Origin of the sequence: Pseudomonas sp. NY15374 (assembly GCF_048068255.1) — a bacterium.
In the GTDB taxonomy this organism is placed as follows: Bacteria; Pseudomonadota; Gammaproteobacteria; order Pseudomonadales; family Pseudomonadaceae; genus Aquipseudomonas; species Aquipseudomonas machongensis.
In genome coordinates, this window is the sequence record NZ_JBLUPZ010000001.1 from 781,537 (window position 1) to 896,879 (window position 115,343).

Consider the following 115,343-nt stretch of genomic DNA (forward strand, 5'->3'; position numbering starts at 1 on the left):
TGAAAGCGGTTGGCGGGGTTGGGCATGCCTTGGCCTTCGAGCACCTCCAGGTCTTCGTTGACCAGCAGCAGGTTGCTGGCACTGATCTCGTCGAAGCCCAGGCCCAGTTGCTGGGTGTAGAACGTGCCGGGTTGCGGGCCGCGGGCGCTGATCTGCCCGGCCAGGCCCGAGTCATGGCCATGGTCGAAGAGAATTCGACAGGTCAGGGCCAGCTTTTCGCGTACAGTCCACGTATTATCGGCGAGTGAGCCTTGCATCTGTGCCAGCGCTTTGTGCACCAGTTGCTCTTTGCCGAGTGTCAGGGTGTTGGCCATGGGGATATCCTCTGTGGCGTGCTGATGATGCCAGTGCTTGCCCGCCCCGCTGCTTTGATCGGGAGAGGGGCGGTCAATCACATGACACAAAACAATCTACATGACACAAAGTGTCATTAGCAAGGCCGTTCACACGGGAAAACCGCGCCGCATGTCTATCCGCTTGAAACTGCTGAGAAAGAAACTGGGCATTACCCTGGAGGTGCTGGCTGAGAAATCCGGCATGACCAAGAGCTACCTGTCGAAGGTCGAGCGTGGGTTGAACACCCCTTCGATCGCGGCGGCGTTGAAGCTGGCCAGGGCATTGAACGTCAATGTCGAAGAATTGTTTGCCGAAGATCACACTCTCCAGGCGCGCTACAGCCTGGTGCGCAGCGGTGAGCGCCAGGCCCTGGTAGGTGATGGTGCAGGCCCGGGTTATACGGTGCTGACGTCACAGATCGGGCAGCGCAGCCTGTTACCCTTTCTTGTTCAGCCACCCCGAGATTTCAGTGATCCCACGTTCAAGGAGCACCAGGGCGAGGAATTTCTGTTCGTCCATGCGGGCCAGGTCGAGGTCGATTTCATGTCTGAGCGGGTGTTGCTGGAGCAGGGCGATGCCCTGCATTTCAACGCGCAGACACCGCATCGGCTGCGCTCGGTCGGTGAATGCCAGGCGCAGTTGCTGGTCGTGGTACAAGGCGGTGAGGCGTGAGGCGCGGACGATGATCGAGGTGTCGCGGTTCTGGCGCGATCCAGCGCTGCCCTTCGTCGAGGCGCGGCGGGTGGGAGATGGGCGCCAGGTCTGCTATGGCCCGCATTCGCATGAAGGTTTTTCCGTGGGTGTGGTGACGGGCGGGCGCAGCAGCTACCTGTCCGGCGATACCTGGCGCGAGCTTTCGGCCGGCGCCACGGTGTTGATGAACCCCGGTGTGGTACATGCGTGCAATCCGATCGAGGGTGAAGTCTGGTCGTACCTGATGTTGTACGTCGACCTGCCCTGGCTTGAGGCGCAGGGCTTCGTCCTGCCCCAGGCAACCTACAGCGAGTCGCCAGCGCTCTATGCGCGTCTGTTGCAGCTCTTCGCCGGGCTGTTCGATGGCGATACCGACGCCCGTGAAACGATGCTGAAGGCGTTCTTCAAGGCACTGCCGGGATACCTCGAGGCAGCGCCCGGCGCGCATTCGCAGGCACATCCGCGTCTGGAAGCGGCAGCGGCCTTCATTCGTGCCCATCGCCTCGACCCTTTGAGCCTTGACGATATCTGCGCCGCCGCGGGGTTGTCGCGGGCGTATCTGATTCGCGCGTTCCGCCGACGCTTTGGCTTGACGCCCCATGGGTATCTGGTCGACCAGCGGGTACAGCACGCCCGGGCGCAATTGCGTCGCGGACGCGGGATCGCCGAGGTGGCGCTGGAGGCGGGCTTCGCCGATCAGGCGCATCTGCAGCGGGCCTTCAAGCAGCATCTGGCCGCCACGCCAGGGCATTACCGCAGCGGCGGTTGAGCGCGTTAGCCCAGTACCAGGTACACCGCGCTGGCGACCAGCAGTACCGCCAAACCGCGATTGAACAGACGCATGTGACGCGGGTTTCCCAGGTACTGACTGATCACGCTGCCAGCCCACGCCCAGCTGGCCACTGAGACGAAGCAGATGGGTGCATACAGCCAGGTGAACAGCCACAGCAGTTGCTGATCGCCGCCGGTGTAGGCGCCGATTCCGGCCACTGAAGCCAGCCAGGCCTTGGGGTTGAGCCATTGCATCACAGCACCGTGCCAGAACGACGGCGCCTGCGTCTGATGGCTGGCGTTCAGCTGGCCGTTGTCGCTGGACAGCTTCCAGGCCATGTACAACAGGAACAACACCCCACCCCAATGCAGCAGGCGGCCTATCACTGGCCAGCGCAGCAGCACTTCATGCAGCCCCAGGCCGATCAGTACCAGCAGTAGGCAGAACCCCAGGCTGGCGCCTGCAGCATGGCCCAGGCTGGCACGCAGCCCATGACGTGCACCACTGCCGAGGGCGACTATATTCACAGGGCCAGGAGAAATCGAGGCCGCCAAGGCGAAGGCGGCCATGGACAGTGACAGGCTCATGAAGGGCTTCCTTGATGTTGAATGAGGTCACGCATCCTGGCTCACCGTTGAGGCCCTGGTATTGAATGAAAGTGCTCAATTGGAGCTGTTACAGCTTTTGTAATAGTTTCACACTGTCAGGAAAACCTGCTTCGATTGTAGGATCACCTTCCCAAATTTCTATCAAGGTATTTATGAGCACCTTCGCGGAGCCCCCCAGTCTTCGGCCGTCCTGGCCATCCTTTCCGCGTCTTCGTGACGTTTCTCCCGAGAGTACCCGCTAATGGAATGGCTAGCTGACCCCACGGCCTGGCTAGGCCTGTTGACGCTTATCGTCCTCGAGCTGGTACTGGGTATCGACAACCTGGTCTTCATCGCCATCCTCGCCGACAAGTTGCCGCCGCATCAGCGCGACCGTGCCCGGGTGATCGGTTTGACCTTGGCATTGCTGATGCGCCTGGGCCTGTTGGCCTCCATCTCGTGGATGGTGACCCTGACCGCGCCGTTGTTCGAGGTCTGGGGCAAGAGCTTCTCTGGCCGTGACCTGATCATGCTGTTCGGTGGTGTGTTCCTGTTGTTCAAGGCCACCATGGAGTTGCACGAGCGCCTGGAAGGGCATGTGGCCCAGAGCACCGGCGCTGTGCGTCACGCTGCCTTCTGGCCCATCGTCGCGCAGATCGTCGTACTCGATGCGGTGTTCTCGCTGGATGCGGTGATCACGGCCGTTGGCATGGTCGAGCAGCTCTCGGTGATGATGATCGCAGTGATCTTCTCCATCGGTATCATGATCGTTGCCAGCAAGCCGCTGACCCGTTTCGTCAACGCTCACCCGACCGTGATCATGCTGTGCCTGGGCTTCCTGATGATGATCGGTTTCAGCCTGACTGCCGAAGGCCTGGGCTTCCATATCCCTAAAGGCTATCTGTATGCGGCGATCGGTTTCTCGATCCTGATCGAGCTGTTCAACCAGGTGGCTCGGGCCCGCCGCAAACGCAGCCTGCAGCAGCACAAGCCGCTGCGCGAGCGCACGGCGCATGCTGTACTGCGCTTGCTGGGGGGGCGACGTATCGAGGCCGATGAAGTGGGCGAGGAGATCGCCGACCTGGTCGAAGGGGGGGAAGAGCATGTGCTGTTCGACCGCCGCGAGCGGGTGATGATCAGCGGTGTGCTGAACCTGGCCGAGCGACCGATACGCACCGTGATGACTGTGCGTGCCGAGGTGGATGCCATTGATCTGGCGCTGTCGGATGAAGCCATTACGCAGGTCCTGGTCAACTCTCCATACTCACGACTGCCGTTGATTCGTGACGGTCGTATCGACGAGCCACTGGGCTTCGTGCACAAGAAGGAGTTGCTCAAGGAGTTGCTCTCGGGCAACCAGCCAGACCTTGAGAGCATGGTGCGTACACCGCTGAACCTGCTGGAGAGTTTCAGCATTCTCAACGCGCTGGAGCAGATGCGTGGTCAGTCCACCCACATTGCCTTCGTGGTCAACGAATTTGGTGACTTCACCGGCGTACTGACCATGACCGACATCCTCGAGTCCATCGCCGGCGAATTGCCGGACGCCAGTGAGGTGGAAGGGCCGGGGATCGTCGAGGAGTCGGGCGGTTTCGTGGTCAGTGGTGCCCTGAACCTGAGCCAGGTTCAGGCGCGTACCGGCTTCGTCGCCCGCGCCACCGAGGATTACCAGACCCTGGCGGGCTTGGTGATGAGCCTGCTGGATCGCCTGCCGGTGGTAGGCGATCGACTGGCCTGGAACGGCTGGACCATGACGGTGGTGGCGGTGGAGGAGAGGCGGGTGCGCCAGGTGCGTCTTACACCGAGCGACGACGCTGACGCAGCAGGTGCTTGATGCCTTCGAGCACCAGCACCAGCACCGCAGCCCAGATCGGCAGGTAGGTCAGCCACTGGTCAGGCGCGATGCTCTCGCCCAGTAGCAGGGCTACGCCGACCAGCAGCACCGGTTCGACGTAGCTGAGCAGGCCGAACAGACCGAACGGCAGCAGGCGACTGGCGAGCACGTAGACGATCAGCGCCGAAGCGCTGATCGCTCCCAGCAGTGGGATCAGGGCGTACAGGCCTGGATGTGCAGCCAGGTCGGCACTCGACAGCGGGCCTTGGATCACGAAGTACAAGGCCCATGGCAGCAACAGGCACATGTCGCACCACAAGCCGCCCAGGTGGTCGGTGCGGCAGCGTCGGCGCAGCACGAAATAGATCGGGTAGCCGATCACAACCACCAGCGTCTCCCAGGCGAAACTGCCATGCTGGTACAGCTCGTGACCAACGCCAAGCGCGGCGCAGCCTACCGCCAGCTTCTGCAAGCGTGACAGGCGCTCGCCATAGGCCACTCTGCCGGTCAGGACCATGGCCAGCGGCAGCAGGAAATACCCCATCGACACCTCAAGGCTACGCCCGTGCAGCGGCGCCCACAGGAACAGCCATAGCTGGATACCCAGCAGCCATGACGTGCCGACCATGCCCAGTAACAGGCGAGGGGTCTGGCGAACGCGCGCCAGCAGCTCGCCGACATGCTTCCAGTCCTTGCTGAGCAGCATGAACAGGGTGAGGCACGGGAGGGTCAGCAGGGTGCGCCAGCCGAAGATCTCCTCGCCGTCGAGCGGCGCGAGCATGGAGGTATAGAAGTACATCACGGCGAACAGACAGGATGCCATGACAGACGAGATGATGCCTTTTGACACGAAAGCCTCGGTTGCAGAAAGTAAACGGACGAATCAGCCGGGCATGATCTCAGGGGGGACGCCCTGGGGCAACCGCAAGCTGGCGGGCTGTGCAGCGAGCGCCTGAAGGAATTCTTCCAGCGGCATTGGCCGCGCGTACAGGTAGCCTTGCTGGAAATCCACCTGTTGTCGCGCAAGGTAATCACGCTGAACGTCGGTTTCCACGCCCTCGGCGACAATGCCCAGCTCCAGCTTGGTCGACAGGTCGATGATGGTGTCGAGGATGTGCTGTGACAGTGCATCGCTGCCGATCATGGCGACGAAACTCTGGTCGATCTTCAGGTAGTCGATCTTGAACTGCCGCAGGTAGTTGAGGCTGGACTGGCCGGTGCCGAAGTCGTCCAGGGCAATCATCACGCCCATCTGGTGAAGCTTTTCGAACAGCTCCAGGGTGATCGGCGTCGCTTCGATCAGTTTGCGTTCGGTCAACTCCAGGGTCAGGATCACCCGGCCAGGTGGGAAGTGCTGGAGAAAGGTGCGGCAATCGTCAAGCAGTCCCAGGTCGCGGCAGTGGTCGGCGGTGATGTTGATGCCGATGTGGAAGCCGTCCTCCATCAGCGCCGAATAGGGCGCCAGGCCTTGGGCGGTAAGCAGCATCAGGGCACGGGTCATGGGCACGATCTGCCCACTGTGCTCGGCGTAGGGGATGAACAGGTCGGGGCGCACCAATCCCTCGTGCGGGTGTTGCCAGCGCATCAGTACCTCGGCGCCGGCCCAGCGGTAGTCACCCTTGCGCACCACCGGCTGAAAGGATGGGATGAACTCGTTCGCCTCCAGCGCCCGGTTCAACTCGGCCCTTGACGACGAGGCACGTCGCAGTTGCCAACGACAGGCCAGACCGATCAACGCGCCAATGACCAATAGAAGGCCCAACAGCGCCGGATACTGGCTGCGCAGCACTTCCATCGGTTTGTCCGGACCATAGCCACCGTGGACGCTGAACGGGTAGCGTGCCGAGTATTGGGAGACGTGTGCGCTGGCGGCTGTCGGAGGGGTGCCGGTATGCACGAGGCCGTCGGCACCCAACCAGTGCCTGCCGATCTGAATCCCCAGCGTTTCGTCATCGGCAATCAAGCGCAGGGCCGTGAGCAGATGGTCGCCATCGACCGTGGCGATGGCTCCGCGGCCCTCCTGACCGGTGCGATACACCAATAGGGGATGGCCGGGCGTGATCGAATTGCCATCCATCAGCCACAGCTGACCTTCGGTGTAGTCGAGGGGGTTGACCGGTTCGTCGTAATCGCCCAACAGCGAGGAGCAATACAGGGTGTCGTGGTTGAACAGGTTGGTGGAGCGTACGAACGCATTGCGCGTCACCTGCTCGCGCAAAGCCAGTGTGACTTCGCTACACGGGCGTCCGGCCAGAGGCAACAGCGCTTGCGCCGCCGTGGAGACACCATCCAGGATACGCTCCACGTGGTTGACGACCTGCTGGACGGTGGCCTGGCTGTTGTCTCGCAGATCGCGTTCGATCTGCCAGTGCATGATCGCCAGGCCGCACAGGATTGGCAGTGTGCCGACCGCCCAGGGCAGCAGGCGGCGCCAGCTCCAGCGAGCAGGGCGTTTAACCGTAAGAGGCATGCGGGTCTAGACTTGTATGACTGGTGGTTGCACAAGGATAGCTCGGACCTTCGGCGGAGTACCGAACTAATGCGCGACAAAGGAAATTACGCACTGTAGAATCAGTTTACGAATACAAGAATAAGGTCTTTCCCTTCTGGAAAGCCGACCCAGCCGAGACCAGGTTCATATGGCATACCACGGGTTCAAGCTTCTCTATGGCGATTTCCTCTCCCGCAGCGTGAGGGGTATTCCCTGCTCACCACCTCGTCTGTCCGACATCCCAAGCGTTTGACACCGTTTTTTTTGCTGTAGATGAGGACACGAACATGGCTGATATCTTCGACAACCCGATGGGCCTGATGGGCTTTGAGTTCATCGAGTTCGCTTCGCCCACTCCTGGCGTGCTGGAACCGGTATTCCAGGCATTGGGCTTCACCAAGGTGGCCACTCACCGCTCCAAGGATGTCCACCTTTATCGCCAGGGTGGCATCAACCTGATCCTGAACAACGAGCCCAAGAGCATCGCTTCCTACTTTGCAGCCGAGCATGGTCCGTCCGTTTGCGGTATGGCATTCCGCGTGCGCAATGCGCATGAAGCCTATGCCCGCGCACTGGAGCTGGGGGCTCAGCCGGTGGAAATCGAAACGGGCCCGATGGAGCTGCGGCTGCCAGCGATCAAGGGCATCGGCGGTGCGCCGCTGTACCTGATTGATCGTTTCGAGGAAGGCAGCTCAATCTATGACATCGACTTCAACTTTATCGAAGGCGTCGACCGCAATCCGGCAGGCGCGGGGCTGAAGATCATCGATCACCTCACGCACAATGTCTACCGTGGGCGAATGAGCTATTGGGCAGGCTTTTACGAGAAGTTGTTCAACTTCCGCGAGATCCGCTATTTCGACATCAAGGGCGAGTACACCGGGCTGACCTCGCGCGCCATGACTGCGCCGGACGGCATGATCCGTATTCCGCTGAACGAGGAATCGTCCAAGGGCTCGGGCCAGATCGAAGAGTTCCTGATGCAGTTCAATGGAGAAGGTATTCAGCACGTGGCCTTTCTGACCGACGACCTGCTCAAGACCTGGGATGCTCTCAAGGCCATCGGCACGCGTTTCATGACCCCGCCGCCACAGACCTACTACGAGATGCTCGAAGAGCGTCTGCCGGGGCATGGCGAGCCCGTCGATCAGCTACAGGCTCGGGGTATTCTGCTCGATGGTGCGTCCGCGCCTGGCGACAAGCGCCTGTTGCTGCAGATCTTCTCGGAAACCCTGCTGGGGCCGGTATTCTTCGAGTTCATCCAGCGCAAGGGCGATGATGGCTTTGGCGAAGGTAATTTCAAGGCTCTGTTCGAGTCCATTGAGCGCGACCAGGTTCGGCGCGGCGTGCTTAACGTCGACTAGCCTTGTGAACAGGGTGTTACCGGTCAATGACCGGCAACACCCCTTTGACAGGGTATTGTTTACGCAAGAGGCTCCAAAGTACGAGCACCGAGGTGAAGAGGCCGATGAGTACGAGGGAGGGCATGATATTTGTCCTGATATATTGTGACTCGCGCGCCGTAAAACCATCAGGATAACCCGCTCTGACGAGGTAACCGTACTTTTCCGATACGCCGCTCTGCGAGAACTCCGACAGCGAGGGGCGTACTTCGTTACGGCTGTCACCGTTGGCCGAGATGTAAAGGCCGCCAAACTCTAGTTCCAACACGACCCCGTCCTTGAAGCCGCGCAGTTCGTTGCGTAGCTCGAGCCCGTAGGTGCTGGCGATAACTGAATGGTTATTGGCGACCAGACGGTACTCCACGAGAATACCGTTGGGGATGGTCGGTGAATTCATGTTGAGTTGCAGGTATTCGCCCTTTGCGAAGTGAGGCGTGTACAAAGGCTTTGTGCCCAGGCTACTGCAAAATCCGATGTCGTTGCGGGTCAACACCAACGAGTGAATCCGCGGGTTACGCCTGGCCTGGTTCTCGAGTTCTTGTTGAACTTCACTGCATGGCTGGGTACTCAGTGGCTGCGCCTGCAGTGCCGCGCCATGTAGGCTATCGAGTACACGATCGATAGCGAACACGGCTTCTTCGATGGAGACCTTCGATTTTTTCTCAAGTTGTCTGTGCATTTGGTAGTCCATGACCACCAATCCCGAGATCACGGGGGTTGTGCCGATCAATACGGAGAGCATGAGATTGGTCACGCGGTGGTTCAGATACCTGGAAATGCTCATTGACTTCTCCCTATCGTTTTGATGAATGAAGAAGCTTGCTCTTGCGTATCGAGTGACGCTGTAAGTCATGTCGTGAATGGGTGGAGACAAACCACCCCTTGCCTGTGCGATTGATTACGGTTGATGGAGTCGCTAGATCACTTGCTCCTTGACCAGTGCCTTGAAAAAAGCCTGCTGGCCGATACAGGTGCAGGCTGATCAGCGCAATCGTCCTCGGGCTGTTCTCTATAGCGATGTGCTAGCCTTCAGGTATTTCATGATCTTCAGGAGTTGCCATGGATTCGGAAACCCTGCCAGCCAACGTGCTCATGCCACTTGGTGCCTTTGCCGGGAGCATTGTTCGTGGCTGCCGATGAGGCGCGAAAGGGCGCCACACAAGTCATACACCTGGTTTCGCCGTCACCCTCGGTCGAGGTGCGCGCTGAACATCTTCTCCACTTCGATTGGGGCAGCACTCCGTTGGGCCCATTGTCGCAGTGGCCTCCCTCGCTACGTATCGCGGTGGATATCATGCTTTTGTCGCCCTTTCCGTGCGCACTGGCCTGGGGCAAGGAGCTGACTCTGATTCCCAGCCAGAGCTACCTGGCGTTGCTGGCTGACGACCAGCGCCAGGTAGGGAAAAGTTTTGATCAGCTGTGGCATGTTGAATGGGAGCGAATGGGCCCACGGGTCTTCCAGGCGCTGGAGGGGAGGGCCAGTTTTGTCGACGAGTCGCCCATCCAGGTGCGTTATCGTGAGAGCGGTGAACATGCCTGGTTCGCGTTCGGTTACGCCCCCGTGCGCGATGAGGAAGGTACGGTTGCCGGTTTTTTGCACACCGCGATCGATACCACTGCCAGCTTGGAGCAAATCCGCCAGTGGCGTGAACTGGCGCAGAGCTTCGAGCAGCAGATCGGGTGTCATCTACCCAACAGTGATCCTCTCTGGCGCCTGTCACGGGATGCGATGATCATCGTCAGCCGCGATCTCGAACTGCTGGCCGCGAACGACGCATGGCATCGGGTGCTGGGATGGGAACAGCAGTCACTGAACGCGATTGCGCTCGTCGATCTTGTGCATCCCGCTGATCGTGCGGAGGTTCGCCTGGCGATCAATGATCTGCTGATGGGCAAGGTGATCGATCAGGTGGAGTCGCGGCTCAGGCACAAGGATGGGTACTACCGTTGGATGAGTTGGAGTGCGCGGCCCGAGGGCGACGCGCTGATTGCAGTAGGGCGGGATATTACCGAGGAGCGCACCACGATCTTGCGCGAGGCCCAAAGCCTGCTGCGTGATAGCCAGCGAATGGAAACCGTTGGCCAATTGGCGGGCGGCATGGCGCATGAGATGAACAATCTATTGGCGGGCATTGGCGGTAGCCTCGAGTTGCTCCAGCGTCGCTTGGGCCAGGGACGCTTGGAGCGCATCGACGAGTACGTGCATGTGGCGCGCGAGTCGGTACAGCGTGCGATGGCGCTGACCCATCGGCTGCTGGCATTTTCCAGCAGCCAACCATTGCAACCGCGACTACTCGATGTGAACGGCCTGTTGCAAGATCTTGAGCCATTGATCCATCAGGCTCTCGGGCCAGAATTCGCATTGAACTGGCAACTGGACGTAGCGCCCTGGCCAGTGCAGGTCGATCCTGGGCAGTTGGAGGTTGCGATTCTCAACCTGTGTAGCAATGCCCAGGATGCGATGGTTGAAAGGGGCTGCTTGACTATTCGGACGGCCAACGAACGATTTGTGAACGGGGTGGAGCACGATGAAAGCATCCCTGCCGGGGATTATGTCGCCATTCACGTCCAGGATGATGGGCAGGGCATGCCGGCAGACGCGGTGAGCCGTGCTTTCGAGCCGTTCTTCACCACCAAGCCCAAAGGTCGTGGCGCCGGGCTTGGTCTGCCGATGATCTACGGATTTGCTCGCCAGTCTGGGGGTTATGTGTGGATCGAGTCGACGCCAGGGAAGGGTACTCAGGTCACACTCCTGTTCCCGCGCCACCCAGGCGAGCTGCCGGTAGTCAGTGAAGAGGGAGAGGTGCCTGCGTTGAAGCAGGGCCGGAGTGAGCGAATACTGTTGGTCGACGACGAGGGCAATTTACGGTCATTGATGAAGGAGGTGTTGGTAGAGCATGGCTTTGACGTCATCGAAGCCAGTGATTCCGGTATGGCGCTGGAGCACTATCGTGAGAGTGGTGTATTCGACCTGGTGATCACCGATATCGGTTTGCCAGGTGGTATGAGCGGACGCCAGGTGGGCAAGACGATTCGCCAGGCCAAACCCCTTCAGAAAATCCTGTTCATTACCGGATATACCGCGCAGCCTCTCGAACGCAGCCTTCTCGACCAGCCAGGCACCGCACTCATGCTCAAGCCGTTCTCGCTGCAAAGCCTCACAGTCCAGGTTCAGCGGATGCTCGAGCCCTGACTGCGATCATGCTTCCCCGAGCATCTGTGCCACGCGCTGGCTCAACTGGTTCAGCTCGAAGGGTTTGCAGATCAGTTGCATGCCAGGGGCGAGGAAGCCTTCGCGGGACATTGCCGTTTCCGCGTAACCGGTAATGAACAGGACAGGCAGGTTCGGTCGTAGTGTGCGAGCAATCTCGGCGAGCTGTCGACCATTCATGCCTGGCAGTCCGACATCGCTGATAAGCAGGGCGATGGGCTGTGGGGAACGCAGAAGGTGCAGCGCCTGCGTAGCGTTGCAGGCGCTTTGGCAGGGGAAGCCGTCATCACACAACGCCTGGCAGAGCAGCTCGCGCACTTCGCGATCGTCCTCGACGATCAACACCTCGCGGCAGTTCCCCGCCGTCGGCGTACTTGCAGCCTCCAAGGCCTGCGGCGGGATGCCCACGCAGCGCGGCAGGTAGAGATCCACCCGCGTGCCCCGGCCAATCTGGCTGTCCACCGTGACATGGCCGTGGGACTGCTTGCTGAACCCATAGACCATCGACAAGCCCAGGCCTATGCCTTGGCCAACGGGCTTGGTACTGAAAAAGGGTTCGAAGGCATGTTCCAGGGTGCCTTGCGACATGCCCTGGCCAGTGTCGCTGATGGTCAGTTGCAGGTAGTCGCCGCTGCTCAAGCCAGCGTCCTGGAACTGTGCAGCGTCGATGTGCTGGTTGCTGGCTTCGATAGACAGCCGCCCCCCGCTGGGCATGGCTTCCCGAGCGTTGAGCAGCAGGTTGTTCAACGATTCGCGTAACTGTTTGTCGTCTGCCTCGACTGGCCAGAGTTCATCCGACACGCGCAAGGACAGTTTCACCGAGCTGCCCAATATAGCCTGCAACCGCGCGGGATGGAGCAGGGCATGCAGGTCCACCGCCTGACTCTGCAGCGATTGACGGGAAGAAAAGGCCAGCAGCCTGTGAGTCAGCGTCGCCCCGCGGGCTACGGCGTCTTGCCCCATGCGCAGGACTTTGTCGAGCCCTTCGGTGCGTCCTTGCTGCAGACGCCTGTCGATCAATTCGAAGCTACCGCCGATGCTGGTCAGCAGATTGTTGAAGTCATGGGCAACGCCGCCGGCCAAATGGCCGATAGCTTCCATCTTGCGAGTCTGGTGTCGGGCCTGGTCGCCAGTCTGTAGGCTTTCCAGGCGCTGGTGCAGCGCGCTCAACGCGTTGCGCGCCATGTACTGTCGACGCCGAGCGCGCAGAGCTTGGTTCGTCGTGCCCAGAAGTTGCTGTTCGTCGAAGGGGTAACTCAGGTACGAAAGATTACCCAACCCTTGAAACATCGACGCATTAACGGTCGTCGCATGGGTGTTGAGCAGCAATACCGGTAGGTCGGACCATTCGGGTTGACTATCGATGAACAGGTGCAGGGGTGACTGCGGGTCATCGGTCAAAGCCTGCGAGTCGACGATTACCACGGCGACACCCTCTGCCAGCCATAGGCCAAAGCGCTGCTTGTCGCTTGTACACAGGCATTCAATACCGCTGCCAGACAACAGTTTGGCGACGGTCGCTGCAACCTGCTCGGGTGCGAGGATCAGGGTGCGTTCGTCCAACGACAGCGAACCGGACAAGACGAATCTCCCAGGGCAGTGGCCTGGCCGGAAATGGCCGTGCGTTCAGCGTGCTACTACTCACTGGACCACCAGCGTTTTGTCGGGGTTCAAACGGGTTCTACAAACCTTGTTGCAAATAGGGATCGTCTGGGTTCTGTCGCTCTAGTTCGGCGAGCAAGACTTGTACATTCTGCAGCTGCCCGGTTTCCTTCCAGTAGCGAATCAGCAGTACCCGAGCTCGACGATTGGCAGGCTGGCGGTCGAGCAGGGTTTCCAGCTGTTTTTGTGCTGCTTCGACCTGTTCAAGGTCATGCAGGGTGACGGCCAACGTGTACCGGTAGTCGGCATTGTCCGGTTCCAGTTCCACGGCACGGGAAAAAGCCAGCAAGGCGTATTCCTGTTGATCATGGCGGGTGAGCCACAGGCCCAGTTCATATTGCAGAAACGCAGAGTCCGGGCGCAGCGCCAGGGCTTTGCCCAGCACCTCGCGGGAGGCGTCGTGCTGGCCTTGGCGTTCCAGCAGGCGTACCCGAGTTGCCAGCGCTTGCAGATCCTGCGGTGCCAGAGCAAGGCTGCGCTGAAGCGCCGCTTCGGCCTGCGGATAATCCTGCTCGTGAAGGTACAGGCGCGCCAGGTGGACTTGTGCCTCGGCATCGTCGGGTCGCTGTTCGAGTGCTTGTTGGTATTGCTCCAGGGCGGCCTGCAGCGGTCGGAAATACAGGCCGATGGCATCGGGGTCCAGGCCCAGCAATGCATCCACCACGGCGAACCGTACGTTCTGGTCGTCATCCTCGAGCAGAGGGCCGAGGACCAGACTGCGTTGGGCTGGTGGCAGCAGGCGCCGGATGCTGGTGATCGCCGCACGGCGTACAAGGGGATCGCCGTGGTCGAGGTCCTGCTGGGCCAGTTTCAGCGCCTGGGGGGAGGGGTAGTGAGGGAGTTCGGCGTAGAGCGCAGCGCGCCGGATCGGCGGCAGGTCATTGCGTTGCAACTGTTGGTAGAGCACCCGGGCTGCCCCCGGAAGACCTTCGTGGGCCTGGCGCAGTGCCTTGGCATAGCTCTGCGGCGGCAGGCTGGAGGGCACCGGTTTCGGCGCGCGCCACAAATAACCGATCACCCCTGGGATCGCCAGGATGAGCAGCAGTGCGATCAGGTAGCGGCTACGTTTGGGCATTAGTGGTACCGGGGTCAGGAAGGGCTGAGCTTGGGGCAGCCGGCGGCTAAATGCAACGGGGCCGGGCAAGCCTTCGGATTGGAAGGTGCAAGGAAGGATTGTCCTGCATATGAGACAAATAAAGCTATTTTGCCCGCCTAATGCATCATTGTGTTCATCGGTAGAATACTTGCCAGCCAAGAGAGGAGATATCTCGTGAAAAAGATTCTGGGTATTCACCGTAGCCCTCACGCCCATTGGGTTGGGGATGGTTTCCCCGTGCGCAGCCTGTTCACTTACGATCAACTGGCACGCCATATCAGCCCGTTCCTGATGCTGGACTACGCTGGCCCTCACACGTTCCCGCCGACCAACGCCCGTCGCGGAGTCGGCCAGCACCCGCATCGCGGCTTCGAGACCGTGACCATTGTCTACCAGGGAGAACTCGAACACCGAGACTCCACCGGCGCCGGCGGCTTGATCGGCCCTGGCGACGTGCAGTGGATGACCGCGGCCAATGGCATCATCCATGAAGAATTCCATTCGCCGGCCTTTGCCCGCAGCGGTGGCGTGCTTGAGATGGTGCAGCTGTGGGTTAACTTGCCTGCCCGCGACAAACTGACTCCGGCGGGTTACCAGACGCTACTGGATGCTGAGATTCCCCGGGTAGCGCTAGGCGAGGGTATCGGCAGCCTGCGGGTGATAGCAGGCGATTACCGTGGACATCGGGGACCTGCCCGGACGTTCACGTCCATGGATGTGTGGGACGTGCGTTTACAGGCTGGGGCAACGCTGCATTTGCCGCTTGCGCAGGGGCGTAATGCCGCGCTGGTTGCACTGCGCGGGTCGATACGGGTTAACGACCAGCAGGACGTCAGCCCGGCCAGCCTGGTGTTGCTGGAGCGCGATGGCGAACATGCCAGCGTGACTGCACTGGAAGACGCCACCTTGTTGTTGCTCAGTGGCGAACCGATCGATGAGCCGATCGTTGGTTATGGCCCGTTCGTGATGAACTCCCAGGCTCAAATCGCCGAAGCATTCGACGACTTCCACGCAGGGCGTTTTGGGCAGATGGTGAAATCCTGAACGCACGTCATGCGGGGTATCTGGCGCTGCCACAAGCCAATTTCAGCCAGAGGCGCGCCAGCTCACCTCGCTGATGCCATAGCGCTCGGCCATGGGTCTACTGACTTTCTTGATCTTTTCTCGGCCATAGCGGCCGATTTTGCCGACGCCGGCATCGCAACTTGCCCAATGCCAGGCCTCGGCATTATTCATACGTTCGGCGCGAATGATGAACGACTTGTGCTCGCCGTGCAGCGCATAGTCGATCACGAACAGTTTTGCATCAATCATCGCTACCCGATTCCTCAGCGCAACGCGCAATCCGACGGTCCATGGCTTGATGCTGTGAAATCGAGCCGGACGATAAAGTTTGCAACATCTTCGTCGCACACGACGAACGGTACTTTGCTGCCGTTTGTCGCATTGCCGAGGCAACCGATCGAACGAGCCATCGCGCCATGGTTCCACTCACTAGAGTGGATAAGGCTTTTGCGCGTTGGGCATCGCCTGGATGAATGGGCTGCCGCCGGGGACAGGAGCACTATCAATTGGCGCTACACCTGCACAGTGTGTAGTCACATCAGAGGCAATCCGTTGAAGAGAGGGTCATGACATGTCGTTGATCGGCGTTTCGATGCTGGAAATGCGTCAGTTGATCGAGCAGGCCTGTTTGCCCGATCGTTGCGAAGTGAGTAGCCCCGATGGCGTCAGCCTGACCATTCGCCTGGGGCGTGGTGAGAGCCTGGAGGATGGCTACACCCTGACAGGCGTACCGCTCGATAGCCTTAACAGTTGTCGTGACCTGGTCGGTTTGGTCGGGCAATTGCGTGGCGCGCAACGAGTGGGGCATGCGCCTGACCTCAAGGTGACTGCCCAGAAGGCTTTCATATAGCCTGGTCCCGGGCGGCCGATCGCTTCACTGCAGCTCAAGCAGCAGATTCAAACCACCGTCGCCGCATTTGCCGCAGTCGCGCACTACCCCCCGATAACGGCGTCCCTGCCAGACGAAGGCAACGCTATGGGCACGTTCAACCTTGTCCGGAAGTGGCGGATGGATGTGCAAACGCAGTGCAGGATGCCCTTGCAAATTAAGCGCGGCCAGTTGGGCATGGCATTCGACACTCTGCGCCACTGGGCCGAACAGTGTGTCGCGAACATAGTCGAGCTGCAGGCAGGAGCTGGGCGCGCGGCCGGGCATCTTCATGGCTGTTGCCAGAACGGCGGGTGATCCCGGTGATCGTGCGTACTCAAGGGCAATGACATGGCTAAGTCTCCGAGGGACGTAGGCATGTTGAGGGCGGCAGCCGGACTATGTTCCATTGGAATTTTCTACCAATGTCGAGGTTCATCATCCGACTGCTGGCGCCAGGCTGACAGACGCCGCTCCAGCCTGACGAGAAGGGCATCGAAGAGCAGGGCGCAGCAGGTGAGAACGATGATGCCCGCCAGCACGGTGTTGACGTCGAAGGTGGCCTCGGCTTGCAGGATGAGGTAGCCGATTCCGCGTGTTGATCCCAGGTATTCACCGACCACGACCCCGACGAATGCCAGGCCGATGACAGTGTTCAGGCTGGAAAACACCCAACCCAGGGCGGCAGGCAGATAGACGATACGAATGAGTTGCCAGCGGTTGGCGCCAAGCAATCTTACGTTGGCCAAGAGCGCAGGACTTACCTCGCGCACGCCCTGGTAGACGTTGAAGAAGACCGCAAAGAATACCAATGTGATGCCCAGCGCGACTTTCGAGGCGATGCCCAGCCCCAGCCACATCACCAACAAGGGCGCCAGCACCACCCTGGGGACCGCATTGGCAGCCTTGATGAACGGCGACAATACCCGCGCCAGCGTGGGCGTGAGCCCTAACCAGAGACCGAATGCCAGGCCTGAGGTGAGTCCGAGCAAAAAGGCCAGGAGCGTTTCGGTCAGTGTGACCAGCAAGTGAGGATAGAGCGTGCCGGGAAAGTTCAGCGTAGTCAGCAGATGATCCTGCCAATACAGCTCCAGCGAACCGTTGCCCGTGCTCAGCCAGCGCCAGAGTTGCTGCAAGACTGCGTGTGGGTGACCGACAAAGAACGCCAGCTCTTCGTCGGCAGCCAGCCATGACCAGAAGGAGAACAGTGCGAGCAGGAGGGCGGCGCGTAGTAGCCAGAGGGTGGTCCAGGACATGTCAGTCTCGGGCGATTGTAGTGGCGGGAGGCAGGTGCCCCAGCGTGTGCCATAGACGTTGGTACAGAGCTGCGGACTCGGGATTCTTGCGTAGTGACATCGTGTCACGTGGGCGTGGCAGGGGTATTCGAATGTCTTCGATGCACCGGGATGCAGGGCCGGCGTTGAAAACCAGTACGCGGTCGGCGAGGGTGATGGCTTCGTCGAGATCGTGGGTGACGAACAAGACCGACTTGCGTTGTTCGTCCCACAATTCGAGCAGCAATTGCTGCATGGCTTGACGTGTTTGGGCATCCAGTGCAGCGAAGGGCTCATCCATGAGCAGCAGCGAAGTGTCGTGAATCAGCGCCTGGGCAAGGGCGACACGTTTGCGCATGCCGCCAGACAATTGGTGAGGGTAGCGATCGGGAACGTCGGTCAGCCCGACTCGCCTCAACCAACACACGGCTTGTTGGTTGGCATGTTGCTTGTTCACACCACGCAGTTGCAGGGGAAGGCTGACATTGTCGAGCGCTGTGCGCCACGGCAACAGCGCATCGTGTTGAAACATGTAGGATGCGTGGCGGTTCAACCCGACCAAGGGCTTGCCATGGCAGCGGATCTGCCCGCTGTAGGCCGGTTTGAGGCCTGCGGCGAGGTCGAGCAGGGTCGACTTGCCGCAACCGGTAGGGCCCAATACGCAGACGAATTCACCTTCACGTACAGTCAGGTCGACCCGTGCCAATGCCAGCAAGCGATCGTGACGCGCTTCCACGCCGAGCATTTCCAGAGCGAGTGTGGAGGTCATGGTTGCGTGGCTTGGTCAACGAACTGATTGGTCCATGTCGCCCGGAGGTTGATCTGGCGTTGGGCCATGACCGGGTCGAAACTCTGCAGCGCCTGCAAAGCGTTGCGCGCCCCCTCTGCAGGGAAGCGACCGTTCACGCTGAGGGATGGTTGGATGTTGCGAAACGCCTGGCGATAAAGCTCTGCGTCACCCATCAGGTAGGGTGTCGGTACTAGGTCGGCGACTTCCGCATCCGTGGCGTCGTGCAGCCAGGTCAGCGCCTTGAGCATGGCATTGGTCAGGGCTTGAACGGTCTGTGGGTTGTTCTGGATGTAGGTGCTTTTGGCATAGAGGGTGTTAGCCGGCATGGGGCCGCCGAACAGCGCCGCGGTGCCGGCGGGAGTGCGCGCATCTGCGATCAGGCGTATCGCCTGTTGTTGCTCCAGCAGGCTGATCAAGGGTTCGGCGTTGACCAGCGCATCGATCTTGCCGCTCAGCATCGCCTGTACTGCTGTCGCACCGGTGCCGACGGTGGCAAAGGCAACGTCCTCGGTGCTTAGCCCTCCCTTTGCCAGCACGCGGTTGGCGAGCATCTGGGTCGAGGAGCCGGGCGCGCTGATGCCGATGGTCTTGCCTCGCAAGTCTGCGATCGACCTGTAGTTCGCCAGGGTTCTGGAGGAGACGCCCATGGCGAGCTGCGGGCTCTCGCTTGCCAGCACGAAGGCCTGAAGTACCTGGCCGCGAGCCTGCAGGCGCAAGGTGTGCTCGTAGGCGCCACTGACCACCTGCACGGCATCGGCCACCAGCGCTTGTGCCGCCTTGCCGCCACCAGTGAAGTCGATGACCTTCACATCGAGACCTTCATCGCGGAAATAGCCCTGTTCCAGTGCGACGGTCAGCGGCAGGTTGTAGATGACGGCCTGGCCACCGACGCCCAGGTGGACAGGTGTCAGATCAGGGGGTTGCTCTTTGGCCGTGGCAGGGGCTGCAACCAGCAGCATGAAGCAACTGAGAACAAATGCGCGCATGGCACCTCCTTGTTGGCAAGGTCCACAGGGTAGGGCATCAAGGGTAGGTGAGGGGCGCAGACGCTCCGAAGTGCGTGTAGGAACGCTCCTAAACCGCTTTGGCCAGGAGCGTCAGGGTTGGCGCTCGGCCACCGCTCTGAGTGTTTTCAGCGTGACCATTGGCGCATCGACCACAAAACGATTGGCCAGCCAGCCCGGTACATCACCGGCAGGATCGGCCTGCAGCCGATAGGTGACCTCGGTATCACGTTCGGCCAGCGGGTGCATGATCCACTCACCTTGCAATTGGCGCACGCGAATGAAGCCGGGGGCCTCCGGCACCTTGTCCGGGTCAGCGCCGAGCCTGCGGATCAGTGAGCCGTCGTCGAGCCGCTCGGTACGTACGCGCAGAACCATGTCCCGGGGTTGCGCCGGCCAGGGCAGCTCGGTGGTGAGGTAGACCCAGGTGCTGTCGCCATCCACTTCCAGCAGGCGCATCTGTGCGCAGGCGTACAACCACTTGCAGGCGATACGCAGGTTTTCCTGAAGATCGCTCAGGGTGCGGACACTGGCCTTGATGCGGACAACGCCGCGAAATTGCTGGTAGGGCGATCCCTGGACGTCGCCAAGATAAATGTCGATGCCGCTTTCCTGGTGCGTGAGGCGCCAGTTGTCGGCAGACAACGCAAGCGTCGGCAGGACAAGTGCGCAGAGCATGGCGAGGCGAATTCGGGACAGGAGCTGCGGCATGTTCAGGCTCCACGCAGAGGGTCACCTTAGTATGCGCGGGAACAGGCAGAACGATCATGAAGATGATGTTGCGCAGATCAGGGCCGTGGCCGACCCCGATCGGTTGATGCAGGTGGGCGCCTCAGCGCTGCGGATTGAGCGTCAGGTGCACGTGACGGTTCACGTCCTTGTACAGCAGGTAGCTGAACGGCCCTGGACCACCCGAGTAGCAGGCTTGTGGGCAGAACGCACGCAGCCACATGAAGTCACCCGCTTCCACTTCCACCCAGTCCTGGTTGAGGCGATATACCGCCTTGCCTTCGAGCACGTACAGGCCGTGTTCCATGACGTGGGTTTCAGCAAACGGAATCACGCCGCCTGGCTGGAAGGTCACGATATTGACGTGCATGTCGTGACGCATGTCGGCCATGTCGACGAAGCGAGTGGTGACCCAGCGCCCTTCGGTGCCCGGCATCTCGATGACCGTGGCGTTATCGCGGTGCGTGACGAACGATTCGGGAACCGCCAGGCCTTCGACTTTCTGGTAGTGCTTGCGCAGCCAGTGGAAAGTGACGTTGGCCTTGCTGTTGTTGCGCAGGCTCCACTCGGCCCCTGGTGCGAGGAAGGCGTAGCCACCGGGCACCAGGGTGTGGTGCTTGCCTTCGACGGTGATGTCGATCTCGCCTTCGACGACGAACACCACGGCTTCGGCATTCGGGTCCAGCTCAGGGCGTTCGCTGCCGCCTTCAGGGGCGACTTCGACGATGTACTGCGAGAAGGTTTCGGCAAAACCAGTCAGTGGGCGGGCGATGACCCACATGCGCATCTTGTCCCAGAACGGCAAGTGGCTGGTGACGATGTCACGCATCACGCCCTTGGGAATGACGGCATAGGCCTCGGTGAACATGGCACGGTCAGTCAGCAGCTCGGTTTGAGCCGGGTGCCCACCGTGGGGGGCGAAGTAGGAGTGATTCGACATGGACAGTCTCGACTTGTTGTTCTCTCCCCGTGCCGTGAACCGCACCGTCCGGTGCGGCGCAGGGGATGCACGGACAGCATAGGGGCGAGGCCCTGGCATCCACAAATTAAATGTTGGAATACCCGGTATTTGCCGGCTGAATGTTCAGCGGTCGTGCGGTCAGCGATTGCTGGTCAGCCGCTGCTGGGCCGCCGCGCAACCGTTGATCTCCACCGCCTTCTGCAGAAAAGCCTGACGCCGTTGCGGGTCGAGCTCGCCGAGCAGGCGGTAGACCTCCGCCTGGTAGTCGCGCTGACGCCCCCATTGAAGTTCCAGGCCTTGCGGGCGACTGCGGTTGCAAGCCAGTCGAGTGGCGGGTTGCGGATAGTAGGCGGCGTAAAGGGTCGCCATGCTCGGAATGGCTTCCAGCGCCTCGCGGTAGGCGGGAGTATGGTTGTAGGACGGGCACCAGTTAGCAATTGCCGTCGCTGGCGGGGCGAAGCCCTGGCGCAGGCTGGCTTCGAGCAATGGGCAGGCAGCGTCGGCAATTTTCCCGGCAGGCAGGTAGGTCATGTAATACAGCGCCAGGCGGTACTGCGCTACGGGATGGCCCAAGGCAACCGACTTTTCCAGCAGCGCTACCGCCGTTGGCAATGTGCGGGCCATGGCCTGGCCCTGGCGGCTGAGCTCAGGATCATTGGTCTCGGCTGTGCGCAGTGGGCTGGGGCTGTCATCCTCGGTGTCGGCCTGCTCGAGCAATGGCAATGCCTGCCGGTAGAGAAGATCGGCATGGGGGTCGATGCGAACGTCGAGGGCCTGGGCGGCAAACGGCGTCAGCGCTGCGAACAAGCCCGAAAGGAAGACGGCTGGACTCACGAGTGGGCCTCGCAGGCTGGCGCCCAAGTGGGACGAACCAGAAGCGTTTGGGCAGCAGGGGTGTTCATGACGAATTCGCGTTTGCCTCGGGCTACCGGGAGCGGTGAAGGGCTATTCTAGCCATCCCGAGGTGCTGTCGAAAGAGGCTTTGACGACTGTCAGACGAGCTTGAACGGCGTGACCTTGCGGTTGGCGTACTTTTCCTGGGCCAACCCCAGCTTTGCGGTGATGACCTTGGCCAGGGCATTGTTGCCCAGGTCGTTGAAATGCAGCCGATCGATGAACAGATGTTCGTTGAACACCGGTGAGCTGCTGAGCATACCGTTCATGTCATAGCAGGGTACGCTCTGCGCCTGACTCTTGATGCGTCGGAAGAAGGTTGAGTGCAGTTCGCTGTCGTAGACACCCTCCAGCAGCCGGTCGAAGTTGCCCGGCTGACGGTCCAGCGCCGAGAGCATGGCCTGCTCGCCGACGGGCAACTGCTCGCGGCACCAGGGCAGCAGTGGCTGCAGGATGAACGTCAGGGAGGTGTGGCTGTCGGCCAGTAATCGCTCCCATTGGCACAGGGTACGGCCGATGCAATCGGCGGCGCGAAGCAGGCGCTTTTCCGGCGCTGACAGCGGCCAGGCCCAGGGCGCTGGCGCCGAACGACGGGGCGCCAGGCTTTGCCCCAGACGCTGCCAGAACGAGGCCCGTCCGGGTTTGGCCAGTTGCACGCCCTCGTTGAAGCTGTTGAGAAAACGCTGGTATGGCCGGGCCCCTTCAGGTTCCTGGTCACCTGAAAGAATTTCGCCAAGCCCTTCCTGGGCCAAGGTGTTGAGGCCGCTGAGTACCACGACATGGCCGATCTGGCCAAGGCGATGCTGGTGGCTGAGGAACATCAGCAGCTCCTGGGTGGCGTTCAGGCCGCAGCCGGCCAGGTTCAACCAGATCTCGCCAGTGAGCATCGACAGGTAGGAGGCCACGGTGTGTTCATCGGAGCTGGCGCCGATACCCAGCGCAGTAGAGCCGCCCACCAGCAGGTTGATGCGCGCCGCGCCGCCGCGCTCGGCCAGTGAAAAGCGCTTGCCGGCGCAGTGGCTGTAGCGCAGGCCCAAGGCATCGGTATTGATGGTGTCTGAGCGGTAGCCGCGCTCGTGCACGTAAAGGGTATGCGGCGCGCGGCGTCCGCCGAGCAGCAGGAAGCGCTGGTAGTCTTCTCGCAAGGGAATGGCGCTGCCCACGTCCGGGGTGATGTCGATCGGTGTCATGGGCGCTCCTGGGAATCGGGCGGGCTCAGGCGGCCAGCTCCTTGAGGTTGTAGAGCAGGCCGCCCGCGGCGATGAGCAGCAGGGCGACGCCAGAGGCCAGGCTGATCAGGCGGTTGCTGCGCTGCGAAGCGATCTTGCCGATGGCGAAGATGTAGAGGCTCAGCACCGCGAAGTCGATGGCGATCCACAGCAGCGACAGCACCACCATGCTCTTCTCGAAGGATTCAGTGACCTGGATGAACTGCGGGAAGAAGGCGATGAAGAAGATGATGTCCTTGGGGTTGGAAATGCCCACCATGAAACCTTGCAGCAGGCCGCCTCGGCCGGCGCTGCGCGGCGTTTCGACGGTTTCGGCGGCGTGCTCCCGAGGTTGCTGCTGCAGAGCTTCGCGCAGCGTGCCCACGGCGATGTAGCCGATGAACAGGCAGCCCAGCAGGCTCATGCTGCTGAGCCAGGCTTTGTCGATGGCGGCGCTGGTCATGATGATCCAGGCGGCAGCACCAATCAGCACCAGTGACGCCCAGTTGGTGCCGACGGCGGTGAACAGGGCCTTGCGCGAACCAGAGGCGGCAGCGGTGTTGACGATCAGCGCCACTACCGGGCCTGGCGTGGCGATCAGCAGCAGGACGGTGAGGGCGTAGGTAGCGGTCAGTGCGGTATTCACATTCAGTTCTCGATCTGGTTTTCAGGCGTTGCAGCGGCATGGAAGGGGCAGCGCGACGGGTTGAGCGAGCCGGCCTCCTGGAGTTGGTACTGCTTCCATTCGAAGTTGTCGTCCTGGCCGAAGAACCCCAGGCTGTCGGGGATGACCCCGTCGTTGTACTGCGCAACCCGCTCACGTATCCGAGCGCGGATGCGCTGGCCACTTTCGGTGCCTGCACTGGCCACTTCGTCGAAGCTTTCCCGTGGGTTGATGACGAAGGCGATGCTGTTGCCCAGGTTGCGGCTTTTCATCTGGCGATGGGCGGGAAAGCTCATGTTGATGAATAGCGGCATGCCGGCAAAGCAGAACGACCACTGAGTGTCATGCGGGTCGCGTGGCACATCCTGTGGCCAAGGCTGAGGGTCGCGGGCGTGCACCTGCTGGAGGATCTTCCAGGCCAGGGCCTGCTGTTCGGCCAGCGTTGCGTCTGTGGTCGTTTCCAGAAACACCAGCAGCGGGTTGCCGATGCGCTGCTTGAGCGGGATCGGCGCTATGGTACTGACGTAGTCGGCGAGACCGCGGGCGATATCATTGGCCGGATCATCGGCGCGGGCGAAAATGATGTGGCAGGTGGCGGCAGCGACTGCCTTGCGTCCGAAGAGGCAGGGAAAGCCGGGGTTGCCGAGGATTTCCTTGAAGTGCTCTATGGTCTTGTACGTCCAATGCTGCCTGTTCCGAACATGTTCATCGGCCAGCTCTAGCGCATCCAGGCGATAGCAGTTTCCATAACCCGTAAACATGGTTTCCCCAGGAAGTTTCTATAAGGTGGTTTTTCTGCCTTATCGCGGCGTGTTGGTTAGCTGTAATTGTTATTTAACGGCATTTTCGAAGAACCTCCCAAGGTTGTAAAACGCCTGGAACTATGACCTACTATTAGTTTCACTCATGCTTTGGACGGCGACGATGTCAGAACGGATTCCAGCCCTGCACGCCTTGCGTGCCTTCGAAGTGGCTTCTCGTTACGGCTCCTTCACCCGCGCAGCGGAAGAACTGGCCCTGACCCAAGGGGCGGTAAGCCACCACATCAAGACCCTCGAAGCCATGTTCGGTTGCGATTTGTTCGAGCGCCGTGGCCCCAAGCTGCGCTTGACCGAGCACGGTCGGTTGCTGGCCCAGGAGCTCAAGGTCGGCTTCAAGATCATCGAGAATGCTTGCGCATTGTTGCGCCAGGACCGTTACGGCCTGCGCCTGAAAGCCGCCTCCACGCTCACCGTGCGCTGGCTGCTCAAGGCACTGGACGGTTTCAAGAAGATCGACGACAGCTGCAGCGTGCAACTGTCGAGCGTGTGGATGGACATCGACACGGTAGATTTCTATTCCGAGCCCTACGATTGCGCCATCCTGCTGGGCAGCGGCAATTTCCCTGCCGATGTGGAGAGCTTGAAGCTGTTCGATGAATGGCTAATTCCGGTCTGCCACCCCGACTACCTCAAGGATCCTGAGCCAGACCTGTCGGTGCTACGCGACTGTGAATTCCTGCATCCCTCGTCTGACCGCCGTGATTGGCGGCGCTGGCTGGCGCGGGTCGATGCCCTGGACATCAGCATCGATCAAGGGCAGGTGTTCGACACCCTTGACCAAGGGATCTCCGCGGCCCAGCAGGGGCTGGGCATTTCGGTGGTCGATCTGGCACTGGCCAGTGCCGACCTGGCCGCCGGGCGCCTGATCACACCCTTCAAGCAGGCCGTGGCGACAGGCGATGGCTATTACATGACGTGGCTCAAGGCCAGCCCCAAGGCTCGGCAGATGAGCAAGCTGCGCGATTACCTGCTTGGCCAGGTGCCACCGCTGGCGCTCAAGGACATCAACTACCTGTACGGTTGAATACCGTAAAAGCACTTCGCCCAGGCCTGTCACGACAGGCCTGGGCGAATGCGTCTGCAAGATCAGAAACCGAAGCTGCTCAGCCCCGGATGGTCATCCGGACGACGCCCCAGCGGCCAACGGAACTGGCGTTCTTCTTCCGTGATCGGCATTTCATTGATGCTGGCGTGACGGTTCTGCATCAAACCATCGGCGGCGAACTCCCAGTTCTCGTTGCCATAAGCGCGGTACCACTGGCCGCTGTCATCGCGGTACTCATAGGCATAGCGCACGGCGATGCGGTTTTCGGTGAAGGCCCAGAGCTCCTTGATCAGGCGGTATTCGTGCTCACGATTCCACTTGCGGGTCAGGAAGGCCTGTGCCTCTTCGCGGTTGGTGGCGAAGTCGACCCGGTTACGCCAATGAGTGTCTAGGGTGTAGGCGAGGGCAACCTTGGCCGCATCGCGGCTGTTCCAGCCATCCTCGGCCAGGCGGACTTTCTCGATAGCGGTTTCGCGGGTGAACGGGGGCAATGGTGGGCGGGACATCGCGGGACTCCTCATGTGCAGGTCCGGAAGAAGTGGCCTGATGGATGAAGCGTAGGCTCAAGCGTGTTCGCTGGGAATCAGTGCAGGCGGCAGTTCATAATTGCGGCAACTGGAATAATCATGGACCAGCCTCAGGTTTCGACTTCGTCCACATAGGCCTCAAAGAACCAGTCCGGGATCTCCTCGGTGCGATACTCCAACTGCGTGCCATCGGTGATCTCTGCGAGCCATAGCGCGCTCTGCTGCGAGTTGTCGAATACATAGGCCCGGTTGCTGGCGGCGATGGCCTCCGGCAACAGGTCGAGCGAACGTCCATAGCGACTGCGCACCAGGTCCGGCCTGACCGGATGCCCGCCCTGGCGGACACGGATGGCCACCCGATCGATGTTGATTTCCGGATTCTCCGTCGAGACGAAGTAGAGGTAGGTGCGGTAGCCACTGGCTTGTGCCTGGCGCATGAACTCGATCTTGCTGCCATGGGACATGACGGTTTCGAAGGTGAAGCTGGCCCGGGCTTCGAGCAGGCGCTGGCGGATGAAGTCGGCGATGACCGAGGCGAAGTAGGCATCCATGCGTACCGCACGGTAGTCGATCCGCTGCTCCTCGAGCCCCAGTCGCCCGACCTGCCCGGCAAGTCGCTTGCTGATGATCAAGGGATGCTCTAGGTGGAACGCTAGCACGTCAGGCAGCGTGGCCTGGATGCCGAAGAGGGAGAGGTCGATGAAGCCGCTGGCCTTGGCCTGGGTTTCCAGCTCGTCGGCATTGACGAAGAGGCGGGTCAGTGCGGCGGGCAGGCTGGCCTTGATGGTGCTCTTGCCGGAGCCGTTCGGACCGGCAAAGACCCGCAGCCTAGGCACGCTCACTGGCGCTGCTGTCGTCGACCTTGCGAACGGTGACAACCTCGCCGAGCTTGACCCTGCGCCGTGGGCCGGCCTTGGCCAGGACGGTCCGGGCGCCATCCGCGTTGACCCTGACCAGTTCGCCGTCGTCAGTGGTCAGCACCCCCTGCTGGCTCATCTGCAGGGCGCGCTGATAGGCGCTGAGTGTCGCCTCACGGGCATGCTCGGGTACTGTCTGCTCAAGGGCGTCGAGCTCAGGTTCGGAGACTTTCCTGGCTTTTGCGGTCATCGTGATGTACCTCCGGTCAGCCACGAAGGGGCTGTGTGCATGAGGAGCATCATAGCGCTGGCCGCGCAGGAAAACATCAGCAGGTGGCATGGCGAAGGTCCTGAAGAGGGGCCATTCGATACTGGCAGAAGACGCGGTTCAGCGTTTCCCCATTACCTGTAGTCCCTCTCCGAAGAGCCCTGTACGGTGCTTACAGCGCTTCGCTGATGGTGCTGTTCGCCACCTTGTTGCGTCCACCCAGCCATACCAGCAGCAGCGCGGCCGCCGACAGCAAACCGCCGGCCATCGGCACCGCGGCGTAGCCCAGGTCCAGGCTGATCACCGCGCCGCCCAGTGCGGCACCGACCGCATTGCCCAGGTTGAATGCACCCACGTTGATCGACGAGGCCAGGCCTGGGGCCTCGGCCGCCGCGATCATCACCCGCATCTGCAGCGGCGGTACCACGGCGAAGGTGAATACCCCCCAGACCAGCAGGGCCAGCGCAGCACCGACATGGCTACCCAGCACCAACGGCATCAGCAGCATGATCACCGCCAGGGTACCGAGGAAGATCCGTGCCGCGCCGTCCAGCGACCAGTCGGCCAGACGACCTCCAAGGCTGTTGCCGAGGGTGAAACCGACACCGATCAGTACCAGGCCCAGTGTGACGAACGCATTGGAGGCACCGGTCAATTCCGCAAGCACCGGGGCCACATAGGTGTACAGCGTGAACATGGCGCCTGCGCCGAGCACCGTGGTGGCCATCGCCAGCAGCACGCTGGGGCGGCCGATCACCGCCAGTTCCTTGCGCACATGCGGCACGCTGCCACGCTCGCCTTTGGGCAGGGCGTACCACAAGGCACTGATGGCGATCAGACCGAGCACGGCGGTGCCGGCGAAGGCCATGCGCCAGCCAATCTGCTGGCCGATCCAGGTGGCGGCCGGTACGCCGCCGATATTGGCGATGGTCAAGCCCATGAACATGGTGGCAATGGCACTGGCCTGCTTGTCCTTAGGTACCACGCTGGCCGCGACTACCGCGCCCAGGCCGAAGAATGCGCCGTGGTTGAGGCTGGTGATCAGGCGCGAGGCCAGCAGGGTGTAATAGTCCGGCGACAGCGCCGACAGCAGATTGCCGACGGTGAAGATGCTCATCAGCATCATCAGTGCAGCACGCTTGCCGAAGCGGCTGAACAGCAGGGTCATGATCGGTGCGCCGACCATCACGCCGATGGCGTAGGCGGTGACCAGCATGCCGGCAGTGGGGATGCTGGCGTTGACACCTTCGGCGATGACCGGCAGCAGGCCCATGGGGGCGAATTCGGTGGTGCCGATGCCGAAGGCGCCGATGGCCAGGGCAAACAGGACCCGTTTAGGGGAAAGCGCGCTCATCGGAAACTCCGGGTTATGGCGAATTCAGGAATGTCGGGTGTGGCGTCGACCGCAGTCGACGCCCAAATGCGGCGAGGGATCAGTCCCAGGCCGGCGCCAGGCCGTCCGGGCTGACTTCGCGGCCATTGCGCTCCAGGTCTGCGATCTGCGCCATGTCCTCTTCGTCCAGGTGCAGGTCACGGGCAAGCAGGTTGCTGGCCAGGTTCTCGCGCTTGGTAGAGGAGGGGATGACGGCATAGCCCAGTTGCAGCGCCCACGCCAGGGCGACCTGGGCCACCGTGGCCTTGTGCTTGGCAGCGATCTTGGCCAGTACCGGGTCCTTGAGCACCTTGCCGTAGGCCAGGGTCATGTAGGACGTGACGGTGATGCCCTGCTCCTTGAGGAAGGCCGCGAGCTTGCGGTTCTGCAGGTAGGGGCTGAGCTCGATCTGGTTGGTGGCGATCTCGCCCTTGCCAACCACATCGATGGCCTGGCGGGTCAGCTCGATGTTGAAGTTGGAGATGCCGATCTGGCGGGTCAGGCCGAGTTTCTTGGCTTCGGCCAGGGCGCCCATGAACTCGCGCAGCTCGACACCGTTGCCTGGGGCGGGCCAGTGGATCAGGGTCAGGTCGACATGATCGGTGCGCAGCTTGGCCAGGCTCTCGCGCAGGCTGGGGATCAGCTTGTCGGCAGCATAGCTGTCGGTCCAGATCTTGGTGGTGATGAACAGCTCGTCACGAGGCACACCGCTTTCGGCGATGGCCTGGCCCACGTCGGCCTCGTTCTTGTAGATCTGCGCGGTGTCGATGACCCGGTAGCCGAGCTCCAGCGCGGACTTGACCGAGTCGATGACGGCTTGGCCGGTGAGGCGGAAGGTGCCGAGGCCGAAGGATGGAATGCTCATGGATCTGCTCCTGCTATGGGGGAATTCGGGATCGATCGGGAGGCGTTGGCGCCTAGACACATCGACCATTCGAGTGGGGAGCAGTTTGAAGGTTGCAGCGGGGTTGATTAAGAGGGGCGGGGGGCAAGGTCTTTTGACCTGGAGTCATGAATGGCGGGTGATTGCTTCGTGTGGTGGGCGTTTCGATCGCGCCAGAATGGATCGGGCCTGACTGGCAGGCCCGAGGGTGCAGAGGTTACAGCGTCCACCTCATGGTGACGGTGAAGTTGCGTGGATCGCCGAAGATGTTGGCCCCGGCCGGGTTGCTGATGTTCTGGTAGTAACGCTTGTCGAACACGTTGTTCAGGTTGCCTTGCACGGTGAAGTGCTTGTTGATCCGGTAGGCGGTCATCAGGTCGGTCACGCTGTAGCCGCCCTGTTGCACACCGAAGCTGGTATAGGCCCGGCTCTGGGTACGGAAGCCGCCACCGATGCTCCACTGGTTCAGGTCACCCGGCAATTGGTACACGGTGTTGACCTTGAACAGGTTGTAAGGGGTGTCGCTGTCGAAGCGGTCGCCCTTCTGTTGAGTACCGGTTTCCTTGGCGTACTTGGCGGCGGCATAGGTGTAGCCGACCGACGCCTGCCAGCCCTCGGCGAGCATGCCTTGCACTTCCAGCTCGACGCCCTTGGTTTCGACTTCGCCCGCCGCCTCGTAGCAGCCGTCGGAGAGGTCCGGGCAGGACGACTGGGGCAGGGCCTTGGCGAGGTTTTCCTGGTTCAACTGGAAGTAGGCCAGGCTCACGTTCAGGGCGCCGCCGAAGTATTCGCCCTTGATCCCGGTCTCGTAGTTGGTGCCGGTGACCGGGTCGAGGATGGAACCGGTGGCCGAGCGGGATTCCTGCGGCTTGAAGATACGCGTCCAGCTGGCGTACACCGAGTAGGTGTCGTTCAGGTCGTAGACCACGCCGGCATAGGGCGTGAACTCGCGGGTGGCCTTGGAGCTGCCGCCAAAGGCGAAGTCGCCGGACTGGGTCTGCTGTTCGTATTCATACCAGTCCAGACGCGAGCCGAGGGTCAGCTTGAGGTCGTCCTGGATGTTGAAGCGAACGGTGGCGTAGGTGCTGGACTGCTCGACCTTGCCCTTGCGCGACCAGTTGAAGTCGATCTCGGGCTTGGGCACCGAGCCGAAATCGAACGACAGCGGATCGACCGGGTAATCGAAGGTGCCCAGCGGGCCGCCGCCAGGGCCGTCGTCGGTGCGGTCGTGGCGGTAGCTGCCACCGAGCACCAGTTCATGGGTGCGACCGAACAGGCTGAACGGGCCACTGACATAGCCATCGACGCTCTTCTGGGTGTGCTCGTAGGTGTAGCGGCCTACGTTGAGCTGCAGGGTGTCGGCCGCCTGGTCGAGGCGATAGAAACTGGTACCGAGCATGTCCATCTCACCGCGCAGCCAGGTGGTGTTCAGGCGCAGCTTCCAGTCATTGTCGAAGCGGTGCTCGATCTCGGCGAAGACGCTCTTGTTCTTCTTGTCCCAGTAGGTCCAGGACGGGCTCATGCGGTGCGAGCGAGAGATCGGCAGGAAGTTGCCGTTGGCGTAGGTCGGCAGCCCGGACCAATCGGCGCCAGGGTTGTCCTCGCGGTTGTAGTAGCCGCCCAGGGTGAGGGTGGTGTCCTCGGTCAGGTCGAATTCGGTGATGCCGTACATCAACTGGCGTTTGTTGCTGTAGTCGTCGACGAAGCTGTCCTTGTCCTGCAGCGCGACGACGGCGCGACCCCGTACGCTGCCGCTGTCGTTGAGCTTGCTGCTGGCGTCGAGTTCGGTACGAAAGTTGTTCCACGAGCCTGCGCTGGTGGTGATCGACATCTGCGGCTCGATGGTTGGTCGCTTGCGGATCAGGTTCAACGTCCCCGAGGGGTTGCCGGCACCGACCATCAGGCCGGAGGCGCCGCGCACCACTTCCACGCGATCGAACATCGACAGCATCGAGGTGCCGAGGGTGTCGGTATCGTAGGCCACCGGCAGGCCGTCGATCATGATGTTGTCCACCGAGGTGCCGCGCGAATAGAAGGTCGGACGTTCACCGCCGGTCTTGCGCAGGGTGAGGCCAGGGGTGTACAGCGAGACGTCTTCGAGGGTCTGCATGTTCTGGTCGTTCATGCGCTGGCGGGTCAGCACCGTGACCGACTGCGGCGTGTGGCGCAGCGACGTCGGCAACTTGGTCGCCGTGCTCATGGAGCCTGTGGTGTATGAGCCTGTGCCTTCGGTGGTCTCGCCCAGCACGCCGGCATTGACGTTGGTCGCCCCCAGTTCCACCGCGCCGCCTTCCCTACGGCCGCTGATGGTCACTGTGGTGCCGTTGACGCTGTAGCCAAGGCCCGTGCCGCCGAGCAATTGGCGCAACGCGGCATCGGGCTCCAGCGAACCCTTGACCGCGGTGCTGCGCAGGCCGCTGATCTGGTCGGGAGAGTACAGCAGTTGCCACTGGCTCTGCTGCCCGAAGGCAATCAACGCGCTACCAAGCGCCTGCTGGGGAATGTTGAAGGCCACTTGCTGGGCCTGGGCAACCATCGGCGCTGCCAGCATCATGCCGACAGCGGTGGCGGGCAAGCCGGACGCCATGAGGCGCCGGACAAGCATGGCCTTTGACAACGGGCGAAGGTTAGGGAAGACGTGCATTGGCAGACTCTATGATGGTGTTGTAGATAATGATTTGCATTACATCTAGTGAGACGCACACACACAGCAGAACCGGAAAAATCCGGTTCTGTTTTTTTCAGGCGGGTGTCAGCTCCTCGACGACCTTGCCGGCCTCCAGCCTCACGAGCTGGTCGGCCATGTCGAAGTAGCGGTCATCGTGGGAGATCACGATGATGGTCTTGCCCAGGCGCTTGAGGTCCGGGAGCAGCTCGGTATAGAAGATGCGACGGAAGGTCGGATCCTGGTCGGCGGCCCATTCATCGAAGACCAGCACCGGGCGTTGTTCGATCCAGGCATTGACCAGCGCCAGGCGCTTGCGTTGCCCGGTGGACAGGTCGGTGGTGCTGAACTGGCCATCGCTGACCTTGACCTTGTGGGCGATTTCCAGGCGCTCCAGGTACTGGTTGGCATCCTCGGGAATCGCCTGGTCGCCCTGAACCAGGTCGTCGAACAGGTAGTAGTCGGCGAAGACCGTGGTGAACAGCTGGCGGTAATCGTCGCGCGATTCGGCATCCACGGCCTTGCCATTGACCTTGATCTGGCCCTGCTGGGGGGCATAGAGCCCCAGCAGCAGCTTGATCAGAGTGGTCTTGCCGCAGCCGTTCTCGCCGACGATGAACACGATGTCGCCCTGGGCAATCTTCAGGTTGACCGGCCCGAGGGTGAAGGGGCGGGCATCGCCGACTGGCGGGAAGGCAAAGCCGACATCGCTCAGTTCCAGGCTATGCACCTGTGGTGCGGCTTGACCGGAGTCGGCCAGCAACAGGTGAAGCTCGGGGGTGGCGAAACGCTCCGACAGCTCGGCAATGCGCTGGAAGGCAATGCGCGCCCGGCCAATGATCGGCAGGGTGCTGATCAGGTGCTCCAGCGGCCCTTTCATGTACAGCAGCACCAGCACGAAACCGCTCATGACGCTGGCATCGGCACTGGGCCAGAGCGATTGCAGTACCAGGGCCAGGCCGATGACCACGAAGAACAGCATCGAGCCCAGGCTCTTGGCGACCACGAAGGTGTTGATCGAGCGTGTCTGCAGATCGCGGATCCGTTCGGCCGTGTCGCTGATGCCATGCTGGAACATGCGCTGGCGGCGCGGACGGTGAATACGCAGCTCCTTGGCACCGGCGGCGATTGCACTGTAGTGCTTCTGCAACTGGTCTTCGGCATCGCGCGCTGCCATGAACCCACGAATACCGCGGGACTGCGCCACCGACTGGATGGCGATGCCAATGGCCAGCGCAGCCAGCATCATCAGGAACATCGGCCAGGACAGCATCGCCAGGTAGCCCAGGCAGCCCAGGGTGACGGTCAGCGAAATCGCCAGTGGCGCGAAGGCGAAAGCGAAGTCGCTGATGGTGTCCACGTCATGGGTCAGGACCGGGATCAGGCGGTGGCTGCGAAAGCGCTCGATCTGTTCGATCGGTGCCGCCAGCACCTTCTCGCCCAGCTCCTTGCGCAGCTTGGCGATGATGTGCTGGCCCACCTGGTTGGTGCCGATGTCGGAGAGGATGCTGCTGACCAACGCCAGGGCACACAGCCCGACGAAGCCCAGCACCAGCCCCTGGCTCAGCCCGCCTTCGGTGTGCAGCCCGGTGTTGATGGTGGCCAACAGGGCGGTGACGCTCAGGCCACCGACCATGCCCAGGGCAATCGACAGGGCGACCACCGGCCAGAAGGGCCGCAGCAGCGTCAGCAGCTCACGCACGGCCCCACGGGGTTGTTTGCTCATCGGAAGGTTCCTGTCTTCAGGCGCTGGTCATGCGCAGCGCGGCCGGGGCGTTGCTGGCGTGCTTGCCCAGGTGCTGGTAAAGCGACTGACCGATTTCTGCGGCACGTGCCGGCAGCACCGACAGCAGGGTGTCGCTGAGCCCGTGCGAGGCTTCGCAGAAGCCTTGCAGGTAGACGCTGGCGCCGAACTCGGGGCTCGCCAGGGCACGGTAGTCGCGGTCGACCTCGAAGTCTTTCAGGTGCTGCTGCAGCGGAGCCAGCAGGTCGCGGTGGGAGCGACGCTCGTAGCCGGTGGCGAGGATCACCGCGTCGTAGCGGTGGGTCTGGCGAACGTCGGTGGCCAGGTCGCGCAGGGTCAGCTCGATACCTTCGGCGGTGTCGACAACCGTTTCGATGGTGCGCCGGCACAGCACGGTATGGCGATACTGGTGGGCGACCTTCTGGCGATACAGGATGCCGTAAATGCGTTCGAGCAGGTCGACGTCGACCACCGAGTAGTTGGTGTTGTGGTACTCGCCGATCAGTTTCTCGCGTTCGGCGTGCGGCTGGTTGAACACCAGGTCGGTGTACTCGGGGGCGAAGATTTCATTGACGAACGGGCTGTCGTCGGCAGGCTTGAGTGCCGAGGCGCGCAGGATCATGTCGACCTTGACCGACGGGTAGCTGTCATTGAGGTCGATGAATGCCTCGGCAGCGCTCTGGCCCGAGCCGATCACGGCGATGCGCATGGGCTTGCCGCTGTTGCACGGCAGCTGCTGCAGGGCGCTCAGGTACTGGGAGTGGTGGAACACGCGCGGGTCGTTCTTGAACGGGCGGAAAGCATCGGGAACCTTGGGCGTGCCGCCGCTGCCGACCACCACCGAGCGGGCCCGGCGCTGGTGCTCCTGGCCGTGCTGGTCACGCGAGACCAGGCGCAGGTGATCGACCCGGCCATCACGCAGTTCCGGCTCGATGCGCAGCACTTCCTCGCCATACACCGCCTGGGTGGCGAAATGTTCGGCGGCCCAGCGCAGGTAGTCGTTGTACTCCAGGCGGCAAGGGTAGAAGGTGCCCAGGTTGATGAAGTCGGCCAGGCGCTGCTTCTGGTGCAGGTAATTGACGAAGCTGTAGGGGCTGGTGGGGTTGCGCAGCGAGACCAGGTCCTTGAGGAAGGAGATCTGCAGCTCGCTCTGGGTAGCCAGGGTATTGCCGTGCCAGCGGTAGTCGCTCTGCTTGTCGATGAACAGCGCGTCGAGGGCGTGGCCGTTGGTTTCGGCGAGCTCTTCCAGGGCAATGGCCAGTGCCAGGTTGGAAGGGCCGAAGCCGACGCCGATAAGGTCGTGGATTTTGTCGGGCGAAGAGGTCTGGCTCATGGTTGCGGTTCCTTGGATGGTCGAGTGGGGGCGCCGCGTGGGGCGCCCCGAGTCCTGCGCAAGTACACCGATAGGAACGAGCCGAGGGTGGGAGAATTTACCGCCGCGTAGCGCCTCAGAGCTCGCGGACTACCCGAAAACCGAGCCAGTCGCCACGGTCGTCGCGAACCGTGGTGTTGCGGTTGCCCGAACGCGAGAAGATCGGCGCTTCACCCCAGTCGTTGCCACGGATGGAGATTTGCGTGCAGCCCGCCTCGGTGCGCGCGCTGCCATCGGCGGGGGCGCCGACATAGCTGTCGTGGTAGCAGTCGGCGACCCATTCGTAGACATTGCCGTGCATGTCGTAGACGCCGAAGGCGTTGGCCGGGAAGCTGCCGACCGGCGAGCTGAAGCTGTAGCCATCCTTGGGGCCGTAGACGTTGGCGTTCTTGCTGATCTCGAGGTTGGCGTCCGGCTCGAACGGGAACATGCCGGTGCTGCCGCCGCGTGCGGCGTATTCGCGCTGGGCTTCGCTGACCATGGCGTAGTGCTTGCCGGTCTTCTTCGACAGCCAGGCCACATAGTGCTCGATGTCGCCGTAGCTCATGCACACCGCCGGCTGGCGAGGGCCTTGCGGGTAGCTGGGCTTGCTATTGGTGCAGCGCCGTCCGGGGCGGTCGTCGCCGTCGGCGATGACGACGCCGGTGGCCTTCTGGTAGTCGGCCCATTCACCGGCGGTGATCTGGAAGCGGCTGATGGCGAATGGCTTGGCGAAGGTCACAGGGTGCTGCGGACCTTCGTCGTCCTGGCGGCCCATCTCGTCGGGCGGAGTGCCCATGGTGAAGGTGCCGGCAGGCAGTACGACCATTTCCGGGCAGGTCCTGGCGCAGTCGCGGAACACTGTGCCGGGCTTGTCCGACGGCTGCGCGGCCAGGGCCGGCAGGCTGCAGGCGGCCAGCACGGCGGCCAGGGTGAGGCGGTGCAGAGGTGTGCTCATGGGAGATGCCTTGTTCAAAGTTGCTGGGTAATCAGGTGCATGACCCGGTCGATCTGCTGTTCGTCGTTGAGCAATCCTGGCGCCAGGCGGATGACGGGGCCAACGTCGCGCTCCACGGCATCGCACATCACCTTGCCCGCGATCAGCTTGGCGGCGAAGGCATCCGGGTCCTTGCCGGGCACGCGGAAGAAGGTGAAGCCTGCCGAGAACTGCGCGCTGCGCGGCGTCACCAGTTCGATGCGGCGGTCTTCGAGCAGGCGCTCCTTGAGCAGGGCATTGAGCTGGTGGATGCGCGCCTGCACATCGGCCTTGCCCAGTTGCAGGTGCAGTTTGAACGCCTCGCCCAGTGACCAGCGGTGTTCGAAGGCGTGGTAGCCGCCGGGGGTCATGATGGTGGCGAAGTCTTCATCGCGGGAGAAGGTCGCCACGCTGGGCGTGAGGTGATCCATGCCGGTCGAGGCGGCGCAGATGATGCCGGTGCCGCGCGGGCCGAACATCCACTTGTGGGTGCCGGCGATGAAGTAGTCGCAGTTGAAGTCGGCGAAGCGCTGGTTCTCCACGCCGAAGCCGTGCACGCCGTCGACCACATAGAGGATGCGCTCGGCTTCACTGCGGTCGCGGTTGTGGCGGCGCACCAGTTCGCCGATTTCGCCGACCGGCAGCTTGACGCCGCTGCTCGAGTGCACCCAGGTCATGCCCAGCACGCGGGTCTCGGGGCGGATATTGCGCTCCACGGTGGTCAGCACCTGGTCGGTGGACACTTCCCATGGGTTGTCGAACAGGCGGATCTTGCGCACCTGCGTACCCTCGCGCTGGGTGCGGAAGGCCAGGGTCTTGTGGGTGGAGTAATGCTCGTGCTCGGTGGTCAGGATCTCCTGCTTCACGCCGACCTGCAGGCCGCCATAGATCATGGCCAGGCCTTCGGTGGTGCTGCCGGTCAGGGCGATCTGCCGCGGACCGACCTCCAGGTAGCGTGCGGCCCAGTCACGCACTTCGTCCTCGCGCTGCCATTCGTACTGGCTTTCCCAGTCCATCAGGGCGGCGGGGTTGCGGTCGAGGTCGGCGCGGTGGCGGTCGATCGCTTCCTGCACCGGCCGCGGGTGGGCGGTGACCAGGAAGTTGGCGAAGTGGGCGATGTCCGGGTCCAGCGGGAACAGCGTGCGCAGGTTGCGCCATTTGTCCGTGCCGGTGAGCGTTGCTGGCGACGAGGTTGCAGCCAGCGCGCCAGGCAGCAGCGGCAGGCTCGCGGCGACCAGGCCGGCCTGCTTGAGAAAGGTACGACGGTTGCTCATGCGGGCAGGCCTTGATCAGTGTTGGGTGGACGCGACAGGTTGACCGGCTTTTTGCACCTGGTCCCAGACCCGCAGGAAGTTGCCGGCCCAGAGCTTGGCGATATCGGTTTCGCTGTAGCCACGGCTGAGCAGCTCGGCGGTGACGTTGCGGATCTCGCTGACGTCCTTCCAGCCATCGAGGCCGCCGCCGTCGTTGAAGTCCGAGCTGAGGCCGACGTGGTCGATACCCACCTTCTTCACCGTGTAGTCGATGGCGTCCGCGTACTGCTTGAGGGTCGCCTTGGGTTCTTCTTCAAGAATCCCGTACAGGCTGCTGGCGTACTCGCCGAAACGCGATTCAGGCCAGATGGCGATCACCGCATCGCCCGGCATCAGGGCATTGGCCAGGCCCTGCAGGGGTTGCAGGTCGAAGCGCGCACGCAGCGCCTCGAGTTTTTCCAGCACCGGCTTGCCCAGGGGCTTGAGGTATTGGCCAAAGCCCACCACCTGGATCACGCCGCCGCTGTCCTTGATCAGCTGCATTTCCTTGTCGGAGAGGTTGCGCGGAATGTCCACCAGCGCCCGCGGCGCCGAATGCGAGGCCACGATCGGCGCGCGGCTCAGGCGCACGACGTCTTCCAGGGCCAGGGTCGACATCTGCGAGACATCGATGATCACGCCCAGGTCGTTGAGGCGCTTGACCGCCTGTTCACCCAAGGGCGACAGGCCGCCCAGGGCGTCGGCGGTGTCGTTGAAGAACGGCAGCGGGCGCGAGGAATCGGCCCAGTCGTTGTTGCCGGTGTAGCTGAAGCCGAACATGCGCATGCCGCGTGCTGCCCACAGGTCGAGCTGCGACAGGTCATGGCCCAGCGGGTAAGCGTTGAGCATGCTGATGAAGATAGCGAACTTGCCTTCGCCGTTCAGGCGCCGGAAGTCGTCGGGGGTATAGGCGATACCGACCTGGTTGGGGAAGTCGCGGACCATGCCGCTGATGATCTTGTAGCGCACTTCCTGCTGCTGGCGCGCCTCGTCGACGAAGCCTGGGGTAGGGCGGTGCGGGGCGTTGGGGCCGTTCCAGATTTCCGGCCAACCGAAGATGGTCAGGGCCGCACCGGAAAGACGACCGCGGTTGGCCTTGACCAGGTCGAACTGCCCCGGGCCGTCCTTGTCGATCTCGTTGCCGGTGCTGCCCAGGTCCAGCGGCACCGTGATGTGGCTGTCGAACGAGAGCATGTGCTCATGCAGGGCGTTGGCCTGTTCGACGATCTTGTGCGGGTAGCCAGCATCCTGGCGTTGCCAGTAGAAATAGCCGGCGGCACTGCCCAGGGCGGCCACCAGGGCCAGAGGCAGGCCTATGTACAGGGCTTTGCGGGAACGGGTCTTGGTCATTGCCATCTCGTTGCAGGGCTGATCGCAACCGCCTGGCGGGCAAAGGAGCCGCCGGGCAGGGTTCGGGTATCAGGTGGACGAATGGCATGGGGCGAGATTTACGTGCAGCAGCGGCTTTGCCCGCGAAAAGCGCGCCTGGGTGGGTGACACAGGCCATGACGCGCTCAGATCGACAGGCGCACCATCCGGTTGTCCAACGGCTGCTCCGGTGCGCGGCGCTTGTTCACCACCAGCTCGCCGATGGCGATCAGTCGCGTGCGCGTGACGTTGCGCGACAGACCCAGCAATTGCGCAGTATGCACCTGGTTGTAATGGCAGAAGTGATAGGCCGAGCGCAGCAACGCATTCTCCACCTTCTCGTACAGGTCTCCCGGCTGCTCCTCGTACAGCCGGCTGAACGCCTGTTGCAGCAGTTCATCGATGCCGCCGTCCTTGCTGGCAGAGGCCGGCGAAGGCAGATCGTCCTGACGTTCCAGGCGCAGGTTCGACAGGCGCAAGTCGCGGGCATGGATCAAGCCGTCGCCGCAGGTCAGCAGACTGTGATGAATCACGTTCTCCAGCTCGCGGATGTTGCCCGGCCAGCTGTAGGCCACCAGCTTGGCCTGGGCGTCGGCTGCCAGTTCCACCGGGCCGTAGCCCAGGCGCTCGCTGTAGCTGCGGATGAAGTGGCGCGCCAGCGGCAGGATATCGCCCGGCCGCTCGCGCAGCGGGTGCAGCGAGAGGGTGACGACGTTCAGGCGGTAGTACAGGTCTTCGCGAAAGTGCCCGGCGTTGATGGCCTTTTCAAGTTGCACGTTGGTGGCGGCCAGCACGCGCACATTGATCGGGATGCTCTTGCGTGACCCCAGGCGTACCACTTCGCGTTCCTGCAGCACACGCAGCAGCTTGACCTGGATGGGCAGCGGCAGGTCGCCGATTTCATCGAGGAACAACGTGCCGCCGTTCGCCTCCTCGAACCAGCCGGCCTTGGACGCAAGGGCGCCGGTGAAGGCGCCTTTCTCATGGCCGAACAGTTCGGCCTCGACCAGCGACTCGGAAAACGCGCCGCAGTTGACCGCAACGAACGGGCCGTCGCGGCGGGCACTGAGGTTGTGGATGTGGCGTGCGACCAACTCCTTGCCCGTGCCGGTCTCGCCAATGATCAGGACGCTGGCCTCGCTGGGAGCGACCTGTTGCAGGTGTGCGAGCAGCGCCTGCGACCTGGGGTCTTCGAAGACCTGTGCGGTCGCCCTGATCGAGGTAGCCAATGACGGTGAAGGGGGGAGGGTCAGCAATTGCATGGACGTGCCTTTAGGAATAGAAGGACGGGGCAGGGCGTTTGTCGTTCAGCGCCCACTCGCCCAGTTCATGGATGCGATAGTCCACCGGGTCGTGCAGGGTCTGGGTCCTGAGGTTGCGCCAGTGCCGGTCGAAGCGCAGTGAGGCATGGGTGGCGCGGGCGCCGGTGACTTCGAACAGACGGTTGCAGATGTCCAGCCCATGGCGCGTTGCGGCAACCTTGGCGGTACCGATGGCCAGGGCCAGGTCGCCACGCGCCTCGGCGCTCAGGTCGTGCTCAAGGGCCCAGGCCGCATCGAGCTGTTCGCAGGCGCGGCGGATCAGCAGGCGCACGCTTTCCAGGCCGACCCAGAACTCACCATAGTGGCGCAGCACATAGGGGTCTTCGCGGCTCTCACTGGCGCTGGAGCGGAACCAGGGGCGACTTTCCTTCAGCGTGTACTGGCGCGCTTCGTCGAAGGCGCCTTCGGCGATACCCAGGAACAGGTTGGCGAAGTGCAGTTGCGCGATCAGCGGACGCAAGGCGGCGAACGGCGTGCTCAGCGGGCCGGGATCGAGCAGCAGTTCGTTGTGCTCGACCCGCACCCGTTCGAAGGTGGCGCTGCCGCTGTCGGTCTGGCGTTGACCAATGTTGTCCCAGTCACCGTGCAGGCTGATGCCGGTACGACCACTGGGGATTGCGGCGATCAGCAATTTGCCGCCGGCGCGTTCGTCCACCGCCGAGGCGATGAGCATTTCCGAGTCGCTGGCGCCGGAGCAGAAGCTCTTCTTGCCGGAAAACTCGCACCACCCCTCGAAGTGCTTGACCTGGGTGCGCGTGTCCAGCGGGTTGAGGGCGTTGCCCCAGAACCAATGCTTGCGCGCAGTCTGTTCGAACCAGGGTTGCCATTGGTCAGGACGCGAGAACAGGCGCACGGTGGCCAGCATCAGGTGGTGGAAACCGAACACGTGAGCAATGGAGCTGTCGACCCGGGCGAACTCACGCACCACATCGAAGGTTTCACGCCAGGTCGCCCCTTGGCCACCGAAGGCCGTGGGGATGGCCAGTGACAGCAGGCCGCTGTCGCGCAGGGCATCACGCTCGGCCTTGGGGGTGCCGCCGCGTTCGTCGCGTTCGACAGCGGTGAGGGCGAATTGGGCGGCCAGGTCGTGGGCAATGGCCAGTGCCGGGCGCGTGGTGGGTGTCACGGGTGCATTCATGGTGGTCACTCAGGCACTCTTGCGCAGCTGATGGTGAGGGGCGAACAGCGGTACGGCACGCTCGGCGGCCAGACCGATGCGCGCAGCCAGGGCATCACTGGAAACGCGATAGTCCTGCAGCTCGGCCTGGCTGGCATAGACGCCGATGGGCAGGGTCAGTGCCTGCAGGAAACTGAACAACGGGCGCAACTGATGATCCAGCACCAGCGCATGGCGCTCGCTGCCGCCGGTGGCTGCCAGCAATACCGGGGTGTCCACCAGGGCGTCCTGGCCGATCAGGTCGAACAGGTGCTTGAAGTGCCCCGGGAAGCTGCCCCGGTAGACCGGAGTGGTCACCACCAGCAGTTCGGCCTGTTCGATGTGCTGCAGTTGCTGCTCGACGGTGTCGGGCAGTTCGCTACGCCACAGTGCAGCACCCAGTGGGCGGGCAATATCGCCCAGCTCGATGAGGTGCGGCCGGATGTGCAGATGCTGGCCAAGCTCGGCGAGGATGGCTTCGGTCAGTGCCAGGGTGCGCGAAGGGCGGGAAGTACCACCGGAGAGGGCAACGACGTTCAAGGGGGTGCTCATGGCGAGTCTCCTGTTCGGGTGAGCGGGGGACTTTGCTTGAGCAATCGTCGTGCCGAAGTTTCGATTCCTTTTGAATCAACGGGTTGCCGCGATTTCTGCGACAACGGCCGTGTTGCCAGCGCAGCGGGGTGTTGATCAGGTGTTGCGCTGCAAACAGTTGGCCGGTGTTGGCTGCTGTACAGTTCGAAACGTTATAGAGGAAGTTCTAAACGCGTAAAAGAAATAAGAATTCATATTCTTATTCCTGTTTTGGCAGTCCGTGCTTTGTCCCCCCTTACCCTGTCACCCCTCGCACCCCCGATCCTTTAGCGTGGCGCCATTTCCGACTGGCAAAAGCAGGATGCTTACCCATGCGCTTCAGCGAACTGATGGCTGTGCTCTCCACCCGTGCGATCCGACTTCAGCGTGACGATCAGGACCTCGTCGTCCATGGTGACGACGATGCCCTGGATGACGCCCTGTGGGACGCATTGGCCGCACACAAGCCGGCGTTGCTGGAGATGCTCGCCCGGCAGCACGACGACTGGCTGAGCCCGGCGTTCAAAATTACCCCGCAGATGCTGCCGCTGGTGGACCTGGACCAGCAGGCCATCGACCGCATTGTCGCCAGCATTCCCGGCGGCGCTGCCAACGTACAGGACATCTATCCCCTGGCGCCGCTGCAGGAGGGCATGCTCTACCACCACCTGTCCGCCGATGCGGGCGACCCCTATCTCTTGCAGGCACAACTGCGCTTTGCCGACCAGGCACACCTGGATGCCTTCGCCGATGCGCTGGACTGGGTGATCCAGCGCCACGACATCCTGCGCACCTCGATGTACTGGGAGCGCCTGGACGAGCCGGTGCAAGTGGTCTGGCGCGAAGCACCGCTGGTGCGCGAAGCACTGCAACTGCCTGGCCAGGACGAGCCGCTGGCGCAATTGCGCCGGTTGCACGACACCCGCCACTATCGCCTCGACCTGCGCCAGGCACCGCTGCTGCGTCTGGTGCATGCCCGGGGCACAGGCGAGGAGGTCGTCGCCCTGTTACTGTTCCACCACACGGTGATGGACCACACCGCACTCGACATCGTGCGCCGCGAGATCGGCGCCTGGCTGGCTGGCAATGCCGAGCAGGTTGGGCCGGCGGTGCCGTTTCGCAACCTCCTTGCGCAGGCGCGCCAGGCGCTGGACGTGCCGGCGCATGAAGCGTTCTTCACCGCGATGCTGGCCGATATCGACGAACCTACCCTGGCCTTCGGCGTGGCCGACGTCGAGGATCAGGCCGTGGAGGAAGCCCGCCTGACCCTCGAGCGCGGGCTGAGCCTGCGCCTGCGCGCCCAGGCACGCCGCTTGGGTGTGAGCCCTGCGGCCATCGCTCACCTGGGCCTGGCCCGGGTCCTGGGCCAGTTGTCCGGGCGCGAAGCGGTGGTGTTCGGCACCGTGCTGCTCGGGCGCATGGAGGTCGGCGAGGGCGGCGAACAGGCGCTGGGCATGTTCATCAACACCTTGCCGCTGCGCATTGACGTTGGCGAGCACAGCGTGCGCCAAGGGCTGCAGGCGACTCACACGCGCTTGACCGGCGTGCTCGGCCATGAACAGGCGCCGCTGGCACTGGCCCAGCGCTGCAGTGCGGTGGCGGCGCCTGCGCCGCTGTTCAACACCGTCCTCAACTATCGCCATAGCGATGCCGCCGACGCTGCCGAAGTCATCGACATCGCCCCTGGTATCCAGGTGCTGGGCGCCGAAGAACGCACCAACTACCCGCTGACGATCAATATCGACGACCTTGGCGAAGACCTGCGCATCACCGCCCTGGTCGCTGGCGGGCTGGGTGCCCAGCGTATCGCGGGTTACCTGGCGCGGGCGCTCGAGCAGATCGTCGAGGCTCTGGACAGCAATCCAGAAGCGCCGCTGAACGGCATCGATATCCTGCCCGCCGACGAGCGCGAGCAACTGATCCATGGCCAGAACCGCCCCTTGCTTGAGTTCGCCCTGACGCCGTTGCTGCACCAGCGTTTCGAGGCCCACGCCCAGGCGCGTCCGCAGGATACGGCGCTGATCTTCGAGCAGCAGAGCCTGAGCTACGGCGAGCTCAACCAGCGTGCCAACCAGCTCGCTCACCGCCTGATCGCACTGGGCATCGGCCCGGATGACCGCGTGGCGATCTGCGTCGAGCGTGGCCTGGGCATGCTGGTCGGCCTGTTGGGCGTGCTCAAGGCCGGTGCGGGCTATGTGCCGATCGACCCGGCCTATCCTGCCGAGCGTATTGCCTTTACCTTGAGCGACAGCGCCCCGCGGGCCATCCTCACCCAAGCGGACAGCCTGGCGCTGTTGGGTGAGGTGACGGCGCCGGTGATCGACCTGGACGACCCGTCGCTGGAGCTACAGCCCACCGGCAATCCGATGCTCGCCGGGCTGCTGCCTTCGCACCTGGCCTATGTGATCTACACCTCCGGCTCCACCGGCCTGCCCAAGGGCGTGATGGTCGAGCATGGCAATGTCTCGCGCCTGTTCTCGGCGACCCACGACTGGTTCGCCTTCAACCGCCAGGACACCTGGGCGCTGTTCCACTCCTTCGCCTTCGATTTCTCGGTCTGGGAAATCTGGGGAGCGCTGGCCTTCGGTGGCCAGTTGCTGATCGTGCCGCAACGCATCAGTCGCTCGCCGGACGAGTGCTACGCCTTGCTTTGCCGCACCGGCGTCAGCGTCCTCAACCAGACTCCCAGCGCCTTCCGCCAACTGATCGCGGCGCAGGAACGCAGCGAACTGCAGCATTCCCTGCGCCAGGTGATCTTTGGCGGTGAGGCGTTGGAGCCCGGGCTGCTCAAGCCCTGGTATGCACGCATCGGCAATGCCGGCACGCGCCTGGTGAACATGTACGGCATTACCGAAACTACCGTGCACGTCACCTACCGCCCGCTGCAGGCGGCCGATGCGCAACTGGTGGGGGTAAGCCCCATCGGTTCACGTATTCCCGACTTGCAACTGTATGTGCTCGACGCCTGCCGTCAGCCTGTGCCGACCGGTGTTACCGGCGAGCTGTACGTGGGGGGTGCCGGTGTCGCCCGCGGCTATCTGAATCGTGAGGCGCTCAGTGCCGAGCGCTTTATCGCCGACCCGTTCAACCCTGGCGGGCGTCTGTACAAGACCGGCGACCTGGCGCGCTGGGCCGCCGATGGCAGCCTGGATTACCTGGGCCGCAACGACGACCAGGTGAAGATCCGCGGTTTTCGCATCGAGCTGGGCGAGATCGAGGCACGCCTGGCGGCCTGTGAAGGTGTGCGCGAGGCCGTGGTCATGGCGCGTCGCGACAGCGCCGGCGAGCAGCGCCTGGTCGCCTACTGGCTGGCCGCCGCAGGCGCCGAGCCCGATGCGGCGGCACTGCGTGACAGCCTGCTGTGCCACTTGGCCGAGTACATGGTACCGGCGGCCTTCGTGCGCCTGGAGAGCTTCCCGCTGACCGCCAATGGCAAGCTCGACCGCAAGGCCTTGCCCGAGCCCGATGGCGAGGCCTTTGCCCGTCGCGCCTTCGAAGCGCCGCACGGCGAGGTGGAGCAACGCATCGCGGCCATCTGGCAACAGTTGCTGGGCCTTGAGCAGGTCGGTCGGCACGACAACTTCTTCGAGCTGGGCGGCCACTCGCTGCTGGCGGTCAAGCTGGTGGAGCGCATGCGCCAGCAGGAACTGGCGGCCGATGTGCGCGTGCTGTTCGGCCAACCGACCTTGTCGGCACTGGCGGCTGCGGTGAGCGCCGATCTACCGGCGCAGGTGCCGATCAATCGCATTCTGGCGAACTGCCCGCGCATCGAACCGCAGATGCTGCCACTGGCCAACCTCAGCCAGGACGAGATCGACGCATTGACCGCCGGTATCCCGGGCGGTACTGCCAATGTCCAGGACATCTACGGCCTGGCACCACTGCAGCAGGGCATCCTCTACCACCACCTGGCCAGTTCCGGGGCCGACCCTTACGTGCTGCGGGCACGCTTCGCCTTTGCCGGTGAAGTGGAGCTGCAAGGCTTCGTCAAGGCGCTGGATGCGGTGATCGCCCGCCACGATATCCTGCGCACCAGCCTGCACTGGGAGGGGCTGCAGGAAGCGGTGCAGGTGGTGCATCGCCACGCGCAGCTGCGCGTGACAGAGCACGCCGACCTGCAGCGCCTGGACCTCACGAGCGCGCCGTTGCTGCAACTGGTGCGCCATGCCCAGGGTGAGCGCCTGGAGGCGACCTTGTTGCTGCACCATATCCTGCTCGACCATACCGCCGTCGAACGGCTGGTGGCCGAGGTGGGTGCTGCACTGCAGGGCCAGCCAGTGCACATCGACAGCGTGCCGTACCGCAACTATGTGGCGCGTGCGCGACTGGATGCCGATCCTGCGGCCGATGAAGCGATGTTCCGCGAGATGCTGGCAGATATCGACGAGCCGACCGAGGTCTTCGGCCTGCGCGATGTGCAGGGCAATGGCGTGGAGGTGATCGACCGCCATCAGGCGCTGGACGCCACACTGGCCGGGCGCCTGCGCGTGCAGGCCCGCGCGCTGGGGGTGAGCGTCGCCAGCCTGGTGCACCAGGCCTGGGGGCAGGTATTGGCGCAACTGAGCGGGCGCAGCGAGGTGGTGTTCGGTACTGTGCTGCTGGGACGCCTGCAGGGTGGCGCCGGGGCAGATCGGGCGCTGGGCATGTTCATCAACACCTTGCCGCTGCGGGTCAGTGTCGATGCCGTTGGCGCCGCCGAGGGTGTGCGTCGTACCCATCAGCGCCTGGCACGCCTGCTCGGTCACGAGCAGGCATCGCTGGCGCAGGCCCAGCGTTGCAGCGGTGTGCCGGCGTCCCAGGCGCTGTTCACCAGTTTGCTCAACTTCCGCCACAGCAGCGCCAAAGGCGCAGGGGACGGCCTGGGTTGGTCGGGCATCGAGCTGTTGGCCTCGCGTGAGCGCAGCAACTATCCGCTGGTGGTCAACGTCGACGATCTGGGGCAGGGCCTGGAACTGACCGTGCAGGCTGTGCCGCAGGTCGATGGCGCTCAGGTGTGCGCCTTGCTCGGCAGCGCCCTGGCGAACTTGGCCGATGCCCTGGAGACTGTTCCGGAAACACCCCTGCATGCGGTGTCCTGCCTGTCGCCCGAGGCGCGCGAGCAGGTGCTGCACGGATTCAACGCCACCGGCCGCACCTACCCACGCGAACACGCGGTGCAGAGTTTGTTCGAGGCGCACGCCGCCCAGACCCCGGACGCGGTTGCCGTGGTGCACGGTCAGCGCCAGTGGCGTTACGGCGAGCTTGATCAGCACGCCAACCGGCTGGCTCGTCACCTGCTGGAACTGGGCGTGCGCCCGGGGCACCGTGTGGCGCTGCTGCTGCCGCGCTCCTTCGACCTGCTGGCCAGCCAGTTGGCCGTGATCAAGTGCGGCGCGGTCTATGTGCCACTGGATGCCAATGCGCCCGCCGAGCGTCAGGCGTTCATGCTCGAAGACAGCCGCGCCACGCTGTTGCTGACCCAGGCCGATCAGCCGCAGGTCGGCGCCACGCGCCGGGTAGAGCTGGATACGCTGGAGCTCGCAGCCTATCCCGCCCATGGCCTGGACATTGCCGTGGATGCGCGGGCTGCGGCCTACATCATGTACACCTCCGGCTCTACCGGCCTGCCCAAGGGTGTGCTGGTGGCCCATCGCTCGATCGTGCGGCTGGTCATCAACAACGGCTTCGCCGACCTGCAAGGCGATGACCGCGTAGCCTTTGCTTCCAACCCGGCATTCGACGCCAGCACCCTGGAGGTCTGGGCGCCGCTGCTCAACGGCGGGCGCGTGGTGGTGATCGATCAGCATCAGGTGCTGTCGCACGAGGCCCTGGGCCAGGCATTGCTGGAACACGAAGTCACAGTGCTGTGGTTGACCGCCGGGTTGTTCCATCAGTACGCCGCGCACCTGCTGCCGGTGTTCCGGTCGCTGCGCTACCTGATGGTCGGCGGGGATGTGCTCGATCCCCAGGTGATTGCCCGTGTACTGCGCGAAGGCGCCCCGGCGCACCTGCTCAACGGTTATGGCCCGACCGAAGCCACGACCTTCAGTACCACCCATGAAATCCTCGCAGTAGGCGAGGGGGCGATCCCGATTGGCCGGCCGATCGGCAACAGCCTTTGCTATGTGCTCGATGCCCGGCGCCAGCCAGTGCCGATCGGTGCCGTCGGTGAGCTGTATATCGGCGGAGATGGGGTTGCCCTGGGTTATCTGAATCAGCCGGCGTTGACCGCCGAGCGCTTCTTCGAAGACCCATTCAGCGAGACGCCAGGCGCGCGCCTGTACCGCAGCGGCGACCTGGTCAGTTGGCAGGCTGATGGCTCCTTGCGTTACCTGGGTCGTAACGACCAACAGGTCAAGCTGCGCGGCTACCGTATCGAGCTGGGTGAAATCGAAGCGCGTCTCGCAGCGTGCGCCGGGGTACAGGAAGCCGTGGTACTGGTGCGTGAAGAAGCCCCAGGCGACAAGCGCCTGGTGGCCTGGTTCAGCACTGAAGGCCGCGTCCCGCCGATCACCGAGCTGCATGCGCAATTGCAAGGCCAGTTGCCCGACTACATGCTGCCGTCGGCCTATGTCCATGTTGGCCAGTGGCCGTTGACCGCCAACGGCAAGCTCGATCGCCAGGCGTTGCCGCAACCAAGTCAGGCCGCGGTGGTGAGTCGTGCCTTCGCCGCGCCTGAGGGCGAGGTGGAGATCGCGCTGGCGGCGATCTGGGCCGATGTGCTCAAGGTCGAGCGTGTTGGCCGGCATGATCACTTCTTCGAGCTGGGTGGCCATTCGCTGCTGGCCGTCAGCCTGATCGAGCGCATGCGCAAGGTCGGCCTGGCCGCCGATGTGCGCGTGCTGTTCGCCCAGCCGACCCTCGCCGCACTGGCCGCTGCGGTGGGCAGCGGGCGCGAGGTGCGGGTGCCGGATAACCGCGTACCGGCCGACGCGTCGCAGATCACCCCCGAGATGCTCAGCCTGATCGAACTGGACCAGGCCACCATCGAGCGCATCGTCGCCACGGTACCGGGCGGGGCTGCCAATGTGCAGGAAATCTACCCCCTTGCCCCGTTGCAGGAAGGCATCCTCTACCACCACCTGAGTGCCGGCCAGGGCGATCCCTACCTGCTGCAGTCACGCCTGGCCTTCGACACCCTCGAGCGCTTGCAGACCTGGGCTGATGCCTTGCAGCAGGTCATTGACCGGCACGACATCCTGCGCACCTCGCTGATCTGGGAAGGCCTGGCGCAGCCGGTGCAGGTGGTGTGGCGTCAGGCGAAGCTGGCCGTGGTGCCGGTCGAGCTGGAGGGCGAAGGCGAGGTCATCGACCAATTGCAGGCGCGCTTCGACGCCCGTCAGCATCGGATCGACCTGTCCCAGGCACCGTTGATGCGCCTGGTCTACAGCCAGGACCTGCGCAACGGCCAGGTCGTGGCAATCCTGTTGTTCCACCATCTGGCCCTCGACCACACCGCGATGGACGTGGTTGGCGCCGAAATGCACACCCTGCTGTTCGGCGATGTGGCCAAGCTGAATGCGCCGGTGCCGTACCGCAACTACGTGGCCCAGGCGCGCCTGGGCAGCGATGCGGCGGGCGCCGAGGCGTTCTTCCGCGACATGCTCGGTGATATCGACGAGCCGACCCTGCCATTTGCCCAGCAGGATGTGCAGGGCGAAGGGCACGGCATCGCCGAGGCGCACCAGGCCCTCGATGGCGCGCTCGCCCGACGCCTGCGCGACCAGGCGCGTACCCTGGGCGTGAGCGCCGCGAGCCTGATGCACCTGGCCTGGGCGCGCCTGCTCGGCGTGCTGGCCAATCGCAGTGAGGTGGTGTTCGGCACAGTGCTGATGGGCCGCCTGCAAGGCGGCGAGGGTGCCGACCGGGCACTTGGGGTGTTCATCAACACCTTGCCGCTGCGGGTCGACACCCAGGTGGCGGTGGCCGAAGCGGTGCGTGCCACCCATGCCCGTTTGTCTGCACTGCTGGGCCATGAGCATGCGTCGTTGGCCATGGCCCAGCGCTGCAGTGGCGTACCGGCCGGGCAACCGCTGTTCAGCGCCTTGCTCAACTATCGCCACAGCGCTGCCGATGCGCCACGCGATGGCGAGGGTATCTGGCAGGGCGTTCGCCTTCTGGGCGGCGAGGAGCGCAGCAACTATCCGCTGACCTTGAGCGTCGATGACCTGGGCGAGGGATTCACCCTGAGCGTGCTGGCCGTCGCGGACATCGGCGCCGAGCGTGTCGCGCAGTGGATGGCCAACAGCATCGCGCAACTGGTCGAGGCGCTGGAGCAGGCGCCGAGTACACGGCTGGATGACCTGTCGGTGCTGGGCGCCGATGAACGTCGCCGCCTGCTGGTCGATTTCAACCCTCGTGCCCGTGAGTATCCGCAGGGCCAGACCGTGCATGCGCTGGTCGAGGCCTGCGCGGCCCGCTCACCCCAGGCTCAAGCGGTGGTGCAAGGCGAAGAAGGGCTCAGCTATGGCGAACTCAATCGTGCCGCCAACCGCCTGGCCCACCACCTGATCGGCCTGGGCGTTCGGCCTGGCGCCCGGGTTGCCTTGTGCCTGCCGCGCACGCCGCAGCGCCTGGTGGCACTGCTGGCGGTGCTCAAGGCCGGCGGCGCCTATGTGCCCGTCGACCCTGGTTACCCTGCCGAGCGTATTGCCTATCTGCTCGAGGACAGCACCCCGGCACTGGTGCTCGCCGACACGCACCAGCACGGCTTGCCGCCACACGTCGCACGCCTGGACCTGGACCAGGGCGACTGGCAGTCCGCTGCCGAGCATGACCCGCAGGTGCCGGGCCTTGCCGCGGATGCGCTTGCCTATGTGGTCTACACCTCCGGCTCTACGGGCCAGCCCAAGGGCGTGATGGTCGAGCACCGTACCCTGGCCAACCTGGTGCACTGGCACTGCGAGGCCTTTACCCTGCGCGCCGGTAGCCACACCTCCAGCGTGGCCGGCTTCGGTTTCGACGCCATGGCCTGGGAAGTCTGGCCGGCCTTGTGCGCCGGCGCCGTGGTGCACCTGCCGCCCGCAACACTTGCCAACGAACAGGTCGATGCCTTGCTCGACTGGTGGTTGCAGCAACCGCTGCAGGTCAGCTTCCTGCCAACCCCGGTAGCCGAGCAGGCCCTGCGTCGGGAGCGTCAGCACGCCAGCCTGCGGACGCTGCTGATCGGCGGTGACCGTCTGCGCCAGTTCGAGCGTGATCCAGGCTTTGCCGTGATCAATAACTACGGTCCGACCGAAACGACCGTGGTCGCCACCTCGGGTCAGGTGCAGGTCGGTGGCGCACTGCACATCGGCAGCGCCATCGCCAATACCCAGGTCTATGTGCTCGACGAACGTCGTCAGCCGGTCCCGGTCGGCGCGGCGGGCGAGCTGTACATCGGAGGCGACGGGGTTGCCCGCGGCTACCTGAACCGGCCCGAACTGACCGAGCAACGTTTCGTCGCCGATCCGTTCAGCTCAAGGGCTGGAGCGCGGATGTACCGCAGTGGCGACCTGGTGCGCTGGAACGCCGATGGCACCCTCGACTACCTCGGGCGTAACGACGACCAGGTAAAGATACGGGGTGTGCGCGTAGAACTTGGCGAGATCGAAGCGGCCGTGGCCGCCCAGCCTGGCGTACGTGACGCCGTGGTACTGGTGCGCGGCGAGCGGCTGCTGGCCTGGTACACCGCGAACGCGCCGGTCGATGGCCTGCGCCAGGCCTTGCAGGCCAGCCTGCCGAGCCACCTGGTGCCGTTGGCGTTCATCCGCTTGGAGGCCTTGCCGCTGACCAGTCACGGCAAGCTCGACCGCAGGGCGCTGCCAGACCCGGATCCAGCCGATCTGCCGGTGGCGGCCTATGCAGCCCCGCAGGGCGAGACCGAGCAGGTCATGGCGCAGGTCTGGGCCGAGCTGCTGGGCCTGGAGCGGGTAGGGCGGCATGACAACTTCTTCGAACTGGGTGGGCATTCGCTGCTCGCGGTCAGCCTGATCGAGCGCCTGCGCCAGCAAGGCCTGGAGGCCGATGTGCGCTTGCTGTTCAGCCAACCGAGCGTGGCGGCGCTGGCCGCAGCGCTTGGCCAGGGCCGTCAGGTACAGGTGCCGGCCAATCGCATTGCACCCGGCTGTACCCTTATCACACCCGACCTGCTCAGCCTGATCGAACTGGACCAGGCCGCCATCGACCGTGTGGTGGCAAGCGTACCCGGCGGCGCGGCCAATGTGCAGGACATCTACCCCCTCGCGCCGCTACAGGAAGGCATTCTCTACCATCACCTGAGCGCCGCCGGAGCCGACCCGTACCTGCTGCAATCGCAGCTGGTATTCGACAGCCAGGCGCGACTGCAAGCGTTTGCCGGCGCGCTGGAAAGCGTCATCGCCCGTCACGATATTCTGCGCACCGCAGTGCTGTGGGAAGGACTGGCGCAGCCGTTGCAGGTGGTCTGGCGCCATGCCCAACTGCCGGTGATCGACATCGCCAACGAGCCTGCGCAGCGTTTCGACACCCTGGCGCTGAACCAGGCGCCGCTGGTGCGCCTGCTCTATCGCCGTGCAGGGCAGCGCATCGAGGCGACCTTGCAGTTCCATCACCTGGTGCTCGACCACACGGCGCTTGAGGTGGTGCGCGCAGAGATGCTCGGTTATCTCCACGGGCTGCCCGCGCCGAGCGAGCCGGCCGTGCCGTACCGCAACTACGTGGCCCAGGCACGCCTCGGTGTCAGCGAGGCCGAGCACGAGGCGTTCTTCCGCGAACAACTGGCCGATATCGACGAGCCAACCCTGCCGTTCGGCCTGCGTGACACACAGGGTGACGTGCGCCGTATCGAGCAGGCCCAGGTGCATCTGGACCCTGACCTGAACCAGCGCCTGCGCAGCCAGGCACGCCAGCTCGGCGTGAGCACTGCCAGCCTGCTGCACCTGGCGTGGGCACGTCTGTTGGGCAGTGCCAGTGGTCGCGACAACGTGGTGTTCGGCACGGTACTGCTGGGACGCATGCAAGGTGGTGCAGGCAGCGGGCACGGCCTGGGCATGTTCATCAACACCTTGCCACTGCGCGTTCACCTGGCGGGGCTCGGCGTACGTGAAGGCGTGCGTGCCACCCACGCACGGCTGAGCGCGCTGCTGACCCACGAGCATGCCTCGCTGGCCCTGGCCCAGCGTTGCAGTGGTGTGGTCGCACCCATGCCGCTGTTCAGCGCCATGCTCAACTACCGGCACAGCGCCAGCGCTGCCGAGACCGAAATCCAGCGTCAGGCCTGGCAGGGTATAGAGACACTGGCCAGCGAAGAACGCACCAACTACCCCTTGAGCCTGAACGTGGATGACCTGGGCGATGGCCTGCGTCTGACCGTGCAGGTACTGCCTGCGGTAGGGGCCGAGCGGGTCTGCGGGCAGCTGCAGCAGGTGCTCGCGGGCCTGGTGGATGCCCTTGAGCGTCAGCCCGACCTGGCGCTGAACCAACTGCCGGTGCTGGAACACGAAGAGCGCCAGCGCCTGCTGGTTGGCTTCAACGACACCGCCGTAGGCTACGACCTGGAGCAGACGGTGCACGGGATGATCGAGGCCCAGGTCGAGCGCACGCCTGAGCGCATCGCTCTGATCGCCGAGCAACGCCAACTGAGCTACCGCACGTTGAACGCCGAGGCCAACCGTCTGGCCCATCACCTGATTGCACTCGGGGTGCAGCCGGATGATCGCGTGGCGATCTGCGTCGAGCGCAGCCCGGCGATGGTCATCGGCTTGCTGGCGATCCTCAAGGCGGGCGGCGCCTACGTGCCGGTCGATCCGGATTATCCGGCCGATCGTATCCATCATATGCTCACCGACAGCGCGCCAGTTGCGGTGTTGGGGCATGCGGCGACTCGCGAGATGCTGGCGGCGTTCGAGGTGCCGCAAGTCGATCTGGATATGCCGGTGTGGCAATCCCTTTCCAGCGACAACCCCCAGGTTGCGGGCCTTACACCGCAACACCTGGCCTACGTGATCTACACCTCCGGCTCCACCGGCCTGCCGAAAGGCGTGATGAACGAGCACGCCGGGGTGGTCAACCGCCTGCTCTGGACCCAGGACGCCTATGGCCTGGGCGCTGATGACGTAGTGCTGCAGAAAACCCCGTTCAGCTTCGACGTATCGGTGTGGGAGTTCTTCTGGCCGCTGCAGACCGGCGCACGACTGGTGATGGCGTGCCCGGGCGGCCATCGCGATCCGCAGTACCTGGCCGACGTCATCGCCGAGCGTGGCATCACGACCCTGCACTTCGTGCCGTCGATGCTCGATGTCTTCCTCGCCCACGGCGACCTGCAGGCCGCACGCCTCAAGCGCGTGCTGTGCAGTGGTGAAGCGTTGCCCGGCAGCCTGGTGCGGCGCCTCAAGGCGCAGTTGCCCAGCGTCGAGCTGCACAACTTGTACGGCCCGACCGAAGCTGCAGTGGACGTCAGTGCCTGGCATTGCGCCGAGCCACTGGAACAGACCCCGGACAACACCCCGATCGGCAAACCGATCGCCAACACTACGCTGTACGTGCTCGACGCCCAGGGCCAGCCAGTGCCGCAGGGCGTTGCCGGCGAGCTCTACATCGGCGGCGTGCAGGTTGCTCGTGGCTATCTGAACCGCGAGCAACTGAGTGCCGAGCGCTTCCTCGAAGACCCCTTCAGCACCCGTCCTGGCGCACGCCTGTACCGCACCGGGGATCTGGCCCGGCACCTGGCCGACGGCACCCTGGAGTACCTGGGGCGCAACGACGACCAGGTGAAGATCCGCGGCCTGCGCATCGAACTGGGCGAGATCCAGGCCTGCCTGACCCGCATTGCGGGGATCAAGGAGGCGGTGGTGCTGGCGGTGGATCAGCGCCTGGTCGCCTATTACACCGGTGCCGTACAGCCCGTCGAGGGCATGCGCCAGCAGCTGTCGGCGCAACTGCCGGAATTCATGGTTCCGACGCTGTTCATGCACCTGGACGCCTTGCCGCTGAGCCCCAACGGCAAGCTCGACCGCAAGGCGCTGCCGGTCGCCGCCGTGGCCGATGCGCGTCCCTACGAGGCGCCACAGGGCGATACCGAGCAGCTGCTGGCCGCGCTCTGGGGTGAGCTGCTGGGCGTGGAGCGAGTAGGGCGGCACGACAACTTCTTCGAACTGGGTGGCCACTCGCTGCTGGCGGTGACCCTGACCGCCCGCCTGCGCCAGGAGGGCCTGGAGGCCGATGTGCGCGCGCTGTTCGAACAACCAACCTTGGCAGGCTATGCCGCCATCACAGACAGAATGGAGATCGTCCTGTGAGCATCAACGACCTACTGGCGACATTGTCAGCCAACGATATCCAGCTGGCGCTCAAGGATGGCCAGCTGGTGGTCCAGGGCAACCGCCAGGCGCTGACCGATGCGAGCCTGGTGGCGCGCCTGCGTGAACACAAACCGGCGCTGATCGCGCTGCTCGAGCGCGGTGAGTACGTGGCCAGGGCCGGCAATGTCGGCGCTCCGGCCAACGCCATCCCGGCCGACTGCACGCGGATCACCCCGGCACTGCTCAACCTGGTCGAGCTCGACCAGGCGGCCATCGATGCGCTGGTCGGGCAGATTCCCGGCGGCCATGCCAACGTGCAGGACATCTACCCGCTGGCGCCCTTGCAGCAGGGCATTCTCTATCATCACGCCAGCGCAGAGGGCAGCGATCCTTACGTGATGCAGTCGCGCTTCGCCTTTGCCAGCCAGGCCCATCTGCAGGCGTTCGTCGATGCGCTGCAGGCGGTGATCGACCGCCACGATATCCTGCGCACCTCGGTGCACTGGCAGGGGCTCGAGGCGCCGCTGCAGGTGGTCTGGCGCGAGGCCCGGCTGCAGGTGTCCCGCGGCCTGCCCCTGGACGAGCGTATCGACCTCGGCCAGGCACCGCTGATCCGCCTGCATTGCGAGCCTGCGGCCAGCGATGGTCGTGTGCAGGCCACGCTGCAGTTCCACCATATCGCTATGGACCACAGCGCCCTCGAGGTGGTGCGTCACGAAATGCAGGCCGTGTTGCGCGGCGATGGCCACCTGTTGGGCGCGGCAGTACCGTTTCGCAATTACGTCGGCCAGGCCCTGCTCGGCGTCAGCCAGGCGCAGCACGAGGCGTTTTTCCGCGAGCAACTGGGGGATATCGTCGAGCCGACGCTGGCCTACGGCCTGCAGGACGTGCAGGGTGACGGCAGCGCGCCGCACGAAGAAAGCCTGAGCCTGGCGCCGGCCCTGTGCGACGGCCTGCGCAGCCAGGCACGGGCGCTGGGCGTGAGCCTGGCAAGCCTGTTCCACCTGGCCTGGGCGCGGGTGCTGGGTGGCCTGACCGGGCGCGAGCAGGTGGTGTTCGGCACGGTTTTGATGGGCCGCCTGATGGGCGCGGAGGCCAACGACCGTGCACTGGGCATTTTCATCAATACCTTGCCACTGCGGGTGGACCTGGCTGGCCTGGACCTGATCACGGCGGTCAAGGCCACTCACCAGCGCCTGACCACCCTGATGCGCCACGAGCACGCGCCGCTGGCCCTGGCCCAGCGTTGCAGCGGCGTGGCCGCGCCGACGCCATTGTTCAACGCCTTGCTCAACTACCGGCACAGTGCGCCGGTTGCCGATGGCCAGGCCCGTGCGGCGTGGGAGGGCATCGACGTACTGACCAGCGAAGAGCGCACCAACTATCCGCTGACCCTGAGTGTCGACGACCTGGGCGATGCCCTGCGCCTGACCTTGCTGGCAACGGCCGAAGTGCCGAAGCAGCGGGTTTGTGCCTATCTCGAGAAAACCCTCGAAAGCCTGGTACAGGCCCTGGCACAGAACCCAGGGCTGAATGTCGATCGGCTGGACATGCTGCCCGCTGTCGAGCGCGAGCGAGTGCTCGAGACCTTCAACGAACGCCCGGGGGACACCGAAACCGTGCTCACGGTGCACCAGCGCATCCAGCTCCAGACCCGCCAGCAGCCCGATGCCGTGGCCGCCACCTGCGCAGGCATCGCGCTGAGCTACGGTGAGCTGGAACTGCGTGCCAATGCACTGGCTCAACGCCTGGTCATGCTCGGTGTGCAGCCTGAAGACCGCGTGGCGATACTGGCCCGGCGAGGTCTGGACACCCTGGTCGGCCTGGTGGCGATCCTCAAGGCCGGCGCGGGTTACGTGCCGATCGACCCCGCGCATCCCGACGAACGCATCGCCTATCTGCTCGATGACAGCGCCCCGAGCGTGGTGCTGACCCAGCACGATCTGCGCGCGCGCCTGGGCCAATGCCCGGTACCGGTGCTCGAACTCGACCGGGCGGACTGGCCGTCGAGCGAGCACGCCCCGCAGGTCGATGGCCTGGCTGTCGACAACCTGGCCTACGTGATCTACACCTCCGGTTCCACCGGCCTGCCCAAGGGCGTGATGGTCGAACATCGGACCCTCAACAACCTGATCGACTGGCATTGCCGCGCCTTCGACCTGTGCCAGGGGCGTCACACCTCGAGCCTGGCCGGCTTCGGCTTCGATGCCATGGCCTGGGAAGTCTGGCCGGCCCTGTGCGCCGGGGCGACCCTGCATATCGCGCCGCCAAGCGAACAGGGCGAGGACATCGACGCTTTGCTCGCCTGGTGGCGCGGCTGCCCGCTGGATGTCAGTTTCCTGCCGACGCCGGTGGCCGAATACGCCTTCAGCCACCAGCTCGATCACCCGACCCTGCGCACCCTGCTGATCGGTGGTGACCGCCTGCGGCAGTTCACACGTCACCCCGGATTTGCCGTGATCAACAATTACGGGCCCACCGAAGCCACGGTGGTCGCAAGCTCCGGGGCGATGGTGCCTGGCGGCGTGCTGCATATCGGCGCACCGGTCGATAACGCCCGGCTCTACGTGCTCGATGCGCACCACCAGCCGGTGGCGCAGGGGGTGGCCGGCGAGCTGTACATTGGTGGCGCCGGGGTTGCCCGTGGTTACCTGAACCGTGCACAGATGACGGCCGAGCGTTTTCTCGATGACCCGTTCAGCCCGCAGCCGGGCGCCCGCATGTACCGTACTGGCGACCTGGTGCGCTGGCTGGATGACGGCACCCTCGACTACCTCGGGCGCAACGACGACCAGGTGAAGATCCGTGGCGTGCGTATCGAACTGGGTGAGATCGAAAGCCGCCTGGCAGCCCTGCCAGGCATCAACGAAGCCGTGGTGCTGGCCCGTGAGGACCAGCCGGGGCAGCCGCGGCTGGTGGCCTACTTCACTGGCCAGGACAGCGTCGAGGTGGCCGCGCCTGCACAACTGCGTACACAGCTGCAGGCGCACTTGCCCGATTACATGGTGCCGGTGGCCTTCGTGCGGCTCGAGTCGCTGCCGCTGACGGCCAACGGCAAGCTCGATCGCCGGGCGCTGCCGGCACCCACTCGCGCCGACCTGTTCGAGCGTCGCTTCGAGGCGCCCCAGGGCGAGTTGGAGCAGACCCTGGCGCAGATCTGGCAGGGGTTGCTGCAGGTCGAGCGGGTCGGGCGGCATGATCACTTCTTCGAGCTGGGCGGTCACTCGTTGCTGGCCATGCGTCTGGTTGCCCAGGTTCGTCAGCGACTCGGCGTGGAGCTGACGCTGGGGACGCTGTTCGCCCAGGCCGAACTGGCGGCGATGGCCGAGGTGGTGGCGGGGGCTGCGCGCAGTGAGCTGCCGCCGGTGCTCGCGGTGGCACGCGAGCAGGCGCTGCCGTTGTCGTTCGCCCAGCAGCGCCTGTGGTTCCTGGCACAGATGAACGGTGCCAGCCAGGCCTACAACATTCCCCTGGCGCTGGAGCTGTGCGGCGAGCTGGATGCCGACGCCTTGGTACAGGCCCTGGTGGCACTGGTCGAGCGTCACGAGGCGCTGCGCAGCGAGTTCTTCGAGGTCGATGGCGAGCCGCGGGTGCGGTTGTCGGCGCAGCGCCTGGTGGTGCAGCGCGAGCAGGTGCTGGGGGCCGATGAGCAGCGCCTGCGTGCGCTGGTGCGTGAAGAAGCTGCGCGGCCGTTCGCGCTTGGCGAGGCATTGCCGCTTCGCGCTCGCCTGCTGCAGGTGGCGCCACAGCATCATGTACTGCTGCTGACACTGCACCATATCGTCGCCGATGGCTGGTCGATGGGCGTGCTGACCCGTGAGCTGAGCGCGCTGTACCAGGCCTTGCGTGAAGGCCGCGAGGCGCGGCTTGCGCCGTTGCCGATCCAGTATGGCGATTACGCGATGTGGCAGCACCGTTGGCTGCAGGGCGAGGCGCTGCAGCGCCAAGGCGAGTTCTGGCGCAACAACCTGGCCGGTGCACCTGCGCTGCTGAGCCTGCCGACCGACCGACCGCGTCCGGTGCGCCAGGATTACGCAGGCGACAGCGTGCGTATACGCCTCGACGCCCGACTGGCAGACGATCTCAAGGCCCTGTGCAAGCGCCACCAGGTCACGCCGTTCATGCTGTTCATGGGCGCCTGGTCGGTGCTGCTGGCTCGTTTGTCGGGGCAGGGCGAGGTGGTGATCGGTACGCCGGTGGCCGGACGTCGGCAGGCTGAGGTCGAAGGGGTGATCGGGCTGTTCGTGAACTCCCTGGCCATCCGCCTGGACCTGGCGGATGCGCCGGATGTCGGCACCTTGCTGGCGCGGGTCAAGGCCCAGGTACTGGCCGCACAGGAGCATCAGGACCTGCCGTTCGAGCAGGTGGTGGACCTGATCAAACCATCGCGCAGCCTGGCCCACACGCCGCTGTACCAGGTGTCGCTGGAGTGGGAGGGCGGTCATGATTTCGCCGCCGGGCTGGATGGCCTGAGCCTGCGCAACCTCGGCCAAGGGCAGGGCTTTGCCAAGTTCGACCTGAGCCTGAGGCTGGGCGAGACCGCAGATGGTTTCGGCGGCGCATTGAGCTATGCCACCGCGTTGTTCGACCGGGCCACGGTGGAGCGCTACTGCGGCTATCTGGAGCAACTGCTGTGGGCCATGGCCGGCAGCGACGGCGCGGTGCTGGCAAGCGTTGCCCTGCCGGATGCGCAGGAGCGTCGTCGACTGTTGGTCGACTACAACGACACCGCCGTAGGCTACGACCTGGAGCAGACGGTGCACGGGATGATCGAGGCCCAGGTCGAACGCACGCCCGAACGCATCGCCCTGCGTGCCGAAACCGGACAGTTGACCTACCGCGCACTGAACGCCGAGGCCAACCGTCTGGCCCATTACCTGATTGCACTCGGGGTGCAGCCGGACGATCGCGTGGCGATCTGCGTAGAGCGCAGCGCTTCGATGGTCATCGGCTTGCTGGCGATCCTCAAGGCCGGCGGCGCCTATGTGCCGGTTGACCCGGATTACCCGCCCGATCGTATCCGCCATATGCTCACCGACAGCGCGCCGGTGGCGGTGCTGGGGCATGCGGCGACTCGCGAGATGCTGGCGGCGTTCGATGTGCCGCAAATCGATCTGGATGAGCCGGTGTGGCAAGCGCTTTCCAGCGACAACCCCCAGGTTGCGGGCCTTACACCGCAACACCTGGTCTACGTGATCTACACCTCCGGCTCCACCGGCCTGCCCAAGGGCGTGATGAACGAGCACGCCGGGGTGGTCAACCGCCTGCTCTGGACCCAGGACGCCTATGGCTTGGGCGCTGATGACGTAGTGCTGCAGAAAACCCCGTTCAGCTTCGATGTGTCGGTGTGGGAGTTCTTCTGGCCGCTGCAGACCGGCGCACAACTGGTGATGGCGTGCCCGGGCGGGCACCGTGACCCGGGTTACCTGCGCCAGGTGATCGCAGCCGAATCGGTAACGACCCTGCATTTCGTCCCTTCGATGCTCGATGTGTTCCTCGCCTATGGTGATGCCGAGCCTGCAGCGCTACGCCGGGTGCTGTGCAGCGGCGAAGCGTTGCCCGGCAGCCTGGTGCGGCGCTTCAAGGCGCAGTTGCCGAGCGTCGAGCTGCACAACTTGTATGGCCCGACCGAAGCGGCAGTGGACGTCAGTGCCTGGCATTGCGCCGAGCCACTGGAACAGACCCCGGACAACACCCCGATCGGCAAACCGATCGCCAACACTACGCTGTACGTGCTCGACGCCCAGGGCCAGCCAGTGCCGCAGGGCGTTGCCGGCGAGCTCTACATCGGCGGCGTGCAGGTTGCTCGTGGCTATCTGAACCGCGAGCAACTGAGTGCCGAGCGCTTCCTCGAAGACCCCTTCAGCACCCGTCCTGGCGCACGCCTGTACCGCACCGGGGATCTGGCCCGGCACCTGGCCGACGGCACCCTGGAGTACCTGGGGCGCAACGACGACCAGGTGAAGATCCGCGGCCTGCGCATCGAACTGGGCGAGATCCAGGCCTGCCTGACCCGCATAGAAGGCATCAAGGAGGCCGCTGTACTGGCCCTGGACTTGCCGCCCGCCGGCAAGCGCCTGGTGGCGTACTACACCGGAGCTGTGCACACGGCAGACACATTGAAGGGGCAGTTGCAGGCTCAACTACCCGAGTTCATGGTGCCTGCACAGTTCGTGCATCTGCCTGCACTGCCGCTGAGCCCCAACGGCAAGCTGGACCGCAAGGCCCTGCCGATTCCCGCCGTCGAAGCCTTGCAAGGCCAGGCCTACCAGGCCCCCGAAGGTGATAACGAGCGCCTGCTCGCCGAGTTGTGGGGCGAGTTGCTGGGTGTGGAGCGGGTAGGGCGACACGACAACTTCTTCGAATTGGGCGGCCATTCGCTGCTGGCCGTGACACTGGTCGCTCGCCTGCGCGCCCGCGGGTTGGCCTTGGATATCCAGGGGCTGTTCACCGAGCCGAACCTGGCGGCCCTGGCTGCGACGGTCGAGACCCTCGACCAGGTGCAGGTGCCTGCCAACCGCATCACCGCCGACTGCCCGCACATCACGCCTGAGCTGCTGCCGCTGGTGACGCTGACGCAAGAGGCGATCGATCGTATCGTCGGCCAGGTGGCTGGCGGTACCGCCAATGTCCAGGACATCTACCCGCTAGGGCCGCTGCAGGCGGGCATGCTCTATCACCATCTGGCCGGTGAAGGTGAGGCGGCCGACGTGCTGGAGGTGCGTTTCCTGCTCGCCGATCGTGGTCGTTTGCAGGCGCTGCACCGCGCCTTGGACCAGGTGATCGCGCGCAACGATATCCTGCGCAGCGCCTTCCACTGGGACGGCCTGGCTGAGCCTGTGCAGGTGGTCTGGCGCCGTGCTCCGCTGGATGTCGTGCAGGAGGGCGATGCCATCGAGCCTCGTCGCTTCGACCTGGCCCGCGCACCGCTGCTGCGCCTGGTACATCGTACCGAGCCGAGCACCGGCCGAATCAGCGCCACGCTGCTGTTCCACCATCTGGTCATGGATCACGTGGCGCTCGAGGTGTTGCGCAGCGAACTGCAAGCCTGCCTGCTAGAGCAGGCTCATGCCCTGCCAGCGGCGGTGCCTTACCGCAACTACATCGCCCAACTGCAGCGTGGGGCGGGCGAGGCGGCCCATGAAGCCTTCTTCCGCGAGCAACTGGCCGACATCGACGAACCGACCCTGCCTTACGGCGGTTATGCAACGCCACACCAGGACGCCTTGGCGCAGCACCATCAGCGCCTCGACCATGCGCTGAACCTGCGGATCCGCGAACAGGCGCGACGCCATAACGTCAGCGCTGCAAGTCTGATGCACCTGGCCTGGGCACAGGTGCTCGGGCAACTGAGCGGGCGCGACAGCGTGGTATTCGGCACCGTGCTGCTCGGTCGGCTGAAGGGTGGCGAGGGCGCCGAGCGCGCCTTGGGCGTCTACATCAATACCTTGCCACTGCGCCTGGACCTTGCCGGACAGCCCGTGTTGGCAGCCTTGCAGCAAGCCCACCGACGCCTGACCGGCCTGCTGGCCCATGAGCACGCTCGCCTGGCGCTAGCCCAGCGCTGCAGTGGCTTGCCTACGGGTGCCGCGTTGTTCAATGCATTGCTCAACTATCGCCATGGCTCGCTGGCCGGGCAGGGCGAGGCGGCGCGCCAGGCCTGGGAGGGCATCGAGCTGGTCGAGGCGCACGAGCGCAGCAACTACCCGTTGGCGTTGAGCGTCGATGACCTGGGCCTGGCGTTCGAGCTGACCGCGCAAACCGCGCAGGGCATCGACGCCCGGCGGATCTGCAGCTACGTGGAGCATGCCCTGCACCTGCTGCTGCAGGCGCTTGAGACCAGCGCCTGCGAAGGGCTCGAGCGCCTGAGCGTGGTGCCGCTGGCTGAGGCCCGGCAGTTGCGCGAGGCCTTCAACGCGACCACGCGCGACTACCCGCGCGACTTGCCAGTGCATCGTCTGTTCGAACAACAGGTAGCACGGCATCCATTGTCCATCGCCGCCCGTGACGGGGCGCATAGCCTGACCTACGGCGAGCTCAACGAGCAGGCCAACCGCCTGGCTCATCACCTGATCGAGCAAGGCGTGGCGCCGGGCGATCATGTGGCGATCCTGCTGCCGCGTTCGTTGGGATTGCTCCAGGCCCAGCTGGCCGTCGCCAAGTGCGGTGCGGCCTACGTGCCGCTGGACATCCATGCGCCGGCCGAGCGACAGGGCTTCATGGTGCAGGACTGCCAGGCCGTAGCGCTGATCTGCGACAGCTCGGCGACCCTGAGCTACCGCGCGCGCCGCCTCGATCTCGATCGCCTGGACCTTAACCGTCAGCCCGGTCATAACCCAGGGCTGGCCCAGGGTGGAGATACGGTCGCCTACGTCATGTACACCTCCGGCTCCACCGGGACGCCCAAGGGCGTGCGCGTGCCCCATCGTGGCATCGCTCGCCTGGTGCTCAACGATGGCTACGCCGACTTCAGCGCCCAGGACCGTATCGCTTTCGCCTCCAACCCCGCGTTCGACGCCAGCACCATGGATGTCTGGGGTGCGCTGCTCAATGGCGGCCAGGTGTTGGTGATCGACCATGACACCTTGCTCGACCCTGTGCGTCTGGGCGTGGCCCTGCGTGAAGGGGGCGCGACAGTGCTGTTCGTCACCACGGCGTTGTTCAACCAGTACGTGCAGATGATCCCTGACGTGCTGGCAGGGTTGCGCGTGCTGCTGTGCGGTGGCGAGCGAGCCGATCCGGCAGCGTTCCGCAGCTTGCTGGCGCAGGCTCCGGAGCTGCGCCTGGTGCACTGCTATGGGCCGACCGAAACCACCACCTATGCCACCGCCGGGCGCGTTCGCCATGTGCCGGCCGACGCCGAGCTGGTGCCGATCGGGGGACCGGTCGGCAGTACCCAGGTGCATGTGCTGGACGCGCACCTGCGTCCGCTGCCGCTGGGGGCGGTAGGTGAGTTGTACATCGGTGGCGACGGCGTGGCGCTGGGCTATCTCAACCGCCCGGAACTCACGGCCGAGCGCTTTATCGACGACCCGTTCAGCCCGCAGCCTGGCGCACGCCTGTACCGTACCGGCGATCTGGGCCGCTGGCGCGACGACGGCCAGTTGGAGTGCCTGGGGCGCAACGACGACCAGGTGAAGATCCGCGGTTTCCGTATCGAGCTGGGCGAAGTCGAGCAGCACCTGGCGCTGTGCCCGGGTATTGGCGAAGTGGTGGTCATGGCGCTGACCCTGACGCAGGGGCCGGCTCACCTGGTGGCTTGGTTCACCCGCACAGACCCGCACCTTGATGCCGCCGCTGTGCGGGGTTGGCTGCAGGGACGCCTGCCGCCATACATGGTGCCGTCGGCCTGCATCGTGCTCGATGCGCTGCCGCTGACCAACAATGGCAAGATCGACCGCAAGGCGCTGCCGCGTCCAGCGATGCAGGACCTTGCCGAGAGCCGTTATGAGGCACCATCCACCGCGCTGGAACAACAGCTCGCGGCGCTCTGGGCGCAGGTGCTGGAGATCGGGCAGGTGGGGCGGCATGACAGTTTCTTCGCCCTGGGCGGTCATTCGCTATTGGCCATCCGCCTGGTGGGCCTGTTGCGCGAACAGGGGCTGCAGGTATCGCTCGCCGAGCTGTTCCAGCATGCCAGCGTGGCGGCATTGGCCGAGCATCTGCAGGCGGCGACACCGCAAACGGACTTGGTGTGCGTGCGCGCGGAGGGCGACGCACCGGCACTGTTCCTGATCCACGAGTTCAGCGGCATGGACTTCTACTTCCCGGTACTGGGCCAGCAACTGGAGGGTGACTTCCCGATCTATGGCGTGCCGGGCCTGGCCCTGGGCGAGGCGCAGCCGGACACCCTGGAGGCCCTGGCCCGGGCGCAACTGGAGCGCATCCGCCGGGTTCAGCCTCACGGGCCTTACCGGCTTGCCGGCTGGTCGTTCGGCGGCTTGCTGGCCTATGAAATCGCCGCGCAACTGCTGGGGGCGGACGAGCAGGTCGAGTTCCTGGGCTTGATCGACACCTGGCAGCCGCGTCTGGTCGACCAGGGCAAGGGACGCTGGCAAGGCGCGCGCCTGTTACAACAGCAACTGCTGCTGCACTGCGCCGGACACTGGCAGGGGCTCGGCACGGCAGGCGCGCAGCAACTGGCCAGGGTCAATACCTTGGACGATGGCCAGGCCGACTTCACCACCTTGCTCGCCGCCTGCCGTGAACAGGGCTTGCTGTATGCGGAACTTGCCGCTGCAAGCGATGACGAGCTGAAGCTGTTCTTCGAACGCGAAATTGCCCACGGCCATGCCATGGCCCATTACCGTCCCGAACCGCTGGGCATCGCCATCCACTTGCTGCGCGCCGAACAAGGCGTGCAGCGTCACGGTGAGCAGCCATTGCTTGGTTGGGAGCGCACGGTGCCGGCCGGTCAGGTGCGGTGCATCGAGGTGCCGGGCGATCACCTGAGCATGATGCAGGCGCCGCACGTGCAGGTGCTGGGCCGCGCGCTCGGCACGGCGCTGCAGGCGGCCCGCGCGGGTATCGGCGAGAAGTCGCCGGCGGCGTATCAGCCGCTGGTGGCGATCCAGAGCGGGCAGGGCGGTCATGCGCCGCTGTTCTGCGTGCCGGGGGCCGGCGATAGCGTGACCAGCTTCATCGGCCTGGCCGAGGCCCTGGGCGGCGACTGGCCGGTGTACGGCCTGCAAGCGCGTGGCCTGGATGGCACCGCCACACCGCACAGCAGCATCGACGCCGCGGCGGCCTGCCATGTCCAGGCCATCGAAGCGCTGTACCCGCAGGGGCCGTTGAACCTGGTCGGGCATTCCTTTGGCGGCTGGGTAGCGCATGCCATGGCGGTGCGTTTTCAGGCACAGGGGCGGGAGGTGCGCTCACTGACCTTGATCGACAGCGAGTCACCCGGTGGCAACAGCGTCTGCGGTCGGCCCTACACCGCAGGAGCAGCGTTGGACCGGCTGATCGAATCGTTGCAGCTGGCCAGTGGGCGCTCGCTGGAAATCGACCGCCAGGCCTTTGCCGCACTGGACGATGAGCAGCAACTCGAACGCTTGCACCAGGCCATGGTTCGCGGCGGGCTGATGCCGGCGCGTTCTTCTGTCAGGGCGTTGCACGGGATCGCCCGCACCTTCTCCAGCGCGCTGCGTACGCCGTACCCGGCGCAGGTCGGCTACAGCGGCCCGGCCAGCCTGGTGCTGGTGGCCGATGCGACTCTGGATGCGGCCGGCAACAAGCGCGAACAGGCGGCGATGCTTGTCGGTTGGCAGCGCCTGCTGCCGCAACTGGCGGTGTGGCATGGGCCTGGCAACCACTTCAGCATCCTCAAAGCCCCGGATGTGTTCAGCCTCGCGGCCTGGTGGCACGACGGGCAGGCGCTGCAGCGGGTCACTCATTGATTTGGCGCGAACCTTGTGGGTGCGGGCTGGGCCCGCGATTGCAGCACCGCAGTATCTGGCACCGGCTTGCCCGGTGATTGCGAGGCCAGCCCGCCCCCACAAGGGGCGGTGTGCCACGCAGGCCTTTGGAACGGATGAACGAGCATTTATGGACAAGAGCAGATTTCGCAAGATAAGCCTGGGCTGTGCCCTGGCGCTGGTAGCAGGGATCACGTTGTACGCGGTACAGGCCCCGGCTACGCCGCCACGCTACATCACTGCCACGGTCGAGCGTGGTGACATCGAGAACGCGGTGCTGGCCACCGGCGTGCTCGAGGGTATCCGCCAGGTCGATGTCGGTGCCCAGGTTTCCGGCCAGTTGCGCTCGCTGAAAGTCAAGCTGGGCGACAAGGTGACCAAGGGCCAGTGGCTCGCCGAGATTGATCCACTGGTGCTGCGCAACACGCTGCGCCAGGCCCAGGTCGATGAAGAAAAGCTGCAGGCCGAGCGGCGCTCGACCCTGGCCCGGGTCAACCAGACCCGCCGGGTCTACGAGCGTTACAGTGCGTTGCAGGACGACGAGTCGATCTCGCGCCAGGACTTCGAGAACGCCGAGTCCGAGTACCAGGTGCAGCAGGCGACCCTGCACTCGCTGGACGCGCAGATCAAGAGCGCCCAGGTGCAGATCGACACCGCCAAGGTCAACCTCGATTACACGCGCATCAGTGCACCCATCGACGGCGATGTGGTGGGTATCGTCACCCAGGAAGGGCAAACCGTGATCGCCCAGCAACTGGCGCCGGTGATCCTCAAGCTCGCCGACCTGGATACCATGACGGTCAAGGCGCAGGTCTCCGAAGCCGACGTTATTCATATCAGCCCCGGCCAGCAGGTGTACTTCACCATCCTGGGTGAAGACAAACGCTACTACGCGACCTTGCGCGGCACGGAGCCTGCGCCGCAGAACTACCTGGAGAGCACCGACAAGAGCGGCGCTGCTGCGCCAAAGCAGAACACCGCGGTGTTCTACAACGCCTTGTTCGAGGTGCCCAACCCAGACCACCGCCTGCGCATTTCCATGACCGCTCAGGTACGCATCGTGCTGGCCACCGCCGAGGCGGTGCTCAGTGTGCCGGTGGCGGCGCTCGGGCCGCGCAGTGGCGACGGCAGCTTCCCGGTGCGGGTAGTCGACGCCAAGGGCTTTGCCCAGGTGCGCCAGGTGCAGGCCGGGATCAACAACAATGTCAGGGTCGAGATCAGGCAGGGGCTGGACGAGGGCGACCGGGTAGTGATCGGTGAGCCCATCGGCGATGCGGCGGGGGCATGAGCATGAACATGAACGTCGAACTGGCCTCGCAGCGCACCACCGCCGTCGAAGCCGGCCAGCCGCTGCTGCGCCTGGAGGGCGTGAGCCGCAGTTTCATGGCGGGAGACCGCGAGTTTCTCGCCCTGCGCCATATCGATCTGGAAATCGACGCGGGCGAGTTGGTGGCGATCATTGGCGCGTCGGGCTCGGGCAAATCGACGCTGATGAACATCCTTGGCTGCCTGGACCACGCCAGCGCCGGTTCCTATCAGGTGGGAGGCCAGGAAACCCGCGACATGGACGATGAGGCGCTGGCCGCGCTGCGCCGTGACCATTTCGGCTTCATCTTCCAGCGCTATCACCTGCTGCCGCACCTGGACGCCCTGCGCAATGTCGAGATCCCGGCGGTGTATGCGGGCACGCCCCAGGCCCAGCGCCACGAGCGGGCCCAGGAACTGCTCAAGCGCCTCGGCCTGGCCGGGCATCTGACGCATCGCCCCAGCCAACTGTCGGGCGGCCAGCAGCAGCGGGTGAGTATCTGCCGAGCCTTGATGAACGGCGGCGAGGTGATCCTCGCGGACGAGCCTACCGGCGCCCTCGACACGGCCAGCGGCAAGGAAGTGATGGCCATCCTGCTGGAGCTGCACGCCGCCGGGCACACCGTGATCCTGGTGACCCACGACCCCAAGGTCGCAGCCCATGCCGAGCGCATCATCGAAGTCAGCGACGGGCAGATCGTCAGTGATCAGCGCAACACGCGGCAGACTGCGCCCGATGCGGCCATCCCCGAGCCGCAACGCAAGGCCCGTCCGCCTCGGCGACTGGTGGCCAGCCTGGGGTTGTTCCGTGAAGCGTTCAACATGGCCTGGATCGCGTTGATCTCGCACCGAATGCGCACGTTGCTGACCATGCTCGGCATCGTCATCGGCATCACCTCGGTGGTGTCGATCTCGGCGATCGGCGAGGGCGCCAAAGGCTATGTGCTCAAGGATATTCAGGCGATCGGCAGCAACACCATCGACATCTATTCGGGCAGCAACTTTGGTGACAGCAGGGCCAAGGCCATCGAGACGCTGGTGCTGGCCGACGTCACAGCGCTCAACCAGCTGTATTACGTCGACAGTGCAACGCCGGTAATCGGCCGCAGCATGCTGGTGCGCTACCGCAACCTGGACCTGGACGTACAGCTCAATGGCGTCAGCGAACGCTACTTCCAGGTACGCAACATCAACCTGGCCGCCGGCATCGCCTTCAGCGAAAGCGATGCCCGGCGCCAGGCACAAGTGGTGGTGATCGACCACAACACGCGCTTGCGGCTGTTCGGCGAGGGGGTAGACCCGCTCGGGCAGGTGATCCTGATCGGCAATCTGCCGTGCACGGTGATCGGCGTGACCACCGAGAACAAGAACCTGTTCGCTGCCAGCAACGCGCTGAACGTCTGGGTGCCCTACGAAACCGCTGCCGGGCGCCTGCTGGGGCAGCGCCACCTGGACAGCATCAGCGTGCGGATCAAGGACGGCATGCCAAGCAAGCGGGTGGAGCAAGAGGTCAACACCTTGATGCTGCAGCGCCACGGCACCAAGGACTTCTTCACCAACAACCTCGACAGCATCATGCAGACGGTGCAGAAGACCAGTCGTTCGCTGACCCTGCTGCTGTCGTTGATCGCGGTGATTTCATTGGTGGTGGGGGGGATCGGGGTGATGAACATCATGCTGGTGTCGGTCACCGAACGGACCCGTGAGATCGGCATCCGCATGGCCGTCGGTGCCCGGCAGTCGGACATTCGGCAGCAGTTCCTGGTGGAGGCGGTGATGGTCTGCCTGTTCGGTGGGCTGGTGGGGATCGCGTTGTCGTATGGGATCGGCTATCTGTTCACGCTGTTCGTCAAACAGTGGGAGATGGTGTTCTCGCCGGCCTCGATTGCCACCGCGTTCGCCTGTTCGACGTTGATCGGCATCGTGTTCGGCTTCGTGCCCGCACGAAACGCCGCACGACTGGACCCGATCGAAGCCTTGGCGCGGGATTGAACTGAACGGCAGTCGCTGACGCCCGGGGTGTGAGTCAGCGGCGCGTTCAATGGAGGACTTAATCGAGGACTTTGAACATTAGAGGCAATTGGGTCGAAAAATCTTTGCCTGCGCCACGGATCTCATTACCGTTCAAAAACATGTGTTTGAATTGCACCACATTATAATGTACGAACCTGCCGGCGTCGCCAAACGACAGGTCCGCGTTGCCCGCCCAGTTGAAGCGATAGATCATAACGGCAAAGGGCGTAGGGGACGAATTGAAGTTCATACTACTGGTGAAGCCGACGAGGATACGGTTCGTCGCATCGACGGCGATATGTGGTGAGGTAATAATCACCGAGTCTGTTACCACCTCGCTTTTACGCTGGAATGTACTGTCAGGTTGTCCTGACAAGAGGTAGGCATCCAACGTCAATAGCGGCGCAGCTTGTATTGCCGGCTCTACGGAGGCGATCAGGATTCGGTCTTGATGCACGTACATGCAACTATTGTCATAAGCAAGATCCGGCATTTCAACGTAGCCCGAATTGTTGAATGTCTTGTCGAGCATCCCGGTGTCGGTAAACTTCGTCAGGAAGGCTTGTTGTTCTATGTAGGCCAACATGATGAATCCACCTTCCTTGAGGAAATGGACATCCACCGGCTCCCATGTCATGCCCCCAAGGGGCTGCAGCGGGTAAATCGACAGCAACTCCCCTGTGTCTGGAGCAAATCTGGAAATCCAGCTCTTGAACGGTGGATCTTCAAATTCGTGATAGCTGCTGGAGACTGACCACAGAGCGCCATTGATGAGTTGGGCCTCTCCACTGTTCACGTTGTAGGCTCGCGTTGCTGGTGTCTCGGCATGGTCGGCGGCGAACGCTTCACGCTTGGGCGTCGCGCGGCGATTGGCGCTGTTCTTGCCCAAGTCTGCAGGTGTAATTGTCGCAATGCCATTTTCGCCAAACCCTGGCTGCGGTTGTAGATCCGTCAGGAAACAACCAACGGCTGAAGTGTGGATGATGGGATCTTCTACATTTTCGGATGGCCAACGTACGCCCGGCAAGTAACAGGCTACCCGGTCAAGCTGGCTGTATTTGAGTCGGAAGAAATAGTGGGTGTTCGGCTGGATTTTATCGGGCAAGATGACCTGTTTCCGATGGATCAGTTCGCCGCCGTGATCAAAGCTGACCAGGTAGTTCTCTCCCTCGTCGTATGTCCGGATAACATGCACGCTCCCGCCATCTTGCAGGCCCGCAGAGTCGATGATTTCAAAACCGCGATCCTCATCGAATGGACGCAACTCTACGAGGCCCCCAACTCCGAAATCCGGGTCCAGTTTCCCTGCGTTATCACCGGTATTAGCTGTCGCTTTCATGAGACTTACTCTCGTGGGTTGGTAAGCGGTAGGAACTATTCACGGTACTGGCAAGAGTCTGCGGTACGCAGGGTGCTGCAGAAGCCGGTCAGTCGTGCAGCTTGAGCACCCTTTCCAGGAAGTAGGGGCCGCTGGTAGGGAACAGCGTCAGGATGTGTATGCCGTGCCCACTGGCAAACACCTTGTTCGCCGTTCTGAAGTCAGGGCCGCCGTCAAAGAGGCCCTCGTTACCGAAGGTGCTGTCGAACTCTCCGGACCGTGTCAGGCGATACACATGCAAACGGCCGACGTTGATGGTGGTCAGCAGGGCGCCACCGAGCAAAATGCGATCCTGATCATCGATGTGAAGCTCGCCCAGCGCCAGGCCATGGCTGTCGCTGCCGAGGGTCAAAGGTTGGCCGCGATTGAAGGTCGTGTCGTTCGTACCGGACTCGGTCAGTACGAACACTGTCGTGGGTTGTTGGAGCTGGAACTCCACGCCCCGGGAAACAGCGATCCGGCCGTTCCTTGCGAACATGCCGAGGCGCATGCTTCCTTCAAAGGCGAACAGTTCCCGCTGGCCCTGGTCATCATTGAAGCGTTCATCGGCGATGGCGTGTCGGTCGTAACGCCTCACGATGACTCGCTGGCTGGCGTTTTCTGCCAGCACCAGGAAACTACCGTCGGCGAAGAAGTGCGCACGCAAGACCCGCAACGAAAAACCGGCTTTGTCGGTCAGTGGCAACATGCCGAGATCACGCGCCTCGCCGAGCTCAGGTGCCAGCTCGCCAGTCACGGGGTTGAAGACCGCCAACCAGCTTTCGGTGTGCTCGTCGTTCCCGTCGCCGAGGGTGTAGGGGAAGATGGCTCGCAACAAGCCGTTCGCGAATACCAGTGGGCGCTCCTCGGACGACAGAAGCGCTTTGGTCGAGTGCTTCACCCGATGCTTTCTGGTGTCGCCCACGTCACCCTTCTGCCAACCTTCGCCCGGGTCTGGTAAAGCATGACCGTTTTCGCCAAAGGACGTTACCGGTTGGAAGCTTTCATCAAAACGGCTGATACCGACGAAGTTCAGATAGCGTTCGAAGTCGGCATCGAAATAGGTGGGCACGCCAACGGCGAAATAGGTCTGCTGGCCATTGATCGTGGCGCCGACAAGCCCTTTGAAGTCCAGTGCCTCATCGGGCAGATTCGCAGCGTCTACGACCACATGGCCGGTGCTTTCGTCCCACTGGCCATCGGCGTTGAGCCGGGTGAGCAATCCTGGGCTGGAGTCTGTGGGGTTACGGCCGAATACCACCAGCCGCCCTTTGGCGTCGCGGGTTGATGGCCCGACTTGGAGAGAGGCCACGTCCGGGTTATAGGGAGGTTCGGCCGGAATATTGGCCACTCCTTGCGTGCCGTAGGCATGGTCAGGCGTGCCGGAAGATTGCACGGACATGGTGGTGAGCTCCATCGTGTCAGGATGGCGTCGAAACTAGCGCAGTCGATGTGCTGCTCCAACTGGCAAAAATGATAGGCGGCACTGCGCCACATCGACTGCGGGGGTTGAATGCCCCGGTAGCGGGGCGCTCAGGGGTGTATCGAGGAATGGGCGCCATACATCCAGCGCATCAACGAATGCCGCCCGCTGATCCCCAACTTGATCGCCGCGCGACGCAGGTAGCTTTCCACCGTATTGACCTTCAACTGCAGCAGTTCGGCCTGTTGCGGTGCGGTATGACCGGCCAGGAGGCCCAGGCAGACCTGCATTTCCCGTTCTGAAAGGGCAAGGCCGGTCTGGCTCAGGCGCTCGCGGAAACGCTCCTGCAGGCTGTCGCCTGTCGGGCGTTCGCTGATGCTGGCCTGCAAGGCATCCAGGTGCTTTTGCAGCATGGGCAGCAACAGCGGCGAGATGTCCTGCAGGCAGTCGCGCTCGCGCGGCGAGAAACTTGCGCGATCAGCGCGCAGGACGTGCAGTTCGTAGTGATAATCGGCAGTGCGGCGCACCAGATGCAGACGGGCCGGGTCGAGAAGCTCGTCGCAGGCAGGTTCTCTGGCGCTGAACACGGTTTCACTGAGCAGGGTGGTGCTGTCGTGCAAACCGGGGGAGGCCAGGCGCACCTGGCGGATATGCGTTGCATCGATGCTCAGGTGGGTCTGGATCAGGTCATGCAGCAGGCGCGGGAATTGGCGGCTGCCGGTGCTGGCAATGACTTTGCCGATCTGCGGAAAGAGCAGGTGCGAATTCATCGTATCGTCCATGAGTAGCGGTCATCCGAAAGTCGCGATATGGCTTTTGGCCAGTATATGGGCGCGACTGCTTGCTATCCTAGTACAACGATTCAGCTACCGTCTGATGAAATGGTTATAACCCCATGCCCGAAAGTGAGGTGCCTGTGCGCCTGCGACGCCGTGCTGGGGTATCATGGCCGCCTTTTCCCTAGGAGGCCGGTCCCATGTCCCTGAACGCTGAGCAGATCGCAGAGTTTCGTGCTTTTGCCGAGCAACTGGCCGACGCCGCTGCGCTGGCGATCCAGCCGTATTTTCGCGCGAGCCTGGAGGTCGAAGACAAGGGCGGGCGCCTCTACGATCCGGTGACCGTGGCGGACAAAGCCGCCGAAGACGCCATGCGTGCGTTGATCCAGGCGCGATATCCGACGCATGGCATCCTGGGCGAGGAGCAGGGCGTGGCACAGGGCAGCAGCCCGCTGACCTGGGTGCTGGACCCGATCGATGGCACCCGGGCCTTCATCACCGGCCTGCCGCTGTGGGGCACGCTGATTGCGCTGAACGATGGCCAGCAGCCAGTGGTGGGGGTGATGAATCAACCCTTTACCGGCGAGCGTTTCGTCGGTACGCCCGAGGGCGCCTGGCGTAGCGGTGCGCCGCTGAAGACCCGTGCCTGCGGGTCGCTCGAGACCGCCACGCTGATGTGCACCACACCGGACATGTTCGACACCCCGGCGCGCAAGGCGGCCTTCGAGCACGTGGCCGGGCGGGCGCGGCTGATGCGTTATGGCGGCGACTGCTACGCCTATTGCATGCTGGCGTCGGGATTTGTCGATGTGATCGTCGAGGCGAGCCTTCAGCCCTACGACGTGCAGGCACTGATGCCGATCATCGAAGGGGCGGGCGGTGTGATCACCGCGTGGGATGGCAGCTCGGCGCAGAACGGCGGGTGCATCGTGGCCTGCGGCGACCCGGCGCTTCATGCCCAGGTCGTGGAGATGTTGCGCGCAGCGATGTAACGCTCAGTCGCGGTAGAACACCTGCACCAGGTGATAACCGAACTTGGTCTTGATCGGCCCATGCACCACGCGCAGGGCCTTCTTGAAGATCACCTGGTCGATGGCCCCGACCAACTGGCCAGGACGTACCTCGCCCAGATCACCACCGCGCTTGCCTGACGGGCAGGTCGAGAACTTCTTCGCCAGCACGTCGAACGCCTCGCCCTTGGCCAGGCGTTGCTTGAGTTGTTCGGCCTCATCGGCGGTCTTGACCAGGATATGGCGCGCTTGTGCTTTCATGTGACACCTGTGCTTCGGGCAAAAAAGGGCGCCATTATGCCTGATCGCGCAGCTCGGCGCGGTCACGGAAATGCGCCAGCGCCTCGGGGTTGGCCAGGGCGTCGGTGTTCTTCACCGCCAGCCCGTGCACCACGTTGCGCACCGCCAGCTCCACCAGTTTGCCGCTGACGGTGCGTGGGATGTCTGGCACCTGGGCAATCACCGCTGGCACATGGCGCGGCGTGGTGTATTGGCGGATCACCTGGCGGATGCGCCGACACAGGGCGTCGTCCAGTTGCAGGCCCTCGCGCAGACGCACGAACAGCACCACACGCACGTCGCCTTGCCAGTCCTGGCCGATGGCGATGCTCTCGACCACCTCCTCGACCTTCTCCACCTGGCGATAGATCTCCGCCGTACCGATGCGCACGCCGCCAGGGTTGAGCACCGCGTCGGAGCGTCCGTGGATCACCAGCCCGCCGCTGGCGGTCTCTTCGGCGTAGTCACCCTGTGCCCAGACGCCGGGGAACAGGCTGAAGTAAGCCTCGTGGTAGCGGCTGCCGTCGGTGTCACCCCAGAACCCCAACGGCATCGACGGGAAGTGGCGGGTGCAGACCAGCTCACCTTTCTCGCCCACCACCGCCTCGCGTCGTTCGTTCCACACCTGCACGGCCATGCCCAGGCCCCGGCATTGCATTTCACCGCGCCGTATTGGCAGGGTCGGGTTACCCAGCACGAAGCATGAGACGATGTCGGTACCGCCGGACATCGACACCAGGCGCACATCACGCTTGATCTGGTAATAGACGTAGTCGTAGCTGTGCGGCGACAGCGGCGAACCGGTGGAAAGCAACAGGCGCAGGCTGTCGAGACGATGGCTGCGCATCGGCACCAGGCCTTGCTGTTCCAGGGTGGCCAGGTACTTGGCGCTGGTGCCGAATACCTGGATGCCTTCGGCGTCGATCAGGTCGAGCAGAGTTTCTGGGCCCGGGTGCAGCGGCGAGCCGTCGTACAGCACCAGGGTGGCACCGACCGCCAGGCCGCTGGCCAACCAGTTCCACATCATCCAGCCACAGGTGGTGTAGTAGAACATCACGTCATCGGCCTTCAGATCGTTGTGCAGGCCATGTTCTTTCAGATGCTGCAGCAGTACGCCTCCTGCACCGTGGACGATGCACTTGGGTACGCCGGTGGTGCCGCTGGAGTAGAGGATGTACAGCGGGTGGTCGAACGGCAGGGCGGTGAACTCAGGTTCGCCGCCGGCCTGATAGACGTCCTGCCAGAGGCTGACCTGGGGGCCGACGAACTCATCGGTGCGCGTCTGCTCGCGGGTGTAGGGCACGACCAGCAGGTGCTCCAGCGCCGGCAACTGGGCGCAGACCTGGTTGATCTTCTCAACCTGGTCGATCACCTTGCCGGCATAGTGATAACCGGCACAGGCGATCAGCAGCTTGGGCGCGATCTGGCCAAAACGGTCGATGATGCCGTGCAGCCCGAACTCGGGGAGGCGTTGGACCAGACCGCCCCCAGGCTGGCGCTGGCAAGCATGGCCACCAGCGTTTGCCAGGTGTTGGGCATGATCGCGGCGATACGATCGCCTGGCTGGATGCCGAGGGCCTTGAAGGCGCGTTGCAGGCCGGCGACCTCGGCGGCCAGTTGGCGGTGGCTGAGTACCTCGCGTGTGCCGTCCTCACGCACGGCGATCAGCGCCGGATGCGTGTCGCGCCGGCGCAACAGGTGTTCTGCATAGTTGAGCGTGCCACCTGCGAACCAACGCGCGTCCGGCATCTGCGCGCCTTCGCTGAGCACCTGCGAGGGCAGACTGTGCCAGCGCACTTCGAAGAACGCGCAGAGGCTCTGCCAGAACGCTGCGCGCTGCTCGATGCTCCAGCGGTGCAGGTCTGCGTACTTGGCGAGCTGCAGCCCAAGGTCCTGGTTCACCTGGCGGCGGAAGTGGTCCATTCGGCTGGCCTGGACCTGCGCGGGGCTGGGGCGCCACAGTACGTCGCTCATGCGAACCTCCTCGGTCGGTGGGGCATCGACACGGCCTGCCAGGCGCCGTCTTGAAGGTACATTCAAGACGGTCCCTGATTGAACTCTAGACCTTACTGCGCCAACCAGCCGCCATCCACGTTCCAGGCGGCGCCACGCACCTGGCTGCCGGCCTCGCTGCACAGGAAAAGCGCCAGCTCGCCCAGGTGCTCGGGGGTGACGAAGGCCAGCGAGGGCTGTTTTTCGGCCAGCAGGTCATGCTGGGCCTGCCGAGGGTCGCCGCCTGCCGCTGCGCGGTCGTCGATTTGCTTCTGCACCAGCGGGGTCAGCACCCAGCCGGGGCAGATGGCATTGCAGGTCACGTTGCTGGTCGCGGTTTCCAGCGCCACCACCTTGGTCAAGCCGATCACTCCGTGTTTTGCCGCCACGTAGGCGGCTTTGCCGGTGGAGCCCACCAGGCCGTGCACCGAGGCAATGTTGATGATGCGCCCCCAGCCGCGTTCGCGCATGCCCGGCAGGGCCAGGCGGGTGCCGTGGAACACGGCCGAGAGGTTCAAGGCGATGATCTTGTCCCAGCTCTGCACCGGGAAGGCTTCCACCGGCGCGACGTGCTGGATGCCGGCGTTGTTGACGAGGATGTCGACGCCGCCGAACTCGCGCTCCGCCAGGGCGAACAGGGCCTCGATCTGCGTCACCTCGGACAGGTCGGCCGGATGGTGGGCGACCTTCACGCCGTGGCGGGCAATCTCGGCGAGCGCCGGTTGTGGATCGCCGAAACCGTTGAGCAGGATGTTGGCACCTGCCCGGGCCAGTACCTGGGCGATGCCCAGGCCGATACCGCTGGTGGATCCGGTGATGAGTGCCGTCTTGCCGTCTAGAGTCATGTGCCGCTCCTTACACGATGCCGATAGCGTTGAAACGATCAGGGTGTCTTTCAGTCGAGGGCCGGATCAGCGCCGCGGGTCGAACGCCTCGCGCAGCGCATCGCCGATGAATACCAGCAGCGACAGGATCACCGCCAGCGCGAAGAATGCGGTGAAGCCCAGCCAGGGGGCTTGCAGGTGCTGCTTGCCCTGGGTGACCAGCTCACCCAGCGACGCGGTGCCGGCCGGCATGCCGAAGCCGAGGAAGTCCAGCGCTGTCAGGGTGGTGATGGCACCGGTCAGCATGAACGGAATGTAGGTCAGTGTGGCGTTCATGGCATTGGGCAGGATATGCCGCAGCATCACCTGGGTGTCAGGCAGGCCCAGTGCACGGGCGGCCTTGACGTACTCCAGGTTGCGCCCGCGCAGGAACTCGGCGCGTACCACGTCGACCAGGGTCAGCCAGGAGAACAGCGCCATGATCCCCAGCAACCACCAGAAATTCGGTTCGACGAAGCCGGACAGGATGATCAGCAGATACAGCACCGGCAACCCCGACCAAACCTCCAGCAGGCGCTGGCCGAGCAGGTCGACCCAGCCGCCGTGGTAGCCCTGCAGCGCGCCGGCGGCGACGCCGATCAGCACGCTGACCAGGGTCAGGGCGAAGGCGAACAGCAAGGAAATGCGTGTGCCATACAGCACCCGCGCGAGCAAGTCGCGGCCCTGATCGTCGGTGCCCAGCCAATTGCTCGCGTTGGGCGGGCTGGGGGTGGGCACCTGCAGGTCGTAGTTGGGCGTGTCGGCGCTGAAGGGGATGGGGGCGAACAGCATCCAGCCGCCCTGGCCTTCGATCAATTGGCGCACATAGGCGCTGCGGTAGTCGGGCTGGAAAGGCAGCTCACCGCCGAACTGCTGCTCGGTGTAGCGCTTGAGTGCGGGGGTGTACAGCTCGCCCTTGTACGAAAGCAGCAGCGGCTTGTCGTTGGCCACCAGCTCTGCACCCAGGCTCAGCAGCAGGAGGGCGGCGAACAGCCACAGCGAAACCCAGCCCAGGCGGTTATGGCGAAAACGCTGCAGGCGGCGCCGGGCGACAGGCGAGAGCATCAGTGCGCCCTCGTGTCGAAGTCGATGCGCGGGTCGAGCAAGGTGTACGACAGGTCGCCAACCAGACGAATCAGCAAGCCTGCCAGGGTGAAGATGAACAGGGTGCCGAACACCACCGGGTAGTCCCGTGAGACGGCCGCCTCGTAGCTCATGCGCCCGAGGCCGTCGAGCGAGAAGATCACTTCGATCAGCAACGAACCAGCGAAGAACACCGTGATCAACGCCTGCGGCAACCCGGCCACCACCAGCAGCATGGCATTGCGCAGCACATGGCCGTACAGCACCCGGCGCTGGCTCAAGCCCTTGGCCCGGGCGGTGACCACATACTGGCGCGAGATTTCATCGAGGAAGGCGTTCTTGGTCAGCAGGGTGAGGGTGGCGAACCCACCGATCACCAAGGCCCCGACCGGCAGAACCAGGTGCCAGAAGTAATCGGCGACCTTGCCCAGCAGGCTCAGTTGGTCGAAGTCTTCCGAAACCAGCCCGCGCACCGGGAACCAGTTCAACGACGTGCCGCCGGCGAACAGTACGATCAGCAGCAGGGCGAAGAGGAACGAGGGCAGTGCGTAGCCAACCACGATCAGCGCGCTGCTCCAGGCATCGAAACGGCTGCCGTGGCGCACAGCCTTGCGGATGCCCAACGGGATCGAGACCAGGTAGGTGATCAGCGTCGCCCAGAAGCCCAGCGAGAGGGTGACGGGCAATTTGTCGAGAATCAGGTCGGTGACCTTGGCGCCACGGAAGAAACTCTGGCCAAAATCGAGCCGGGCGTACTGGCCGAGCATCAGCCACAGGCGCTCCGGGGCGCTCTTGTCGAAGCCGTACTGGCGCTTGATCTCCTCGATCAGCTTGGGGTCCAGCCCACGACTGGCGCGAGACTCGCCCTGCATCACCTCGACCCGCGCGCCGGGGGCGCCGCCGCCAATGCCTTGCAGGCGCGCCACGGCCTGCTCCACAGGGCCGCCGGGAGCCGCCTGGACGATGGCGAAGTTCACCAGCAGGATCGCCAGCAGGGTCGGAATGATCAGCAGCAGACGCCGCAGGATATAGGCGGTCATGGCGCAACCTTCGTACGTTCAGCCATCTGCTGATTGGTCAGCGCCGTGGGGCTGAGCTCCCACCAGGTATCCAGGCCTTCGTCGTAGGCGGCCTGCACCTTGGGCAGGCCGAAGCGGTTCCACCAGACGGTCGAGCTGCCGGGCGGGTAATAGTTTGGAATCCAGTAGTAGTTCCACTGCAGTACCCGGTCCAGGGCGTGGGCATGGCGCAGCATGTCAGCCTGGGTCGAGGCGCGTACCAGGCCATCGAGCAGGTGGTCGACCGCCGGGTCCTTGAGCACCATGAGGTTGTTCGAACCAGGGTCGTTGGCGGCGGCCGAGCCAAAGTAGTTGTATTGCTCCGAGCCGGGTGACAGCGTCACCGGGTAGCCGGTCACGACCATGTCGTAGTCGCGCGCCATCAGCCGGTTGATGTATTGCGCCGAGTCGACGTTGCGGATATTCAGCTCGATGCCGATTTGCGCCAGGTTGCGCTTCCAGGGCAAGAGCAGGCGCTCGAGGCCCGATTGCCCGTTGAGGAAGGTGAAGCTCAGCGCTGTGCCATCGGCGTTTACCAGGCGATCGCCTTCGGGGCGCCAGCCCGCAGCCTGGAGCAGCTCGAGTGCCTGCAACTGCTGTTTGCGGACGATGCCCGTGCCATCGGTCACCGGTGCCGTGAACACTTGGCTGAAGACCTCGTCGGGGATCTGGCCGCGTAGCGGTTCGAGCAGTTTGAGTTCCTCGGCGTCGGGCAGCTCGCGTGCTGCGAGCGGGGTGTTGGAGTACAGGCTTTGCTGGCGGATGTACAGGTTGCGCATCATCTGCCGGTTGCTCCACTCGAAGTCCCAGAGCATGGCCAGCGCCTGGCGTACACGGCGGTCGCGAAACACCGGCTTGTCGAGGTTGAATACGAACCCCTGGGCGTTCTGTGGCTTGGCAGGGCCCAGATGGGCGCGCTGCAGGCGGCCATCGTCGAGCTGGGCGCCGTTGTAGCCCAGGGTGTAGGCGGTGGCGGAGAACTCGCGGTTGTAATCGTAGCCGCCGCCCTTGAGTACCTGGCGGGCCACCTCGGTGTCGCCGAAGTACTCGACGCGCAAGCGCTGGAAGTTGTAGCGCCCGCGGTTGACCGGCAGGTCCCTGGCCCACCAGTCGGCGTCACGCTCGAAGGTGATGCTGCGGCCGTTGTCGATCCGGCTGATGCGGTAGGGGCCACTGCCTACCGGTTTCTCGAACCCGGCGCCATTGGCAAAGTCGCGTGCCTGCCAGTCGTGTTCCGGCAGTACCGGCAGGCTTGCCAGGTCCAGCGGTAGGGTGCGGCCATGGGGTTGCTTGAAGTCGAAACGAACGCTGCGCGGGCCTTCCACGGTGACTCCGGCAACCTCGGCGAACTGCGTGCGGTATTTGAGGCTGCCCTTGCTCATCAGCAGCTCGAAGGTGAAACGCACATCCTCGGCGCGCACCGGTGTGCCGTCGGCAAAGGTGGCACGCGGGTCGATTTCGAAACGCAACCAGGCGTCGTCCGGACCACGCTCCATCCGGCGGGCGATCAAGCCATAGACCGTGTACGGCTCATCGAACGAGCGGACTGCCAGCGGTGCATACAGCCAGCCATCGACCTCGCTGACGCCGGTGCCCTTGTCGATATACGGCAGGATATGGTCGAACTGGCCAATCTCGATGGCCGAGCGCCGCAAGCTGCCGCCCTTGGGGGCGTGCGGGTCGACGTAATCGAAGTGCGAGAAGTTGGCGGGGTAGCGCGGCGCTTCACCGTAGACGGTGAGGGCGTGGGAGGGCGCGGCCTGGGTGGTCAATGCCAGGCATGACAGGAAGCATCCGACCAACAGACGGCTCAGCCCCCGGCAGGAGCGGGCTTGCCCCGCGATCGGCAGCTGCGAGACGCAGGAGGTGACGGTACTGGCCCTGTCGCGGGACAAGCCCGCTCCTACAAGGGCGCTGCAGGGGCGGGCGGACAAGACCGAATCAGTCCTGGCGGCTGGTCACTTCCAGCAGGTGGTAGCCGAACTGGGTCTTGACCGGGCCCTGCACGGTGTTGACTGGCGCGCTGAACACCACGGTGTCGAATTCCTTGACCATCTGGCCTGGACCGAAGGAGCCCAGGTCACCGCCCTGGCGGCTGGACGGGCAGGTGGAGTTGGCCTTGGCGATTTCGCCGAAGTCGGCACCGGCTTCGATCTGAGCCTTGAGTTCGTTGCACTTCTCTTCGCTGCTGACGAGGATGTGGCGGGCGGTGGCACGTGCCATGGGAACTGCTCCTTGATGTGAAACGGCAAGCCTAGCGCAATTGGCGGCGAAATGTCTCGCAAGGCTTGCCGTAAGCCTCCTACAACTGATCTGCCGCCTGGCGCAGCAAGGCGTCGGTCGAATCCCAGCCCAGGCAGCCATCGGTGATCGACACGCCGTATTTCAACGCGCCCTTGCCCAGCGCCTGGCAGCCATCGAACAGGTGCCCCTCGAGCATCACCCCAACGATCGAGGTGTCACCGGCCAGGCGCTGGTTCAGCACATCCTCGAATACCGCGGGCTGACGCGCCGGATCCTTGCCGCTGTTGGCGTGGCTGCAATCGACCATGATCCGCGCCGCAAGCCCGGCCTTGGCCAGCCCCTGGCGGGCCAGGGCGATGCTGTCGGCATCGTAGTTCGGGCCCTTGTGGCCGCCGCGCAGCACCAGGTGGGTATCCGGGTTGCCGAAGGTCTCGATGATCGCCGGGTAGCCTTGCGCATCCATGCCGAAGTGGCGGTGCGGCGCCGCGGCGCTGCGCATGGCGTCGGTAGCGATGGCAACCCCACCGTCGGTGCCGTTCTTGAAGCCGACCGGCAGCTCCAGGCCGCTGACCATCTCGCGGTGAATCTGTGATTCAGTCGTGCGCGCGCCGATGGCCGCCCAGCTCAGCAGGTCATCGAAATAGCCCGCGGCCATCGGTTGGAGCAGTTCGGTGGCGATCGGCAAGCCGCGTTCGAGCATGCCCAGCATCAGGCCTCGGGACAGGGCGATACCGGCATGCATGTCGTCGCTGCCGTCCAGATGCGGGTCGTAGGCCAGGCCTTTCCAGCCGACGGTGGTGCGCGGTTTTTCCACGTAGGCCCGCATCACCAGCAGCAGCTTGTCATCGACTTCGCGGCTCAGGGCCGCCAGGCGGTCGGCGTACTCCAAGGCCGAGCGTGGATCGTGGATCGAGCAGGGGCCGACAATCACCAGCAGCCGTGGGTCGCGGCCTTCGAGAATGGCGCGCACGGCCTGGCGATGGGCGTGGACTTGTTGGGCGAGTTCGCTGGAAAGCGGCATCTGCTGCTTGAGCAGATGGGGGCTGGGCAGGCGCTGGCTGACGGAGGCGTTGGCAGCGGCAGGTTGGGTCAGGGGCAGAGCGAGATTCGAAGCTTGCATGGCGTTATTTCCCTGGGCGGACGGCGGGTGCATCCCGCGCGGTCGGCCCTATCGAGGTGTTCGACAGGTATTCGGATGATTACTGTGTGCAGCGTCGCCACCAGTGATGGACCGTACGGAGGCGGCAGGCTGGCCCGAACGGGATTGGCTAAATCGCCAGGCGTAGGTGTCTGCGTAGGGGTAGCTGGTGTAGTTCATGAATCTGTCCTCGGAACGAATGAATGTTTTTCAGGGCCTGGAAACGCAAAACCCCCGGTCGGGGAGCCGACCGGGGGTTTGAGTATTCTCATGTTCGGCGGCCCCTCGAAGGTGGGCGCCGTGTGGGTATCGGCGCCTAGTGGCTAAACCAATACCCAAAATAGGAGCAGGCGACGGTACGACCGGCAACGGCCAGCACAGGGCGCGAGATGCGACCGGTGGTGTTGGCGTGATTGCAGGTATGTTTCGACATGTTGCTCTCCAGTGAGTGGGGTCGAGCTTACTGCACCTGTAACGCTGTGTTCAATGGATAAATGCTATCGCGGTGATAATCCGGGGCAGCGACGCGGCCCCGGCGGGGTGCGATCACAGCGGGTAGTGCTTGAGTTCTCGCGCAATCAGCATCCGCTGAATCTCGCTCGAGCCCTCGTAGATCTGCGTGATGCGCGCATCGCGGTAGTACTTCTCCACCGGATAGTCCTCAAGATACCCATAGCCGCCATGCACCTGGATGGCCATGGAGCACACCCGTTCGGCCATTTCCGAGGCGAACAGCTTGGCCTGCGAGGCTTCCGACAGGCATGGCTTGCCGGCCGTGCGCAGGCGCGCGGCGTGGAGGATCAGCAGGCGTGCAGCGTTGACCTGCACCTGCATGTCGGCCAGCAGGTTGGCGATGCTTTGGTGCTCGTTGATCGGTTTGCCGAACTGGATACGCTCGCGCGAATAGGTCAGCGCGGCCTCGAACGCGGCACGGGCAATGCCCAGGGCCTGGGCGGCGATGCCGATGCGTCCGCCTTCGAGGTTGGACAGGGCAATGGCCAGGCCCTTGCCGCGCTCACCCAGCAGATTGGCGGCCGGGATGCGGCAGTTGTCGAGGGTGACTGCGCAGGTGTCGGAGGCGCGGATGCCCATCTTGTGTTCGCTGCGATCGACCTTGAAGCCTGGGTTGTCGGTCTCTACCAGGAACGCCGACAGGCCTTTCTTGCCCAGCTCCGGATCGGTGACGGCAAAGACGATGGCCAGCCCCGCACGGCGGGCGTTGCTGACGAACTGCTTGGCGCCGCTGATGACCCAGTGGCCGTCCACCAGCTCGGCGCGTGTGCGCAGGTTATGGGCTTCGGATCCGGCCTGCGGCTCGGTCAGGCAGAAGCAGCCAATCACTTCGCCACTGGCCAGGCGCGGCAGCCATTGCTGCTGTTGTTCAGCGCTGCCATAAGCCAGCAGCGGGCCGCAGCCGACCGAGTTGTGGATGCTCATCATCGCACCGGTCGCGCCGTCGCCAGCCGAGATTTCTTCTACCGCCAGGGCATAGGCGACGTAGTCGGTGTAGCTGCCGCCGAAGGTGTCGGGCACGACCATGCCCAGCAGGCCCAGCTCGCCCATGGCGCGGACCACGTCATCGTCGATCCAGCCAGCCTTCTCCCAGGCCTGGGCATGGGGCGCGATCTCGCCACGGGCAAAGTCCCGGGCCATGTCGCGGATCATGATCTGTTCTTCGCTCAGTTCCAGGTCTTGCATGCTGTGTACTCCCGGGCTCACAGGCCTTCGAAGAATTGATCGACCCGCTGGCGCGACAGCGCGGCGAGTGTGGGCGGGTTCCAGCGGGGCTGCTTGTCCTTGTCGACGATCAGCGCACGCACGCCCTCGATGATGTCGCCATGGGCGAACCACTGGCGGTCCAGGTGCAGCTCCATGGCGAAGCATTCTTCCAGGCTCAGGCGGCGACCGCGACGCAACATCTCCAGGGTAACCGCCATCGCCAGTGGTGAACGGGTTTCCAGCTGATCGGCGGTGGCCAGCGCCCAGGGGCGGCTGTCGCCGATGCTCACGGCGCGCAGTTGCTCGATGATGCTGGTCAGGTCGGGCAGGGCGAAGAAGTGATCGATGGCCGGGCGCAGTTTGGCCAGGGGCGCGTCTTCCAATATCTGCGAGCCAAGTTTGGCGAGCAGACCTTGCAGATCCTTGAGTGGCTGGTCGCCGAAGTTCAGATGGTCCAGGCCTTCGTCCAGCGCGGCCAGCTTTGCGCTGTCCACATACCAGTCCGCCAGCCCGCAGTACAGCGCATCGGCGGCCTGGATCTGCGCACCGCTGACACCCAGGTAGATCCCTAGCTCGCCAGGGATGCGCGAAAGGAAGTAGCTGCCGCCGACATCGGGGAAGTAGCCGATACCGACTTCGGGCATCCCTAGACGACTGCGTTCGGTGACGATGCGCAGGTCCGCGCCCTGGGCCAGGCCCATGCCGCCACCGAGTGTGAAGCCGTCCATCAGTACCAGGATGGGTTTGCGGTAATGATGGATGCACAGGTCGAGGGCATATTCCTCGACGAAGAAGCGTTCATGCAGGTCGCTGCCGGACTTGAAGCTGTCGTGCAGCGAGCGGATGTCGCCCCCTGCGCAGAAGCCCTTGGGGCCTTCGCCGCGCAGCACCACGGCCTTGACTTGCGGATCTTGCGCCCAGGCGTCGAGGTGATGCTGCAGGCTGCGCACCATGTCGAGGGTAAGGGCGTTGAGGCCGGAGGGACGGTTGAGTGTCAGGTGGCCGATGTGATTGCGGGTGTCGGCCAGAACATGATCCGTGGCCGTTGGTTGAGCGTGCGCGGTCATCGCGGTCTCCCTGCTTTGTTATTGATTTTCCAAGTTAAGTCTGGAAATACGCTGGAGGATCAACGGATCCTGCCATGCGTATTTGCCTGACACAATTGGTAAATCTGCAGGGGAAGGGTGCATTTTTGTGGCAGATGATCAGGCATCTGCCGTGTGGGTGCTGGCCCTTTCGCGGGCAAGCCCGCTCCCACAAGCTCTGGTGTGATCCTTGGTGGGAGCGGGCTTGCCCGCGAAAAGAGCGACGCGCACTCGCCTCAGTTACGATCCAGCCACACCGTCTGCACGTTACAGAACTCGCGCACACCAAAGTGCGACAGCTCACGCCCGAAACCGCTCTTCTTGACGCCGCCGAACGCTACGCGGGGGTCGGAGGCACAGTAGCCGTTGATGAACACACCGCCGGTGTCCAGCGCCGAGGTCATGCGCTCTGCCTTTGCCAGGTCGGCGGTGTAGATCGTCGCCGCCAGGCCGAACTCGCTGTCGTTGGCCAGTTCCACCGCGTGCTCGGCGTCACGGGCGCTGATGATCGCCGCCACCGGGCCGAACAGCTCCTGCTTGAAGGCAGTCATGTCGCGGGTCACGTTGGCGAACACGGTCGGTTCGTAGAAGTTGGCGTTGCCTTCAACCTTCTTGCCGCCCAGCAGCAACGTGGCGCCTTCGGCGAGGGTTGCCTGAACCTGGCCATCGAGCTCGTCGCGCAGGTCGAAGCGGGCCATCGGGCCGATGTACGTGTCGTCCTGCAGTGGGTTGCCGATTTTCAGGGCGCGGGTCGCTTCCACGAACTTCTGCGTGAAGGCATCGACGATGCTGTCTTCCACGATGAAGCGTTTGGCCGCGGCGCAGACCTGGCCGGTGTTCTGGTAGCGGCCGATCACTGCAGCCTTGACGGCGGCATCGAGGTCGGCATCCGCCAGCACGATGAACGGATCGGAGCCGCCCAGTTCGAGCACGCACTTCTTCAGCGCTGCGCCCGCTTGGGCACCGATGGCCATGCCGGCACGCACGCTGCCGGTGAGGGTAATGGCGGCGATGCGCGGGTCATTGATCGCGCGGGTGACGCCATCCGGAGTGACGTTGATCACTTCGAACACGCCTTGCGGCAAGCCAGCCTGCTTGAACAGCTCGGCCAGCAGGTAGGCGCTGCCCATCACGTTCGGCGCGTGCTTGAGCACATAGGTGTTGCCGGCCAGCAGGGCGGGGACGGCGCCACGCAGCACTTGCCAGATCGGGAAGTTCCACGGCATCACCGCGAGGATAGGGCCGAGCGGGCGGTATTCGATACGCGCTTTCTCGACCTGGGTGGCCTCGGGAGCGAGCATGGCCGGGCCGTGTTCGGCGTACCACTGACACAGGCCGATGCACTTGGTCACTTCGCCACGGGCCTGGGCGATCGGCTTGCCGATTTCGCGGGTGATCATCACCGCGAAGGCCTCGTGGTTGGCCTGCAGTGCGTTGGCCAGAGCGATCAGGTATTCGCTGCGCTGACCCAGCGACACCTGGCGCCACTGGGCGTAGCCGGCCTTGGCGCGTTGCAGGGCTGCGTCCAGTGCGGCATCGGTGTCGTAGGGGTAGGCGCCAATCTGTTCGCCGCTGTACGGGTCGACTGAAATGGCATGGGTCAGGCTGCTGATCTCGCTCATGGCGGGTCCTCTTGTTGTCTTGGCGGTGTCGTATTCGACTGAAGGCCAGACTAATGGCGTGCGCCTCTACTGAAAACTGAATAATAATGAGCGAAACATTCACGAATGGAGAAAGGCTGTGGACCTGGTGCAACTGGAGATGTTCAAGGCCGTGGCCGAACACGGCAGCATCAGCGCTGCCGCCCAACACATCCATCGGGTGCCGTCGAACCTGACCACCCGTATCAAGCAGCTCGAAGAAGACCTGGGGGTGGAGCTGTTCATCCGCGAGAAGAGTCGCCTGCGCCTGTCTCCGGCGGGCTGGAACTTCCTGGAGTACACCCGGCGCATCCTGGAACTGGTGCAGGAGGCGCGCTCGACCGTGGCCGGCGAAGACCCGCAAGGCACCTTTGCCCTCGGCTCGCTGGAGAGCACCGCAGCGGTGCGCATTCCTACGGTGCTGGCGGCTTATAACCAGCGTTATCCGAAGGTCGATCTGGACCTCTCCACTGGCCCGTCGGGGACCATGCTCGAAGGGGTGCTGTCCGGGCGGCTGGTGGCAGCCTTCGTCGACGGCCCGGTGCTGCATCCAACCCTTGAGGGCATGCCGGTGTTCGAGGAGGAGATGATGGTCATCGCACCCTTGAACCACGCCCCGGTCAGCCGCGCCCAGGATGTCAACGGCGAAAGCATCTACGCCTTCCGTGCCAACTGCTCGTACCGGCATCATTTCGAGAGCTGGTTCGTCAAGGACAAGGCCGTCCCGGGCAAGATCCACGAGATGGAGTCGTACCACGGCATGCTCGCCTGTGTCAGCGCCGGTGCAGGCCTGGCACTGATGCCCCGCAGCATGCTCGACAGCATGCCCGGCGCCAGTACGGTCAGCGCCTGGCCGTTGTCCGAGGATTTCCGTTACCTCAAGACCTGGCTGGTGTGGCGTCGCGGTACGGTGTCACGCAGCCTGAGCATGTTCATTCGCCTGCTGGAGGAGCAGGCCGGGGAAGGGATGCAGGGCGACAAAACAGACACTTTCTGACTTTTTCTTAGGCAATAGTGGCAAATGACTTTCATCTTTTATCGCGGCTGATGATAATCAGAAAAGTATTACTACTTGTGACCCCAGGTGGGATGGCCTGGGGCGCAAGTGAAGAACGAGAGGCCAAGCCTCCACTTGCTGCAGGCACGACCCACCAGGGCACCTGCCCGTGAAGACCTTCTGGAGTAGTCATTGATGAAAACCCGTCTTGCCACCTCGCTGGCCGCCGCAGTACTGGCTCTGGCCGGTGCCAACCTGGCCCAGGCCGCGCAAATCTCCGGTGCCGTGGGCGCCACCAGCCAGGGCGACATGACCTATCGCATCGGCCTGTCGTTCGACTGGGACAAGAAATGGCTGCAGAGCAGCACCGGTCACCTGACCGGTTATTGGGATGGCGCCTACACCTACTGGGAGGGTGGCGACTACAGCGGCGCGCACTCCCTGTCGTTCAGCCCGGTATTCGTCTATGAGTTCGGCGATTCGGGCTACGTCCCGTTCATCGAGGCCGGTATCGGCCTGGCCGCCTTCTCCAAGACCGACGTCGGTGATCAGAAGCTGGGCTCGTCGGTCAACTTCGAAGACCGCATCGGCTTCGGCCTGAAGCTGCCGGGTCAGCAGAAGATCGGCATTCGCGCCACGCATTACTCCAACGCCGGCATCAAGCAGCCGAACGACGGCATCGAGTCGTACGCGCTGTTCTACAGCGCCGGCTTCTAAGCGCTGCCTGTGCACCGTCGGTATCGGTCCGACGGTGCATCACGCCGCGCCATGCTAGCCCTGGCCAAAGGCGTGGCTTGACGAGCCCTCTGCCAGGGCTGGCGAGCAGTACGCAGGTCTCGTTCATCTCAGGTCTTGCGTCGCAGCAAGAGGATGAAGAACAGCCCGCCGATGGCTGCCGTGGCGATGCCGATCGGCAGATCCTGCGGGGCGATCAGCGTGCGTGCGCCGACATCGACCCAGATCATGAACAGCGCCCCGAGCAAGGCACAGGCCGGCAGCAGCCGGCGATGCTCGGCACCCACCAGGCGGCGAGCGACGTGGGGCAGCATCAGGCCGACGAAACCGATGGCGCCCGACAGTGACACCAGCACACCGGTCAGCAACGCCGTGCCGACGAACACCTTGGCCCGCACGCGCCGGGTGTCGAAGCCCAGACTGACAGCAGTCTGCTCACCACTCATCAGCGCGTTCAGCGCCCGCGCCAGGCTCATCAACAGCACGAAGCCGGCCAGCACGCAAACCGCCGGCAGCCACAACAGCGACCACTGCGCCAGGCCCAGGCCGCCGAGCATCCAGAACATCACCGAGGCGGCGGCATGCGGGTCGCCGGTGTAGAGCAGCAGGTTGGCGGCGGCCATCACCACGAACGACACCGCCACCCCGGCCAGCAGCAGGCGATCGCTTTCCAGGCGCCCACCACGACTGGCCACGCCGAGCACCAGCAGCATGCTGCCCAACGCGCCGATGAACGCGGCCAGGGGCAGGCTGAAGGCACCGGCGAACGGGCCGAGAAACAGCACCACCAGCACTGCGCCGAACACCGCCCCGGAGCTGACACCCAGCAGGTGCGGGTCGGCCAGAGGGTTGCGGGTCACTGCCTGCAGGGCGCCGCCGACCAGTGCCAACCCTGCACCGACCAGCGCTCCCAGCAGCACGCGCGGCGCGCGGATCTGCCAGATGATCTGCGCCTGGCCGCGGCTCCAGTCGCCGCCTTGCTCCAGCCCCACCTGCTGCAAAACAATGCCGACGACCTTGCCCAGTTCGACCTGCGCCGAGCCGAACCCCAGTGACAGCAGGCACGACAGCAGCAAGGCCAGCAGCAGCGAAACGATCAGCAGGCGATAGCCCGCAGGGCTGCGAATCGGCATCAGCGGCGGGCCTCGGCGAACGGCTGCGGATGCAAGGCCGTGGCCAGGGTCTCGATGGCCTGGGCGTTCTCCACCGACGGTGTCACCTCCAGGTACGACAGCACCACGAAGCGCTGCTTGCGGATCGCCTCGACACTGCCCAGCGCCGGGTGCTGTAGAAGGAAGTCGCGTTTCTGCTGCCAACTGGTGGGCCCGTAGTCGACGATGACGATCACCTGCGGATCGCGTTCCACCACGCTTTCCCAGTTCACCTGGGTCCAGCTGGCGGCGACATCGCTCATGACGTTATCGCCCCCCGCAGCGCTGATCAGCGCCTGCGGCATCCCGAGGCGCCCGGAGGTAGTGGGGCGGTCTTCGCCGCTGTCATAGAGGAATACGCGCGGCCGTTGCCTGACCTCGGCCATCTGCGCTGCGACGCGCTCGACGCGTTGGCGCAACTGGTTGACCAGCGCGGTAGCGCGCTCGCGCACATCGAAGATGCGGCCAAGGTTGTCGAGGTCGCGGTAGAGGTCGTCGAGGCTGGCCTGGCGTTGCGGCATGATCCAGGAACACGACTCGCTCAGTTCGTACACCGGGATATCGAAGGGCGCGAGGGTCTGTGGGGTGACCGGCCCGCCGATTCGCATGCCGTAGCTCCAGCCGGCGAGGAAGAAGTCGGCGTTGGCATCGAGCAGGTTTTCTACCGACACGTAGCGCGGCGCCAGCTCTGGCAGCCCTTGCAGTGCTTCGCGCAGGCTTGGGTCGAGGGTTTTCCAGCCGCTGATACCGCTGTAGCCGGCCATGTGGTCGCGCAGGCCGAGGGCCAGAAGCATGCCGGTGAGATTGATATCGTGGCTGACGGCATGCTGCGGCGCATGGGTGAAGGTGACGTCGCGTTCGCAACTGCGTACGGTCAGTGGATAGTTGTCGGCCTCGGCGGCCAGCGGCAGGGCGGCCAGCAGGGCCAGGCTGGTGAGCAGCGATTTCATGCGGGGCTGATCCAGGTAATGCGTGGATGGGAGGCCAGCGGGTGGCGGTCGACCAGTGCCTGTACGCCAAATACCTCCGCCAGGCATTGCTCGGTGAGTACCTGCCCTGGCGTGCCGTGGACGACGATGCGCCCGGCATCGATCACGTACAGCCGATCGCAGAAGGCGGCGGCCAGGTTCAGATCGTGGAAGCTGGCCAGCAGGCTCAGGCCGGTGTTGCGCAATTGCTGAAGTAGCGCCAGCTGGAAGCGTGGGTCGAGGTGATTGGTCGGCTCGTCGAGGATCAGCAGCCGAGGTTGCTGGACCAGCGCTCGGGCCAGCAGCACGCGCTGTTTTTCACCGCCCGACAGGCAGATGAAGGCATCGAGGGCGCGCGGCAGCAGGTCGAGCCTGGCCAGGGTGTCGTCGATCAGACTCGCGTCGCCATCACCGTCGAACCAGCCCAGGTGCGGGGTACGGCCCATGGCAACGACGTCACGCACACTCAAGCCGAAGTCTTCAGGGAACTCCTGCAGCATCACCGCGATGCGCTGGGCGACCCAGCGTGGGTTGCGCTGCCAGATATCCTCGCCATCGAGGTGCACCTGGCCTGCGCAGGGGCGATTGAAGCGGTAGGCGCAGCGCAGCAGGCTGGTCTTGCCGCTGCCGTTGGGGCCGATCAGGCCGACGAATTCACCGGCGCCGATCTGCAGGTCGATGCCCTCCAGCAGCGGCTGCCCACCGCTGTGCGGTGACCAGTGCAGGCCTTGGATATGCAGGGTAGGGCATGACATGGATGAACCAACCGTCGCAGGGTGAGTGAAACCCGAACGGTGGAGGTGCGCGCAGCTGTCGCGGGCGTGCGGCAGCCGCGAGAACCGGCCTGCGCCCGCCCACCGCGGGAGTTGCCAACTGCTGTGACAGGCCGGTCTCCGGGCTTGCGAGGGGCATGAGGCATTCACCTTCCCATGCCGTTGGCACAGTGGTGTATCGAATGCATCGCTCGCTTACCGTTGCGGGGGCAGCGCCGGACTGCTCGCATGGGCGAGGCACCGGCTTCCCGTTTAATCCCCGGCTCGGCGGCAGGGGACACCTGAAACAAGGGGCGCATCTGAGCATTTATGGGGTGGGGAGTCAACCGGCCCTGTCGCGGGGGGGCGCCCGCGCCAGGGCCGACACGTTCAGGCCGGCAATGATCAGCTGCGCTTGAGCACCAGCGTCAGGATGTCGTAACTGGCCACCAGTTCACCGAGCTGGTTGGTCACCTCCACATCCCAGGCCACCACCCCTTGCGGCTGCCCCAACGGGCTGGTCTTGCCCTGGTCGATCTTGCGCTTGCAGGTCAGGCGCGCCTGGATCGTGTCACCGATCCCCACCGGGTTGATGAAGCGCAGGGTGTCCAGCCCGTAGTTGGCCAATACCGGCCCTTCACCTGGCGACACGAACAGCCCGGCCGCCGCTGACAGCACGAAGTAGCCATGGGCGATGCGCTTGCCGAACTGCGACTGCTTGGCGGCGATTTCGTCGAAATGCATGTAGAAGTGGTCGCCCGACAGGCAGCCGAAGTTCACCAGGTCCGCCTCGGTGACGGTACGTCGGTGAGTCAGCAGCGATTCGCCGATGCGCAGTTCATCGAAGTAGCGACGGAACGGGTGCACCTCGGTCTCGATCACTTCGGCGCCGCGCACGTGCTCGCCGGTCACCGCCGCCAGCATGCTTGGCGAGCCCTGGATCGCGGCACGCTGCAGGTAGTGCTTGACCGCCCGCAGGCCGCCGAGCTCTTCGCCGCCCCCCGCACGCCCGGGGCCGCCGTGCTTGAGCTGTGGCAGCGGCGAGCCGTGCCCGGTGGACTCCGGCGCGGCCTCGCGATCGAGCACCAGCAAACGTCCGTGCCAGGCGGCGGCCGCGGGAATGGCCTTGGCGGCGATGGCGCGGTCGCGGGTCACCAGGGTCGCCACCAGGCTGCCCTTGCCACGCGCGGCCAGGACCAGGGCTTCGTCCAGGTCCTCGTAGGCCATCAAAGTGCTGACCGGGCCGAACGCCTCGATATCGTGGGCGCCGCCTTCGGCGTGTGGGTCGCGTGCGTGCAGCAGGGTCGGGGCAAAGAACGCACCTTCGGTTACACCTTCGCCCACCGGCGAGAAGCCGTCGTCGGCGCCGAACAGCTGGTCGCAGCTTTGCAGCAGGCTGCGCACGCGCTCACCGACGTCACGCTGCTGGTCATGGGAGGCCAGCGCGCCCATGCGCACGCCTTCGACCGAAGGATCGCCCACCACCACCTTGGCCAGGCGCTCGCGCAGGCGGGTGGCGACGGCATCCAGGTGCCTGGCCGGCACGATGGCCCGGCGAATGGCCGTGCACTTCTGGCCTGCCTTGGTGGTCATCTCGCGCACCACTTCCTTGACGTACAGGTCGAACTCCTCGTCGTCGGGGGTTACGTCCGGCCCGAGGATGGCGCAGTTCAGCGAGTCGGCCTCAGCGGTGAAGGGCACTGAGTTGCGCACCAGGTTCGGTGTCATGCGCAGCTTGGCTGCGGTGTCGGCGGAGCCGGTGAAGGTCACCAGGTCCTGGCCCTGCAGGCGCTCGAGCAAATCGCCGGTGCTGCCGATCACCAATTGCAGGCTGCCGGGCGGCAGCAGGCCTGATTCGTCGATCAGGCGCACCACCGCTTCGGTCAGGTAGCTGGTAGAGGTCGCAGGCTTGACGATGCACGGCATGCCGGCGAGGAAAGTCGGTGCGAACTTCTCCAGCATGCCCCAGATCGGGAAGTTGAAGGCATTGATGTGCACCGCCACGCCTGCTCGCGGCACCAGGATATGGCTGCCGGCAAAGCGCCCTTGCTTGCCCAGCGGGATCGCCGGGCCTTCGTGCAGCAGGTTGCCCGACGGCAACTCGCGGGTGCCGATGCCGGAGTAGGAAAACAGCGTGGCATTGCCGCCTTCGATGTCGATCCAGCTGTCGGCACGGGTCGCGCCGCTGTGGTGGGAGAGGGCGTAGAGCTGTTCCTTGCGCTCGGCCAGGTACAGCGCCAGGGCCTTCAGGCGGACGGCGCGCTGTTGAAAGTCCAGGGCCATGAGCCCGCCAAGGCCCTGGCGGCGGCCGAAGTCCAGCGCTTCGGCGAAGTCCGGGCGTTCCTCATGGCTATAGGCCAGGACCTGCCCATCGAGGGCGCTGCGCAGGGCCTGGGCGCCGTGCTGGCCGATCCAGCGACCGGCGATGAAGCTCTGCAGGGTGTGGGCTTCAGACATGCTGTTCTCCTTTGAGGGGCGCGGTTACCACAGCGCCAGGGTGTAGCCGATGATCAGGCGGTTCTCGTCCACGGCGTTGGTCAGGCCATTGCCGGAACGGAAGGTGACGTTGCGCCAGCGCAGGCTGACGTCCTTGAACGGGCCGCTCTGGATGACGTAGGTGATGTCGGTGTCGCGCTCGCGTTCGCGGCCATTGCTGAGGGTCGCGGTTTCGGCGTGGCGACCGTCGGTGTAGCGAGTCATGAAGCTCAGGCCCGGAATGCCCATCGCGACGAAGTCGTAGTCGTAGCGCACTTGCCAGGAGTCGAGACCTGCGCGGGTGAAGGTGTTGTAGGTGACCAGGTTGACCGTGTAGGGGTCGCCACCGTTGAGAAACGGAAACGCGCTGTCGCCGGACATCTGCTGCCAGGTGGCGGTGAACTTGTGGGCCTTCACGCCCAGGGTGAACATGGCGTTGAAGTTGCGGTTGTCGATGCGGCCTGCGCGTTCGGCGCCGTCGCCGCGGCTGTCGAAGTAGCGCAAGTCGCTGCGCAGGCTCATCCCTTCGCCCAGCGGCTGGGTGTGCAACAGCCCCAGGTATTGCTGGCGATAGATCTCGTCGAGCTTGGCGTAGTAATAGCTGACGCTGGTCTGCGGGGTGATCGCGTAACTGCCGCCGCCGAAGTCGAAGTGGTCGCTGCTGGCCGCGCCGTAGCCGATGTCGTCGCGCCCGGATGAGTCGCGCAGGTTGGCCTTGGTCAGCCGTCCGGCGTTGACGGTCAGGCCCTCGATCTCCTGGCTGGTCAGCAGGCCACCCTGGAAGGTCGATGACAGCAGGCGGGTGTCGTTGTACACCACCACCGGCAGAATTGGCTGCAGGGTGCCCAGGCGCAGGGTGCTCTTCGATATGCGCAGCTTGCCGGTCAGCCCCAGCTCGCTGTAGTCGTCCACCGGCTCCAGGCTGTGCGGGCCGAAGGGCAGCAGGCCGGTGTTGCGCCGGTCGCGACTGGAGTCGAGCTTGATCCCCAGTTGCCCCATGGCGTCCACGCCCAGGCCTATGGGGCCTTCGCTGAAGCCCGATTCGAAGCGCGCGGTGAAACCCTGGGCCCATTCCTCGGCCTTGGCTTGCGGCGCGTTGGACTGGCGGAAGTCGCGGTTGATGTAGTGGTTGCGCAGCTCGACGCGGGCGTGGCTGTCAGCGATGAAATCCGCCATGGCCGGCAAGGGCAGGGCGAGGGTGGCCAGCCAGGCGGCCGACTTGAGACGAGTGTGGTTCATTGTTGTTATATCCGACATTCGAGGTTCAAGGGTTCAGTGCTTGCTGGCGCCGGCAGCGCCGATCCCGGTCATGGAGCGAATGAACTGGCCCAGGTAGCGACCACGCTCTTCGCTGGCCCGTTGCGAGCTGTCGGTGACCGAGAAGGCCCAGGCACCGAGGAAGGCCAGGCTCATGGAGAACAGCGCCGGGTTGCTGTAGGGGAACAGCGCGCGCTCGTTGTGCAGCACGTTGACCCACACCGCCGGGCCCAGCACCACCAGCACGATGGCCGAGACCAGCCCAGCCATGCTGCCGGCTACCGCGCCGCGGGTGGTCAGGCCTTTCCAGAACATCGAGAGCAGCAGCACCGGGAAGTTGACCGAGGCGGCAATGGCCAGCACCAGGCCCGAGAGGAAGGCGATGTTCTGCGATTCGAACAGCAACCCCAACAGCACCGCGAGCAGGCCGATCAGCAGGGTGGCGATACGCGACATGCGCATTTCTTCCTGCTCGCTGGCCTGGCCCTTGCGCACGACGCAGGCATAGAGGTCGTGGGAGATCGCCGAGGCACCGGACAGCGCCAGGCCTGCGACCACGGCAAGAATCGTGGCGAAGGCCACTGCCGAGATGAAGCCCAGGAACAGGTTGCCCCCCACGGCCTGGGCCAGGTGCACGGCAACCATGTTGCCGCCGCCGATGATCGCGCCGCTGGCGTCGCGGTAGGCCGGCTCGGTCCCCACCATGACGATGGCGCCGAAACCGATGACGATCAGCAGCAGGTAGAAGTAGCCGATGAAACCCGTGGCGTAGAACACACTCTTGCGTGCTTCCTTGGCGTCACTGACGGTGAAGAACCGCATGAGGATGTGCGGCAGTCCGGCGGTGCCGAACATCATGCCCAGCCCCAGCGAGATGGCGTCGATGGGATTGGACAGCAGTGCCCCGGGAGCCATGATCGCCTGGCCCTTGGCATGCACCGCCACGGCGCTGGCGAACATTGCCTCGGTGCTGAAGCCGAAATGCTTGAGCACCATGAACGCCATGAAGGTGGTGCCCGACAACAGCATCACCGCCTTGATGATCTGCACCCAGGTGGTGGCGAGCATGCCGCCGAAGGTCACGTACAGCACCATCAGTACGCCCACCAGGGTGACGGCGTAGAGGTAGCTGATACCGAACAGCAACTCGATCAGCTTGCCGGCGCCGACCATCTGCGCCACCAGGTACAACAGCGCGACGGTCAGCGTGCCGAACGCGGCGCTCAGGCGTACCGGGGCCTGTGCCAGGCGGTAGGAAACCACGTCGGCGAAGGTGTACTTGCCCAGGTTGCGCAGTCGCTCGGCAATCAGGAACAGGATGATCGGCCAGCCGGCGAGTACGCCCAGGGCATAGAGCAGGCCGTCGTAGCCGTTCATGAACATCATCGCCGAGATGCCGAGGAAGGACGCAGCGCTGATCATGTCCCCGGCGATCGCCAGGCCATTCTGCATCCCAGTGAGGCCACCGCCTGCGGTGTAGAAGTCACTGGTCGAGCGGGTGCGGGCCGCGGCCCAGCGGGTCACCAGCAGGGTGAAGCAGACGAACACCATGAACATCGAGATGGCAGTCCAGTTCATTGCGCGCACTCCTGGCGAACCTTATCGTTGAGTGGATCGATGACGCGGTTGGCGCGGTGCATGTAGATGCCGGTCAGGGCGAACGACAGCAGCACCATCAGCACACCCACCAGCATGCCGACGCTGGTGACGCCGCCATTGAGCGGCTGGCCGAGCAAGCCGGGTGCGAAGGCCACCAGCAGCACGAAGCCGTAGTAGGCGGCAAGCATGGTCAGGGTGAGGCTGCCGTTGAGGCGGCGCTTGCGGCGGATCAGTTGCTGGAAGTCGGGGTGCTTGCTGATGGAGTCGATGTGCTCGGGTGTCATGGGAAGCGGTCCTCTGTCTTGTAATTGTTTTTTCAGGTCACGCAGGGTGTTGCAGGGTTGCTGGCGGCCTCATCGCGGGACGAGCCCGCTCCCACAGGTACAGCAGTGACCATGGGTCTTGTGGGAGCAACGGTCTTGCTCAAAATTTGAAGTCCAGCCCAATCCCTGCGGGAGCAGGCTTGTCCCTTTAAAGTCCAGCCCAGTCCCTGTGGGAGCAAGCTTGTCCCTTTAAAGTCCAGCCAATCCCTGTGGGAGCGGGCTTGTCCGGCGATGAGGGCGCCGCGGTCTCAAAGTTGATCGAAATCCAGCACCACGCGGTCGCTCAGCGGATACGTCTGGCACGACAGCACATACCCCGCCGCCACCTCGTAATCCTCCAGCGCATGGTTGCTGTCCATTTCCACCTCGCCCTCGATCACCCGGCACTTGCAGGTCGAGCACACGCCGGCCTTGCACGAATAGGGCAGCTCGGCGCCAATGGCGTTGCCGGCATCGAGAATGTTCTGGCTGTTGCGCGGCAGGTCGAAGGCCAGGGCACGGCCATCGCTGATCACGGTGATATGGCTCAGCGCCGAGTCCAGCTGGCGCTGAGCCTCGCGGGCTTCGCGCCTAGCCTCGTTGCCAGCGGCGGCAAACAGCTCGAAATGGATGCGTTCGCGCGGCATGCCGTTGTCTTCTAGGCTGGCGCGCACGGTTTCGGTCATCGCCTGCGGCCCGCAGATGAAGGCGGCATCGAGGGCTTGCACGTCGAGCCAGCGAGAGAACAACTGGCCGCACTTGTCAGCATCGATTCGGCCGTTGTACAGGTCGACATCCTGCTGTTCGCGGCTGAACACGAAAATCAGGTTCAGGCGGTCCAGGTAACGGTTCTTCAGGTCTTCCAGGCGATCGCGAAACAGTGCGCTGTTGCTGGCGCGGTTGCCGTACAGCAGGGTGAAGCGACTGTTGGGCTCGCAGGCCAGGGTGGTGGCGATGATCGACAGGATCGGGGTGATACCGCTGCCGGCGGCGACCCCCAGGTAATGGCCATGGCGCTCGGTTTGCAGTGGAACGAAGAAGCTGCCGCTGGGCGGCATCACGTCCAGTTGCTGGCCGACCGCGAGCACATCGTTGGCGAATGCCGAGAAGCGCCCGCCCGGCACGCGCTTGACCGCCACGCGCAGCTCGCCGTCCTGCACGGCACTGCAAATCGAATAGGAGCGGCGCACTTCCTCATCGTCGAGAAAGGTGCGCATCACCAGGTACTGGCCCTGGGTGAAGCGGAACGCGTCCTGCAGATGGGCGGGCACGTCGAAGGCGATGGACACGGCGTCGCGTGTCTCGTGACGCACTTGCTTGATGGTCAGGCTGTGAAACTGGCTCATAGTCGTCTCCACGGCTCAAATACATTTGAAATAGTCGAACGGCTCCAGGCACTCGCGGCAGCGATAAAGCGCCTTGCAGGCCGTGGAACCGAACTGGCTGAGCAGTTCGGTGTGGGCGCTGCCGCATTGCGGACAGCACACCTTGGGGGCTTCGCCGAGCAGGCTGCGCTTGCTGGCATTGCCCTGGGGCGGGGCGATGCCATAGACCCGCAAGCGTTCGCGGCCTTGATCGCTGATCCAGTCGCTGCTCCAGGCCGGGGTCAGGCGGCGTTCCAGCGCTGGCTGGGCAAAACCGGCCTGTTCCAGGGCCTGGCGGATGTCGCCCTCGATCACCTCGGTGGCCGGGCAGCCGGAGTAGGTGGGGGTCACCACCAGGTGCAGATGGCCGGCGCGCCAGTCCAGGTCGCGCACGATTCCCAGGTCTACCACGCTGACCACCGGCACTTCCGGGTCCATGACCTGCTCCAGCACCGCCCAGGCCCGCGCCAGGTCGCCCTCGCGCAGGCTGCGGGCGCCCCGGTCGCCAGCGATCAGCTCACCAGATCGCATCGGGGTAGGCCCGTGGCAGGAACTGCATCTCGGCCAGCAGCAGGCCCAGGTGTTCGGTGTGCAAGCCCTTGCGACCGCTCAGGTAGAAATGACTGGCGGGCGTGGGTTGCGGGAGCTCGACCGAGGCGAAGATGGCACTGACCTGGGCGAGCCAGGCTTGCCCTACTTGCGTCGGGTCAGCGGCAATACCCGCGGCGGCCAGGCGCGTCTCGCTTTCACTGCCCTGGCTCAGCTCCACGGTGAAACGCCACAGTGCCGGGATTGCCGCGACCATGCGGCGACGGCTTTCGTCGGTGCCGCCGCCCAGGCGCTGCACCCACTCACCGGAGCGGCGCAGGTGATAGGTGACCTCCTTGAGCGCTTTGGCCGCGATGCCGGCGATGCGCGGATCGCTGGAGGCGCACAGGCCTTGGAGCATCGCCAGGTGCCAGGCGTCGTAGAGGAACTGCTTGGTCATGGTCACGGCAAAGTCGCCGTTGGGTTGCTCGACCAGCAGCAGGTTGTGGAAGGCCCGTTCGTCGCGGCAAAACGCCAGGGCGTCGGCATCGCGGCCGTCGTCGAGCAGTTCGGCGGCGTACTCCAGCCAGTTGCGCGCTTGGCCGACCAGGTCGAGGCCGACATTCATCAGTGCCAGCTCTTCTTCCAGTGCCGGGGCGTGGCCACACCATTGGCACAGGCGCTGGCCCTGGACCAGGGCGCTGTCGCCGAGCAGCAAGAGGTAGGGGATCAGATCGTCGTTGTGCATGGCGGGCCTCACATGTGTCCGACTTCGTCAGGCAGCTCGTAGAAGCTGGCATGGCGGTAGACCTTGTCGTCCGAAGGGGCGAACAGCGGGTCTTTTTCATCAGGCGAGGAGGCGGTGATCAGCGCCGAAGGCACCACCCACAGGCTCACGCCTTCGCTGCGCCGGGTGTACAGCTCACGGGCGTTCTCGATGGCCATGGCCGCGTCGGCGGCATGCACGCTGCCCACGTGCTTGTGGTTCAGGCCGTGCTTGCTGCGCACGAATACTTCGTAGAGGGTCCAGACAGACATGTTCGATCTCCGCATCGGTCGCCGCTTCAGGCGGCGTTCTTGTTCTGTTGCTTGCGCGCATAGGCCACGGCGGCCTCGCGTACCCAGGCCCCGTCTTCGATGGCCTGGCGACGGGTGGCGACCCGCTCCTGGTTGCAGGGGCCGTTGCCCTTGATCACTTCGTAGAATTCGTCCCACTGGATTTCACCGAAGTCGTAGTGACCGCGGTCGGCGTTCCACTTCAGTTCCGGGTCCGGGGCGGTGCAACCGAGCAGCTCGAGCTGCGGCACGGTCTGGTCGATGAAGCGCTGGCGGAGTTCGTCGTTGGTCTGGCGCTTGATCTTCCAGGCCATCGACTGGGCGCTGTTGGGGGAGTGTTCGTCGCTGGGGCCGAACATCATCAGCGACGGCCACCACAGGCGATTGATTGCATCCTGGACCATGTCCTTCTGCGCCTGGGTGCCGTGGCGCATCATGGTCAGCAGCAGCTCGTAGCCCTGGCGCTGATGAAAACTTTCTTCCTTGCAGATACGGATCATCGCGCGCGCGTAGGGGCCGTAGGAGGTGCGTTGCAGTACCACCTGGTTGACGATCGCCGCGCCGTCGACCAGCCAGCCCACCGCGCCCATGTCGGCCCAGCTTAGGGTCGGGTAGTTGAAGATGCTCGAGTACTTGGCCTTGCCGCTGTGCAGCTTGGCGATCTCTTCGTCGCGGTCGGCGCCGAGGGTTTCCATGGCGCTGTACAGGTACAGGCCATGGCCGGCTTCGTCCTGGATCTTGGCCATCAACTGCAGCTTGCGCTTGAGGCTCGGCGCGCGGGTGACCCAGTTGCCCTCGGGAAGCATGCCGACGATTTCCGAATGGGCGTGCTGGGAGATCTGCCGGATCAGGGTCTGGCGATAGGCCTCTGGCATCCAGTTTTTCGGTTCGATCTTGATCTCGGCGTCGATCTTCTCCTGGAAGTGGCGCTCTTCGGGCGACATCTCTTCCAGTGACTTGACACGTTTGACGCCGGTTTCGACTAGCTGTGCGTACATGTTCGGACTCCCGCCGCAGGGGTGGTTGGGGTATGGAGTCTTTTATAAGCGATACGTGATCTAACATCAAACATAAAATCATGTATCAGATAAAATTGTATATCACGTTGCGCCCCTATCGCGGGACGAGCCCGCTCCCACTGACTCCAAGATCAGCGAGCCGCCTGTGGGAGCGGGCTCGTCCCGCGATAGGGCCGGCAAATCCGGCGCAAAAAAAGCCCCGGACCAGGCCGGGGCAGAAAGAGGCAGCCGAATCGAAAGTCAGCTGGCCAACCGTTTGTCGTAGACGTGGCAAGCCTTGCCCTCTGAGCGCTTCAGCGTTCCGCAGGGCTGCAGGCGAATCTGCGTGCTGATGCCGATGTAGGTCTTGATCTGCTTGCTCAGCTCACCCACAAGCGCCTTGCGCGTAGCGTCGTCCAGGTACTGGCTGTCGGCGCGCAACTCCACGTGCACTTCCACGCTGTCGAGATTGCCATTGCGATACAGATGGATCTCGTAAAGCTCGGAAAGCTGTTTTATTTTCAGCACCTGCTCTTCGATCTGCGTAGGGAACACGTTGACCCCGCGGATGATCAGCATGTCGTCGCTGCGCCCGGTGATCTTGCCAATGCGCCGCATCGGCCGTGCCGTGCCGGGCAGCAGACGGGTCAGGTCGCGGGTGCGGTAGCGCACCATCGGCAGCGCCTCCTTGCTCAGCGAGGTGAACACCAGCTCGCCCAGCTGCCCGTCCGGCAGGACCTCGCCTGACACCGGGTCGATGATCTCGGGGTAGAAATGGTCTTCCCAGATGGTCGGGCCGTCCTTGGTCTCGATGCACTCCATGGCCACGCCTGGCCCCATGATTTCCGACAGGCCATAGATGTCCAGGGCGTTGATGCCCAGGCGTTGCTCGATGGAGCGGCGCAGCTCGTCGGTCCAGGGCTCGGCACCGAAGATGCCCAGGCGCAGCTTGAGGTCGTTGGGGTCGATGCCCTGGCGCTCGATCTCATCGGCCAGGTTGAGCATGTACGAGGGCGTGACCATGATGATGTCGGGCTGGAAGTCGCGGATCAGTTGCACCTGCTTCTCGGTCTGACCGCCGGACATGGGGATCACCGTGCAGCCCAGGCGCTCGGCGCCATAGTGAGCGCCCAGGCCACCGGTGAACAGGCCGTAGCCATAGGAAACATGCACCTTGTCGCCCTTGCGTCCGCCTGCGGCGCGGATCGAACGGGCGACCACGTTGGCCCAGGTGTTGATGTCGTTCTGGGTATACCCGACCACCGTTGGCTTGCCCGTGGTGCCGCTGGAGGCGTGCAGGCGTACCACTTCTTCCTGGGGGACGGCAAACATGCCGTAGGGGTAGTTGTCGCGCAGGTCGCTCTTGCCGGTGAAGGGGAAGCGCGACAGGTCTTCGAGCGACTTCAGGTCGTCCGGGTGGGCGCCGCAGGCGTCGAAGCGCTGACGGTACAGTGCCACCTTGTCGTAGGCGTGGCGCAGGCTCCAGCGCAGACGTTCGAGCTGGTGCTGGCGCAGCGCATCGACACTGGCAGTTTCCATGGGGTCAAGCAGGGCGCGTTCGGCATCGTGGTACATGTTCATGGCTTCACTCGAGTTGTTCTTGTACGCCGGCCCGTCGAGGGGCCGTGAGTGTCATGGTGGGCAGCATACTGCCCGTTGCAGCGTGGGTCGCGGTCCGTTGGTCGAAGTGCCTCAAAGGCGTTCGATCACCATGGCGATGCCCTGGCCGACGCCGATGCACATGGTGCACAGCGCGTAGCGGCCGCCGGTCAGTTCCAGCTCATGCAGCGCGGTGGTGACCAGCCGAGCGCCGCTCATGCCCAGCGGATGCCCCAGGGCGATGGCGCCACCGTTGGGGTTGACCCGTGGATCGTCGTCGGCAACACCCAGCTCGCGCAGCACTGCCAGCCCTTGGGCCGCGAAAGCTTCGTTGAGCTCGATCACGTCCATGTCGGCCAGGGCAAGACCGGTCAGCTCCAGCACCTTGCGCGTCGCAGGCACCGGGCCGATGCCCATGATGCGTGGCTCGACACCTGCTGCGGCCATGCCGACGATTCGCCCGCGGGGCTTCAGGCCGTGGCGGCGGGCTGCGCTGCTGCTGGCCAGCAACAGTGCGCACGCACCGTCGTTGACCCCCGACGCGTTGCCGGCAGTGACGCTGCCACCTTCGCGAAACGGCGTGCCAAGGCGCGCCAGCTGCTCCAGGGTGGTGTCGCCGCGCGGGTGTTCGTCTTGCTCGACCAGCTTGGGCGGGCCCTTGCGCTGGGCGATCTCGACCGGGACGATTTCCCGCGCCAGGCGGCCATTGGCCTGGGCGGCAGCGGCCTTGTGCTGGCTGCGCAAGGCAAAGGCATCCTGGTCGGCGCGCGAGATGCCGAACTGCTCGGCGACGTTCTCGGCGGTCTCGGGCATCGAGTCGATGCCGTATTGGGCTTTCATCAGGGGATTGACGAAGCGCCAGCCGATGGTGGTGTCGAACAGTTCCGCACTGCGGCCGAAGGCCTGTTCGGCCTTGCCGATGACGAACGGCGCGCGGGACATGGATTCGGCGCCGCCGGCCAGCATCAGCCCGGCCTCGCCACAGCGCAGGGCGCGGGCGGCGTTGCCGATGGCGTCCAGGCCGGAGCCGCACAGGCGGTTGAGGGTGGTGCCCGGCACCTCGACAGGCAGCCCGGCCAGCAGCGTGGCCATATGCGCAACGTTGCGATTGTCTTCGCCGGCCTGGTTGGCACAGCCGAGGATCACATCGTCGATGGCCTGCCAGTCCAGTGTCGGGTGGCGGGCGATCAAGGCCTTGATCGGGATCGCCGCCAGGTCGTCGGCACGCACGCTGCTCAGGGCGCCGCCGTAGCGGCCGATGGGCGTGCGCACGGCGTCGATGATCAGGGCGTCGTTGAGGGTCGGTTCAGTCATCTTGCGTCTCCTGCGTCAGCACGCTGCCGCGCAACTTGTAGGACTTGCCATGGAACAGCGCCACCAGCTCGCCACGCTGGTTTTCCAGGCGAACGTCGTAGAGGCCAGTGCGGCCCTTGCGCACCAGCTCGTGGGCGGTGGCGGTCAACTGGTCGCCGAGCAGCGCCGGGGCCACATAATCGATGCTGCAGCCTAGGGCCACAGTGGCCTCGTCGTGGCTGTTGCAGGCAAAGGCGAACGCCGAATCGGCCAGGGCGAAGAGAAAGCCGCCGTGGCAGGTGCCGTGGCCCTGGATCATGTCGGCGCGTACGGTCATGCGCACGGCAGCGCTGCCGGGGCCGGCCTCGAGCAGTTCGATGCCCATGCCTTGAGTGGCCCGGTCACGGGCGTACATGGCGTCGGCACAGGCGCGGGCCAGCGCTTCGGGCGTGCGAGGTGTGTCAGTCATGCAGGCGGCCTCCTTCGGCATGGGTGCGGCGCAGCAGCAGGGAAGGGCGATAGCGTTCTTCGCCGTAGGCCTGCTGCAGGTGTTCGAGGGTGTGCAACGTGTGGGCAAGGCCGATGCGTTCGGCCCAGGCCAGCGGCCCCAACGGATAATTGACCCCGGCGCACATGGCCAGGTCGATGTCGGCCGCCGAGGCGACACCTTGCAGCACCGCATCGGCGGCTTCGTTGGCGAGCATGGCCACCGTGCGCAGCACGGCCAGGCCCGGCAGGTCGGCCAGGGCGCTGACGTTGAAACCGGCACGCTGGAGCAGCGCGACAACCTGATCGCGGGCTTCGATCGTGGTGTTCCTGGCCCAGGTAATCGCGATGCGTGTCGCGCTGCTGTAATCCAGGGCAAGGTCGATCAGGACCAGGTTCTGCAGGCCGTCGTCGCGGGCGCGCTGGCTGGCCAGGCGACCGTCGGACAGGGCCAGGGTGGCATCACCAATGCGCAACAAGCCCTGGCCGGCGCGTTGGGTCAGTTCGACGCCGCTGGCGTTCAGGCGCTGCAGCAGCGGCTGCATGACACCGAGGTCGCCCTCGACCACGCAGCGTGTAGCTTCGGCAGAGCTGCGCAATTCGGCAGGCTGCGGGCGTTCGGCGCCTTCGCGGTAGTCGTAGAAACCTTGGCCGCTCTTGCGCCCCAGGCGCCCGGCGGCCACCAGTTCCTTTTGTACCTGCGAGGGCTGGAAGCGCAAATCCCCGTAATAGGCGTCGAACACCGAACAGGTGACGGCGTAGTTGACGTCATGGCCGATCAGATCGGTGAGTTCGAACGCGCCCATGCGGAACCCGCCAGCCTCGCGCAACAGCGCATCGAGGCTGGCGCAATCGGCGGCACCTTCCTGCAGCAGGCGCAGGCTCTCGGCATAGAACGGACGGGCCACGCGGTTGACGATGAAACCGGGGGTGGAGCGTGCATGCACGGGCTGCTTGCCCCAGGCCTTGGCGGTGTCGTACAGCGTATCGGCCACCGCCGGTTCGGTCGCAAGCCCCGACACGACCTCGACCAACGCCATCAAGGGGGCAGGATTGAAGAAATGCATGCCGATCACGCGCTCGGGTCGGGCCAGCCCCTCTGCCAGGCGGGTAATCGACAACGACGACGTATTGCTGGCGAGGATACAGGTTTCAGCGCAGAGGGCTTCAAGCTGGCGCAGCAGTTGCTGCTTGATATCGAGGTCTTCCACGATCGCCTCGATCACCAGCGTCGCATCGGCCAGGGCCTCGAGCGACTCGGCAGGCTGCAGGCGGGCGACGGTCGACTCGCGCTCGCAGGCGTTCAGCTTGCCTTTGTCCACCAGGCGCGCCAATTGCCGGGCGATGCCGTCGATGGCCTGCGCTGCGGCGCCCGGGCGATTGTCATAAAGCCGGACCGCATGCCCGGCCTGGGCTGCAACCTGGGCAATGCCGGCCCCCATGGCGCCAGCGCCGATCACCGCAACCTGAGCTTCAATGTGCAGGGCACTCATCTCAGCACCCCTTGAACACGGGCGTACGCTTTTCCATGAAGGCGCTGACGCCTTCGCGGTAGTCGTCGCTGCGCCCGGCCAGACGTTGCAGGTCGCGCTCAAGCGTCAGCTGCTGGTCGAAACTGTTGTCGAAGCTTGCGTTGAGGCTGCGCTTGATCAGCGCAAGGCCATAGGTGGGTTGAGCGGCCAGGTGTCGGGCCAGGCGCAGTGCTTCGTCGCGCAACTCGGCGTCGTCGACCACGCGGTGAATCAGCCCCCATTGCTCGGCCTGTTCGGCGCTCAGGCGCTCGCCCAGCATGGCCAGGGCTTTCGCGCGGGCCATGCCGACTAGGCGTGGCAGCAGCCAGGTGCCGCCAGAGTCCGGGATCAGCCCGATGCGGCAGAACGCCTGGATGAAGCTGGCTGAGCGGGCGGCCAGCACCAGGTCGCAAGCCAGGGGAATATTGGCCCCGGCGCCGGCAGCCACGCCGTTGACCGCACAGATCACCGGCATCGGCAAGTCGCGCAGGCTACGGATCAGCGGGTTGTAGAACTGCTCGATCGAAAGGCCCAGGTCGGGCCGCTCGGCACCGGGCGCAACGTTGCGGTCGGAGAGGTCCTGGCCGGCGCAGAAACCGCGGCCTTCGCCGGTCAGCAGCAGGACCCGCACCTGTTCGCTCTGGCGTACCTGCTTGAGAGCCTCGCGCACCTCCTGGTGCATGGCGGTGTTGAAGCTGTTGAGTTGCTCGGGGCGGTTGAGCGAGAGGAGGGCGATGCCGTCCTCGATGGAAAACAGGATGTGCTGGAAGCTCATGGCAAGCGCGCTCCGTCAGTCGGTGGAATCGGGTGGGTCAGCGGCCGATGAAGCTGGCCGGGCGTTTTTCCTGGAAAGCGCGGATGCCCTCGTCGCGGTCGGCCGTGCCGGCCAGCAGGGTGAAGGCATGTCGCTCGAAGCGCAGGCCGCTGGCCAGGTCGGTATCCTGGGCCTTGAGTAGCGCCTCTTTGGCCAGGCGCACGGCCAGGGGCGCCTTTTGCGCGATGCTGCGCGCCACCTGCAGGGCGCGTTCAACGGTCAATTCGGGCTGGGTCATTTCGCTGATCAGCCCGGCCTGCAGGGCATGGCGGGCATCGAGGGTTTCGCCTGTGAGCACCAGCTGCATCGCCAGTGGCTTGCCGACTGCGCGAAGCAGGCGCTGGGTGCCACCGGCGCCGGGAATGATGCCGAGGTTGATCTCTGGCTGGCCGAAGCGTGCGTCGGACCCGGCGATAACGATATCGGCGCACATCACCAACTCGCAGCCGCCGCCGAGGGCGAAGCCGTTGACGGCGGCGATCAGAGGCTTGGGAAAGGCCGCGATGCGCTGCCAGTGGGCGACACGGGGATCGTTGAGGATGCCGACCAGGTCGCGCTCGGCCATCTCGTTGATGTCCGCGCCTGCAGCAAAGGCCTTGCGATTGCCGGTGATGACCACCGCACGGGTGTGCTCGTCATGGGCGGCAGCGTCGAGTTCGTCGGCGAGCTCTGCCAGAAGCTCGGTATTCAGGGCGTTGAGGGCTTGCGGGCGGTGCAGGGTGATCAGGCGGACACCGTCCGCCTGGGCCTGCACAACGAGGTTGCTTGGCATGGTGGTACCTCAGGCTGCACGTTTGGCGCCGGTCAAGGCCGGCCAGTTCTTGGAGTCGGTTGCAGTGGTGGCGCAAGTATAGGCGCAAAGCGATACGAAATATCAACATCAAAATTAACATGATGTATCTAAATCTTGACTACTGATCGACGGGATCGCTGAAACCCCTTGTGCACATAGGTTCCGAGCAACCAGTCGATGAGAGGGACGATTCAAGAAAGCGATACAGCAATTTCAAAATTGACTGATCTATTTGAAGTGATACATGATCCGTGAACATCATGAATCACATTGAGTCACTCCCATGCCCTGCTATCGCCTCGACGGCTTGACCCCAGTGGTCCATCCCACCGCCTACGTCCACCCCAGTGCCGTCCTGATCGGCGATGTGATCGTCGGCCCCGGCTGTTATGTCGGGCCTCTCGCTGCGTTGCGGGGCGACTTTGGGCGCATCGTCCTGGAGGAGGGTGCCAATCTGCAGGACACCTGCGTGATGCATGGCTTTCCGGGCGGTGACACGGTCATCGAGCGCAACGGTCATGTTGGGCATGGCGCGGTGCTGCACGGGTGCCGAGTAGGGGCGGATGCGCTTGTGGGCATGAATGCGGTGGTGATGGATGGTGCGCACATCGCGCCACGCTGCATCGTGGCGGCCACGGCATTCGTCAAGGCGGGGTTCACCTGCGAGGCGCAGAGCCTGGTGGTGGGCTCGCCGGCCCAGGCCAAGCGTACGCTCAGCGATGAGGAAGTCGCCTGGAAGCAGCGCGGCACGCAGGAGTACCAGGCGCTCGCCAGACGCTGCATGGCGTCGATGGTGGAGTGTTCGCCGCTGAGTGCGGTCGAGCCCGCACGCCCGCGCATGGGCGATACCGGCCTGCGGCCGAAGACGGGGCATGGCGCATGAGCATTGCCGTGTCGCGCCATGGCCAGGCGGGGCGGGGTAAAGGTATAGTCGGGGCTTTCTCCGCGCCCAGTTCCCCCATGAGCAGCCTCGCACCCCTGAACCACCTGATCACCCGCTTCCAGGAGCAGACGCCAATCCGCGCCAGCTCGCTGATCATCACGCTGTATGGCGATGCCGTCGAGCCCCACGGTGGCACGGTGTGGCTGGGTAGCCTGATCGGTTTGCTGGAGCCCTTCGGCATCAACGAGCGACTGATTCGCACGTCGATCTTCCGCCTGACCAAAGAAGGCTGGCTGACCGCTGAAAAGGTCGGTCGCCGTAGCTACTACAGCCTGACCGGCACCGGCCGACGGCGTTTCGAGAAGGCATTCAAACGGGTCTACAGTGCCATCCTGCCAGCCTGGGACGGCGCCTGGACGCTGGTGCTGCTCTCGCAGTTGGACGTTGCCAAGCGCAAGTCGGTACGTGAAGAGCTGGAGTGGCAAGGCTTTGGAGCCATCGCCCCTAACGTGATGGGTTGCCCGCGTGCTGATCGTGCGGATCTGGCGGCGACCCTGCGCGAGCTGGAGGCCGAGGAAGACAGTATCGTCTTCGAGACCCATGCCCAGGAAATTCTCGCCTCCAAGGCCATGCGCGCGCAGGTCAGGGAGAGCTGGGGGATCGACGAGCTGGGCCAGCATTACAGCGAGTTCATTCGCCTGTTCCGTCCGCTGTGGCAGGCACTGCGCGAACAGGAAACGCTGGAGGCGCAGGATTGCTTCCTGGCGCGCACCTTGCTGATCCACGAATACCGGCGTTTGCTGCTGCGCGATCCGCAGTTGCCCGATGAACTGCTGCCCGGCGACTGGGAGGGCCGTGCGGCGCGCCAGTTGTGCCGCAACCTCTATCGCCTGGTGTCGCCCAAGGCTGAAGCCTGGCTCAATGACATGCTGGAGACGGCGGACGGACCGCTGCCGGATGCCAGCGAGAGTTTCTACCGTCGATTTGGTGGTTTGAGCTGAAACATACGTGGTACGTATCACGGTATGTTATGACGACTGAGGTCGACCATACTTCTATGGCCACCCCTGAAAGCTGGCGAGCCCTGCAGGGCGGGCCAGCCAGGGAGTCATGCTCAACTTCGCTCGACCAACCCCGCCAATACCGTCTGCAGATCGGTGCGCGCCTGGCGCGGCGCCCCTTCGAAGTTGATCCAGCCTGCATTGAAGCCATCGAGCATTTGCATGCGCGGTACCGGATTCTCCATCCCTTGCTCAAGGAATAGTGCCTCCCAGCTATCGCGCGGGACTGCTTGCGCCTTCACTTCACGCCCGAGCACCTGGCCAAGCGTGGCAGCGAGCTGCAGCGGGGAGATCGCTTGCGGGCCGGTCAGCTCCACCACCCGCACGCCCTCCCAAGGCTCCTGCAGCAACTGCGCCGCAACGCGCCCGACATCGGCCGTGGCGACCATGTGCACCGGCTTGTCCAGCGGTTGCAGGAAGCTGTACAGGACGCCATGTTCCCGTGCGGGGGCGATGTCCCACAGGCTGTTCTCCATGAACCAGGCAGCACGCAGGAACGTTACCGGCATGGGCAACTGCCCCAGCACATGTTCCATTTCACCCAGCTGCGACAGCAGGTTAGGGTGGCTGGCCTGTGCGCCAACGGTGGAGAGGCACACCACGCGTTCCGGTTGGCTGGCCAGCAGTGCTGCGTGCAGGTTGGCGAGTATCGCGCGGGTTTCGGGGAAATCAGGGCGAGGGTCGAAGTTCGGCGGCAGCAGCACGAACACAGCGGTGGCGCCTTGGAGCGCACGAGTCAGGGCGACACGGTCCTGCATGTCGGCTACCGCGACGCTACACCCCTGGGCCTGCCAGGTTTCGCCCTTGGCGGCATCGCGCACCACAGCGCGCACCTCCTTGCCTGCGGCCAGCAGGTTGCGCGCCAGGGCGCTGGCGACTTGGCCGGTGATGCCAGTGATAACGTACATGGTATGTAACTCCTGAGTGGGAGGCGGCACAGCGCCGCGTTCGGGAGCCAGTCTGTGGTGCGTCGATTGATTAATCGATAACATGAAGCTCATTTCAATAATGACTGATTGGCATCAATATGAGTTTCGATGAGCGCAGCCTCGGTGGCATGAGTGTGTTCGTCGCCATCGTCGACAGTGGCAGCTTTGCCGCTGCAGGCGAGGTGATGGACATGTCCCAGCCGGGTGTCAGCCGGGCGTTGGCGCGCCTGGAGAAACGCCTGGGAATTCGCCTGTTTGACCGCACCACACGCTCGGTCACTCTGACCGACGAGGGGCGCCGCCTGTACGAACAGGTGGTGCCGTTGCTGGCAGCGCTGGACGAGGCGGCCAGCTCGGTGACCGAGGGGGCAGTGGTGGTCAGGGGGCGGCTGCGGGTCAATGTCGATCCGTTTTTCGCTCGTCTGATACTTGGGCCGCGCCTGGGCGGGTTTCTCGAGGCGCACCCACAACTGAACCTGGAACTGATCACTCGCGATCGCCTGGGCGACATGGTCGCCGAAGGTTTCGACTTGGCCGTGCGTTTCGGCGAGCCCCGCACGTCAAGCCTGGTGGCGCGCAAGCTGCTGGACACTCGTATCCTGACCGTGGCGGCACCGGCCTACCTCAAGCGTTTTGGCCGCCCGGCACAGCCGCAGGCCCTCAGCGAACATCGCTGCATCCAGTTCCGCGATCCGCAGAGTGGTCAGCCTTTTGCCTGGGAGTTTCACCGAGGTGCCGAGCGCCTGACCGTGGACACGCGCGGGCAATTGCTGGTCAACGATGTGGGCAGTCTGCACAGCACCTGCCTTGCCGGCTACGGAGTTGCGCAGGTGATGGCGCTGGGTAGCGAGCTGCTGCTGGCGGAGGGGCGCCTGGTCGAGCTGTTCGATGACTGGCCGGACGAGCGTTTTCCGCTGTATGCACTGTACCCTTCGCGGCATCACCCGCCGGCCAAGGTTCGCGCATTTCTCGACTTCGTCCTGGAGTTGCTCAATGCACCTCAGGGGTGAGGGCAGGGCGTAGCTACGTGCGCGTGAGCTTGTCGGCTTGCGTGCTGTCGGCGAGGGACCTGGGGGCGGACATAATGCGTGGCAAGCATAACTCAACTAAATAGTTATTTAGCGTAGCTATAATTTAGATGCCTATTAATCAGACAGGCGACGCCCAAGCCAAACCGTCTGGCCACCGCATTCCGCGTCCTCTGCGATGTGCTCCAGCAACTCAAAATCGTGGTTGGCGAGCAGTGCCGTGTATTCCTGAGGGTCGAGGCTCGCATGGTACAGCGTTTCACCCTCGAAAACGCCCAAGGCTTCGCCATGAGAAGGCCCACTGGTGAACATCAGCAGCGCTCCAGGTGCGGCATGACGCTGAAATATCGGGAACATCTTGCGCTGATCGTCGGGCTTGAGATGAAAAAAGCTGTTCCAGGCCAGGATGGCCGCGAACTGGCGATCGAGCGCCAATGTGCGCATGTCCGCGTGAATCCATTCCTGCGTTGGAAATTGCGCGCTGCACAGTGCGAGCATCTGCTCAGACGAATCTACACCGATGACAGACGCGCCGGCGTCGATCAGATAACGTGCCACGGGTTGGCCGGAGCCGCAGCCCAGATCCAGAACGGTCGCAGACGGCGGTAGCAATGAACGGAAGCGTTCGATCCATTTGCGGTCGATGAAATGGTTGACGCGCAGATCGTTCCACGTAGCGGCGTGGCGGTCGTAGAGACTGATGATCTGATCTGCGGATGGATGGTGAGACATGAACTGGAGCATCCTTGATCGGCTTTGAAGGGTGAAGGCTCATGAGGGGCTTGCTGAGAGTCGAATGTACCTTGGGTGTGGCTCGTATGGGAAATACAGAAATACGCATAATGTATATTATGTTAAATTGAGTATTGTGAGAGTTGATCTCGATCAGTGTCTGTCCAATCCCACATATCTCCGGTCAAATCCCCACAAAACCCCGTTTCCCAGAAATTCAAAAGCTTGGGTTCCATTCATAATCCTATCTCTGCGCATGGCCCTTCACTAACCTCCGGTTGACCCCACCCGACCCTGAACCCCATTCGACCACGACATCCACCATGGCAATGCTGCAGCTTTCTGCTACAGGTTAAAGGAGCCATCACTCATTCTAGCCCCCTGGTTCTGTCATGACTCGGCCGTTCATCCCATTCCCGATTTTCCCTCCCTACGTTTACTGGAGGCCAAATCAGCTTCGATCCTTTCCTACGAATCTGGCTGTGGCTGATCGGCTAGCCCAGATAGACCCGGCAGCCCATCCCTTCATCAACATCTGGTACGTCGACAGGTATGTGAATTGGATTGCTCACAATTGGGGTGCAGAAAATCCTCACCGCCAGTACCACAGCTGCATTATGGGTCTGGAGAAAATGCTCAATTGGAGCTTTGCTCATGGCCTGTCACTCGTTGACTGGCGCCGCAACGACTTTGAGAACTACGCAGAGTTTGTGCTCAACCCGCCAAAAGCTTGGACTGTGTACGGCAAACAGGCTCGCTTCGTGCAGGAACCCGGCGACGCAGTTTCTGGATTTTTACCTCAAGGATACTTCAGCCTCACGTGAAAACGTTGCCGCGCAGCCCCTTGCTGATCTTGCTTTCAAGCAACCCAAGGCAATCGGTTTTTTGACCGATGCTGAGCTGAAATGGGTCTTGAAGTCACTACCAAATTTCTTGGGCGTGCATGAATTCCGAATAATTGAGATGTACCTGATCATGGCTAGGTACTCGGGCCGCCGGCTCTGGAGCGTCATGGGAAACGCCAGGTCACCCAGCCATCTCGCTCAGTTCAATCGTAGGTCGACGGACGTTGGGTTGAGCTTCGCTCAGCCAAGGATGGCTGGCTGCCGTTGTCGCCCCATTTCGATGAAGTCTTTGGTCGTTACCTGCGTTACCTGAATATTGATCCGCTCCACCCTCTCCCATCGATTCCAATTTTCCCAAAGACGATCGGAGTTCTTACTATCCCAAAGCGCTGGGACGCATCCTTGTTTCCATCAGAGACGCTCTGGCAGACAGCGCAGCTGGGTCTGATGATCCAGAGATCTCCAGTGCCTCGGAAAAGATTCGCGGCTTGACGGTTATGTTGGTTAGTCGCAAGCCTGTTGGTGAGTGAGAACTGCTATTCGCATTCTAATGGATGCGTTAAGCGTGCCTCTGCGGGGACGGCTTTCGTTAACCGTGTTTCGGCCATCAGGCCTCGTCTTGGCTCTTCGGGCGTCCATGCTCACGTCTGCGCGCTCCTCGTGCAGTCGCCATCAAGGGATGCCTTTGCTTGTATGCTGTGACCCCTGCCCGCTTTATGGCCATCGCACCAACTCCAGTTCCTTGAGCCGGATGGCCATCGCCGAATCCGAGACGCCGAATTGCTGGGCAAGTGACACCAGGTTCTGGTTGTTGAAGCGGGTGCATCGCGCCAGAGCCAGTTCACGTTCTCCCGACTCTTTTGGGGCGTAGAGGAGCCGATCCGGATTGTTGGGGTCGAGGTGATAGGCAATCACGTCGCTGAAGCGCAGCTGTCCCTTGCAGCAGAACATAAATTCGAAGCGTTCCCTCACCAACTTTTGAGGCATGAGGAAGCAGGCCGCGAAGCGATCGGCTTGTCGCTCTGCGGGTGCCCGCGGTGTTTGCAACGGGCTGCCATCAAACGCGCGGTCACGATGCATGACGGTGTCCTCATGCAGCACAAGATGGCCGACTTCATGGGCCCCCGTGAAGAGCTGAACTTTGTCACCAAACTCGGTCGCGACAGCGATCTTATTGGATTGACGGTCAATCAGGCCCGCAATGCGAGTACCGGTTTTATGCCGGTTGAACTGGGTGTCTCCCAGGGTGGGATATTCGTGATAGTCGTAGCCGCAGACCATGGCGGCGATCCGGGGGCTGCGCATCATCATCGGTGGAATTTCTTGATCTGGCCAGAGGTACCGGCGATCACGGTAAATCTGCATGAGCAGGTCAGTCGCTGCTTTCTCGATTGAAGCTTCATTCATGGCAGAACACCACATGTAGGCTATAAAAAACAATTTAGCCCAATATGTAGTGGTTTCAATACATGACTAACCCTCCATATGGTTTTTTCAGATGAACGGTGGAAGAGTTTGGCACAAGAAAAAACGTGATTTCATTTAGCCATCTTTATGTTCGCCCTGCTCCAGGTTGTGTGCGAGGATTCGGCTACGGCGGTGGCCGATGAGGGCGTGCCAGACGCTATCCACACATCGAACCCTTGATGTCGCCCGCTGTAGCGTTGGGGGCCATCGAAAGGATTACCGGAGGTTTGACAAGAAGCATGGCATTGGATGTTGCGTTCAGCATTGAGGCTGGAGATTTTGTCGATCCCGATCGAGCCTATGACCTGTTTTGGGCAGGTGTAA

The 115,343-nt window shown here is 63.9% G+C and carries 85 protein-coding genes, 2 pseudogenes and 1 riboswitch (2 of these 88 only partly in view); of the genes and pseudogenes, 20 read left to right on the forward strand and 67 right to left on the reverse strand.

The features are described 5' to 3' along the window. On the reverse strand, window positions 1–314 hold the start of the coding sequence (locus tag ACNFHO_RS03760) for an aldolase (protein WP_054890694.1). Its footprint begins 469 nt before the window's first position; 314 of the gene's 783 nt are visible here — the first part of the coding sequence; it begins with the start codon at window positions 312–314; its stop codon lies beyond the left edge, outside the window. Between the two features lie 151 nt (window positions 315–465). Here ACNFHO_RS03760 and ACNFHO_RS03765 point away from each other — a divergent pair, with 151 nt between their 5' ends. Then, on the forward strand, window positions 466–1,008 hold the full coding sequence (locus ACNFHO_RS03765; RefSeq protein WP_054890693.1) for a helix-turn-helix domain-containing protein: 543 nt from the start codon (window positions 466–468) through the stop codon (window positions 1,006–1,008). Window positions 1,009–1,018: 10 nt separating this feature from the next. Continuing rightward, the gene (locus tag ACNFHO_RS03770) at window positions 1,019–1,798 is read left to right on the forward strand and encodes an AraC family transcriptional regulator (RefSeq protein ID WP_112898341.1); all 780 of its coding nucleotides are present in this window, start codon (window positions 1,019–1,021) and stop codon (window positions 1,796–1,798) included. A gap of 5 nt (window positions 1,799–1,803) precedes the next feature. On the opposite strand, the gene ACNFHO_RS03775 is transcribed toward ACNFHO_RS03770, so the two are convergent. Further along, window positions 1,804–2,388: a LysE family translocator gene (locus ACNFHO_RS03775; RefSeq protein WP_063544995.1), complete on the reverse strand. Its 585-nt coding sequence runs from the start codon at window positions 2,386–2,388 to the stop codon at window positions 1,804–1,806. A 262-nt stretch (window positions 2,389–2,650) separates the two neighbouring features. On the opposite strand from ACNFHO_RS03775, the gene ACNFHO_RS03780 reads away from it, so the two are divergent. After that, window positions 2,651–4,222, forward strand: coding sequence for a TerC family protein (locus ACNFHO_RS03780; RefSeq protein WP_112898340.1), 1,572 nt, complete (start codon window positions 2,651–2,653; stop codon window positions 4,220–4,222). Here ACNFHO_RS03780 and rarD read toward each other — a convergent pair. Beyond that, complete coding sequence (rarD, locus tag ACNFHO_RS03785; RefSeq protein WP_054890689.1) at window positions 4,185–5,072, reverse strand: EamA family transporter RarD; 888 nt, start codon at window positions 5,070–5,072, stop codon at window positions 4,185–4,187. The two genes, ACNFHO_RS03780 and rarD, sit on opposite strands and share 38 nt — an antisense overlap. A 33-nt stretch (window positions 5,073–5,105) precedes the next feature. After that, window positions 5,106–6,692 carry an EAL domain-containing protein gene (locus ACNFHO_RS03790; RefSeq protein ID WP_416765276.1) on the reverse strand — a complete coding sequence of 529 codons (1,587 nt, stop codon included), beginning with the start codon at window positions 6,690–6,692 and terminating at the stop codon, window positions 5,106–5,108. A 308-nt stretch (window positions 6,693–7,000) separates the two neighbouring features. Between ACNFHO_RS03790 and hppD the strand changes: the two genes are divergently transcribed. Next, window positions 7,001–8,077, forward strand: coding sequence for a 4-hydroxyphenylpyruvate dioxygenase (gene hppD, locus ACNFHO_RS03795; RefSeq protein ID WP_063544992.1), 1,077 nt, complete (start codon window positions 7,001–7,003; stop codon window positions 8,075–8,077). A gap of 16 nt (window positions 8,078–8,093) precedes the next feature. Here hppD and ACNFHO_RS03800 read toward each other — a convergent pair whose 3' ends face one another. Further along, window positions 8,094–8,900, reverse strand: coding sequence for a CSS-motif domain-containing protein (locus ACNFHO_RS03800; protein WP_162714401.1), 807 nt, complete (start codon window positions 8,898–8,900; stop codon window positions 8,094–8,096). Between the two features lie 342 nt (window positions 8,901–9,242). Between ACNFHO_RS03800 and ACNFHO_RS03805 the strand changes: the two genes are divergently transcribed. Further along, window positions 9,243–11,309: an ATP-binding protein gene (locus ACNFHO_RS03805; RefSeq protein WP_416765278.1), complete on the forward strand. Its 2,067-nt coding sequence runs from the start codon at window positions 9,243–9,245 to the stop codon at window positions 11,307–11,309. A 6-nt stretch (window positions 11,310–11,315) separates the two neighbouring features. Here the strand turns inward: ACNFHO_RS03805 and ACNFHO_RS03810 are convergent, their stop codons facing one another. Next, the gene (locus ACNFHO_RS03810; protein ID WP_416765280.1) at window positions 11,316–12,908 is read right to left on the reverse strand and encodes a response regulator; all 1,593 of its coding nucleotides are present in this window, start codon (window positions 12,906–12,908) and stop codon (window positions 11,316–11,318) included. Window positions 12,909–13,008: 100 nt separating this feature from the next. Further along, complete coding sequence (locus ACNFHO_RS03815) at window positions 13,009–14,064, reverse strand: HEAT repeat domain-containing protein (RefSeq protein ID WP_054890683.1); 1,056 nt, start codon at window positions 14,062–14,064, stop codon at window positions 13,009–13,011. Window positions 14,065–14,259: 195 nt separating this feature from the next. On the opposite strand from ACNFHO_RS03815, the gene ACNFHO_RS03820 reads away from it, so the two are divergent. After that, a complete protein-coding gene (locus ACNFHO_RS03820) occupies window positions 14,260–15,129 on the forward strand; it encodes a pirin family protein (RefSeq protein ID WP_416765282.1) in 870 nt (289 codons plus the stop codon). Between the two features lie 42 nt (window positions 15,130–15,171). On the opposite strand, the gene ACNFHO_RS03825 is transcribed toward ACNFHO_RS03820, so the two are convergent. After that, the gene (locus ACNFHO_RS03825) at window positions 15,172–15,399 is read right to left on the reverse strand and encodes a DUF6555 family protein (RefSeq protein WP_416765284.1); all 228 of its coding nucleotides are present in this window, start codon (window positions 15,397–15,399) and stop codon (window positions 15,172–15,174) included. A 322-nt stretch (window positions 15,400–15,721) separates the two neighbouring features. Between ACNFHO_RS03825 and ACNFHO_RS03830 the strand changes: the two genes are divergently transcribed. Continuing rightward, window positions 15,722–16,000, forward strand: coding sequence for a DUF1652 domain-containing protein (locus ACNFHO_RS03830; protein WP_054890680.1), 279 nt, complete (start codon window positions 15,722–15,724; stop codon window positions 15,998–16,000). Window positions 16,001–16,024: 24 nt separating this feature from the next. Here ACNFHO_RS03830 and ACNFHO_RS03835 read toward each other — a convergent pair whose 3' ends face one another. The 10 genes from ACNFHO_RS03835 to ACNFHO_RS03880 form a co-directional block, all read right to left on the reverse strand. Then, window positions 16,025–16,312 carry a hypothetical protein gene (locus tag ACNFHO_RS03835; RefSeq protein WP_063544989.1) on the reverse strand — a complete coding sequence of 96 codons (288 nt, stop codon included), beginning with the start codon at window positions 16,310–16,312 and terminating at the stop codon, window positions 16,025–16,027. A gap of 125 nt (window positions 16,313–16,437) precedes the next feature. Continuing rightward, a complete protein-coding gene (locus ACNFHO_RS03840; RefSeq protein WP_416765287.1) occupies window positions 16,438–17,274 on the reverse strand; it encodes an ABC transporter permease in 837 nt (278 codons plus the stop codon). A 1-nt stretch (window position 17,275) separates the two neighbouring features. Beyond that, a complete protein-coding gene (locus ACNFHO_RS03845) occupies window positions 17,276–18,061 on the reverse strand; it encodes an ABC transporter ATP-binding protein (RefSeq protein WP_416765288.1) in 786 nt (261 codons plus the stop codon). Continuing rightward, window positions 18,058–19,068 carry an ABC transporter substrate-binding protein gene (locus ACNFHO_RS03850; protein ID WP_416765289.1) on the reverse strand — a complete coding sequence of 337 codons (1,011 nt, stop codon included), beginning with the start codon at window positions 19,066–19,068 and terminating at the stop codon, window positions 18,058–18,060. The genes ACNFHO_RS03845 and ACNFHO_RS03850 overlap by 4 nt, the downstream gene beginning before the upstream one ends. Before the next feature lie 111 nt (window positions 19,069–19,179). After that, window positions 19,180–19,797 (reverse strand): START domain-containing protein, encoded by a 618-nt coding sequence (locus ACNFHO_RS03855; RefSeq protein WP_416765290.1) that lies wholly within the window; start codon window positions 19,795–19,797, stop codon window positions 19,180–19,182. Window positions 19,798–19,918: 121 nt separating this feature from the next. Then, a complete protein-coding gene (locus tag ACNFHO_RS03860; protein WP_054890674.1) occupies window positions 19,919–20,755 on the reverse strand; it encodes a bifunctional allantoicase/(S)-ureidoglycine aminohydrolase in 837 nt (278 codons plus the stop codon). A gap of 159 nt (window positions 20,756–20,914) precedes the next feature. Next, window positions 20,915–21,610, reverse strand: coding sequence for a hypothetical protein (locus ACNFHO_RS03865; protein WP_054890886.1), 696 nt, complete (start codon window positions 21,608–21,610; stop codon window positions 20,915–20,917). Window positions 21,611–21,768: 158 nt separating this feature from the next. Beyond that, window positions 21,769–22,860: a hypothetical protein gene (locus tag ACNFHO_RS03870; RefSeq protein ID WP_063544983.1), complete on the reverse strand. Its 1,092-nt coding sequence runs from the start codon at window positions 22,858–22,860 to the stop codon at window positions 21,769–21,771. Between the two features lie 25 nt (window positions 22,861–22,885). After that, entirely contained in the window at window positions 22,886–23,524 is a 639-nt protein-coding gene (locus ACNFHO_RS03875; RefSeq protein ID WP_063544982.1) for a LysE family translocator, read from the reverse strand. A 2-nt stretch (window positions 23,525–23,526) separates the two neighbouring features. Then, complete coding sequence (locus ACNFHO_RS03880) at window positions 23,527–24,303, reverse strand: YqcI/YcgG family protein (RefSeq protein ID WP_063544981.1); 777 nt, start codon at window positions 24,301–24,303, stop codon at window positions 23,527–23,529. Window positions 24,304–24,466: 163 nt separating this feature from the next. Here ACNFHO_RS03880 and ACNFHO_RS03885 point away from each other — a divergent pair, with 163 nt between their 5' ends. Further along, on the forward strand, window positions 24,467–25,387 hold the full coding sequence (locus ACNFHO_RS03885) for a LysR substrate-binding domain-containing protein (RefSeq protein WP_063544980.1): 921 nt from the start codon (window positions 24,467–24,469) through the stop codon (window positions 25,385–25,387). 62 nt (window positions 25,388–25,449) lie between these two features. On the opposite strand, the gene ACNFHO_RS03890 is transcribed toward ACNFHO_RS03885, so the two are convergent. The 14 genes from ACNFHO_RS03890 to msuE all read right to left on the reverse strand — a co-directional run bounded on the left by ACNFHO_RS03890 (window position 25,450) and on the right by msuE (window position 41,741). After that, the gene (locus ACNFHO_RS03890) at window positions 25,450–25,914 is read right to left on the reverse strand and encodes a DUF1348 family protein (protein ID WP_416765294.1); all 465 of its coding nucleotides are present in this window, start codon (window positions 25,912–25,914) and stop codon (window positions 25,450–25,452) included. 131 nt (window positions 25,915–26,045) lie between these two features. Then, window positions 26,046–26,777 carry a zeta toxin family protein gene (locus tag ACNFHO_RS03895; protein WP_416765296.1) on the reverse strand — a complete coding sequence of 244 codons (732 nt, stop codon included), beginning with the start codon at window positions 26,775–26,777 and terminating at the stop codon, window positions 26,046–26,048. Continuing rightward, complete coding sequence (locus tag ACNFHO_RS03900) at window positions 26,764–27,042, reverse strand: hypothetical protein (protein ID WP_414155511.1); 279 nt, start codon at window positions 27,040–27,042, stop codon at window positions 26,764–26,766. The genes ACNFHO_RS03895 and ACNFHO_RS03900 overlap by 14 nt, the downstream gene beginning before the upstream one ends. A 190-nt stretch (window positions 27,043–27,232) precedes the next feature. Continuing rightward, entirely contained in the window at window positions 27,233–28,414 is a 1,182-nt protein-coding gene (locus ACNFHO_RS03905) for an MFS transporter (RefSeq protein WP_112898331.1), read from the reverse strand. Between the two features lie 79 nt (window positions 28,415–28,493). Continuing rightward, entirely contained in the window at window positions 28,494–29,297 is an 804-nt protein-coding gene (gene dkgB / locus ACNFHO_RS03910; protein ID WP_151924634.1) for a 2,5-didehydrogluconate reductase DkgB, read from the reverse strand. A 235-nt stretch (window positions 29,298–29,532) separates the two neighbouring features. Beyond that, window positions 29,533–31,890, reverse strand: coding sequence for a TonB-dependent siderophore receptor (locus ACNFHO_RS03915; protein ID WP_231100243.1), 2,358 nt, complete (start codon window positions 31,888–31,890; stop codon window positions 29,533–29,535). Window positions 31,891–32,056: 166 nt separating this feature from the next. Beyond that, window positions 32,057–33,706: a cyclic peptide export ABC transporter gene (locus ACNFHO_RS03920; RefSeq protein WP_416765299.1), complete on the reverse strand. Its 1,650-nt coding sequence runs from the start codon at window positions 33,704–33,706 to the stop codon at window positions 32,057–32,059. A gap of 16 nt (window positions 33,707–33,722) precedes the next feature. Next, complete coding sequence (locus ACNFHO_RS03925) at window positions 33,723–35,057, reverse strand: lysine N(6)-hydroxylase/L-ornithine N(5)-oxygenase family protein (protein ID WP_416765300.1); 1,335 nt, start codon at window positions 35,055–35,057, stop codon at window positions 33,723–33,725. Window positions 35,058–35,172: 115 nt separating this feature from the next. Then, window positions 35,173–36,033, reverse strand: a complete 861-nt coding sequence (locus tag ACNFHO_RS03930) for a formylglycine-generating enzyme family protein (RefSeq protein ID WP_112898328.1) — start codon at window positions 36,031–36,033, stop codon at window positions 35,173–35,175. 14 nt (window positions 36,034–36,047) lie between these two features. Then, window positions 36,048–37,325, reverse strand: coding sequence for an aminotransferase class V-fold PLP-dependent enzyme (locus tag ACNFHO_RS03935; protein WP_416765303.1), 1,278 nt, complete (start codon window positions 37,323–37,325; stop codon window positions 36,048–36,050). 15 nt (window positions 37,326–37,340) lie between these two features. Then, the gene (pvdM, locus tag ACNFHO_RS03940; RefSeq protein WP_112898326.1) at window positions 37,341–38,693 is read right to left on the reverse strand and encodes a pyoverdine-tailoring dipeptidase-like protein PvdM; all 1,353 of its coding nucleotides are present in this window, start codon (window positions 38,691–38,693) and stop codon (window positions 37,341–37,343) included. Between the two features lie 164 nt (window positions 38,694–38,857). After that, complete coding sequence (locus tag ACNFHO_RS03945) at window positions 38,858–39,973, reverse strand: sigma-54 interaction domain-containing protein (RefSeq protein WP_054890660.1); 1,116 nt, start codon at window positions 39,971–39,973, stop codon at window positions 38,858–38,860. 10 nt (window positions 39,974–39,983) lie between these two features. Beyond that, entirely contained in the window at window positions 39,984–41,171 is a 1,188-nt protein-coding gene (locus tag ACNFHO_RS03950) for an acyl-CoA dehydrogenase family protein (protein WP_063546727.1), read from the reverse strand. 9 nt (window positions 41,172–41,180) lie between these two features. Continuing rightward, the gene (gene msuE / locus ACNFHO_RS03955; protein ID WP_416765305.1) at window positions 41,181–41,741 is read right to left on the reverse strand and encodes an FMN reductase; all 561 of its coding nucleotides are present in this window, start codon (window positions 41,739–41,741) and stop codon (window positions 41,181–41,183) included. A 350-nt stretch (window positions 41,742–42,091) separates the two neighbouring features. Between msuE and ACNFHO_RS03960 the strand changes: the two genes are divergently transcribed. The 4 genes from ACNFHO_RS03960 (at window position 42,092) to ACNFHO_RS03975 (ending at window position 69,708) form a co-directional block, all read left to right on the forward strand. Further along, on the forward strand, window positions 42,092–54,994 hold the full coding sequence (locus ACNFHO_RS03960; RefSeq protein ID WP_416765307.1) for an amino acid adenylation domain-containing protein: 12,903 nt from the start codon (window positions 42,092–42,094) through the stop codon (window positions 54,992–54,994). After that, the gene (locus ACNFHO_RS03965; RefSeq protein WP_416765309.1) at window positions 54,991–66,393 is read left to right on the forward strand and encodes an amino acid adenylation domain-containing protein; all 11,403 of its coding nucleotides are present in this window, start codon (window positions 54,991–54,993) and stop codon (window positions 66,391–66,393) included. The genes ACNFHO_RS03960 and ACNFHO_RS03965 overlap by 4 nt, the downstream gene beginning before the upstream one ends. 148 nt (window positions 66,394–66,541) lie before the next feature. Next, window positions 66,542–67,699, forward strand: coding sequence for a macrolide transporter subunit MacA (gene macA / locus ACNFHO_RS03970; protein ID WP_063544969.1), 1,158 nt, complete (start codon window positions 66,542–66,544; stop codon window positions 67,697–67,699). A gap of 2 nt (window positions 67,700–67,701) precedes the next feature. Next, window positions 67,702–69,708, forward strand: a complete 2,007-nt coding sequence (locus tag ACNFHO_RS03975) for a MacB family efflux pump subunit (protein ID WP_063544968.1) — start codon at window positions 67,702–67,704, stop codon at window positions 69,706–69,708. A 58-nt stretch (window positions 69,709–69,766) separates the two neighbouring features. Here ACNFHO_RS03975 and ACNFHO_RS03980 read toward each other — a convergent pair whose 3' ends face one another. From ACNFHO_RS03980 to ACNFHO_RS03990, 3 genes are all read right to left on the reverse strand, one after another. Further along, window positions 69,767–71,068, reverse strand: coding sequence for a hypothetical protein (locus ACNFHO_RS03980; protein WP_416765310.1), 1,302 nt, complete (start codon window positions 71,066–71,068; stop codon window positions 69,767–69,769). A gap of 88 nt (window positions 71,069–71,156) precedes the next feature. Beyond that, a complete protein-coding gene (locus tag ACNFHO_RS03985) occupies window positions 71,157–72,488 on the reverse strand; it encodes a hypothetical protein (protein ID WP_416765311.1) in 1,332 nt (443 codons plus the stop codon). Between the two features lie 131 nt (window positions 72,489–72,619). After that, window positions 72,620–73,279 (reverse strand): helix-turn-helix transcriptional regulator, encoded by a 660-nt coding sequence (locus ACNFHO_RS03990; RefSeq protein ID WP_416765312.1) that lies wholly within the window; start codon window positions 73,277–73,279, stop codon window positions 72,620–72,622. A gap of 206 nt (window positions 73,280–73,485) precedes the next feature. On the opposite strand from ACNFHO_RS03990, the gene hisN reads away from it, so the two are divergent. Further along, on the forward strand, window positions 73,486–74,277 hold the full coding sequence (gene hisN, locus ACNFHO_RS03995; RefSeq protein ID WP_054890651.1) for a histidinol-phosphatase: 792 nt from the start codon (window positions 73,486–73,488) through the stop codon (window positions 74,275–74,277). A 3-nt stretch (window positions 74,278–74,280) separates the two neighbouring features. Here hisN and ACNFHO_RS04000 read toward each other — a convergent pair whose 3' ends face one another. The 11 genes and pseudogenes from ACNFHO_RS04000 to ACNFHO_RS04050 all read right to left on the reverse strand — a co-directional run bounded on the left by ACNFHO_RS04000 (window position 74,281) and on the right by ACNFHO_RS04050 (window position 87,378). Continuing rightward, entirely contained in the window at window positions 74,281–74,556 is a 276-nt protein-coding gene (locus ACNFHO_RS04000; protein WP_054890650.1) for a peptidylprolyl isomerase, read from the reverse strand. A 34-nt stretch (window positions 74,557–74,590) separates the two neighbouring features. Beyond that, a pseudogene (locus ACNFHO_RS04005) lies at window positions 74,591–76,548 on the reverse strand (acetoacetate--CoA ligase). A gap of 92 nt (window positions 76,549–76,640) precedes the next feature. After that, window positions 76,641–77,411: a 3-hydroxybutyrate dehydrogenase gene (hbdH, locus tag ACNFHO_RS04010; RefSeq protein WP_054890648.1), complete on the reverse strand. Its 771-nt coding sequence runs from the start codon at window positions 77,409–77,411 to the stop codon at window positions 76,641–76,643. A gap of 66 nt (window positions 77,412–77,477) precedes the next feature. Next, the gene (locus tag ACNFHO_RS04015; protein ID WP_416765315.1) at window positions 77,478–78,494 is read right to left on the reverse strand and encodes an ABC transporter permease; all 1,017 of its coding nucleotides are present in this window, start codon (window positions 78,492–78,494) and stop codon (window positions 77,478–77,480) included. Next, window positions 78,494–79,552, reverse strand: coding sequence for a microcin C ABC transporter permease YejB (locus ACNFHO_RS04020; protein WP_416765316.1), 1,059 nt, complete (start codon window positions 79,550–79,552; stop codon window positions 78,494–78,496). The genes ACNFHO_RS04015 and ACNFHO_RS04020 overlap by 1 nt, the downstream gene beginning before the upstream one ends. After that, window positions 79,549–81,465, reverse strand: a complete 1,917-nt coding sequence (locus ACNFHO_RS04025; protein WP_416765318.1) for an extracellular solute-binding protein — start codon at window positions 81,463–81,465, stop codon at window positions 79,549–79,551. Before ACNFHO_RS04025 ends, ACNFHO_RS04020 begins: the two co-directional genes overlap by 4 nt. Window positions 81,466–81,511: 46 nt before the next feature. Beyond that, the gene (locus ACNFHO_RS04030; protein WP_054890645.1) at window positions 81,512–81,793 is read right to left on the reverse strand and encodes a peptidylprolyl isomerase; all 282 of its coding nucleotides are present in this window, start codon (window positions 81,791–81,793) and stop codon (window positions 81,512–81,514) included. Between the two features lie 79 nt (window positions 81,794–81,872). Beyond that, a complete protein-coding gene (locus ACNFHO_RS04035; RefSeq protein WP_416765320.1) occupies window positions 81,873–82,934 on the reverse strand; it encodes a 3-deoxy-7-phosphoheptulonate synthase in 1,062 nt (353 codons plus the stop codon). Window positions 82,935–83,498: 564 nt separating this feature from the next. Next, entirely contained in the window at window positions 83,499–84,650 is a 1,152-nt protein-coding gene (locus tag ACNFHO_RS04040; protein WP_125929948.1) for an acyl-CoA dehydrogenase family protein, read from the reverse strand. Between the two features lie 17 nt (window positions 84,651–84,667). Then, window positions 84,668–85,738: an enoyl-CoA hydratase/isomerase family protein gene (locus ACNFHO_RS04045; RefSeq protein ID WP_054890642.1), complete on the reverse strand. Its 1,071-nt coding sequence runs from the start codon at window positions 85,736–85,738 to the stop codon at window positions 84,668–84,670. Between the two features lie 254 nt (window positions 85,739–85,992). After that, window positions 85,993–87,378, reverse strand: a complete 1,386-nt coding sequence (locus ACNFHO_RS04050) for an aldehyde dehydrogenase family protein (RefSeq protein WP_063544960.1) — start codon at window positions 87,376–87,378, stop codon at window positions 85,993–85,995. Between the two features lie 118 nt (window positions 87,379–87,496). Here ACNFHO_RS04050 and ptrR point away from each other — a divergent pair, with 118 nt between their 5' ends. Together ptrR and ACNFHO_RS04060 are read left to right on the forward strand one after the other, a co-directional pair. Beyond that, window positions 87,497–88,393: a putrescine utilization regulator PtrR gene (gene ptrR, locus ACNFHO_RS04055; RefSeq protein ID WP_063544959.1), complete on the forward strand. Its 897-nt coding sequence runs from the start codon at window positions 87,497–87,499 to the stop codon at window positions 88,391–88,393. A 195-nt stretch (window positions 88,394–88,588) separates the two neighbouring features. Next, a complete protein-coding gene (locus ACNFHO_RS04060; RefSeq protein WP_054890639.1) occupies window positions 88,589–89,110 on the forward strand; it encodes an acyloxyacyl hydrolase in 522 nt (173 codons plus the stop codon). 128 nt (window positions 89,111–89,238) lie between these two features. Here the strand turns inward: ACNFHO_RS04060 and ACNFHO_RS04065 are convergent, their stop codons facing one another. From ACNFHO_RS04065 to paaF, 18 genes and pseudogenes are all read right to left on the reverse strand, one after another. After that, the gene (locus ACNFHO_RS04065) at window positions 89,239–90,261 is read right to left on the reverse strand and encodes a FecCD family ABC transporter permease (RefSeq protein ID WP_112898311.1); all 1,023 of its coding nucleotides are present in this window, start codon (window positions 90,259–90,261) and stop codon (window positions 89,239–89,241) included. Next, window positions 90,261–91,229: an ABC transporter substrate-binding protein gene (locus ACNFHO_RS04070; RefSeq protein ID WP_416765324.1), complete on the reverse strand. Its 969-nt coding sequence runs from the start codon at window positions 91,227–91,229 to the stop codon at window positions 90,261–90,263. The genes ACNFHO_RS04065 and ACNFHO_RS04070 overlap by 1 nt, the downstream gene beginning before the upstream one ends. Continuing rightward, window positions 91,226–92,002, reverse strand: coding sequence for an ABC transporter ATP-binding protein (locus ACNFHO_RS04075; protein ID WP_416765326.1), 777 nt, complete (start codon window positions 92,000–92,002; stop codon window positions 91,226–91,228). The genes ACNFHO_RS04070 and ACNFHO_RS04075 overlap by 4 nt, the downstream gene beginning before the upstream one ends. A gap of 111 nt (window positions 92,003–92,113) precedes the next feature. Then, window positions 92,114–92,320: riboswitch (cobalamin riboswitch) on the reverse strand. Between the two features lie 84 nt (window positions 92,321–92,404). Next, the gene (gene paaZ, locus ACNFHO_RS04080) at window positions 92,405–94,456 is read right to left on the reverse strand and encodes a phenylacetic acid degradation bifunctional protein PaaZ (RefSeq protein WP_416765328.1); all 2,052 of its coding nucleotides are present in this window, start codon (window positions 94,454–94,456) and stop codon (window positions 92,405–92,407) included. 24 nt (window positions 94,457–94,480) lie between these two features. Then, window positions 94,481–95,713 carry an OprD family porin gene (locus ACNFHO_RS04085; protein ID WP_416765330.1) on the reverse strand — a complete coding sequence of 411 codons (1,233 nt, stop codon included), beginning with the start codon at window positions 95,711–95,713 and terminating at the stop codon, window positions 94,481–94,483. A gap of 33 nt (window positions 95,714–95,746) precedes the next feature. Then, window positions 95,747–97,315: pseudogene (locus ACNFHO_RS04090) on the reverse strand (cation acetate symporter); the annotation flags it as partial. Further along, window positions 97,306–97,614 carry a DUF485 domain-containing protein gene (locus ACNFHO_RS04095; RefSeq protein ID WP_416765332.1) on the reverse strand — a complete coding sequence of 103 codons (309 nt, stop codon included), beginning with the start codon at window positions 97,612–97,614 and terminating at the stop codon, window positions 97,306–97,308. The pseudogene ACNFHO_RS04090 and the gene ACNFHO_RS04095, both read right to left, overlap by 10 nt. A gap of 287 nt (window positions 97,615–97,901) precedes the next feature. Continuing rightward, entirely contained in the window at window positions 97,902–98,978 is a 1,077-nt protein-coding gene (paaE, locus tag ACNFHO_RS04100; protein ID WP_063544951.1) for a 1,2-phenylacetyl-CoA epoxidase subunit PaaE, read from the reverse strand. A gap of 15 nt (window positions 98,979–98,993) precedes the next feature. Continuing rightward, window positions 98,994–99,527: a 1,2-phenylacetyl-CoA epoxidase subunit PaaD gene (gene paaD / locus ACNFHO_RS04105; RefSeq protein ID WP_063544950.1), complete on the reverse strand. Its 534-nt coding sequence runs from the start codon at window positions 99,525–99,527 to the stop codon at window positions 98,994–98,996. Further along, window positions 99,514–100,272 (reverse strand): 1,2-phenylacetyl-CoA epoxidase subunit PaaC, encoded by a 759-nt coding sequence (gene paaC / locus ACNFHO_RS04110; RefSeq protein WP_112898307.1) that lies wholly within the window; start codon window positions 100,270–100,272, stop codon window positions 99,514–99,516. The genes paaD and paaC overlap by 14 nt, the downstream gene beginning before the upstream one ends. Window positions 100,273–100,280: 8 nt before the next feature. Then, window positions 100,281–100,562, reverse strand: coding sequence for a 1,2-phenylacetyl-CoA epoxidase subunit PaaB (paaB, locus tag ACNFHO_RS04115; protein ID WP_004374528.1), 282 nt, complete (start codon window positions 100,560–100,562; stop codon window positions 100,281–100,283). 26 nt (window positions 100,563–100,588) lie between these two features. After that, a complete protein-coding gene (paaA, locus tag ACNFHO_RS04120; protein WP_414155494.1) occupies window positions 100,589–101,578 on the reverse strand; it encodes a 1,2-phenylacetyl-CoA epoxidase subunit PaaA in 990 nt (329 codons plus the stop codon). 261 nt (window positions 101,579–101,839) lie between these two features. Continuing rightward, entirely contained in the window at window positions 101,840–103,159 is a 1,320-nt protein-coding gene (gene paaK / locus ACNFHO_RS04125) for a phenylacetate--CoA ligase PaaK (RefSeq protein WP_063544948.1), read from the reverse strand. A 111-nt stretch (window positions 103,160–103,270) separates the two neighbouring features. Further along, window positions 103,271–104,491, reverse strand: coding sequence for a 3-oxoadipyl-CoA thiolase (gene pcaF / locus ACNFHO_RS04130; RefSeq protein WP_416765337.1), 1,221 nt, complete (start codon window positions 104,489–104,491; stop codon window positions 103,271–103,273). Further along, the gene (paaI, locus tag ACNFHO_RS04135; protein ID WP_054893416.1) at window positions 104,484–104,939 is read right to left on the reverse strand and encodes a hydroxyphenylacetyl-CoA thioesterase PaaI; all 456 of its coding nucleotides are present in this window, start codon (window positions 104,937–104,939) and stop codon (window positions 104,484–104,486) included. The genes pcaF and paaI overlap by 8 nt, the downstream gene beginning before the upstream one ends. Beyond that, a complete protein-coding gene (gene paaH / locus ACNFHO_RS04140; protein WP_416765340.1) occupies window positions 104,932–106,449 on the reverse strand; it encodes a 3-hydroxyacyl-CoA dehydrogenase PaaH in 1,518 nt (505 codons plus the stop codon). The genes paaI and paaH overlap by 8 nt, the downstream gene beginning before the upstream one ends. A 1-nt stretch (window position 106,450) precedes the next feature. Continuing rightward, on the reverse strand, window positions 106,451–107,242 hold the full coding sequence (gene paaG, locus ACNFHO_RS04145) for a 2-(1,2-epoxy-1,2-dihydrophenyl)acetyl-CoA isomerase PaaG (protein WP_112898302.1): 792 nt from the start codon (window positions 107,240–107,242) through the stop codon (window positions 106,451–106,453). A gap of 37 nt (window positions 107,243–107,279) precedes the next feature. After that, a complete protein-coding gene (gene paaF / locus ACNFHO_RS04150; RefSeq protein WP_112898301.1) occupies window positions 107,280–108,053 on the reverse strand; it encodes a 2,3-dehydroadipyl-CoA hydratase PaaF in 774 nt (257 codons plus the stop codon). A 304-nt stretch (window positions 108,054–108,357) separates the two neighbouring features. Here paaF and paaY point away from each other — a divergent pair, with 304 nt between their 5' ends. Both paaY and paaX read left to right on the forward strand, forming a co-directional pair. Beyond that, window positions 108,358–108,957, forward strand: coding sequence for a phenylacetic acid degradation protein PaaY (gene paaY, locus ACNFHO_RS04155; protein ID WP_063544942.1), 600 nt, complete (start codon window positions 108,358–108,360; stop codon window positions 108,955–108,957). A gap of 77 nt (window positions 108,958–109,034) precedes the next feature. Further along, a complete protein-coding gene (gene paaX / locus ACNFHO_RS04160; RefSeq protein ID WP_196759862.1) occupies window positions 109,035–109,958 on the forward strand; it encodes a phenylacetic acid degradation operon negative regulatory protein PaaX in 924 nt (307 codons plus the stop codon). Between the two features lie 113 nt (window positions 109,959–110,071). Here paaX and ACNFHO_RS04165 read toward each other — a convergent pair whose 3' ends face one another. Next, window positions 110,072–110,926 carry an NmrA family NAD(P)-binding protein gene (locus ACNFHO_RS04165; RefSeq protein WP_416765343.1) on the reverse strand — a complete coding sequence of 285 codons (855 nt, stop codon included), beginning with the start codon at window positions 110,924–110,926 and terminating at the stop codon, window positions 110,072–110,074. Window positions 110,927–111,045: 119 nt separating this feature from the next. On the opposite strand from ACNFHO_RS04165, the gene ACNFHO_RS04170 reads away from it, so the two are divergent. Beyond that, on the forward strand, window positions 111,046–111,957 hold the full coding sequence (locus ACNFHO_RS04170; RefSeq protein WP_416765344.1) for a LysR family transcriptional regulator: 912 nt from the start codon (window positions 111,046–111,048) through the stop codon (window positions 111,955–111,957). Window positions 111,958–112,092: 135 nt separating this feature from the next. Here ACNFHO_RS04170 and ACNFHO_RS04175 read toward each other — a convergent pair whose 3' ends face one another. After that, window positions 112,093–112,707 (reverse strand): class I SAM-dependent DNA methyltransferase, encoded by a 615-nt coding sequence (locus ACNFHO_RS04175; protein ID WP_065863746.1) that lies wholly within the window; start codon window positions 112,705–112,707, stop codon window positions 112,093–112,095. 482 nt (window positions 112,708–113,189) lie between these two features. Here ACNFHO_RS04175 and ACNFHO_RS04180 point away from each other — a divergent pair, with 482 nt between their 5' ends. Next, complete coding sequence (locus tag ACNFHO_RS04180; RefSeq protein ID WP_416765346.1) at window positions 113,190–113,531, forward strand: hypothetical protein; 342 nt, start codon at window positions 113,190–113,192, stop codon at window positions 113,529–113,531. Window positions 113,532–114,266: 735 nt separating this feature from the next. Here ACNFHO_RS04180 and ACNFHO_RS04185 read toward each other — a convergent pair. Continuing rightward, window positions 114,267–114,959, reverse strand: coding sequence for an ImmA/IrrE family metallo-endopeptidase (locus ACNFHO_RS04185; protein WP_254468869.1), 693 nt, complete (start codon window positions 114,957–114,959; stop codon window positions 114,267–114,269). Between the two features lie 299 nt (window positions 114,960–115,258). Here ACNFHO_RS04185 and ACNFHO_RS04190 point away from each other — a divergent pair, with 299 nt between their 5' ends. Further along, window positions 115,259–115,343, forward strand: partial view of a hypothetical protein gene (locus ACNFHO_RS04190; protein ID WP_416765348.1) — the 5' portion only. The gene runs 866 nt beyond the window's last position; 85 of the gene's 951 nt are visible here — the first part of the coding sequence; its start codon is at window positions 115,259–115,261; the stop codon falls past the right edge of the window.

Excerpts from the sequence above, each read along its gene's own strand:
- ACNFHO_RS03765 (WP_054890693.1), top strand. The coding sequence starts at position 466 with ATGTCTATCCGCTTGAAACTGCTGAGAAAGAAACTGGGCATTACCCTG.
- ACNFHO_RS03770 (WP_112898341.1), top strand. The coding sequence starts at position 1,019 with ATGATCGAGGTGTCGCGGTTCTGGCGCGATCCAGCGCTGCCCTTCGTC.
- ACNFHO_RS03775 (WP_063544995.1), bottom strand. The coding sequence starts at position 2,388 with ATGAGCCTGTCACTGTCCATGGCCGCCTTCGCCTTGGCGGCCTCGATT.
- ACNFHO_RS03780 (WP_112898340.1), top strand. The coding sequence starts at position 2,651 with ATGGAATGGCTAGCTGACCCCACGGCCTGGCTAGGCCTGTTGACGCTT.
- ACNFHO_RS03790 (WP_416765276.1), bottom strand. The coding sequence starts at position 6,692 with ATGCCTCTTACGGTTAAACGCCCTGCTCGCTGGAGCTGGCGCCGCCTG.
- hppD (WP_063544992.1), top strand. The coding sequence starts at position 7,001 with ATGGCTGATATCTTCGACAACCCGATGGGCCTGATGGGCTTTGAGTTC.
- ACNFHO_RS03800 (WP_162714401.1), bottom strand. The coding sequence starts at position 8,900 with ATGAGCATTTCCAGGTATCTGAACCACCGCGTGACCAATCTCATGCTC.
- ACNFHO_RS03815 (WP_054890683.1), bottom strand. The coding sequence starts at position 14,064 with ATGCCCAAACGTAGCCGCTACCTGATCGCACTGCTGCTCATCCTGGCG.
- ACNFHO_RS03825 (WP_416765284.1), bottom strand. The coding sequence starts at position 15,399 with ATGATTGATGCAAAACTGTTCGTGATCGACTATGCGCTGCACGGCGAG.
- ACNFHO_RS03830 (WP_054890680.1), top strand. The coding sequence starts at position 15,722 with ATGTCGTTGATCGGCGTTTCGATGCTGGAAATGCGTCAGTTGATCGAG.
- ACNFHO_RS03835 (WP_063544989.1), bottom strand. The coding sequence starts at position 16,312 with ATGAAGATGCCCGGCCGCGCGCCCAGCTCCTGCCTGCAGCTCGACTAT.
- ACNFHO_RS03840 (WP_416765287.1), bottom strand. The coding sequence starts at position 17,274 with ATGTCCTGGACCACCCTCTGGCTACTACGCGCCGCCCTCCTGCTCGCA.
- ACNFHO_RS03845 (WP_416765288.1), bottom strand. The coding sequence starts at position 18,061 with ATGACCTCCACACTCGCTCTGGAAATGCTCGGCGTGGAAGCGCGTCAC.
- ACNFHO_RS03850 (WP_416765289.1), bottom strand. The coding sequence starts at position 19,068 with ATGCGCGCATTTGTTCTCAGTTGCTTCATGCTGCTGGTTGCAGCCCCT.
- ACNFHO_RS03855 (WP_416765290.1), bottom strand. The coding sequence starts at position 19,797 with ATGCCGCAGCTCCTGTCCCGAATTCGCCTCGCCATGCTCTGCGCACTT.
- ACNFHO_RS03860 (WP_054890674.1), bottom strand. The coding sequence starts at position 20,755 with ATGTCGAATCACTCCTACTTCGCCCCCCACGGTGGGCACCCGGCTCAA.
- ACNFHO_RS03870 (WP_063544983.1), bottom strand. The coding sequence starts at position 22,860 with ATGACACCGATCGACATCACCCCGGACGTGGGCAGCGCCATTCCCTTG.
- ACNFHO_RS03880 (WP_063544981.1), bottom strand. The coding sequence starts at position 24,303 with ATGTTTACGGGTTATGGAAACTGCTATCGCCTGGATGCGCTAGAGCTG.
- ACNFHO_RS03885 (WP_063544980.1), top strand. The coding sequence starts at position 24,467 with ATGTCAGAACGGATTCCAGCCCTGCACGCCTTGCGTGCCTTCGAAGTG.
- ACNFHO_RS03890 (WP_416765294.1), bottom strand. The coding sequence starts at position 25,914 with ATGTCCCGCCCACCATTGCCCCCGTTCACCCGCGAAACCGCTATCGAG.
- ACNFHO_RS03900 (WP_414155511.1), bottom strand. The coding sequence starts at position 27,042 with ATGACCGCAAAAGCCAGGAAAGTCTCCGAACCTGAGCTCGACGCCCTT.
- ACNFHO_RS03905 (WP_112898331.1), bottom strand. The coding sequence starts at position 28,414 with ATGAGCGCGCTTTCCCCTAAACGGGTCCTGTTTGCCCTGGCCATCGGC.
- dkgB (WP_151924634.1), bottom strand. The coding sequence starts at position 29,297 with ATGAGCATTCCATCCTTCGGCCTCGGCACCTTCCGCCTCACCGGCCAA.
- ACNFHO_RS03920 (WP_416765299.1), bottom strand. The coding sequence starts at position 33,706 with ATGAGCAAACAACCCCGTGGGGCCGTGCGTGAGCTGCTGACGCTGCTG.
- ACNFHO_RS03925 (WP_416765300.1), bottom strand. The coding sequence starts at position 35,057 with ATGAGCCAGACCTCTTCGCCCGACAAAATCCACGACCTTATCGGCGTC.
- ACNFHO_RS03930 (WP_112898328.1), bottom strand. The coding sequence starts at position 36,033 with ATGAGCACACCTCTGCACCGCCTCACCCTGGCCGCCGTGCTGGCCGCC.
- ACNFHO_RS03935 (WP_416765303.1), bottom strand. The coding sequence starts at position 37,325 with ATGAGCAACCGTCGTACCTTTCTCAAGCAGGCCGGCCTGGTCGCCGCG.
- pvdM (WP_112898326.1), bottom strand. The coding sequence starts at position 38,693 with ATGACCAAGACCCGTTCCCGCAAAGCCCTGTACATAGGCCTGCCTCTG.
- ACNFHO_RS03945 (WP_054890660.1), bottom strand. The coding sequence starts at position 39,973 with ATGCAATTGCTGACCCTCCCCCCTTCACCGTCATTGGCTACCTCGATC.
- ACNFHO_RS03950 (WP_063546727.1), bottom strand. The coding sequence starts at position 41,171 with ATGAATGCACCCGTGACACCCACCACGCGCCCGGCACTGGCCATTGCC.
- msuE (WP_416765305.1), bottom strand. The coding sequence starts at position 41,741 with ATGAGCACCCCCTTGAACGTCGTTGCCCTCTCCGGTGGTACTTCCCGC.
- ACNFHO_RS03960 (WP_416765307.1), top strand. The coding sequence starts at position 42,092 with ATGCGCTTCAGCGAACTGATGGCTGTGCTCTCCACCCGTGCGATCCGA.
- macA (WP_063544969.1), top strand. The coding sequence starts at position 66,542 with ATGGACAAGAGCAGATTTCGCAAGATAAGCCTGGGCTGTGCCCTGGCG.
- ACNFHO_RS03975 (WP_063544968.1), top strand. The coding sequence starts at position 67,702 with ATGAACATGAACGTCGAACTGGCCTCGCAGCGCACCACCGCCGTCGAA.
- ACNFHO_RS03980 (WP_416765310.1), bottom strand. The coding sequence starts at position 71,068 with ATGAAAGCGACAGCTAATACCGGTGATAACGCAGGGAAACTGGACCCG.
- ACNFHO_RS03985 (WP_416765311.1), bottom strand. The coding sequence starts at position 72,488 with ATGTCCGTGCAATCTTCCGGCACGCCTGACCATGCCTACGGCACGCAA.
- ACNFHO_RS03990 (WP_416765312.1), bottom strand. The coding sequence starts at position 73,279 with ATGAATTCGCACCTGCTCTTTCCGCAGATCGGCAAAGTCATTGCCAGC.
- hisN (WP_054890651.1), top strand. The coding sequence starts at position 73,486 with ATGTCCCTGAACGCTGAGCAGATCGCAGAGTTTCGTGCTTTTGCCGAG.
- ACNFHO_RS04000 (WP_054890650.1), bottom strand. The coding sequence starts at position 74,556 with ATGAAAGCACAAGCGCGCCATATCCTGGTCAAGACCGCCGATGAGGCC.
- hbdH (WP_054890648.1), bottom strand. The coding sequence starts at position 77,411 with ATGACTCTAGACGGCAAGACGGCACTCATCACCGGATCCACCAGCGGT.
- ACNFHO_RS04015 (WP_416765315.1), bottom strand. The coding sequence starts at position 78,494 with ATGCTCTCGCCTGTCGCCCGGCGCCGCCTGCAGCGTTTTCGCCATAAC.
- ACNFHO_RS04020 (WP_416765316.1), bottom strand. The coding sequence starts at position 79,552 with ATGACCGCCTATATCCTGCGGCGTCTGCTGCTGATCATTCCGACCCTG.
- ACNFHO_RS04030 (WP_054890645.1), bottom strand. The coding sequence starts at position 81,793 with ATGGCACGTGCCACCGCCCGCCACATCCTCGTCAGCAGCGAAGAGAAG.
- ACNFHO_RS04035 (WP_416765320.1), bottom strand. The coding sequence starts at position 82,934 with ATGCAAGCTTCGAATCTCGCTCTGCCCCTGACCCAACCTGCCGCTGCC.
- ACNFHO_RS04040 (WP_125929948.1), bottom strand. The coding sequence starts at position 84,650 with ATGCAAGACCTGGAACTGAGCGAAGAACAGATCATGATCCGCGACATG.
- ACNFHO_RS04045 (WP_054890642.1), bottom strand. The coding sequence starts at position 85,738 with ATGACCGCGCACGCTCAACCAACGGCCACGGATCATGTTCTGGCCGAC.
- ACNFHO_RS04050 (WP_063544960.1), bottom strand. The coding sequence starts at position 87,378 with ATGAGCGAGATCAGCAGCCTGACCCATGCCATTTCAGTCGACCCGTAC.
- ACNFHO_RS04060 (WP_054890639.1), top strand. The coding sequence starts at position 88,589 with ATGAAAACCCGTCTTGCCACCTCGCTGGCCGCCGCAGTACTGGCTCTG.
- ACNFHO_RS04065 (WP_112898311.1), bottom strand. The coding sequence starts at position 90,261 with ATGCCGATTCGCAGCCCTGCGGGCTATCGCCTGCTGATCGTTTCGCTG.
- ACNFHO_RS04070 (WP_416765324.1), bottom strand. The coding sequence starts at position 91,229 with ATGAAATCGCTGCTCACCAGCCTGGCCCTGCTGGCCGCCCTGCCGCTG.
- ACNFHO_RS04075 (WP_416765326.1), bottom strand. The coding sequence starts at position 92,002 with ATGTCATGCCCTACCCTGCATATCCAAGGCCTGCACTGGTCACCGCAC.
- paaZ (WP_416765328.1), bottom strand. The coding sequence starts at position 94,456 with ATGTCTGAAGCCCACACCCTGCAGAGCTTCATCGCCGGTCGCTGGATC.
- ACNFHO_RS04085 (WP_416765330.1), bottom strand. The coding sequence starts at position 95,713 with ATGAACCACACTCGTCTCAAGTCGGCCGCCTGGCTGGCCACCCTCGCC.
- ACNFHO_RS04095 (WP_416765332.1), bottom strand. The coding sequence starts at position 97,614 with ATGACACCCGAGCACATCGACTCCATCAGCAAGCACCCCGACTTCCAG.
- paaE (WP_063544951.1), bottom strand. The coding sequence starts at position 98,978 with ATGAGCCAGTTTCACAGCCTGACCATCAAGCAAGTGCGTCACGAGACA.
- paaD (WP_063544950.1), bottom strand. The coding sequence starts at position 99,527 with ATGCGATCTGGTGAGCTGATCGCTGGCGACCGGGGCGCCCGCAGCCTG.
- paaC (WP_112898307.1), bottom strand. The coding sequence starts at position 100,272 with ATGCACAACGACGATCTGATCCCCTACCTCTTGCTGCTCGGCGACAGC.
- paaB (WP_004374528.1), bottom strand. The coding sequence starts at position 100,562 with ATGTCTGTCTGGACCCTCTACGAAGTATTCGTGCGCAGCAAGCACGGC.
- paaA (WP_414155494.1), bottom strand. The coding sequence starts at position 101,578 with ATGTACGCACAGCTAGTCGAAACCGGCGTCAAACGTGTCAAGTCACTG.
- paaK (WP_063544948.1), bottom strand. The coding sequence starts at position 103,159 with ATGAACATGTACCACGATGCCGAACGCGCCCTGCTTGACCCCATGGAA.
- pcaF (WP_416765337.1), bottom strand. The coding sequence starts at position 104,491 with ATGACTGAACCGACCCTCAACGACGCCCTGATCATCGACGCCGTGCGC.
- paaI (WP_054893416.1), bottom strand. The coding sequence starts at position 104,939 with ATGACTGACACACCTCGCACGCCCGAAGCGCTGGCCCGCGCCTGTGCC.
- paaH (WP_416765340.1), bottom strand. The coding sequence starts at position 106,449 with ATGAGTGCCCTGCACATTGAAGCTCAGGTTGCGGTGATCGGCGCTGGC.
- paaG (WP_112898302.1), bottom strand. The coding sequence starts at position 107,242 with ATGAGCTTCCAGCACATCCTGTTTTCCATCGAGGACGGCATCGCCCTC.
- paaF (WP_112898301.1), bottom strand. The coding sequence starts at position 108,053 with ATGCCAAGCAACCTCGTTGTGCAGGCCCAGGCGGACGGTGTCCGCCTG.
- paaY (WP_063544942.1), top strand. The coding sequence starts at position 108,358 with ATGCCCTGCTATCGCCTCGACGGCTTGACCCCAGTGGTCCATCCCACC.
- paaX (WP_196759862.1), top strand. The coding sequence starts at position 109,035 with ATGAGCAGCCTCGCACCCCTGAACCACCTGATCACCCGCTTCCAGGAG.
- ACNFHO_RS04165 (WP_416765343.1), bottom strand. The coding sequence starts at position 110,926 with ATGTACGTTATCACTGGCATCACCGGCCAAGTCGCCAGCGCCCTGGCG.
- ACNFHO_RS04170 (WP_416765344.1), top strand. The coding sequence starts at position 111,046 with ATGAGTTTCGATGAGCGCAGCCTCGGTGGCATGAGTGTGTTCGTCGCC.
- ACNFHO_RS04175 (WP_065863746.1), bottom strand. The coding sequence starts at position 112,707 with ATGTCTCACCATCCATCCGCAGATCAGATCATCAGTCTCTACGACCGC.
- ACNFHO_RS04185 (WP_254468869.1), bottom strand. The coding sequence starts at position 114,959 with ATGAATGAAGCTTCAATCGAGAAAGCAGCGACTGACCTGCTCATGCAG.